Annotated in this window: 116 protein-coding genes (2 of these 116 cut by a window edge); 14 read left to right on the top strand and 102 right to left on the bottom strand. The window is 48.8% G+C overall.

The features are described 5' to 3' along the window. Window positions 1-58, bottom strand: partial view of a hypothetical protein gene (locus T458_RS54285; protein WP_023555281.1) — the beginning only. Its footprint begins 449 nt before the window's first position; the window shows 58 of its 507 coding nt (coding positions 1-58); the start codon lies at window positions 56-58; the stop codon falls past the left edge of the window. A gap of 170 nt (window positions 59-228) precedes the next feature. On the opposite strand from T458_RS54285, the gene tnpA (T458_RS54280) reads away from it, so the two are divergent. The 3 genes from tnpA (T458_RS54280) to tnpC (T458_RS54270) all read left to right on the top strand — a co-directional run bounded on the left by tnpA (T458_RS54280) (window position 229) and on the right by tnpC (T458_RS54270) (window position 2,543). Further along, a complete protein-coding gene (gene tnpA, locus T458_RS54280; RefSeq protein ID WP_023555260.1) occupies window positions 229-546 on the top strand; it encodes an IS66 family insertion sequence element accessory protein TnpA in 318 nt (105 codons plus the stop codon). Next, window positions 540-893, top strand: coding sequence for an IS66 family insertion sequence element accessory protein TnpB (gene tnpB, locus T458_RS54275; RefSeq protein ID WP_023555259.1), 354 nt, complete (start codon window positions 540-542; stop codon window positions 891-893). Before tnpA (T458_RS54280) ends, tnpB (T458_RS54275) begins: the two co-directional genes overlap by 7 nt. A 69-nt stretch (window positions 894-962) precedes the next feature. Further along, entirely contained in the window at window positions 963-2,543 is a 1,581-nt protein-coding gene (tnpC, locus tag T458_RS54270) for an IS66 family transposase (RefSeq protein WP_031306303.1), read from the top strand. Between the two features lie 42 nt (window positions 2,544-2,585). Here tnpC (T458_RS54270) and T458_RS54265 read toward each other — a convergent pair whose 3' ends face one another. The 14 genes from T458_RS54265 to T458_RS54210 all read right to left on the bottom strand — a co-directional run bounded on the left by T458_RS54265 (window position 2,586) and on the right by T458_RS54210 (window position 13,482). Further along, the gene (locus T458_RS54265) at window positions 2,586-4,490 is read right to left on the bottom strand and encodes a hypothetical protein (protein WP_023555280.1); all 1,905 of its coding nucleotides are present in this window, start codon (window positions 4,488-4,490) and stop codon (window positions 2,586-2,588) included. Window positions 4,491-4,796: 306 nt separating this feature from the next. Beyond that, on the bottom strand, window positions 4,797-5,534 hold the full coding sequence (locus tag T458_RS54260; RefSeq protein WP_023555279.1) for a hypothetical protein: 738 nt from the start codon (window positions 5,532-5,534) through the stop codon (window positions 4,797-4,799). Window positions 5,535-5,546: 12 nt separating this feature from the next. After that, window positions 5,547-6,443, bottom strand: coding sequence for a tyrosine-type recombinase/integrase (locus T458_RS54255; protein ID WP_023555278.1), 897 nt, complete (start codon window positions 6,441-6,443; stop codon window positions 5,547-5,549). A gap of 65 nt (window positions 6,444-6,508) precedes the next feature. Continuing rightward, entirely contained in the window at window positions 6,509-8,320 is a 1,812-nt protein-coding gene (locus T458_RS54250) for a DUF927 domain-containing protein (protein WP_023555277.1), read from the bottom strand. A gap of 183 nt (window positions 8,321-8,503) precedes the next feature. Then, window positions 8,504-9,166, bottom strand: a complete 663-nt coding sequence (locus tag T458_RS54245) for a hypothetical protein (protein ID WP_023555276.1) — start codon at window positions 9,164-9,166, stop codon at window positions 8,504-8,506. Window positions 9,167-9,249: 83 nt separating this feature from the next. Beyond that, a complete protein-coding gene (locus T458_RS54240) occupies window positions 9,250-9,819 on the bottom strand; it encodes a hypothetical protein (protein ID WP_023555275.1) in 570 nt (189 codons plus the stop codon). A 510-nt stretch (window positions 9,820-10,329) separates the two neighbouring features. Continuing rightward, complete coding sequence (locus T458_RS54235) at window positions 10,330-10,809, bottom strand: ribbon-helix-helix domain-containing protein (protein WP_023555274.1); 480 nt, start codon at window positions 10,807-10,809, stop codon at window positions 10,330-10,332. 149 nt (window positions 10,810-10,958) lie between these two features. Next, window positions 10,959-11,096: a hypothetical protein gene (locus T458_RS57400; protein ID WP_023555273.1), complete on the bottom strand. Its 138-nt coding sequence runs from the start codon at window positions 11,094-11,096 to the stop codon at window positions 10,959-10,961. Between the two features lie 44 nt (window positions 11,097-11,140). Continuing rightward, window positions 11,141-11,467 carry a DUF960 family protein gene (locus tag T458_RS54230; RefSeq protein WP_023555272.1) on the bottom strand — a complete coding sequence of 109 codons (327 nt, stop codon included), beginning with the start codon at window positions 11,465-11,467 and terminating at the stop codon, window positions 11,141-11,143. A gap of 2 nt (window positions 11,468-11,469) precedes the next feature. Next, complete coding sequence (locus T458_RS54225; RefSeq protein ID WP_023555271.1) at window positions 11,470-11,949, bottom strand: JAB domain-containing protein; 480 nt, start codon at window positions 11,947-11,949, stop codon at window positions 11,470-11,472. Between the two features lie 71 nt (window positions 11,950-12,020). Then, window positions 12,021-12,266 (bottom strand): hypothetical protein, encoded by a 246-nt coding sequence (locus T458_RS54220; protein WP_023555270.1) that lies wholly within the window; start codon window positions 12,264-12,266, stop codon window positions 12,021-12,023. After that, entirely contained in the window at window positions 12,263-12,703 is a 441-nt protein-coding gene (locus tag T458_RS54215; protein WP_252989886.1) for a hypothetical protein, read from the bottom strand. Before T458_RS54215 ends, T458_RS54220 begins: the two co-directional genes overlap by 4 nt. 86 nt (window positions 12,704-12,789) lie before the next feature. Further along, window positions 12,790-12,942, bottom strand: a complete 153-nt coding sequence (locus T458_RS57395; protein WP_023555268.1) for a hypothetical protein — start codon at window positions 12,940-12,942, stop codon at window positions 12,790-12,792. Between the two features lie 51 nt (window positions 12,943-12,993). Further along, a complete protein-coding gene (locus tag T458_RS54210) occupies window positions 12,994-13,482 on the bottom strand; it encodes a hypothetical protein (RefSeq protein ID WP_023555267.1) in 489 nt (162 codons plus the stop codon). A gap of 197 nt (window positions 13,483-13,679) precedes the next feature. Here T458_RS54210 and T458_RS54205 point away from each other — a divergent pair, with 197 nt between their 5' ends. Then, entirely contained in the window at window positions 13,680-14,033 is a 354-nt protein-coding gene (locus T458_RS54205; protein ID WP_023555266.1) for a helix-turn-helix domain-containing protein, read from the top strand. Between the two features lies 1 nt (window position 14,034). Here T458_RS54205 and T458_RS54200 read toward each other — a convergent pair whose 3' ends face one another. From T458_RS54200 to T458_RS54180, 5 genes are all read right to left on the bottom strand, one after another. After that, window positions 14,035-14,316 carry a hypothetical protein gene (locus T458_RS54200; protein WP_023555265.1) on the bottom strand — a complete coding sequence of 94 codons (282 nt, stop codon included), beginning with the start codon at window positions 14,314-14,316 and terminating at the stop codon, window positions 14,035-14,037. Window positions 14,317-14,335: 19 nt separating this feature from the next. Beyond that, window positions 14,336-15,211 carry a tyrosine-type recombinase/integrase gene (locus T458_RS54195; RefSeq protein WP_023555264.1) on the bottom strand — a complete coding sequence of 292 codons (876 nt, stop codon included), beginning with the start codon at window positions 15,209-15,211 and terminating at the stop codon, window positions 14,336-14,338. A 59-nt stretch (window positions 15,212-15,270) separates the two neighbouring features. Then, window positions 15,271-15,480 (bottom strand): hypothetical protein, encoded by a 210-nt coding sequence (locus tag T458_RS54190; RefSeq protein ID WP_023555263.1) that lies wholly within the window; start codon window positions 15,478-15,480, stop codon window positions 15,271-15,273. 84 nt (window positions 15,481-15,564) lie between these two features. After that, entirely contained in the window at window positions 15,565-16,404 is an 840-nt protein-coding gene (locus T458_RS54185) for an Rpn family recombination-promoting nuclease/putative transposase (RefSeq protein WP_023555262.1), read from the bottom strand. A 580-nt stretch (window positions 16,405-16,984) separates the two neighbouring features. After that, window positions 16,985-17,503 (bottom strand): hypothetical protein, encoded by a 519-nt coding sequence (locus T458_RS54180; RefSeq protein WP_023555261.1) that lies wholly within the window; start codon window positions 17,501-17,503, stop codon window positions 16,985-16,987. Window positions 17,504-17,518: 15 nt separating this feature from the next. Between T458_RS54180 and tnpA (T458_RS54175) the strand changes: the two genes are divergently transcribed. The 3 genes from tnpA (T458_RS54175) to tnpC (T458_RS54165) all read left to right on the top strand — a co-directional run bounded on the left by tnpA (T458_RS54175) (window position 17,519) and on the right by tnpC (T458_RS54165) (window position 19,833). Then, window positions 17,519-17,836 (top strand): IS66 family insertion sequence element accessory protein TnpA, encoded by a 318-nt coding sequence (gene tnpA, locus T458_RS54175; RefSeq protein WP_023555260.1) that lies wholly within the window; start codon window positions 17,519-17,521, stop codon window positions 17,834-17,836. Next, on the top strand, window positions 17,830-18,183 hold the full coding sequence (gene tnpB, locus T458_RS54170) for an IS66 family insertion sequence element accessory protein TnpB (protein WP_023555259.1): 354 nt from the start codon (window positions 17,830-17,832) through the stop codon (window positions 18,181-18,183). Before tnpA (T458_RS54175) ends, tnpB (T458_RS54170) begins: the two co-directional genes overlap by 7 nt. A 69-nt stretch (window positions 18,184-18,252) precedes the next feature. Then, window positions 18,253-19,833: an IS66 family transposase gene (gene tnpC, locus T458_RS54165; RefSeq protein ID WP_031306303.1), complete on the top strand. Its 1,581-nt coding sequence runs from the start codon at window positions 18,253-18,255 to the stop codon at window positions 19,831-19,833. 53 nt (window positions 19,834-19,886) lie between these two features. Here the strand turns inward: tnpC (T458_RS54165) and T458_RS54160 are convergent, their stop codons facing one another. The 13 genes from T458_RS54160 to T458_RS54110 form a co-directional block, all read right to left on the bottom strand. Then, the gene (locus T458_RS54160; RefSeq protein WP_171819427.1) at window positions 19,887-22,592 is read right to left on the bottom strand and encodes an Ig-like domain-containing domain; all 2,706 of its coding nucleotides are present in this window, start codon (window positions 22,590-22,592) and stop codon (window positions 19,887-19,889) included. 248 nt (window positions 22,593-22,840) lie between these two features. Then, window positions 22,841-23,653: a hypothetical protein gene (locus T458_RS54155; protein WP_005834985.1), complete on the bottom strand. Its 813-nt coding sequence runs from the start codon at window positions 23,651-23,653 to the stop codon at window positions 22,841-22,843. An 86-nt stretch (window positions 23,654-23,739) separates the two neighbouring features. Beyond that, on the bottom strand, window positions 23,740-24,606 hold the full coding sequence (locus T458_RS54150; RefSeq protein WP_007786466.1) for a tyrosine-type recombinase/integrase: 867 nt from the start codon (window positions 24,604-24,606) through the stop codon (window positions 23,740-23,742). A 459-nt stretch (window positions 24,607-25,065) separates the two neighbouring features. Next, on the bottom strand, window positions 25,066-27,078 hold the full coding sequence (locus tag T458_RS54145; RefSeq protein ID WP_023555256.1) for a DUF927 domain-containing protein: 2,013 nt from the start codon (window positions 27,076-27,078) through the stop codon (window positions 25,066-25,068). 80 nt (window positions 27,079-27,158) lie between these two features. Further along, window positions 27,159-27,704, bottom strand: coding sequence for a hypothetical protein (locus T458_RS54140; protein ID WP_007778580.1), 546 nt, complete (start codon window positions 27,702-27,704; stop codon window positions 27,159-27,161). Window positions 27,705-27,794: 90 nt separating this feature from the next. Then, window positions 27,795-28,337: a hypothetical protein gene (locus tag T458_RS54135; protein ID WP_023555255.1), complete on the bottom strand. Its 543-nt coding sequence runs from the start codon at window positions 28,335-28,337 to the stop codon at window positions 27,795-27,797. A gap of 692 nt (window positions 28,338-29,029) precedes the next feature. Then, window positions 29,030-29,500, bottom strand: a complete 471-nt coding sequence (locus T458_RS54130; RefSeq protein ID WP_005834975.1) for a ribbon-helix-helix domain-containing protein — start codon at window positions 29,498-29,500, stop codon at window positions 29,030-29,032. 140 nt (window positions 29,501-29,640) lie between these two features. Next, window positions 29,641-29,787 (bottom strand): hypothetical protein, encoded by a 147-nt coding sequence (locus tag T458_RS57390; protein WP_007778568.1) that lies wholly within the window; start codon window positions 29,785-29,787, stop codon window positions 29,641-29,643. An 81-nt stretch (window positions 29,788-29,868) separates the two neighbouring features. Continuing rightward, entirely contained in the window at window positions 29,869-30,195 is a 327-nt protein-coding gene (locus T458_RS54125) for a DUF960 family protein (protein ID WP_005834973.1), read from the bottom strand. Between the two features lie 2 nt (window positions 30,196-30,197). Then, window positions 30,198-30,677 carry a JAB domain-containing protein gene (locus T458_RS54120; RefSeq protein ID WP_023555254.1) on the bottom strand — a complete coding sequence of 160 codons (480 nt, stop codon included), beginning with the start codon at window positions 30,675-30,677 and terminating at the stop codon, window positions 30,198-30,200. A 14-nt stretch (window positions 30,678-30,691) separates the two neighbouring features. Beyond that, window positions 30,692-31,120 carry a hypothetical protein gene (locus tag T458_RS54115; RefSeq protein WP_005834969.1) on the bottom strand — a complete coding sequence of 143 codons (429 nt, stop codon included), beginning with the start codon at window positions 31,118-31,120 and terminating at the stop codon, window positions 30,692-30,694. Window positions 31,121-31,246: 126 nt separating this feature from the next. After that, window positions 31,247-31,405: a hypothetical protein gene (locus tag T458_RS57385; RefSeq protein ID WP_023555253.1), complete on the bottom strand. Its 159-nt coding sequence runs from the start codon at window positions 31,403-31,405 to the stop codon at window positions 31,247-31,249. 28 nt (window positions 31,406-31,433) lie between these two features. Next, the gene (locus tag T458_RS54110) at window positions 31,434-31,919 is read right to left on the bottom strand and encodes a hypothetical protein (protein WP_005834967.1); all 486 of its coding nucleotides are present in this window, start codon (window positions 31,917-31,919) and stop codon (window positions 31,434-31,436) included. Between the two features lie 196 nt (window positions 31,920-32,115). Here T458_RS54110 and T458_RS54105 point away from each other — a divergent pair, with 196 nt between their 5' ends. Beyond that, complete coding sequence (locus tag T458_RS54105; RefSeq protein WP_023555252.1) at window positions 32,116-32,469, top strand: helix-turn-helix domain-containing protein; 354 nt, start codon at window positions 32,116-32,118, stop codon at window positions 32,467-32,469. Between the two features lie 10 nt (window positions 32,470-32,479). On the opposite strand, the gene T458_RS54100 is transcribed toward T458_RS54105, so the two are convergent. The 8 genes from T458_RS54100 to T458_RS54060 form a co-directional block, all read right to left on the bottom strand. Continuing rightward, on the bottom strand, window positions 32,480-32,755 hold the full coding sequence (locus T458_RS54100; RefSeq protein ID WP_023555251.1) for a hypothetical protein: 276 nt from the start codon (window positions 32,753-32,755) through the stop codon (window positions 32,480-32,482). Between the two features lie 14 nt (window positions 32,756-32,769). Continuing rightward, window positions 32,770-33,645, bottom strand: a complete 876-nt coding sequence (locus T458_RS54095) for a tyrosine-type recombinase/integrase (RefSeq protein WP_023555250.1) — start codon at window positions 33,643-33,645, stop codon at window positions 32,770-32,772. A 76-nt stretch (window positions 33,646-33,721) separates the two neighbouring features. Continuing rightward, complete coding sequence (locus T458_RS54090) at window positions 33,722-34,615, bottom strand: Rpn family recombination-promoting nuclease/putative transposase (protein ID WP_023555249.1); 894 nt, start codon at window positions 34,613-34,615, stop codon at window positions 33,722-33,724. Window positions 34,616-34,920: 305 nt separating this feature from the next. Then, window positions 34,921-36,479 (bottom strand): IS3 family transposase gene (locus T458_RS54085; RefSeq protein WP_252989885.1). Its coding sequence is split into 2 segments (ribosomal slippage): window positions 34,921-36,008 and window positions 36,008-36,479, totalling 1,560 coding nucleotides; the frame shifts between segments, so codons are not numbered across the junction. A gap of 229 nt (window positions 36,480-36,708) precedes the next feature. Further along, complete coding sequence (locus tag T458_RS54075) at window positions 36,709-37,092, bottom strand: hypothetical protein (RefSeq protein WP_144083917.1); 384 nt, start codon at window positions 37,090-37,092, stop codon at window positions 36,709-36,711. A gap of 107 nt (window positions 37,093-37,199) precedes the next feature. Beyond that, complete coding sequence (gene istB / locus T458_RS54070; RefSeq protein ID WP_023555247.1) at window positions 37,200-37,967, bottom strand: IS21-like element helper ATPase IstB; 768 nt, start codon at window positions 37,965-37,967, stop codon at window positions 37,200-37,202. Then, window positions 37,964-39,187, bottom strand: coding sequence for an IS21 family transposase (istA, locus tag T458_RS54065; RefSeq protein WP_023555246.1), 1,224 nt, complete (start codon window positions 39,185-39,187; stop codon window positions 37,964-37,966). The genes istB (T458_RS54070) and istA (T458_RS54065) overlap by 4 nt, the downstream gene beginning before the upstream one ends. A gap of 93 nt (window positions 39,188-39,280) precedes the next feature. Then, on the bottom strand, window positions 39,281-40,462 hold the full coding sequence (locus T458_RS54060; protein ID WP_144083916.1) for a hypothetical protein: 1,182 nt from the start codon (window positions 40,460-40,462) through the stop codon (window positions 39,281-39,283). A gap of 127 nt (window positions 40,463-40,589) precedes the next feature. Here T458_RS54060 and T458_RS54050 point away from each other — a divergent pair. Further along, a protein-coding gene (locus T458_RS54050; protein WP_252989885.1) for an IS3 family transposase occupies window positions 40,590-42,148 on the top strand; the annotation gives its coding sequence in 2 pieces (ribosomal slippage) (window positions 40,590-41,061 and window positions 41,061-42,148; 1,560 coding nt in all). Between the two features lie 14 nt (window positions 42,149-42,162). On the opposite strand, the gene T458_RS0129520 is transcribed toward T458_RS54050, so the two are convergent. Together T458_RS0129520 and T458_RS54040 are read right to left on the bottom strand one after the other, a co-directional pair. Beyond that, a complete protein-coding gene (locus T458_RS0129520) occupies window positions 42,163-42,810 on the bottom strand; it encodes a tyrosine-type recombinase/integrase (protein ID WP_023555242.1) in 648 nt (215 codons plus the stop codon). 785 nt (window positions 42,811-43,595) lie between these two features. Continuing rightward, entirely contained in the window at window positions 43,596-43,979 is a 384-nt protein-coding gene (locus T458_RS54040) for a hypothetical protein (protein ID WP_023555240.1), read from the bottom strand. A gap of 53 nt (window positions 43,980-44,032) precedes the next feature. Between T458_RS54040 and istA (T458_RS54035) the strand changes: the two genes are divergently transcribed. Both istA (T458_RS54035) and istB (T458_RS54030) read left to right on the top strand, forming a co-directional pair. Then, window positions 44,033-45,538 carry an IS21 family transposase gene (istA, locus tag T458_RS54035; RefSeq protein WP_023555239.1) on the top strand — a complete coding sequence of 502 codons (1,506 nt, stop codon included), beginning with the start codon at window positions 44,033-44,035 and terminating at the stop codon, window positions 45,536-45,538. Then, a complete protein-coding gene (istB, locus tag T458_RS54030; RefSeq protein WP_023555238.1) occupies window positions 45,535-46,263 on the top strand; it encodes an IS21-like element helper ATPase IstB in 729 nt (242 codons plus the stop codon). The genes istA (T458_RS54035) and istB (T458_RS54030) overlap by 4 nt, the downstream gene beginning before the upstream one ends. Here the strand turns inward: istB (T458_RS54030) and T458_RS54025 are convergent. The 4 genes from T458_RS54025 to T458_RS54015 all read right to left on the bottom strand — a co-directional run bounded on the left by T458_RS54025 (window position 46,260) and on the right by T458_RS54015 (window position 56,181). Then, complete coding sequence (locus T458_RS54025; protein WP_023555237.1) at window positions 46,260-46,952, bottom strand: glycosyltransferase family 2 protein; 693 nt, start codon at window positions 46,950-46,952, stop codon at window positions 46,260-46,262. The genes istB (T458_RS54030) and T458_RS54025 overlap by 4 nt on opposite strands. A 233-nt stretch (window positions 46,953-47,185) precedes the next feature. After that, a complete protein-coding gene (locus tag T458_RS57485; RefSeq protein WP_023555236.1) occupies window positions 47,186-51,124 on the bottom strand; it encodes a hypothetical protein in 3,939 nt (1,312 codons plus the stop codon). 183 nt (window positions 51,125-51,307) lie between these two features. After that, a complete protein-coding gene (locus T458_RS54020) occupies window positions 51,308-54,544 on the bottom strand; it encodes an S-layer homology domain-containing protein (protein ID WP_023555235.1) in 3,237 nt (1,078 codons plus the stop codon). Between the two features lie 347 nt (window positions 54,545-54,891). Next, a complete protein-coding gene (locus tag T458_RS54015; protein WP_252989884.1) occupies window positions 54,892-56,181 on the bottom strand; it encodes a TolC family protein in 1,290 nt (429 codons plus the stop codon). 228 nt (window positions 56,182-56,409) lie between these two features. Here T458_RS54015 and T458_RS54010 point away from each other — a divergent pair, with 228 nt between their 5' ends. Together T458_RS54010 and T458_RS54005 are read left to right on the top strand one after the other, a co-directional pair. Further along, on the top strand, window positions 56,410-57,063 hold the full coding sequence (locus T458_RS54010; protein WP_023555233.1) for a YigZ family protein: 654 nt from the start codon (window positions 56,410-56,412) through the stop codon (window positions 57,061-57,063). Window positions 57,064-57,135: 72 nt separating this feature from the next. After that, on the top strand, window positions 57,136-57,567 hold the full coding sequence (locus T458_RS54005; protein WP_023555232.1) for a hypothetical protein: 432 nt from the start codon (window positions 57,136-57,138) through the stop codon (window positions 57,565-57,567). Between the two features lie 38 nt (window positions 57,568-57,605). Here T458_RS54005 and T458_RS56190 read toward each other — a convergent pair whose 3' ends face one another. From T458_RS56190 to T458_RS53765, 48 genes are all read right to left on the bottom strand, one after another. Further along, window positions 57,606-62,747: an Ig-like domain-containing protein gene (locus tag T458_RS56190; RefSeq protein WP_023555231.1), complete on the bottom strand. Its 5,142-nt coding sequence runs from the start codon at window positions 62,745-62,747 to the stop codon at window positions 57,606-57,608. Between the two features lie 185 nt (window positions 62,748-62,932). Then, window positions 62,933-64,030: a glycosyltransferase family 4 protein gene (locus tag T458_RS54000; RefSeq protein ID WP_023555230.1), complete on the bottom strand. Its 1,098-nt coding sequence runs from the start codon at window positions 64,028-64,030 to the stop codon at window positions 62,933-62,935. A 25-nt stretch (window positions 64,031-64,055) separates the two neighbouring features. Further along, on the bottom strand, window positions 64,056-64,793 hold the full coding sequence (locus T458_RS53995; protein ID WP_023555229.1) for a WecB/TagA/CpsF family glycosyltransferase: 738 nt from the start codon (window positions 64,791-64,793) through the stop codon (window positions 64,056-64,058). Window positions 64,794-64,884: 91 nt separating this feature from the next. Beyond that, window positions 64,885-65,346 (bottom strand): 3-hydroxyacyl-ACP dehydratase FabZ, encoded by a 462-nt coding sequence (fabZ, locus tag T458_RS53990; protein WP_023555228.1) that lies wholly within the window; start codon window positions 65,344-65,346, stop codon window positions 64,885-64,887. A gap of 165 nt (window positions 65,347-65,511) precedes the next feature. Further along, window positions 65,512-66,036 carry a CDP-alcohol phosphatidyltransferase family protein gene (locus tag T458_RS53985; RefSeq protein WP_035316410.1) on the bottom strand — a complete coding sequence of 175 codons (525 nt, stop codon included), beginning with the start codon at window positions 66,034-66,036 and terminating at the stop codon, window positions 65,512-65,514. A 136-nt stretch (window positions 66,037-66,172) separates the two neighbouring features. Continuing rightward, entirely contained in the window at window positions 66,173-66,424 is a 252-nt protein-coding gene (locus T458_RS53980; RefSeq protein WP_023555226.1) for a DNA-directed RNA polymerase subunit beta, read from the bottom strand. Between the two features lie 28 nt (window positions 66,425-66,452). Further along, entirely contained in the window at window positions 66,453-67,289 is an 837-nt protein-coding gene (locus tag T458_RS53975) for a flagellar hook-basal body protein (protein ID WP_023555225.1), read from the bottom strand. Between the two features lie 20 nt (window positions 67,290-67,309). After that, window positions 67,310-68,272 (bottom strand): flagellar hook-basal body protein, encoded by a 963-nt coding sequence (locus tag T458_RS53970; protein ID WP_023555224.1) that lies wholly within the window; start codon window positions 68,270-68,272, stop codon window positions 67,310-67,312. A 6-nt stretch (window positions 68,273-68,278) separates the two neighbouring features. Continuing rightward, on the bottom strand, window positions 68,279-69,295 hold the full coding sequence (locus tag T458_RS53965) for a rod shape-determining protein (protein WP_023555223.1): 1,017 nt from the start codon (window positions 69,293-69,295) through the stop codon (window positions 68,279-68,281). Window positions 69,296-69,376: 81 nt separating this feature from the next. Continuing rightward, entirely contained in the window at window positions 69,377-69,661 is a 285-nt protein-coding gene (gene spoIIID, locus T458_RS53960; RefSeq protein WP_023555222.1) for a sporulation transcriptional regulator SpoIIID, read from the bottom strand. Window positions 69,662-69,834: 173 nt separating this feature from the next. Beyond that, window positions 69,835-70,572 (bottom strand): M23 family metallopeptidase, encoded by a 738-nt coding sequence (locus tag T458_RS53955; protein WP_023555221.1) that lies wholly within the window; start codon window positions 70,570-70,572, stop codon window positions 69,835-69,837. Between the two features lie 90 nt (window positions 70,573-70,662). Further along, complete coding sequence (gene spoIID, locus T458_RS53950) at window positions 70,663-71,673, bottom strand: stage II sporulation protein D (RefSeq protein WP_023555220.1); 1,011 nt, start codon at window positions 71,671-71,673, stop codon at window positions 70,663-70,665. Window positions 71,674-71,850: 177 nt separating this feature from the next. Continuing rightward, window positions 71,851-73,176, bottom strand: coding sequence for a UDP-N-acetylglucosamine 1-carboxyvinyltransferase (gene murA, locus T458_RS53945; RefSeq protein ID WP_023555219.1), 1,326 nt, complete (start codon window positions 73,174-73,176; stop codon window positions 71,851-71,853). An 18-nt stretch (window positions 73,177-73,194) separates the two neighbouring features. Beyond that, on the bottom strand, window positions 73,195-73,947 hold the full coding sequence (locus T458_RS53940) for a YwmB family TATA-box binding protein (protein WP_023555218.1): 753 nt from the start codon (window positions 73,945-73,947) through the stop codon (window positions 73,195-73,197). A 97-nt stretch (window positions 73,948-74,044) separates the two neighbouring features. Beyond that, window positions 74,045-74,275 carry a DUF1146 family protein gene (locus T458_RS53935; RefSeq protein WP_023555217.1) on the bottom strand — a complete coding sequence of 77 codons (231 nt, stop codon included), beginning with the start codon at window positions 74,273-74,275 and terminating at the stop codon, window positions 74,045-74,047. Between the two features lie 88 nt (window positions 74,276-74,363). Next, the gene (gene nuoN, locus T458_RS53930; protein ID WP_023555216.1) at window positions 74,364-75,890 is read right to left on the bottom strand and encodes an NADH-quinone oxidoreductase subunit NuoN; all 1,527 of its coding nucleotides are present in this window, start codon (window positions 75,888-75,890) and stop codon (window positions 74,364-74,366) included. A gap of 3 nt (window positions 75,891-75,893) precedes the next feature. Then, window positions 75,894-77,435 carry a complex I subunit 4 family protein gene (locus T458_RS53925; protein ID WP_023555215.1) on the bottom strand — a complete coding sequence of 514 codons (1,542 nt, stop codon included), beginning with the start codon at window positions 77,433-77,435 and terminating at the stop codon, window positions 75,894-75,896. Beyond that, entirely contained in the window at window positions 77,419-79,341 is a 1,923-nt protein-coding gene (gene nuoL, locus T458_RS53920; RefSeq protein WP_023555214.1) for an NADH-quinone oxidoreductase subunit L, read from the bottom strand. Before nuoL ends, T458_RS53925 begins: the two co-directional genes overlap by 17 nt. A 27-nt stretch (window positions 79,342-79,368) precedes the next feature. Beyond that, on the bottom strand, window positions 79,369-79,680 hold the full coding sequence (gene nuoK, locus T458_RS53915) for an NADH-quinone oxidoreductase subunit NuoK (protein WP_023555213.1): 312 nt from the start codon (window positions 79,678-79,680) through the stop codon (window positions 79,369-79,371). Continuing rightward, window positions 79,677-80,189: an NADH-quinone oxidoreductase subunit J gene (locus tag T458_RS53910; protein ID WP_023555212.1), complete on the bottom strand. Its 513-nt coding sequence runs from the start codon at window positions 80,187-80,189 to the stop codon at window positions 79,677-79,679. Before T458_RS53910 ends, nuoK begins: the two co-directional genes overlap by 4 nt. Beyond that, on the bottom strand, window positions 80,190-80,603 hold the full coding sequence (gene nuoI / locus T458_RS53905) for an NADH-quinone oxidoreductase subunit NuoI (protein ID WP_023555211.1): 414 nt from the start codon (window positions 80,601-80,603) through the stop codon (window positions 80,190-80,192). A gap of 95 nt (window positions 80,604-80,698) precedes the next feature. Further along, entirely contained in the window at window positions 80,699-81,706 is a 1,008-nt protein-coding gene (nuoH, locus tag T458_RS53900) for an NADH-quinone oxidoreductase subunit NuoH (RefSeq protein ID WP_023555210.1), read from the bottom strand. After that, a complete protein-coding gene (locus T458_RS53895) occupies window positions 81,706-82,854 on the bottom strand; it encodes an NADH-quinone oxidoreductase subunit D (RefSeq protein ID WP_023555209.1) in 1,149 nt (382 codons plus the stop codon). The genes nuoH and T458_RS53895 overlap by 1 nt, the downstream gene beginning before the upstream one ends. Before the next feature lie 3 nt (window positions 82,855-82,857). After that, window positions 82,858-84,105: an NADH-quinone oxidoreductase subunit C gene (locus T458_RS53890; RefSeq protein ID WP_436967343.1), complete on the bottom strand. Its 1,248-nt coding sequence runs from the start codon at window positions 84,103-84,105 to the stop codon at window positions 82,858-82,860. 182 nt (window positions 84,106-84,287) lie between these two features. Beyond that, the gene (locus T458_RS53885) at window positions 84,288-84,806 is read right to left on the bottom strand and encodes a NuoB/complex I 20 kDa subunit family protein (RefSeq protein ID WP_023555207.1); all 519 of its coding nucleotides are present in this window, start codon (window positions 84,804-84,806) and stop codon (window positions 84,288-84,290) included. Then, complete coding sequence (locus T458_RS0129505; RefSeq protein ID WP_031306286.1) at window positions 84,797-85,165, bottom strand: NADH-quinone oxidoreductase subunit A; 369 nt, start codon at window positions 85,163-85,165, stop codon at window positions 84,797-84,799. Before T458_RS0129505 ends, T458_RS53885 begins: the two co-directional genes overlap by 10 nt. 201 nt (window positions 85,166-85,366) lie before the next feature. Then, entirely contained in the window at window positions 85,367-86,110 is a 744-nt protein-coding gene (locus T458_RS53880) for a DUF6042 family protein (protein WP_023555205.1), read from the bottom strand. A gap of 209 nt (window positions 86,111-86,319) precedes the next feature. Continuing rightward, complete coding sequence (locus T458_RS53875) at window positions 86,320-86,718, bottom strand: F0F1 ATP synthase subunit epsilon (RefSeq protein ID WP_023555204.1); 399 nt, start codon at window positions 86,716-86,718, stop codon at window positions 86,320-86,322. A gap of 27 nt (window positions 86,719-86,745) precedes the next feature. Then, window positions 86,746-88,155 carry a F0F1 ATP synthase subunit beta gene (gene atpD / locus T458_RS53870; RefSeq protein WP_023555203.1) on the bottom strand — a complete coding sequence of 470 codons (1,410 nt, stop codon included), beginning with the start codon at window positions 88,153-88,155 and terminating at the stop codon, window positions 86,746-86,748. A gap of 48 nt (window positions 88,156-88,203) precedes the next feature. Continuing rightward, a complete protein-coding gene (gene atpG / locus T458_RS53865) occupies window positions 88,204-89,067 on the bottom strand; it encodes an ATP synthase F1 subunit gamma (protein WP_023555202.1) in 864 nt (287 codons plus the stop codon). A gap of 74 nt (window positions 89,068-89,141) precedes the next feature. Continuing rightward, window positions 89,142-90,653 carry a F0F1 ATP synthase subunit alpha gene (gene atpA, locus T458_RS53860; protein WP_023555201.1) on the bottom strand — a complete coding sequence of 504 codons (1,512 nt, stop codon included), beginning with the start codon at window positions 90,651-90,653 and terminating at the stop codon, window positions 89,142-89,144. Between the two features lie 47 nt (window positions 90,654-90,700). Then, window positions 90,701-91,228: a F0F1 ATP synthase subunit delta gene (locus T458_RS53855; protein WP_023555200.1), complete on the bottom strand. Its 528-nt coding sequence runs from the start codon at window positions 91,226-91,228 to the stop codon at window positions 90,701-90,703. Next, window positions 91,225-91,728, bottom strand: a complete 504-nt coding sequence (gene atpF, locus T458_RS53850) for a F0F1 ATP synthase subunit B (protein WP_023555199.1) — start codon at window positions 91,726-91,728, stop codon at window positions 91,225-91,227. The genes T458_RS53855 and atpF overlap by 4 nt, the downstream gene beginning before the upstream one ends. Before the next feature lie 122 nt (window positions 91,729-91,850). After that, window positions 91,851-92,078 (bottom strand): F0F1 ATP synthase subunit C, encoded by a 228-nt coding sequence (atpE, locus tag T458_RS53845; RefSeq protein WP_023555198.1) that lies wholly within the window; start codon window positions 92,076-92,078, stop codon window positions 91,851-91,853. A gap of 44 nt (window positions 92,079-92,122) precedes the next feature. Beyond that, on the bottom strand, window positions 92,123-92,917 hold the full coding sequence (atpB, locus tag T458_RS53840; RefSeq protein ID WP_023555197.1) for a F0F1 ATP synthase subunit A: 795 nt from the start codon (window positions 92,915-92,917) through the stop codon (window positions 92,123-92,125). A gap of 111 nt (window positions 92,918-93,028) precedes the next feature. Beyond that, window positions 93,029-93,397 (bottom strand): ATP synthase subunit I, encoded by a 369-nt coding sequence (locus tag T458_RS53835; RefSeq protein ID WP_023555196.1) that lies wholly within the window; start codon window positions 93,395-93,397, stop codon window positions 93,029-93,031. Between the two features lie 2 nt (window positions 93,398-93,399). After that, complete coding sequence (locus tag T458_RS0129500; protein ID WP_031306284.1) at window positions 93,400-93,597, bottom strand: AtpZ/AtpI family protein; 198 nt, start codon at window positions 93,595-93,597, stop codon at window positions 93,400-93,402. A 146-nt stretch (window positions 93,598-93,743) separates the two neighbouring features. After that, complete coding sequence (locus T458_RS53830; protein ID WP_023555195.1) at window positions 93,744-94,937, bottom strand: acetyl-CoA C-acetyltransferase; 1,194 nt, start codon at window positions 94,935-94,937, stop codon at window positions 93,744-93,746. 289 nt (window positions 94,938-95,226) lie between these two features. Continuing rightward, window positions 95,227-98,373, bottom strand: coding sequence for a phosphodiester glycosidase family protein (locus T458_RS53825; protein WP_023555194.1), 3,147 nt, complete (start codon window positions 98,371-98,373; stop codon window positions 95,227-95,229). A 431-nt stretch (window positions 98,374-98,804) separates the two neighbouring features. Next, window positions 98,805-100,148, bottom strand: coding sequence for a group II intron reverse transcriptase/maturase (ltrA, locus tag T458_RS53815; protein ID WP_023555181.1), 1,344 nt, complete (start codon window positions 100,146-100,148; stop codon window positions 98,805-98,807). A gap of 737 nt (window positions 100,149-100,885) precedes the next feature. Next, complete coding sequence (wecB, locus tag T458_RS53805) at window positions 100,886-102,037, bottom strand: non-hydrolyzing UDP-N-acetylglucosamine 2-epimerase (RefSeq protein ID WP_023555191.1); 1,152 nt, start codon at window positions 102,035-102,037, stop codon at window positions 100,886-100,888. A gap of 21 nt (window positions 102,038-102,058) precedes the next feature. Then, complete coding sequence (gene upp / locus T458_RS53800; RefSeq protein WP_023555190.1) at window positions 102,059-102,688, bottom strand: uracil phosphoribosyltransferase; 630 nt, start codon at window positions 102,686-102,688, stop codon at window positions 102,059-102,061. Window positions 102,689-103,119: 431 nt separating this feature from the next. Beyond that, window positions 103,120-104,370 carry a serine hydroxymethyltransferase gene (gene glyA, locus T458_RS53790; protein ID WP_023555188.1) on the bottom strand — a complete coding sequence of 417 codons (1,251 nt, stop codon included), beginning with the start codon at window positions 104,368-104,370 and terminating at the stop codon, window positions 103,120-103,122. Window positions 104,371-104,423: 53 nt separating this feature from the next. Continuing rightward, window positions 104,424-104,993: a TIGR01440 family protein gene (locus T458_RS53785; RefSeq protein ID WP_023555187.1), complete on the bottom strand. Its 570-nt coding sequence runs from the start codon at window positions 104,991-104,993 to the stop codon at window positions 104,424-104,426. Between the two features lie 12 nt (window positions 104,994-105,005). Further along, window positions 105,006-105,449, bottom strand: coding sequence for a ribose 5-phosphate isomerase B (gene rpiB / locus T458_RS53780; RefSeq protein WP_023555186.1), 444 nt, complete (start codon window positions 105,447-105,449; stop codon window positions 105,006-105,008). A 148-nt stretch (window positions 105,450-105,597) separates the two neighbouring features. After that, window positions 105,598-106,053, bottom strand: a complete 456-nt coding sequence (locus tag T458_RS53775) for a low molecular weight protein arginine phosphatase (protein ID WP_023555185.1) — start codon at window positions 106,051-106,053, stop codon at window positions 105,598-105,600. A gap of 31 nt (window positions 106,054-106,084) precedes the next feature. Further along, window positions 106,085-106,645 (bottom strand): manganese efflux pump MntP, encoded by a 561-nt coding sequence (locus T458_RS53770; RefSeq protein WP_023555184.1) that lies wholly within the window; start codon window positions 106,643-106,645, stop codon window positions 106,085-106,087. A gap of 55 nt (window positions 106,646-106,700) precedes the next feature. Beyond that, window positions 106,701-107,792 (bottom strand): L-threonylcarbamoyladenylate synthase, encoded by a 1,092-nt coding sequence (locus tag T458_RS53765; protein WP_023555183.1) that lies wholly within the window; start codon window positions 107,790-107,792, stop codon window positions 106,701-106,703. Between the two features lie 188 nt (window positions 107,793-107,980). On the opposite strand from T458_RS53765, the gene T458_RS53760 reads away from it, so the two are divergent. Next, window positions 107,981-108,766, top strand: coding sequence for a DUF3298 and DUF4163 domain-containing protein (locus T458_RS53760; RefSeq protein ID WP_023555182.1), 786 nt, complete (start codon window positions 107,981-107,983; stop codon window positions 108,764-108,766). A gap of 209 nt (window positions 108,767-108,975) precedes the next feature. Here T458_RS53760 and ltrA (T458_RS53755) read toward each other — a convergent pair whose 3' ends face one another. The 7 genes from ltrA (T458_RS53755) to rpmE form a co-directional block, all read right to left on the bottom strand. Continuing rightward, on the bottom strand, window positions 108,976-110,319 hold the full coding sequence (ltrA, locus tag T458_RS53755; protein WP_023555181.1) for a group II intron reverse transcriptase/maturase: 1,344 nt from the start codon (window positions 110,317-110,319) through the stop codon (window positions 108,976-108,978). A gap of 712 nt (window positions 110,320-111,031) precedes the next feature. Further along, complete coding sequence (gene spoIIR, locus T458_RS53750; protein ID WP_023555179.1) at window positions 111,032-111,787, bottom strand: stage II sporulation protein R; 756 nt, start codon at window positions 111,785-111,787, stop codon at window positions 111,032-111,034. Window positions 111,788-111,914: 127 nt separating this feature from the next. Further along, window positions 111,915-112,805, bottom strand: coding sequence for a peptide chain release factor N(5)-glutamine methyltransferase (prmC, locus tag T458_RS53745; protein ID WP_023555178.1), 891 nt, complete (start codon window positions 112,803-112,805; stop codon window positions 111,915-111,917). Beyond that, on the bottom strand, window positions 112,789-113,865 hold the full coding sequence (prfA, locus tag T458_RS53740) for a peptide chain release factor 1 (protein WP_023555177.1): 1,077 nt from the start codon (window positions 113,863-113,865) through the stop codon (window positions 112,789-112,791). Before prfA ends, prmC begins: the two co-directional genes overlap by 17 nt. 171 nt (window positions 113,866-114,036) lie before the next feature. Then, window positions 114,037-114,510: a Sporulation lipoprotein YhcN/YlaJ (Spore-YhcN-YlaJ) gene (locus T458_RS53735; RefSeq protein ID WP_023555176.1), complete on the bottom strand. Its 474-nt coding sequence runs from the start codon at window positions 114,508-114,510 to the stop codon at window positions 114,037-114,039. Between the two features lie 81 nt (window positions 114,511-114,591). Further along, a complete protein-coding gene (locus T458_RS53730) occupies window positions 114,592-115,161 on the bottom strand; it encodes a thymidine kinase (RefSeq protein WP_023555175.1) in 570 nt (189 codons plus the stop codon). Between the two features lie 81 nt (window positions 115,162-115,242). Further along, window positions 115,243-115,343: the 3' portion of a 50S ribosomal protein L31 gene (gene rpmE, locus T458_RS53725; protein WP_023555174.1), read on the bottom strand. It continues 100 nt past the right edge of the window; only the last 101 of its 201 coding nucleotides appear in the window; its start codon lies off the right edge, out of view — the gene reads right to left on this strand; it ends in the stop codon at window positions 115,243-115,245.

Below are 115,343 nucleotides of genomic sequence, written 5' to 3'. Positions count from 1 at the left end.
TTTTGACACTAATTTGGTCATCTGTAGTAGATGTGTCACCATCTTTATCAAGCTTCACTGTGTCAAGAACCAGCGTAGCATTACCTTCTCTGAGAACTGGAATGGTGTCTGTTCCCTCTGCTGCGGTCGATGCTACAACTTTGGTGTGTAAGCGTCAAATAAATCCCACCTTAAATTACAGACCGCACTTTGAGATAATCTCCTCAGAATCAAGCGAGGAGGATGTAGATGAAGAAAACGGGTCTCTGTACGCAGTGGGAGGCACGAATCAAGGATTATCGGGCCAGCGGTCTTACCGCCGCGAAATGGTGTGCGGAAAATGAAGTTACCACCAGACAGCTATGGTATTGGCTGCGAAAATTTCGGGATTCAAAAGAATCCTCTGTCCGTCCACCGCAGTGGGTGGAAGTCAACGTGGACAAACCGCAGGAGAACACAGAGTCTCCGTTACTGGTCAAAGTAGGTGCGGCCGTGATTGAAATCCGTCCTGGCTACAATCCCACACTCCTGTCCGACGTAGTTCGGACGCTCCAGGCCTTATGCTGAACTCCTTCCAGATCGATCGGGTCTATCTGGCTTGTGGCTTCACCGATCTGCGAAAATCCATCGACGGTCTGGCAGCGCTCGTGCAAGAAGGCTTCAGGCTGGATCCCTTCTCCCCGTGCCTGTTTGTGTTCTGCAATCGTGACCGCAACAAGCTCAAGATCCTGTACTGGGAGCATAACGGCTTCTGGCTCTTCTACCGCCGTCTTGAACGCGGTACGTTCCAGTGGCCAACGGGCAATGGAGAACCGGTAACGGTCTCCAGCCGTGAGCTGCGCTGGCTGCTGGATGGACTTTCACTGAGCCAGAGGCAAGCGCATCCACCAGTCACAGCCCGCACGGTCATCTAACGCAACTGTTTGTGGTTTCGAAACACCTTTTGGCAGGGAATATGAAGCTCTTTGGCGAAAAGAAAAAGAATGAAAAATCGAGCGGATTTCCCCACCCTTACAACCGAAGAATATGCAGCGCAGCTTGCCAAACTTCAGCAGCAGAATGCGGAGCTAACAGCCAGGCTCAAGTGGTACGAAGAGCAGTTTCGACTTGCCCAGCAGAAGCGCTTCGGCACTTCAAGCGAGAAGACGCATCCGGATCAACTGGAACTACAGCTGTTTAACGAAGCGGAAGTGTTGGCGACCCCTGTCTCACAGGAACCAGCTATCGAGACAGTCACGTACAGCCGCAAGAAGACGGCTGGCAGCCGCGAGGCCAAGCTGGATTCGTTTCCTGTGGAAACGATCCTGTATGAGTTGCCGGAGGCTGAACAAGTTTGTGCGTGCTGCGGCGGTATGCTTCATGTGATGAGTACGGAGACGCGAAACGAAATCACGGTTGTTCCAGCGGAAGTGAAAGTGCTGCGCCATGTGCGTCAGGTGTATGCGTGCCGTCACTGCGAGCGTGAGGAGATCCACACGCCCATCGTGACGGCTCCTATGCCAAAGCCCGTTTATCCGGGAAGCTTGGCTTCCCCTTCGATCCTCGCGCATGTGATGAGCCAGAAGTATGTGGACAGCCAGCCGCTATACCGACAGGAGCAGCAGTTTGCTCGTCTGGGTCTCACCCTCTCGCGGCAGACGCTTGCGAACTGGATGATCTACGGGGCAGAGCAGTGGCTTTCGTTACTGACAAACCGTATGCACGAGCACTTGCTGAACCAGGACATCGCGCATGCCGACGAAACCACGTTGCAGGTGCTGTGTGAACCGGGCAAGTCAGCGCAAGCACAGTCCTATCTGTGGTTGTACCGAACTGGACGCATGGGACCGCCCATCGTTCTGTACGATTACCAGCCAACGCGCGGCGGCGAACATCCCCGAAAGTTTCTGGCGGGATTCAACGGCTACCTGCACGTGGACGGTTACCCTGGCTACCACAAAGTGTCCGGTGTGACGTTGGTCGGATGCTGGGCACATGCGCGCCGCAAATACGACGAGGCGCTGAAGGCGCTGCCTGCTTCGCAGGACAAAACCGAAACGGCAGCCTGGGAGGGACTCCAGTTCTGCAATCAGCTCTTTACCATTGAGCGAGAATGCAAGGATGCCACCCGGGAGGAACGCTATGCCATCCGGATGGAGCGCAGTCGCCCTGTTCTGGATGCTTATTTGGCATGGCTGCGCCAGCAGCGATCCCGTACCTTGCCGAAAAGTCTGCTTGGACAGGCGATTGCTTACAGCTTGAATCAATGGGACAAGCTGACGGCGTTCTTGAAGGACGGGCGACTGGAGATCGATAACAACCGCAGTGAGCGCTCCATCAAGCCTTTTGTGATCGGAAGAAAGAACTGGCTGTTCGCCAATACGCCACGCGGTGCAAAGGCCAGTGCGATCATCTACAGCGTGATAGAAACGGCGAAAGAGAATGGACTGAATCCCTTCAAATACTTGATGTACGTGTTCGAGCAACTCCCACAGCTTTCCGATCCGAAAAATCCGGAAGCGTTGGACAGCTTGCTCCCTTGGTCTCCATCGCTACCCTTGACCTGTCGTATGCTCAAATCCTGATTCCAGCATAGATCAGCCCACATCTTGGCGACAAGGTGTGGGCTATTTGACGCTTACTTTGGTGTTATCAGACTTGAAGGAGACAGATGCCACACTTGATGTTGAAGTATAGCCTGCTCCGCTAATTTTAAATTTCTTAGCGAGATCTTCAAACATATCCAGATCTGTAGCTGTTACACTGCCGCTAGTAAGTTCTACAGTTGGTTTTGGTTCAGAATCAACAACTGTGAATGTACTTGTAAATACTTCGATGGAACCTACTTTAACGGAAATTGTGTAAGTTTTTCCGACTTCAAAGTCAGAAGCATTAATTACAGTATCCAATCCAGTTTTGTTGTACCCAGAAACAGCAGTTCCATCCTCTTTTGTGATCGTGAACTCGCCTGCTCCATCAGCTAATACATTACCAGTTTTCACACCGTTTGCGTCTACTGGGAATACATCAAGCTCTGCCTTAGATTCATCAACTGTTGTAGTAGCTGGGTTATTGTATTTATCCAAGGTTGCTTTAAAACCTTCTACCACAAAGTTATCGACAGCGCCTGCAGCAGTAACGTTAACTGTTACAGTAGCTTTTACAGTTTCACTAATTTTAACTTCAATTACAGCGATACCAGACTTGTTAGCAACCGGTTTAATGCTCAGTGTTCCTTCACCATTAGTAACGGTCAGTGTGCTACCAACTGTTACGAGATCCTTACCGGACAGAACAGTAACTGTAGCAGGAGGGTTGTCATAGTCAAATACGTTATTGTATTGATCTTTGACGGACACCTTAACAGTTGTTGCAGTAGTTACAGAGTTGGAGATGGAAATTTCAGTTTCACTCATTTCCAAAGCAGTTGGTTTAGCATCCGCCACAACTGCCAGCTCTACGGTTTTCGTTACAGTGCCAAAAGTAATCTTAACAGGCACTTTGCCTTCTTTCAAAGGCGTGATGTCACCAGTAGTTCTGTCTACCAATGCAACTGTTTTGTCAAGGGATTCAAAAGTTGGTTTAACAGTACCAGCATATTCTTCATCAAATTGGTCAATAGCTCCAACCCAGAGTTTGTAGCCAGTTTTACCCTTTTGTACAACTAAAGATTGTGTATAATCTTCATCATCAAAATTTGGTGCAGAATCTGCAACTGTAAAGTTAACTATTTCAGCAGGCTTTGAATCTTCTGCTTTCACTGAGATACGGTTAGATTTCACTTCAGTACCATCAGCTTTTTTAGCAACAACATATACAAATGCAGTTTCACCATCTGCCAAATTGATTGAGCTACCAGTGAGAGATACAGAAGCTTCGAACGTTACATCTGTAGTAGAAGTGATGTCCAGCCCAGCTTCATCCAAAACTTTGTAATCAAGTTTAGTGAGATCATAAGAACCGGCTTCAACCAATTGGTTAGCATTTGCTTGAATAGTTGCAACTTCACCTGCTACAAAATCAAAGTCTTTGCTTGAAGTATTTTCTCCAATTTTTACAGTTGCAGTGTAAGTACCTTTTGCCAGTGGCTCATACAGGTCTACTGTAGCAGATTTTTTATCATTGCTCAGAGTAACAGTTTTGATGTACTGCTTGTCGGAAGACACTTTGTTAACTACTGTTACATTATCTTTTGTAAGAGCTTCAACAGCATTAGCGAAGGATACTTTCACACTTGTATTGCTAATAGCACAAAACCCACGAGAAAATTCCGTTTTTTCGGACGGGCTAAAAACCCATGGGACACAAGGAGTTTGGCAATCGGCTCCTCTCTCAGCATAGAAAAAGCCGAGTGAATGTCTAGTGAGTTGTTGGGGAGCAGAGGAAAAACTGAGTGAAAGCCGAACGAGGAAAAAACGAAAAACCCCCGGAAAAACCGTGAGAAACCCGGAAATCAAAACCACACCTTTTCTTTCCAGACAACAAAGCCCCGCAGTCCCGTAAATCCCGATAAAAAATATAATTTTAAACATGGAGTTTCACCATCAAAAAAGACTATAAAAAGCAGAGAAGAAACAAGACATATAATAAGGAAGGAAAAAAATAAGGAATCGATAGAGAAGGGTCGAGGGAACTGTCACAAGAGCACGAAAGTCACTTGAAAAGAATCTGTCGCTCGAACGATCTTCCACCCAAAACGGTTAACTGACTATCTCCATACTGTGGGAGACATCTGGTTTCTTTATTTAGGACAGCCTTTTTCTGTTCGGAAAAACGGGAAATGCGGGGAACCCTTGACCTGACAACAAAAAAAGCGGGGGAGGTTTTCCCGCTCCCCGCTACGCTTGCAACACACTGCTCAATTGTTCTTCGTACCCATACTTCTTGAAAAACTCGGCCAAAGCTACCTCAATGATTACACGTTGGGTGACATTAAACTCCTTGCTGTAATCGCTCAGGAGAGTCATCAGCGAGGTCGGGAAACCAAGCGTTTTGTTGGCCTTGGCTCCTCGAAACTTGTACCGAGGCAGGGTTCCATCGTTCTCCGTTTCCAAAAGGTCAAACAGTTTGTTCTGCTTGGACAAGAGGTAGGCCAACAGCTGCTGGTAGTCTTCCAAGCCGTCTGCTGACTTGGAAGGTAGCTGTACTGCCGCCGTTTGCTCGTTTTTTTTCTTGGTGGAGAGGCTTTCACTGTACTCGTAGTTTTCTTGCTCACTACTCCAAACGTACCCTTGCCCCTTCATGTAGTCGCCCATTTCGTCGACGGTGGCAAACCCTTGCTTGATGGCTACCTGACGGATGTTGGCATTGCTTTGGCTCAGTTGACGAATGATTTGTCCAGCTTTGCTGTTCAAAAAACGAGACTCTTCCGCTGCTGACGTAGTTTCATCTTCTTCGGGAACAAACGTGTTACCGTTCCAACGCATCCCCCTTCTGCGGAAGTACTGGTCGATTGAAAACCACCCTTTGTGTCCAAAATGCTCGGTGATTTCTTGCTTACTTTTGCCTTCTGCCAGCAAAGCAAGCGTGGTTTTGATTTTTGAATCGTCGTATACGCTGGGATCAAACATGGTCATGGTTATTCCTCCTTAGAAATCAATGCGGTTCACGGCTTCTGCCAGATCGGTCTGCTGCACATGCAGGTACCTTGAGGTAGTCCGTATGTTTTCATGTCCTAACAGGCGTTGAATGACCGCCACATGGGTATCCTTTGTGACCAAGTAGCTGGCAAACGAGTGGCGCAAGATGTGACTAGTGACGTGTTTGGGGATGCCCGCTTCTTGGTAAGCTTCCTTCAACAGCCGATTGACGTACTGCTCACTCACTGTTCCCGTTTTCTTGAGGGCAAAGAAGAAGAGAGAATCGGTAGCAGGGCGGTATTTGGCTAGGTACTCCTTCATGTGCTGAATCAGCTTCTGATTCATCGGCACACGACGGTTTTTCCCGCCCTTACCATCAATCACTTGGACAAACCCTTCCTCCAGGTTCACGTCGCGCAGCGTGAGGTTGATGCATTCATTGACCCGAATGCCTGTGTGAGCCATCATCATGGCAAAGTGGTGAATGACTGGGTGCTTGATGGCCTGAATAATGGCTTCGATCTCGTCTTTGTTGAGGTAGGTACGTTCAAATTCCGGTACTTTTACCCTTTCCACGTCATCGACCGGATTTTCCTTTACCAGCTTCTTTTTCTTCAAGCAAGTAAAGAAGGTAGACAAGGCGTTGATCTTACGGTTGACCGTTCTCGGCTTACAGTCTCGTTCGTTGGTCAAGTATTCGACAAACGCTTCCACTTGGGGAAACATGACTTCGTCGACAAACACAGGGCCATTCGAGCGATCCGACAACCATCTCTGGAATTGGCTCACATCCATCTTGTACCCCCGCAAGGTTTCTTCTCGCATTCCCCTTGCCTTGAGCCAATCCAAAAAGAGCGGAATGGCCTGTGTGAACAACATGCTATCTATGGGAATCATCGTTTTCATGTCCGTATCCTCCTTGTTTTGGGTTGAAAGTGGTTGAGAAAGGAGGACTAAGCTCCCCTCCCCGTTTACACGTCCTCTTCATCAAGCGCAGGTTCATCTGGCAGCCTGCCCCTTCTGACAAGACCCTCTAGCTGTTCGTTCGGGATTTTTAGGTTGTACGTCGTATCTTCCTGCTTTTTGGGAGGTGTTTCACCAAGCGCTTTTTTTCGCTCCTGTTGTTCCGACTCATCAAAAATCCGTGTACGCATCGTAGATCGATCACTTTCGGTGACGAGCCATTTCCTCTCTTTCCATTCTCGAATCAAGCCCTTTGTATCCTCAAATCCTAGTTGCTTCAACTGCTGCTCCAGGACATGCTTGAGGAAAGCCACCTCGGTGTTGGCCCCCTGCGGGAACATTTTGCCCCAACAATTGATTGGATTGGAGTAGACCCCTTCGATGCGAAAATTGCTCTGATGCTGGATGATGAGCTGAACCATCAGCTTCCATGCTTTCAAACCAATGTCGCGCTCCCCACTGATGGCTTCCTCCTGTTGGACAAGGAAATCAAGGATGGCGTCAAGACGCAGATTGAGATCCAACGCTCGGTTGGCCAAATCTGCCGCTGTCAGGAGAATGGCGTACTTCTTTGCGATCCGTGTACGAAATGGCGTATCCGGCAAAACTTCTGCACAGCGTTCCTGCCACTCCTGCCATGTCTCGTCTATGATGCCAAGCCCTTGGTCGAACAGGTATCGTACAAATGTTTCACCAGCATGACCGTAGTTGTGCTGGACAACCTCCCGAATCGCATCTGCATGGGGGGCTGACTTGGTCCACTCAATGCCTTTGAAATCGAAGGCTCTGACAGTCAAGCCGACATTATGATTGGTTCGTTCAAAAATGGACAGCTCCCCTGTGGAAAGGACGACCAACGCCCACTGCCCTTGTTTGCGTTGTTGGATGGTATCTGTGAGGCGACCCTTTTCCTGGCCCGATGCCAACACATACAACATACTGGTCAAGGATGCTTCATTACTCATGGACAACTCATCGAGGACGACGGGGATTCCGAAGTTACCCCCCAGCATATTGATCATCGAATTGCTCGTTGCATTCCACGATTTCACAAGCCCCTTCATTTTGAAGGAAGGCTTGCCAAAGATCGAAACTTCAAGAAAAGTTCCCGTTGTTTTGCCCTTTGTACTTTTTCCACCTAAGTGAATGATCAGACTATCCACGTCATCGTACAGGTACGAAAGGTAGCCAACAATTGGTGAAGCAAAACCAGCAGACAACAAAAATTCCAGTGGTGCGTATCCGATCACATGTTCCCGAACCATCTTCAACCATGTGGCGAGGTCGCCCTTGGGCTTTAAATTGTAGTTGCCGTTTTCATTGTCATTGATGGCCTTGACTGTGTCGTTGGCGGAAATGATGCGGTGATGGCGAAAAACGAGCTGCTTTTGGTTGTCACGATGCCAGCCCACTTGATGGAAAACAGCTTTGTGCGGGGCACGTTTTTGTTGCTCACGTAAGTAGGTGGCAATCACTTTGACAAACTCATGTGGAATGTCGACGCCCTTGCCCATGAGCTTGATGAGCTCACTGGGAACGAGCTGACCCATCCCGATCCGAAGCTCTTGGTATGTTCCCTTGAACTTGTAGCAAAGATCAAGATGCACATCCTTGGTGTCCAGGTTCTGTACCGTCTGTTTGATAAACAACGGCTCGCAGACTTTCGTAATGGTTTCTTCGCCCGTTTTCTGGTCTGTTTTTTTCAGGAACAGCGCCTTGTTAGTTACGGTGAAATCCCCAAAGGAAAAGGTCTGGCTATTTTTGAGTGCTTCTTCCGTAATGTGGATGCGGTGGGATGACTTTTTCGGTTGGCTTGTCATGTTTGACTCCTTTCCAGGGGGAGGAGGGGAGTACCCTCCCCTGGTTTACTGGTATACATGTCACCCCTACGGCATCAGGAACGATACCATTCCGAACGGTCACATATATATAATTTCTACTTGAAATCGGATTCGTTCCATTTTCTGGCTACTATTCGTGCCTGGATCCACCAGAAGCATCACTTATCTGACGCAAACTTCGATTCCACAAATCTGATCAAAATCTTGCAAGGGTTTTATCTTGTTCTGGTAATCATGGTATAGCTTGATCATCGGGATACTATGGTACCTCAGTTCGCTATCATAGTAATCTTCTGTGGGGACAGGCGTGCTAAAATCTATGCTGATGAGCATCTTGAGAAAGTTATCACGCATTTTGTAAAACTCTTGCTCAGAGAGGAACCTTCTTGCTTCCGGTATCTCCCAAACGGCTGTCAGGGATTCGGGATCATACATAAGGGTAAGCGGAACCAAGGGGAGCTCCTTCAGTGCCTGTTGGAGCTCGGCAATCATTACTAAACGTTGTTCGGAGGTCAGTTGATCAACAGGCTGTCCCTTGTAATCCATGAAATGGACTTCAATGAACGGGCGGTAATTTCTATGGAAGTACTGGACTGCCTCGTTAAATGCCTCGTTCAAATCCTCATCATGAAAATCATCGAACATTTCAACGAGGTAGTTGGCCTTCATCTTCTCTTCCACGAGGTACTGGTCAACGAATTTCATTAAAGATCCCATAGCCAAATCCTGATCCCTCATTGCTTCCTGCCCCACCTTTGGTACTACCACTGGATGTTGAACTCCGAATGCTTTTGCTTGAATGCGGTTGTTTACTTGATTCTTCATGAACATTACCTCCATTTTTCTGGTGCAGTGATTGGATTTGAAAAAATCGGTGACATGCAATTGAGTTCCTTTACACTAAGTGCTTAGTAGAACCCTTTGGGAAAAGGATCACCTGTAATGCCTTTATCTGATCTAAAGTCATATACCAAAATGGAACGCCACAATTTCGATCGATGGTTGCTTAATTGATCTGTAATATGGCTATATTCTAGTTTTTCAGCTTGAATACTTACCCCAAACAATCTTTGGTAGAGAGCTTCCTCGTTGGTCAGTTTGTTCGCCTGATCATCCCATGTAAGGTCCATAATAGTCCCTTTCGTGAAACCAAACGTATTCAGGTAACTTTGGAAGTTTTCAAGTAAATTGTAGAAATCAATTGGGTTTTCGAAGAAAAAAGGAAATGGCGGATACCAGTGTGCTGTAATGCCATCATCAGAGATAAACGCCTCATTTGGAGGTAGTTCGAGCGCACTTAGCCGATTTATAAACGCTTGATACACCTCTTTTATTTCTTCCTTTGCAAAGTCAGTTAGTAAAGTCCCGTTATACGTTTGAAAATTAGCAGCTATTTGGTAGAGAGGAATTTTCCCATTGCACATCTCATGAATCAACTCAATATCCGAAACCGTCAAAATCACTTTATTGTGAACCATATTATTGACCTCCATATCCCTGGATTGAACAAGTGAATCTACTGCATGCTTTTGTCAAGAAACCAAGATTGAACAAAGAAGGGGGAGAAACATAAGTGCCCCTGAAATGCTCCTCCTTTCCGTATTAGTGAACAGCTGAATCATTTTTAGTCAGTGTCTGACTATCAAAACCTCGATTGTCGAGCTCCTTTTTGGAGACGCAAAAAGGACGCTCGTTAACAACAAGAATCCTTTCGTACAGACTTAAATAAGCCTGTGAGCACAACGGCTCTGAAAAAATTCCTCGTGTTAATGGGCGTCTCGTTACGGACTGCGTACTTGGTTACTGTCCGTATTAACTGACTGTTAGCTTGCTTCCCGGAATACATGTATTCCCGCAGGGGCTGCCTTTTGTCGAGGTATTTATTTGTAAACAAACTATATCACGTCACTTACACAGAATTCAAGTACTTTTTTTCGATAACGAAAATTAACTATTCCATCCTAACAACTGGGAAGGAACGGCTACATCTATTCAACTTTGTTTCCGATTCTATTGAGATAGTGGTGGATAGCTTCCGCTACCAGCCAACTGTAGCTGGGGATGTACCGCTCCTTTTTCAGCTTTTCCATTGTATCCATCAACTCTCGATCCACGTAGACCGTTAGCTTTTTATGCTGCTCATGAAAATCGGGCCGTTTTTGCAACCCAGGGTAGGAAGGGGAGGCATGAGCAATTCCAGTGATTTTTGACGTTTCACGTTCTGAAAAGCCCTGCCTAGACTGGCCCTTTGGATTTCGTCTGCTGCGACTCTCTTCTGCTGGTACAAAAAGATCCGCATCCTCTTCTTCCCAGCCATCTTCCATTTCCGTGCCTTCACTTTTGTCTGGAACCCAGTCATTGTTTACGTGGTGTTCATTCCCCCAGTTGATTCCATGTGTAGCTCCTTCTTGTTGGTTACTATTTTGTGTCCCTGTAAGGTTCCAATTCCGTTTCCGTCGTTCAAACATGGTATTCCCTCCATGACTTTTTTTGTAGTCGACACCGACGTCGACGTCGACTTTATGAAAATGTTTCTATGTATGTGAAAGCAAAAAAAAGAGGGCAAACACTGTCTGCCCATGTATCCCGGCAACTGTACCAGCCGGGACTCATCCGTTTACTGCAACAATGTGTGTAGATCTTCCGCAAGAAGCCCGTGCTCGTTCGCTACCTGAGCAATGGCTTCGTCCCTACTCATTCCATCAAGGACTCGTTCCGCTATGTCCCAGATCACAGCTTGAAGAACTGGATGCATGCCTGATTCCTCCTTTCCAAATGTGGTGTTTCGCGTTTACCGCCTCAGTATTCCTCCGGTAGTAAAGCTGTACTGTACGTCCCTGAATCGATGATCCAAACCGTAACTCCGATCGCTAGATTCTCGGTATGATCCACGTAAATCACTTCCTCATGGAAAGGCTGTTCCTGTCGGTTCAGTACCTTCTGCAACGGCTCCCCGTCTACCCATTCAGCCGAAAGTTCAAAGATTTGGAGGTGATCCAACTGATCTCCCCGTACCTGCCGTTTCTCAAGGATGCTCCACAGCATCCGCTGTAATTCAATCGGCACGACTTCATTGACCCCACGTGTCACGTATCTGTCCGTTGAAAACATTTTCCGCGCTTCCATCTTTACATGTACCCCTTTTCCTTTAGGCTTACGTAGGCACCCTCTACTCCCACCACAATGTGATCCAAAACAGTGATGCCCAGCAGTTCACCAGCTTCTTGAAGTCTTTTTGTTACTTCAATGTCTTCTCTGCTGGGAGTAGGGTCGCCGCTCGGATGGGAATGCGCTACAATGATGGATGCCGAATTGGAGAGAATCGCGATCTTAAATGTCTCACGGGGATGTACGATGGAAGCATCCAGTGAACCAACTGAAACCGTGTGAATAGCTGTTGGCTCATTTTTGGTATTCAGGCAGAGCAACAAGAACTGTTCCCGATCCGTTGCATCCAGAAACTGCCGAAATAGTCCTGCAGCATCGCTAGCCATTCTGATTCGTCTTTGCGGGTACAGGAGACTAGACTCCCGTACCATTTTTACCGAGACAATGCTGACTCGCTTAGCTGGTGTATGTCCTGTTTCAGTTACCACCGTATCGTTCATATGTTCTCCTCCCATTTCTGAGAAAAAGGGACTCCCCAAAACAGCGAGCTCCTAGTTCATTGTCTTTTCAACTACTCCTCAAGAAATCGCTGTATTTCAATCGCTTCTTTCATTTCGCGAATGCGTTTATTCGCCAGTTCGTCCAGTATCACCCGCACTCTGTCGATGTTGACTTGAATTTCTCCGCCTTCACACTCGATTTTCCGAATGAACAGCAGTCCGTTCATGACATACAAGATGCGTCTATCTTCAAGGTACAGCGGGTATCCTCCTTTTAACTCCCGCTTGAACTCCCGAATCAACTCTTCTTTGTTCATCTTCCTTCCCCCGTCCCTTGAAAAATAGCATCTCTTTCAGCCTGTTCTTCCAGCCAGGTTTTCATTTCATCGTCCGTTACAACTTCAAGAGGAAGGTAAAAGACCATCCCGTACTCATTGGTGTAAATGACCACGACCTTGTACCAGCACTCTCCGTTCCGTTCCACTTTCTCGACAAACTCCGGCAGGCTTCCTAGTAAACCTTCACGTTTGCGCTCCAGTCCCACCACGGACAAATCCCGTAGATTGTCGCCTTTCTCCAAGACAACCATGAAGCCGTACATGTCCAACGTGAAATCTTCGTCCAAACCGTCGAAGTCAAAAGCTTCTTTTAGTCCGGAAAACTCTTCCTTCAAGTAGGAAGTAAACGCATATGAAAACACCCGCGCCTGTCGCAGCAGTCGTACATCCTGAATGGTTTTGATTGTCCGCATCATTAATCCCTCCAGAAATGAAAAAGGGACTCCCTGTCTGCCGTAGCAGAAGGAAATCCCCGTTATTCGTTGGAAAATCAATTGATTGATTATTGCCAGAAAGTACGGAACAGCCATTTCCGAATGGCGACTCCGGCAATGCCACCGAAAGCCACGGACACCAAGAAATCAATGTCACTAGAGTTGAACATCCAGTAGATGGCACCAACCACAGCTCCGCCAATTGCCCATTTTACAATCATTTTCTTTTTCCCCTTCACTTTGTATTTGCGTTCATTTGTTACCGGCGATGATTAACTATTATTAATTTGGCTAGTCGCTTGACGAATGGTATCGTAATCATTGAAGGTTTTCCTCAAAAACATGACAGCCTCCATGTTTCCAAGAAGAAATCCGTCTACTGCCACGTAGGAAACCTCAAAGGTGCCATTATCCAAAAGCTCGAACTTGAGTTGCAACTCGTAGTTTTCCATTTCCGAGTAGTACAAACCAGAAAACTCTACGAATTTCTTCCCGTTCGATTCGCTGAACGTCCACTTTGGCTCCGAGTGCAAGTACTCTAGCACCTCACCCAGTGGTTCGGTCGAGTATTGCTGGAGCGAACTAGCTTTAATGGCCTCCACATACTTTTTGCCTGGTTCAACAGCTTCTTCAATTTTCCCCTGTACATCTACTCCCATCCATGAAGCGATGAACCACACCGCTAGGACGATGATCCCCAGACTCGTCATGAAGCTGTAGAATTTGTTCATGCCGTTGAGGATCTTTTTACCTGCTCCCATTCCTTGTACATCCTCCCTTGATGACTTTTGGCCTATCTAAACGTTTTTTCATTAGTTGTCGGAACATAGATGATTTCATCGAATCTAGTAGAATCTTCCTATATTATCTTATAGATGTTAATTGGTAGTCAATTACTATTTATAGTGTGTGTAAATGGTTTTTACCCTCTAGTACGCTTGACTAGAGGTGGTACCAAATGGAAGAGAGCACGAAACAACTTGCAAAAATGCTAGGTGAACGTATCCGCAGTCTCCGTCTGGAACAGGGGCTCAGCCAGGAACAACTCGGTGAGCGCTCTGGACTGCACACCAACTACATCGGTCAAATTGAGCGGGGAGAGAAGAACCTTACCCTCGAAACCCTGCTGAAAATTGCCCGCAGCCTTGGGACTTCCTTGGAGCAGCTCCTGCATTCCGTTGATCCGCTCGATGTTCAAACCCCTCTTGGGCAAATTGTCGTCATGCTCTCTGAACGTCCTGTGGCCGACCAAGCCCTTGTTTTAGCGTTGATGAAAACGGTTTTTTCTTGGGAAGAAGAAAAGCGGAAGTAAGTCACAGTGGACTTTCTTCCGCTTGTTTGTTTGCCGAGGGAAATTGGCAGGCGAGAACGGTCATTTCCCAGCGTACCGCAAAAATCTCCCTGCGCAGCTTTTCTTCCCGCTGTTGAATCCATTCGCACACTTCCTTGAGTGTATCCTGGCATGTTTCTCCCCGTTGTTTGTACAGTAGCTCATCCTTTAAGAGATACAACGCTTTCTCGCATGTCCTTGTACCCCGTATCAGCGTATCCTCCTTGCCAACAAGCTCTTCATATTTATCCTGTACGCTATTCATGGAATCCCTCCTGATTCATTTACAGCAAGGCTACAGCCTGCTCCTTGTCCTGTCTGCTGGTGTTGATGTAGTAGTGCGCCGTCGTCTGGATGTGAGCGTGTCCGGCAAGTTTCGAGACGGTGGTGAGTGGCACGCCTCTCTTGAGCAAGCGGGAGCAGAAGGTGTGGCGGAACTTGTGCGGGTACAGCTTGAAGCCGAGCTGCTTCTCCAAGCCTTCCAGCAGCGTGTTGACCGCGTCCTTGTGCATCTTCTCGGCTCGTTGACTGAGCAGTAGGTAGGGACTGTCCCGATGCTTGTTTTCCTGCCGTACTGTTCGGATGTACTCTTTAATCAGATCCACAAGATCAGGCCGAAGCGGAATCTCCCTGTACTTGCCACCCTTTCCCGTTACCCGAAGTGTATTTGTGAGGTAGTCCAAGTCACTAAGCTGGATGCCGCAAAGCTCGCTCACACGTACCCCTGTGTACAGTAGCAGCCAAACGATCAGGTGGTTACGCAGGATGACTTTACTCCTGTCCTGGACGAAAAAGAGCAGGTGGTTGACCTCCTGCTCCGAAAACACCTCTACTACACCCTCGCTTCCTGCGGCCACCTTGATCCTGTCTTTGCGCAGCGTGACGACTTGCTCAGTGGTCAGCTTACGGTCGATCAGGAACAGGTTGAACGCCTGTAGCGAATTGATTTTCTTGTTGATGGTGGCCACTGCGTACTTGTTTTCCATGAGGTGGTTTTTGTAGCTGGAGACGTAGAATCGTTTCAAGTCAGCGAGCTGCTCCACTCCCATTCCTGTCAGGAACGCACAAAACGCCTTTACGTCGCCAACGTACGACTCGATGGTTTTTGGCGCAATCCCGTTTTCTAAAAGGAACAGTTCAAACTCCTCGATTAGCTGCATTCATTCTCCCTCCTGAAACGCAAAAATGCCCTGCTGCCTTTTGATGGGCGCAGGGCGTGTTAGTCTCGGCTTACGGACGTAAACTTGCGAAAGGTACGCCAGATGGATGACTCATCTGGACTCCATGCCTGACGGACATTCTCTGGATCAAGAATGCGGTAATGCTCGGTGATGAGGTTTTTCTGTAGCTTCCAGCCGTTTTTCCTGTCCAGGGTGTCCCAGAAGAAGCTCCCTCCTAGTGTTTTGGTCGGTAGGTTCGGGAAAAGCATGTACAACAACTCCTTTGATTTTTTTGAACGTAAAATGCCCTGCATCTATTGATTGGACACAGGGCTGATTGTGAGAGCTGCTGTTTAGTGAAGCTGCTGTTTCAGTTTTTCGATTTCTTCCGTTGGCAATCCCGTTGCTTTTGCAACCATTTCAACAGTCATGTCCATCGCTAGCAGATTTTTGGCAACTTCCTTTGCCTTTTGACGCTCGCCTTCTGCCTTTGCGCCTTCAATCATGTTGAGCTCATCCTTCAATGCCATTTCCCGCATCTCATACAATTTACGGGCTTCTTTATCCTGATTTAGAAACTCAAGCACATTGACCGCCTTACGAATCGTCGGTTCGCTCATCGCCAATTCCTCCAGTTTCGTTTTGCTTTCTGCCTTCAAAAACAACATCCACTTGACCAGCAAATCGCTGGTTTCCTGATGCACTCCTGCTACCTTTGGCAATTCAAGAAAATGGATTTCCAGATCATCAGTTAGCACGAATCCTTCCTCATCTTCCCGCAACCGAAACACACTGTGGTAGCTGTCTGTCGGGAGGTACTCAAAGTCGATGATGCTGATTGTGACCGTCTTTTTGAGGTTCCGGTACGGCTCGCCTTCTGCCAATTGTCCCTCGTACATCTTTGCCCAGTAGTACAGGGAGCGTTTCTCCATGTCGTACTTGTTGTGCAGTTGTACTTCGATGTTGATCTGTTCACCTGTCTTCGTTTTCGCCCTTACATCGAGGATGGATGCCTTGTCGCCAACCTGATCGGCGTTGATGTGCGGGTCAACCAATGTAATCTCCTTGAGTTGACTTCCTTCCTCTGGCTTTAGCGTCGCGTTGAGAAAAGACAGCAACAGGTCTTTGTTTTCCTCAGTACCAAAAATCCGCTTGAACACGAAATCGACGATGGGATTCATTCGTTTGGTCACGCCATCACTCTCCCTTGTTCCGTACGTCATATATTTTTATATTTATTATACCACCGGAATGCTTTTCAGACACTCCAGCCAAAGCCTCCTTTCAGACATATTCCTATTAATAATATAGTATTGAAATCTTGATAAAACCGGATTGCTGATCTCTCCTTGAACTGAAAAAAGCCAGCTACCAAAAATCGGCGGCTGACTGCATTCTTTATAGTTTACAGTGAAGGGAAGTTGTCACGTTTTCTTGTCGTGGCTGGGAAGTTGCTGGTGGGCATGTGACGGGAAAGAAAATGTAGTGAGCTAGCAGAAAGTTTTTCAGTGAGTTCCTTAACAAAGTGAAAAAGCCTGCCTCTTTCGAGACAGACCCTTTCGACATTCTTCGGGTGGTGACAGGCACCCAATCCCTTACCTGGAGGATAGGAGCCCTTATGGGCTCTTTTTCTGTGCATAGAGGTGATTTTTATTGCAATAAATCCAAGCAAAAGGAAAAAGCCTGCCTCTTTCGAGACAGACCCTTTCGACATTTTTCGGGTGGTGACAGGCACCGATCCCTAATTAGTTGGGCTCTTTTTGAGATCTAAAGTTAGTTACTCAATACGACTGTCAGTGCACGGTCAACAGTAGTACCAGCATCTGCTTTAATTGTTGCGGTAATGGTCTTAGTAACACCAGTAGCTTCATCAGTAATCGTCAACTCTACAGGAATGTCTGCAGCAACAGCAGCAGCTTTACCGGTAGCGGTCAACTTGATTACATTGTTCTCAAGTACTTCAGCAGTAAAGGTTTTAACACCAGCATCTGCTGTCAAGTCTGTGTCAGATGTCACGTTAACATCTCCCAGATCTACCAGAGCATCGTCAAGAATAGAAGCAGCAGCGTTTTCTGCATATTCTCCACCAAAGTTGTTGTTAACAGTGAAGGAATCACTATTAGGCGCGAACTGCAGGTTGATTTCCTTATCTACAACCAGACCAGCTGGATTGATGTTATCAACCGCAGCAAGGTTCAGGATAAGCGGAATACCGTCAACAGATTCGTAAGCGTCAAATAAATCCCACCTTAAATTACAGACCGCACTTTGAGATAATCTCCTCAGAATCAAGCGAGGAGGATGTAGATGAAGAAAACGGGTCTCTGTACGCAGTGGGAGGCACGAATCAAGGATTATCGGGCCAGCGGTCTTACCGCCGCGAAATGGTGTGCGGAAAATGAAGTTACCACCAGACAGCTATGGTATTGGCTGCGAAAATTTCGGGATTCAAAAGAATCCTCTGTCCGTCCACCGCAGTGGGTGGAAGTCAACGTGGACAAACCGCAGGAGAACACAGAGTCTCCGTTACTGGTCAAAGTAGGTGCGGCCGTGATTGAAATCCGTCCTGGCTACAATCCCACACTCCTGTCCGACGTAGTTCGGACGCTCCAGGCCTTATGCTGAACTCCTTCCAGATCGATCGGGTCTATCTGGCTTGTGGCTTCACCGATCTGCGAAAATCCATCGACGGTCTGGCAGCGCTCGTGCAAGAAGGCTTCAGGCTGGATCCCTTCTCCCCGTGCCTGTTTGTGTTCTGCAATCGTGACCGCAACAAGCTCAAGATCCTGTACTGGGAGCATAACGGCTTCTGGCTCTTCTACCGCCGTCTTGAACGCGGTACGTTCCAGTGGCCAACGGGCAATGGAGAACCGGTAACGGTCTCCAGCCGTGAGCTGCGCTGGCTGCTGGATGGACTTTCACTGAGCCAGAGGCAAGCGCATCCACCAGTCACAGCCCGCACGGTCATCTAACGCAACTGTTTGTGGTTTCGAAACACCTTTTGGCAGGGAATATGAAGCTCTTTGGCGAAAAGAAAAAGAATGAAAAATCGAGCGGATTTCCCCACCCTTACAACCGAAGAATATGCAGCGCAGCTTGCCAAACTTCAGCAGCAGAATGCGGAGCTAACAGCCAGGCTCAAGTGGTACGAAGAGCAGTTTCGACTTGCCCAGCAGAAGCGCTTCGGCACTTCAAGCGAGAAGACGCATCCGGATCAACTGGAACTACAGCTGTTTAACGAAGCGGAAGTGTTGGCGACCCCTGTCTCACAGGAACCAGCTATCGAGACAGTCACGTACAGCCGCAAGAAGACGGCTGGCAGCCGCGAGGCCAAGCTGGATTCGTTTCCTGTGGAAACGATCCTGTATGAGTTGCCGGAGGCTGAACAAGTTTGTGCGTGCTGCGGCGGTATGCTTCATGTGATGAGTACGGAGACGCGAAACGAAATCACGGTTGTTCCAGCGGAAGTGAAAGTGCTGCGCCATGTGCGTCAGGTGTATGCGTGCCGTCACTGCGAGCGTGAGGAGATCCACACGCCCATCGTGACGGCTCCTATGCCAAAGCCCGTTTATCCGGGAAGCTTGGCTTCCCCTTCGATCCTCGCGCATGTGATGAGCCAGAAGTATGTGGACAGCCAGCCGCTATACCGACAGGAGCAGCAGTTTGCTCGTCTGGGTCTCACCCTCTCGCGGCAGACGCTTGCGAACTGGATGATCTACGGGGCAGAGCAGTGGCTTTCGTTACTGACAAACCGTATGCACGAGCACTTGCTGAACCAGGACATCGCGCATGCCGACGAAACCACGTTGCAGGTGCTGTGTGAACCGGGCAAGTCAGCGCAAGCACAGTCCTATCTGTGGTTGTACCGAACTGGACGCATGGGACCGCCCATCGTTCTGTACGATTACCAGCCAACGCGCGGCGGCGAACATCCCCGAAAGTTTCTGGCGGGATTCAACGGCTACCTGCACGTGGACGGTTACCCTGGCTACCACAAAGTGTCCGGTGTGACGTTGGTCGGATGCTGGGCACATGCGCGCCGCAAATACGACGAGGCGCTGAAGGCGCTGCCTGCTTCGCAGGACAAAACCGAAACGGCAGCCTGGGAGGGACTCCAGTTCTGCAATCAGCTCTTTACCATTGAGCGAGAATGCAAGGATGCCACCCGGGAGGAACGCTATGCCATCCGGATGGAGCGCAGTCGCCCTGTTCTGGATGCTTATTTGGCATGGCTGCGCCAGCAGCGATCCCGTACCTTGCCGAAAAGTCTGCTTGGACAGGCGATTGCTTACAGCTTGAATCAATGGGACAAGCTGACGGCGTTCTTGAAGGACGGGCGACTGGAGATCGATAACAACCGCAGTGAGCGCTCCATCAAGCCTTTTGTGATCGGAAGAAAGAACTGGCTGTTCGCCAATACGCCACGCGGTGCAAAGGCCAGTGCGATCATCTACAGCGTGATAGAAACGGCGAAAGAGAATGGACTGAATCCCTTCAAATACTTGATGTACGTGTTCGAGCAACTCCCACAGCTTTCCGATCCGAAAAATCCGGAAGCGTTGGACAGCTTGCTCCCTTGGTCTCCATCGCTACCCTTGACCTGTCGTATGCTCAAATCCTGATTCCAGCATAGATCAGCCCACATCTTGGCGACAAGGTGTGGGCTATTTGACGCTTACACAGATTCAATTGCAGTTGTACCATCAGCCAATTCTGCGTCAGCATCTGGAGTGAAGCTCAGTGGAGCATCTGGTGCAGCAGTAGCAGTATCAGCAGCTACTAAGCCAGAGAAGGTGATGGTTACTGTGTTACCATCCACATCATACTCCAAAGTATTAGCTGGGTCAGTACCAAAGAGAGTATCACCCGTCAAGGCACCAAACGCAGTTGTGATAGCAGTAGCGGTTACTCCGGAGTCACCTGCTGCAATCTTAGCAACCACATCAGGGTTGATTGCTTTGTTGAAGGTGATAGTCATGGACTCGTCGCCTTCGATGATTGCAGGATTTTCACCTTTGTCAAGACTTACACCAGTGATTCTGAAGGAGCTGGTAGTTACAGAACCATCAGTTACCAGAGCAGTGGAGAGGTTTTTCTTGAATTCTACAGTTACCTCTTCACCAGCAGGGATGTCAGTGCCAGCATCCAGAGTGATGGTAGCATATTCATCGCCAGTGTTAGCTACAGAATCAACTGTCAGCTCGGTACCTTTGGAAGTCTTAACTTTAAAGTCTGCTTTGTTAAGAGAGGACGCAGTCACATCCTTATCAAACGCAACCTTAATTACGTTTCCAGCTGTATCTGCATCAGCTACAAATGCGTTAGAGATTGCAGCACTTGTTGTATCTTGCAGAATCAGACCAGAGTTAGCAACAAGTTTGTTTCCAAAAATGTCCTTGGTACCGATGTTGCTAGCAGCGACCTTCAGACCATATGCATTTGTCAGGGTCAAGTCTTCTTTCAGCGTGATAGTGATAGTAGATGTATTGGCAGTTTTAACAGTGCTGTTCGCAAATGTTACGGACTGAACATACTTAGCCGTTTGATCTACGTTGTTCTCAAAGAGTCTGAAATCTGCTGGATTAACATTTCCGAGCAGTCCGTTTACTTTGATAGTTACTTGTTTCTTAGTCAAAGTAGTAGACGCTACGAAATCGTTGCTTCCGAGATCAAGTGCTGTTGCAGCAACTGGAGTAGCAGTGAACGGAGCAACAGTTTTTCCATCAGCAGTTTTAAGACCTACTGCTTGAATTTGGCTAGTTACTCGTACAGCACCTTTGTCTGCTTCAAGGATATACAACTCAGAGCTAACCTTTGTAACTTTAGCTCCAGCTACTTCAGCGAAGCTCTTCGTGCCTACTGGAGTAGTTACGATCCAGTTAGCTGTGTTGAGAAGAGACTCTTCAGATACAGAAGCGGAAGTAGTTTCGTTGATGTTCAGAAGAATTTGATCCTTAGTTTGTGTACCCGTTGCAGCGGATGCAGTTGCACCAGCTACCAATCCTGGCATGTTAGCTACGTTGATTACTTCGGATTTGTCAGCCAGTACACGACCCAACGAATCTTTCAGACCGGTTACTTTAACAGTGTAGTTACCTTGAGCAAGCGGGTTGTAAACATTGATCAAACGTACAGCATGATCGTCAGTGCCATCAGCCTTCTTACCATATTCTACACTCTTAACAAGAACAGCATTGCCGTCTTTGTCAGTGATTGGGTAGAAAGCACGACCTTTTGTCTTATCAGCTGTCGATGCATCGTCAGCAAACACTGTTGTTGCATCAGCGATTTCAACGTTCAGTTCAACCTTGAAAGTATCGGAATCTACCAATTTGATTGCACTTACAGCAGGTGTAATGGCATCAACGATAGTCTTCGTGAACTTAGCAGTTGGAGCTACGTTACCAGCAAAATCTTCTGCGCCTTTAACGAAGAAGTGTTTTTCTCCTCCAGGAATCAGGTTGAATTTCACTTTGAAAGTAGTAGCATCAATTTTCTCGAAAGATTGACCTACGTTGGAGTTGTTGCTTTCGGAACCATCTACATTCCAATAAACATTAGATGCATTGAAGGTTTTGATAGGCTTGTTGAATTTAACGATTACATACTCTTGACCCAGTACATCAAGCGAAGAAGCTTGTGGAACTGTAACGTCAGCAGAGTAGCTCAGTTCAACTTTTGCAGCAGCTGCAACATAACCAACATAGTCAACAACTTGGCGATCTTTGTTGAGATAAACGTTGTATTTAGTGCCTGGTTTCAGTTCACTACCTGCATTCAAAGTAATGATCCATACCTTGCCGTTTTCGCTGGAAGTAGCCGCAGCAACGTGTGGCAGAGCAGTATCCTCGGTACCATCAGCTTTTACTGGGAAAATTTCTACAGAAGAGTTAACACTTGCACCCAGTGTTTTAACAGGCTCACTGAATGTTACTTGTACTTGACTAGTGCTCAGAGACTTAACTTCAGTAACAGTTGGGATAGTTACATCGTTAAGAGTCGTCTTGGTTTCAACATCTACACCTAGCTTAGTGCCTGCAGCATCTTTAATTTCTTTGGATGCTTTAACAGTGTACTCGCTACCGTTGTTCAATGCAGCACCTAGAGTAAGGAGAACTTCCTTCTCGTTAAGCAACTGAACACCAGATACTGCTTTAGCTCCTTCGAGACCAGTAACAGTGTAGTTAGCAGTTTTCTCAGCAGAGATACGATCTACAGCTTTAGAGAAAGTTACTTTAACTTGAATACCGTTAATAGCACAACCCCAACCTGGAAATTTGGCGGAATTTTCAGAAACAAACCTCAAGCGGCTCAAGGATTTTGCAAAACGTGTTGCACAACCATTTGTAGAACGATAGAAAATGGAGTCACCAAGTTGCAAAAGAAAGGAAACCACGAGAAAGTGGAATCAACCATTTCCCAAAGACAGTTTTCCACCCCATTTTCACAAAAAGAGAGGCGCTCCCCAAGCAACCCAAGGGGTTTGCTCGTTGTCTTGGCCAACAAGTCCCATGTTGCTCGTTTTTTGTAGAGCATCTCCCACTCGTTGTTTTTCGCCTCACGCTCGAAGAAAAAAAGAAAACGGCAACCTCGAACCTCTTCGAACAGCGCTGCCGCTTCCCACAGTCCTCACCTTTCCCCTAGTAGCGTGTCAATCTCCCGCTCGTACCCGTACCGTCGAAAGAAGTCAATCAAAGCCACTTCAAAAACGTCGCGTTGATTGATGTTTTTCTCCTTCGCATACTCCTTGACCAGATTGTCCAACGTATTTGGTACGTGAATCGTTTTTGACGTAAGTATCCCAGGAACCATGTATCTTGGTAGCTTTGCTCCATTAGGGCCGGGCAGGATTAATCGAAACAGCTTTTCCTTGTTTCTCTCCATCAACTCAAGAAGTGGAAGAAAACGAGTGAAATCCACTTCCCCGGCATCCTGATCGTAACTAGATACACCCATCGGTGGTTCAACTCCAGTCCCAGCTTCCCCTGATACGACCATTGTTTGTCCGCGATTAATGACACCAGTTTCTTCAATGAGCCCAATCTTTTGAACATAATTTTTCTTATCCGTCGACCACTCGTACCCTTTACCCTTCATGTAGTCCGCCATTTCCCGATGGTCAGAAAAACCCAGTTGCTTTGCGATTACCACTGGATCAGCACCTTCCTTCTCAAAGAAGGAAAGTACACTAGCTACCTTCGGTGACGAAGCAATCGCTGAATGGATTGACTTTACATCCACACGACTAAACTCTGGGACGTACGTCTGTTTGACCCTATCCCAAATAAAGTTTTTGCGCCTCATGTAAATGTCCAGTGACTTGTAGTTTTTGTACCCGAACTCTGCGGCCAATTCATCCCTGGACTTTCCTTCCGCCAATCCACGCAAGATTGCGTTCACTCGTTCGTCGTAAACTGGTTTTTTATCCTCTGGTAATGACATGCAACACGCATCCTTTCCTTATTATATAGTGAAAATTACATGCTGGAAAAAAGGACGGGGCTGAGGGCCCCGTCTAGCAGGCTTACCTACAATACATTAACTGCTTCGCACAGTTCCTCAATGTTGCTGTGCGTATAAATACTGGTCACTTTCAATGATGAATGCCCCAACAGCTTCTGGATTTTGACCAGGTTCACTTCCTTCTTCACCAGTTGGCTGGCAAAGCTATGTCGCAGGATGTGTGCCGTCACTTTCTTTTTCCACTTCAGTTTGGTAACAGTTTCGCCAAGCACCCTGTTCACATATACCGGAGAAAGCATTCCCGTCTTGCCTGTGGCAAAGAAGTAATTGGACGATACCTTTGGCCGCTGCTTTTTAACATATTCGACCAATAAGGGAAGTAGCTTGTCCGAGATCGGAACGGTACGATCCTTGTTCCCTTTTCCCGCAATGACACGAATCCTCTTCTCGTCTAAATCTACTGTGTCTAACGTCAAATTCAGACATTCAGAAATACGCAGCCCTGTGTAGTACAAGGTCAAGACTACAAGTTTGATAAGCGGGTGTTCAATCGCATCGACCAGTTGCATGACTTCGGATTCAGACAGATGCGTCCGCTCCTTTTGCTGTAACTTTGGCGGTTCCACAGAAAGCGCTATATTCCGCTTCACAAACTCCTTCTTGTAGGCATAGTCAAAGAATGAACGAAGCGTGTACAATCTTCTTGAACGGCTAGCTGGTGCTTGCCCTTGCCTTTGCAATTGCTCCAGGAACGACTCCAAGTCACTAACCTTCACCTCCTCGATGTAAAAAGCCCCGTTGTACCTTTTTTCCATAAAACGAGTAAACATCTCTAAATCTTTGGAGTAGCCACTGATTGTTTCAGGACTCCGCTCAATCGCTTGCATGTGCTGGAGAAATTTCTGGACGACTTCAGTAAACAGGTACATCATGTCACTCTCCCTTTATATTCTTCATAGGAATAATATCTAACTGTAAAAGATTTCAAGACGTTTTTTTGTGGGACGCGACCCACCGCATCGACCCACGCTGGGTCGCGGCGAAGCCTTGCGTGTCAAGGAAAGACACCCCGCGACCCAGGAGACCCAATCATTTTTTTCTGATAAACATACATTTTTTTGTGAATTTGCCTGAAGTGAAATGCTCTTTTCCAATCTGTTTTTTTCCGCTGGAAACCAACCGCCCAAGGCTGTCTCGCTCATCTCGAGGGATCTGTACAGGTACGGGATCTTTCCAAACCGAACGAGAACGTGCTTTGGGATCTTTTTTTCAATGACACTCGCAAACAAGGTGGGTCGAGTGGGTCAGGGAAACAAAACCCTTGGGAGACATCTAATTTGCACGTCACCGGACGGGTCAGGGTAGTGGGACGCGTCCCTACACGGCTGCAGTTAATCCAGATCCGTCACATTTACCTCTGTGTAATCCTCTGCATCATCCGTACTTCGTATACCGACTGGCTTTGTTTTGCTGGTAACGAATGGAGAAGGGAGTGGTGCCCTTTTCAGCATCTCCAGCAAAGAATCGTCAAACAAGAAAATATGAACATCAAGGCGTGGTTTGTCGGGATCAACCTTCCGTTTTCTTGTCAGCTTTTTTTCTTCGTGATCCAAATAACCTTTGGCCTTCATTTTTTGAAGCACTACAGAGCTGTCATCGAATCCACCTTCATGCACGAGCCTGCGAAATGGCTCTTTCATGATCACGACTTCGACCCCTTTGCCAGGCTTGCGAGTAATGCTCCCCATGCAATCTCGAATGGCTGGAGCCCCCTCCATGTTAAAATGCGCCTGAAATTCAACTACCTTTTGCTTCAGGTACTGGTACGCCCGCTCGCCGAGATCTCGACTTTCGATATTCTCTTGATCGATTTTCAGCAAAAACTGAAGAATGCCGTCGATGTTTACCTGAAAATCAAACAATTGATTCATCAATTCAGCCGTAGCCAGGATGAGCCCAAATCGGTCTGCCATACGCGCGGACAAGCCATCTTTGCTCTCCATTTTTTCGTAGCAAATCTTCGACCATTTTTTCCAACGTTCAATGATGTGGTCCTTGCCTTCACGTAGAAGATATTCGACAAACTTGGGCCCGGCATGACCGTAGTTTTGTTGCAATCCGTTTTTAATTTCGACTGCATTTTCCGGAGAAGTCGTCCATTCCACGTTACCGATTTCCTGTAGCCGAACGATTAACCCACTGTTTTGGTTTGACTTTGATTTCAGCGAGTGTTCCGCAGTTGAAAACACGATACCACTCCAAGATGCGCGTTTACGCTCCTCAATCTCTTTCGTCATCCGTGCTTTCTCGCGTCCCTCGGCCAATAGATACAAAATGTCCGTGAAGTCCTTCATTCGGTTCATGGACGCTTCATCAAATGCGATAGGAATACCATGCTTGTCCGCTATCTGGGCCATCATCCCGTTTTTGGTGCCAAGCCATTGAAAAATGATCCCTCCTTCCTGTTTCGAAGGGAGAGCAAATGGTGAGACAAAGACGCGCATTGCAGATGTCTTCCCTCTTGACGTATCGCCAAAGAGATGAAACAAAAGCACCTCGATGTCGACGAACCGGGCAATGAGAGAAATCAGCGGAGAAGCAAAGCCGCATACCAACGCAAATTCAAGGGGGATATGCCCCAGTACTTCTTGCTCAATGACTTGCTTCCATCCCTCATACGTTCCGTTTTGAATCGATAATTTTCCAGCATATTCAGAGGAATACGGGAGATTGGAGCCGATAATCTGCTGATGTTTATAAACCAAAGCCCCATCATGATCCGCCCACCCAAGCTTCTCATGAACTTTTTTTAATGGTGCCCCATCCTCTTGTAAAGACAAGAATTTTGCAATGTGACGGACTTTATGGTTAGGTACATCAACACCATAATCGAGTAGTTTCGTTAATTCGTTTACTTGAAGCTGGGATCTCTTTATCGTCAACTCATGCCACTGATCTATAAACCAATATCGTAATACGATCTGGTACATCCCGTCGTCAATGTTCTGTTGGGTTTCTTTGATAAACACCAAATTTGCAAACCGCTTTTCCTTCAATTTTCCACTCTTGTCCGTTTGCAATATATACAAGTCAGTGCCACGCCCCACAAATTCGCCGTAACGAAGCTCGCCGGAGGAATGGGGCCAGTTGGACTTCGTTTTCCTTTTAGACAGCGGTACAGATGCAGAAAGCGGCAGGGATTGTCCATCCGAGTCATCCACTTCATCGGCAGGTAAAGATACCTCTGCTGGCTCCTGATCAACATCAAGAGTATCTTCATCGAGGTCTGAATCCTCGGTGACCTCTATATCCACTTCCATATCCACTTCCAGGTCAAACTCGGTGACTTCATTGGCACGGTTAATTTTTTGGCGGTTTGTTTTGGGAAATTGATCAAAGCTCATCTGGTAATCCTCCTCGTCTAATCGTCGGAAATTTTGTATAGAAGGGAGAGGGGAGCCCCCTCCCTTGGTATCCACTACTACTACTCCTTCACATGAATGAACGCGACCGTATTTTTCCCCTGCCCTTTGTATGTCACATCGGAGAAGGTAATGGACGTACGATTGCTAAAGTCCAGATCATAACGATCGGTAATTTGCTTAACCAGTTCGCTGCGGTAGATAATGCTTTTCGTACCGCTTTCTCTCATCGAGTAAGAGGTAAATTGATCCCCGAGATACGCTGAAACGGCAATCCGATCCTCACCATATCCGATCTGAACGGTTTTGGGATGATGAAGCCGCTCCATCAACTCCTGACTCAGCGCGACCCTCATGCCGTTTTTGGAATGTACAATCGACATAACCCCTGCTTTTCCGACCGATCTACCCTGCTGATGGCATACGGACGGTGTAATATCAGACAAATCTACGTCTTCATGATCGTCATCCGATTCATCCTGATCAAAATCATCGTCGGAATCAGCAACTTCTTCTACTTCTGCTACTTCTTCAACGTCTTCAACGTCTTCAATAGTTTCAATATCTTCGATGTCCATATCCAATTCAGTATTGATCATGTTTTCCATGTGTACATACTCCTTCACTTTGTATTTGTGCAGCTTGATTGAACGTGTTGACCCGCCATGATCTGATCGTAAATCACCAAATTCGCGCCCTTACGAGAGCGATAAAGTAGTGAGTATAGGTGGTTCATCCGCAGAAACCAACCAACAATCATATCCTTTGTCTGCAACAGACTGACTGAGCAGTTTCTCCTCTTTCAGTACATCATCAATGTAGAGCTGAAGTAATTGCCCAATGGTGTCTTTCAGGGAAAAGTCACTTTCCATCACATCGAAGTACCCGAGATGACGGACTTTTGTCTCCAATTTCTTGAGGAAGTTTGCCCGATGTCTTATTGTCTGAAAGCCTACGTTTTCCCGCAGACTCCACCTGGCGGTGATAGAGGTACCAAGCTCGCCAACTGACTCAAGAACTTGAACCGACGGTATCGTCCCATCGAACAGGGGAAGGTCGTCATTGCGCAGTTTCTCGTAATAAACATTGTGTCTGACGTGAAAAGCCGTGGACATCCCGTCTAACCCCTCGGGATAGCTTCGCTCCACTTCCTTGTTGTTCGGATAAACCATCCAAACCGACTCAATGGAGAGATTGCTTACAAATGCCATTTCTGGTTTTGAGTTCATTTGGTTTGCCATGTGTAGAATCCCCTTTCTCTGTCATGCATGGTCATCATCCGCATCTCCGCGACACGCTCAAGGCTTCGCCGTCCCAGATCAAGCCAGCAATACGGATAACAACCCTTACCCAGAAACAAAGCTCCGAACCTGCGATACTAGCGGCGATACCGTGTACGGAAAAGAACCTATGTCTTTTCTCTTCAAACCCGAACTACTTCTCTCGGTTTTGGAAGGGTCTCAAGGGTCGCTCGCCGCGAACCCTTGAGACAACTGCGTTTGATGCGTCCCCGACAAGGTACCTACCCAGGGGCACTACACCACAGAAAGTAACATGCCAACTGATCCTCCTTTCGTGCAACGGATTCAGTTGAATGCTTATTGGACAGCTTGTAACTGTCCCCCCGATGCGCGGGCGCTTTTTGGCAAAGAAAAAAGACGCCCTTCAACAACAAGAATCTTTTTGAGCAGGTCAAACAGACCTAGAGCAGTTATGCTCTTCCAAAGATTCCCCTTGTTGCTTGGCGTCTAGATACGGACTTCGCACGCGGTTATTGTCCGGCTTACTGACTTGAGTTAGCTTGCACACGGAATTGGCTCAGTGGCCGTTCCAGCAGAGGCTTCCAATGTGGGATATTCAACTTTAGTAGTTATTCTAGCAGATGTTTCCTGTCCTATCAACCCTCTTTTTCTAAGATTTCACATTTTCTTTTCTACTTGTTGATTTCGTTATCTTCCCGCTTCTCTCGCAGGTAAAACTGGATGGCCTCGGTGATCAGCCAGCTGTAGCTGCGAATGTACCTTTGTTTTTTCAGCTTGTGAAGCGTTCCCATCAGTTCCCGATCCACATAAATGGTCAGCTTCTTGTGCTGTTTATCGAATTCCGGTCTTTTGCGCAAGCCAGGGTATGGATGGTCGGGCAAACGGAAATCGCCGATTTTTGAGAACGGTCGATCCGAACTAGCCTGTCCGTGCTCCCCTTTAGTCGGGTGCGGGGAGGAGATTTCGTGTACTGTTTCCACTTCGACGTCTTCTTCCCAGTCGAACTCGATTCCCGCATCATCGCCGTTCTCATCTACATGTCCAGGTACTGAACTCCAGCTAATGCCGTGCGTAATCGAATCCCGTTCATTTCGCTTTTGTGCTTCTGTCAGGGGCAGATTCCCAGTAGGTCGTTCAAACATCTTTCATCCCTCCGTTATTCAGGTCGACGGAAAAATCGTCGTGAATGTCGACTTTTATCAGACTGTTCCCCTGCGTGTGGAAGCAAAAAAAATGGGCAAACCGTCGCCTGCCCAAATGATCAAGTCGCCCTGCTAAATTTCTACAGCAATTGTCTGCGAAGCTCCTCCGCATCGAGTCCTCTTTCTTTTGCCACTGTGGTAATGGCCTTCTCGCGACTCATTCCTTCCAGCACCAGTTTCACGATGAGCCAGATGATCTCTTTCAGAATTGGATTCAGTCCAGGCACCTCCTTTCCGATTCTATCTTGTGGCTCAAGAGTTATCGCAAGGCTGCAAAGATGATCCCCATGTTCAACTTGTCACCACTTTCAATATTCTTCGGGCAGCAAGGCCGTACTGTAAGTACCGGAATCAATGATCCAAACCGTTACGCCGATCGCCAGATTTTCGGTATGGTCGACGAAAAACACTTCTTCATGGAAAGGCTGCTCCTGTCGGTTCAAGACCTTCTGCAACGGCTCTCCGTCCACCCACTCGGCGGAGAGTTCGAAAATTTGGAGATGATCGAGCTGATCACCGCGTTCCTGCCGTTTCTCCAGAATGCTCCACAACATCTGTTGCAGTTCAAACGGAACAGCTTCATTGACCCCGCGTGTCACGAATCTATCTGAAGAAAACAATTTCCGCTCTACCATCTTTACATGTACCCCTTTTCTTTCAGGCTGCAAAATGAGCCTTCCATTCCTACAACGATGTGATCCAGGACGGGAATGCCCAGCAGCTCGCCCGCCTCTTGTAGCCTCCGTGTCACTTCGATGTCTTCCCTGCTCGGCGTAGGGTCGCCGGAAGGATGGTTGTGTGCCACGATGACGGAAGCGGCGTTCGCCAAAACAGCGGCCTTGAAGACCTCTCTGGGATGTACGATGCTCGCGTCCAGGGAGCCCACCGAAACCGTGTGAATGGCAACCGGCTCGTTTTTGGTCGACAGGCACAGCAGGAAAAACTGTTCCCGATCCGTTTCCTCCAAAAACTTCCGGAACAGCCCAACGGCATCTTTCGCCATGCGAATTCTTCTCTGCGGGTACAGCAGGCTTGACTCCCGCACCATCTTTACCGAGACGATGTTGACTCGTTTGGCAGGTTGATGCCCTGCTTTTGTTGCGGTTTTATCGTTCATGTGATTTCCTCCCATTAGTAGTTTAGTAAAATGGCATCACGCTCGACCTGATCCTCTAGCCAAGCTATGGCCTGCTCATCGTCCGCTACGGATTCAAGCGGTAGGAGAAACGACATTCCGTACTCGTTGGTGTAGATGACCACGACCTTGTACCAGTGCTCGCCGTTTCGTTCCACCTTTTCCACAAACTCCGGCAGGCATCCCAGCAAACCGTTTTGACCGCGATCCAGTCCCACCACGGACAGATCGCGCAGATTGTCGCCTTTCTCCAACACGACCATGTAGCCGTGCATGTCGAGCGTGAATTCTTCCTCCAAACCGTCGAAGTCAAAAGCTTCTTTCAGGGCCAAAAACTCTTCTTCCAAGTACGCTGCGAAGGCGTCGGAAAACACTCTCGCTTCCCGCAGTAGCCTTACGTCCTGAATGGTTTTGATCGTCCGCATGGTTCCGTTCCTCCTCAAACAGAAAAGGCACCTTCCCGTTTTCGTTAGGGAAGATGCCTCTCGCTTTTACGATTGGTTTTGAACAACTGCTATCAATTGGTATTTGAAAGTGGATTAGTTAGCTTATCATAAAAACAGGAATTCCACGAGCATGTACGCCGCTACGAGACAGCCGAGAATCATGGTGAAAAGGGCCTTTCCGCCAAAGTAAGTAATGTCAAAAATTCGGTGGATGATTCTGAAAAAGATAAAAGCAATGACAAGCACGACAATGAGTGTAAACATAATTGTGATTTCCTCTCCTCATATTGGTTTATTCTTCTAAAAAGTCAAGGAACGTAGCGTAAGCCTGATCCGGGTCTACCGTGACAAGGAGGTAGTGCATTTCCATTTCCAGGTACGTGATCTGTTGATGCAAAAAGTTTAGATTCTTGGCTGCCAGCATCATATATCCTACCGCTTGTATCTCCGTTACCATGACTTCACTCAAGCGACCTTCGCCCATGAGGGAGAATTTTTCCCGACGATCAATGGGTTGATTGAGCTTCGCCTTAGCGATCGACCATTTCGACAAGCTCATCAGTCCGTCTTTTTTGAAGGCTGGATCGATGTACGTTTCTTCGGCAATCAGGGCAGAGGCCGCTTCCGCCACCAGCGCCATCTCTTTCACAAGGTGATCCGCATGGTTTTTTTCTATGCCAAGATTGGTAGAAGCCATAATGACAAACCCTAGCACTTCTTCAAAATCAAGCACATTGTCCGTCAGCGGATTTTCTTCTAGGAATTTCGCGCTTCGCATCTCTGTGTTTCCCCCCCTTCATGTCGAACTTCCGCCATTTTTAGTGCGTTTTGCCTGTCAAAAAGTAAAAGAATGAGTCGGATTTAGTAGAATCTTCCTGTATTATCCTATAGGTGTTATCTGATAGTCAACTAACATCTATAGTGTGTGTTACTACCAAACTACCTCCTGTACGCTTGTGGTGAGGTGGGGTTGAATGGAAGCGAACACCAAACAACTGGCGAAGAGATTGGGCGAACGGATTCGCACTCTTCGTATGGACAAGGGCCTGAGCCAGGAACAGCTCGGCGAGCTTTCCGGCCTGCACACGAACTACGTCGGCCAGATCGAGCGGGGAGAGAAGAACCTGACGATTGAAAGTCTCTCCAAGATCGCCCGCAGTCTCGGCATTCCTTTGGAGCAGCTGTTCCACTCCGTCGATCCGCTCGGCCCCGAAACGGAGCTTGGTCGAATCGTCATGCTGCTGTCAGAACGTCCCGTTGCCGACCATTCGCTGGTGCTGGCACTCATGAAAACCGTCTTTAGCTGGGAAGAAGAAAAGCGGAAGTGAGCGATGAATGTCATCTCACCTCCGCTTTCGCTTGTTTGTCCGGGAACTGGCTGGCCAGACGCGCCTTTTCCCATCTGATCCGGTGCCATTGCTTGCGCAATTCTTCTTCTTTCTGCCGGATCGCCTCGCAGATCGCCTCCGCTGTCTCCAGGCAGGAGCTTTCGCTCTCCCTGTAGACCAATTCGTCCACCAGTAGGGACAGGGCTCGTTCGCATGTTTGGATGCCCTGAACCACGCTATCTTCCCGCAAAATCAAAGCCTCGTATTCTTCCCGTACTGAATTCACGAATTTTCTCCTTTCTACAGTAGATTCACCGCACGTTCCTTTTCTTCTTTGCTCGTGTTGATGTAGAAATGAGCGGTTGTTTGAATGTGCGCGTGTCCGGCCAGTTTGCTCACAGTCGTCAGCGGCACGTTTTTCTGGAGCAGCCTCGTGCAGAAGGTGTGCCGGAACTTATGCGGGTACATGCGGAAGCCAAGACGCTTTTCCAAGCCCTCCAGCATCGTGTTCACCGCGTCTTTGTGCATTTTCTCCGCTCGCTGGCTGACGAGCAGAAACGGGCTCTCCCGGTGCTTGCTCTGCTGCCGTTCCGTCCTAACGTACTCTTTGATGAGATCAACCAGATCGGGGCGAAGCGGAATCTCTCGGTACTTCCCTCCTTTGCCCGTCACTCTGAGCGTATTGGTTAGGTAGTCGATGTCACCGAGACGGATGCCGCACAGTTCGCTCACCCGAACGCCCGTGTACAAAAGCAGCCAAACGATGAGATGGTTCCGCAAGGTGACCTTCGTCCTGTCCTGAACGAAAAACAGAAGCTGATTGACTTCCTGCTCGGTGAACACCTCGACTTCTGCCTCGCTTCCGACTGCCACCTTAATCCTGTCTTTGCGCAGCGTGACGACCTGCTCCGTGGCCAGCTTGCGCTCGATCAAGAAGAGGTTGAACGCCTGCAGGGAGTTGATCTTCTTGTTGATGGTCGCCACCGCGTACTTGCTGTCCGTAAGCCTGCTTTTGTAACTGGAGACGTAGAAGCGCTTGAGATCGGTCGGCTGATCCACTCCCATCTCCCGCAGGAACGCACAAAACGCCCTGACGTCGCCCACGTAGGATTCGATGGTTTTCGGGGCGATCCCGTTCTCAACAAGGTACTCTTCGAACTGCTGGATCACGTTCATTGGAAACACCTCCTGAAACGAAAAAATGCCCTGCATCCATTCATTGGACACAGGGCCAGGGCCGTTTGTGATTCTCCTAGTGAAACTGCTTTTTTAGTTTTTCGATTTCTTCGAGAGACAACCCGGTCAATTCGGCAACTTCGGAAGCAGCTAAACCCTTTGCAATCATGTTTTGAACAATGGAGGCCTTTCCTTCAGCTAATCCTTCCTCGCGAGCTTTCATTTGCCGAATCTCCGCTTCTCGCGCAGCAGACAACTCATCGTGAATCGCCTTTTTCCTCGTCTCGTACTCTATCCACTTCTGGTCGTCGCGGCTCAGGTCTTCCCACTGATCGAATGCTTTCTTCATCACCGGATCTTTCATCGCAATCGCCTCCAATTCTCTGCGAATGTCTTCACGATCGTCTGCCTCCAGAATCAGCAGCCATCTCTCTTTTTCGTTCTCTTCGAGGTTGACGGCTTGCTGCTCCCACAGTCTCAGCAGCTTCGGCATCTCCACGAAATGAACTTCCAGCACGTCTGTCAACAAAAACTTCTCCTCGTCCTCGTACAGACGGAACGTGGAGTGGTAACGATCCGTTTCCTGCAGCAGGTCAAAGTCCAGGATATTGATGGTAATGGTCTTTTTCATCTCGCCGTAGGATATACTGCCCTTTTTCAGTTGCGAGGAGTAGATGCGCGACCAGTAGTAGAGCGTCCGTTTCTTCATGTCGTACTTGTCGGCCAGCTGAATCTCGATGTTGATGTACTCATCCTTTTCCGTCCGGGCGTAGATGTCCAAAACGGATTGTTTGTCCGTCTCATACTCCCGCAACAATTCCGAGTTGAGAATGGTCAGGGATGCAATCCGGTCGTCCTTGGGCAGCTTCAGAAGCGCGTTGAGCATCGCTCGCAGGATCGGTTCGTTTTCCTGCGTGCCGAACAGCAGCTTGAACGCGTAATCCACCTTCAAATCCATGCGTCTCGTCACGCCATCACCCTCCCTTGCCCGTTCATTGTCTGTACTACCATTATACCACCGGAACGCTTTTCAGACACTCCAGTCAATGCCTCCTTTCTGTCTCATCTAAGATAATATTAAATGTCTGAAAATGGATTTGATCCGATTTTTGGAGTGGAGAGGGGAGTGAGGTACAGAAAGAAATGGTTAATGGAGGAGAGCTCGCTGGACTCGCTACAGTTTTTATAGTTTACAGTTAGATTACAACGGACAGGGTGCTTGGAGAGAGCGGTGTTTGTCAAGATAGTTGTCGCGAATTGATGAAAATAAGATAGCTATGTTTGAGCTTTTTGCTCAGCTTGAATAAGGGTCGCTTTTTCCGGATTGAGCCAAACTTCTTCATCCAGGCTCCAATCGCGTGTAGCCCCTGACCAGCGACCAGGATTCGAGGCTTTCGCGGTTTCGTAGACTCGTTTTCTTTTCTCAAATACTTGCTTAGACAGACCGTTGTGTCTCTGGTTCGGCGTTATAAAGTTAAGTCCGCTGTGGCGATGCTCGTGATTGTACCAGCGCACAAAACGCAGCACCCATTCACGCGCTTCTGTGCGATCCTTAAACCCTTGCTCAGGGTACTCTGGACGGTATTTGCATGTCCGGAAGATGGATTCAGCATAGGGGTTATCATTGCTAACTCGCGGACGGCTTCTAGAAGGGGTAATACCTAAACTGTACAGCGTTTCTAATAAGGTTGCCCCTTTCATTGGACTACCGTTGTCCGAGTGCAGCACAAGTGGTTGCTGGCGAACGACACACTGCTCACTTAGCACGGTTCTGCGAATCAATTGACTGGCATGCTCGGCCGACTCTTCCTCCCAAATCTCCCAACCGACAATTTTGCGACTATACAAATCCAGCACGAGATAGAGGTAGAAGAACAAGCCTTTAACCGGCCCAGGCAACCACGTAATATCCCACATCCAGACCTGGTTAGCCCCGGTTGCACGGTGACTTGTCAGCGGCTTGGCGGTTCGCTTCTTGCTCCGTCCACGATGCTGCTGCTGTTTGTGTTTATGCATCACGCGATAAAAGCTCGATTCGGAAGCGATATACGTCCCCTGATCGGCCAGCGCGGGAACGATTTGACTCGGAGGCAAACTCTGAAATTCCGGTTGATGAATGACGTCCAGAATCTGTTGCTCTTCATCCTCGCTGAGCTTGTGGGCGGGCTCAGGCCGTTTCGCATTTGGACGCCCATCTTCACGCACACCATACTGTCGCCAACGTTGCAGGGTGCGCTGAGTCAGTCCAAGCTCTTTACAGGCGAGCCGCTCTCTTGCTCCGGCTTCGACCGCTTCTTGAATCAGTGATATGGCTAATTGACGATCTGAGGCACTGATCATTCGTCCCCTTGGTCCCCCCAGATCGCTTGGGCCTTTTTTCGTAACACCAGTAGCGCGGCCGTTTCCGCGAGCGCCGCTTCTTTGCGCTGCAGCTCACGGCTTAGGGTTTTTACCTCTTGCTCCTTTGTACGGAGATCCTTTTGGAGCTTGCTCGCTTGCTCGGCTATCCCGCCATTGGCTTGCATGCAGGCATCACGCCAAGCCTCTACTTGTTCGACGAATAGCCCTTTAGCGCGACAGTATTCCGACAGTTCGATTTCACTTAGCGCAGCGGTTTCCACCACGATGGCAAATTTATCTCTTGTGCTCCATCTCTCGGCAGGCTGCGTACCATCAGGCATGATCTTTCCTTGTGCTTTGGCCGCCTTTTTCCATTTGTATAGCGTTGTTTCCGATAATCCGCTCTCTCTGGCGATCTGGCTGACAGGCTCATTGCTGGGCGGCATCATCCGTTGCAAAATGCTCTGCTTTAATTCCTTGCTCACTTGGTTCATTGTCTCCCACCTCGTCCTCGTTTTCCTCACTATACGTTCTTTAGAGGGGTACGACAACTATTCTGACACAGGGGGAGAGTGAAACGCGGAGTTGTGAGGAAGAGTCTGAACTTTTTCAGTGAGTTTCTTACGCGTTCTTCAGTGAGTCATAGTAAAAGTAAAGAGTCTACCCAATGGGTAGACTCTTTCATTACTCGCCTGACTAGCATAACCACTAGCCTCGATAAAATTAGAATTGTTGCTCGATGGAAGCAGGGGCAACCTTGTTTCCATTAGCATCGGCAATTGTAGTTCCATTGAGGAACTCAACTTTGATCTTATCGCCAATGGAGAAAGTGTTAGCATCTGTAGCAACAATGGAAAGTGTTGCTGCATCAGTACCAGTAGCTCCAACCCAATCTACAACCATAGCGTTAGAAGTGTGTTTAACTTCTGTACCATTTACATAAACTTTAATCTTAGCAGTATCTGGGTTAGTTGCGTTAGGGTCAGTCAATTTCTCGCTCATAGAAACGTAAATTGTTTTGTCATCGACAAGAATCAATTCTTCAGCTACTGGCAACACGTTTTCTGTAAGATCTACGAGAGATCCTTGAAGTGCGCTTTGTGCCAAAGTATTTCCATCTTCGTCAACGATGTCCTTAACAGCTGTCAACGCCGACTTTATTTTGACCCACCATCGCCGGTTTAGAACTGACCCACCCGGCGATTTTTTGTTGGTTAGGTGGTAGAGGGGGAGCCGTAGGCTCCAGTCCTCATTTTTTCACGAAGTCGGTAACTATTCCCCCTAATGTTGACGATGTGGGAATGGTGTAAGAGTCGATCCAGAATAGCTGTAGCAAGTATCGGATCGCCCATCAGTTCCCCCCATTCACCGAAACTCTTGTTGCTGGTCAACAGAATACCCCCTCTCTCGTATCTTGCACTTACTACCTGGAAAAAGAGGTTAGCTGCCAAACTGTCAAACGGTAAGTAACCAATTTCGTCAATTATCAGGAGCTTTGGTCGAATATAGATGCGTAGGCGTTTATCCAGCCTGTTTTCCGTGTAAGCTTTTCGCAGATCTTCGATGAGTTGCGAGAGACTGACAAAGTAAACGGATATCCCTTGCGAGATGGCTTCTACCCCCAACGCCACCGCCAGATGACTTTTCCCTACGCCTGGAGGCCCTAAGAACAAGACATTCTCGTGTCGGGTTACAAACGTCATCGTGGCCAGCTCTCGAATCAACCGTTCGTCAATGCTGGGTTGGAAAGCAAAATCGAACTCCTCCAGCGTTTTTCGGTAAGGCAAGTGTGCGAGTTTGGTGCGTACCTCCATATTCCGCTTTTGACGTTCCGCTATCTCGGCATCAAGGAGCGTGTTGAGAAAGGACAGATAAGTGGGCTGTCCATGACTTGCCGCTTCCAAGTGAGCATCCAAGAGGAGAGACGCTTGCTGAAGCCCAAGTTCCTCGAGGCGTAGCCGTGCCTGTTCCAGTTCAATCATGCTCCCACCTCCGTCAACTGTTCATAGACATCCAGTGAACGTACTTCCACTTGCTGCGGTGAAATCTGTCGGGCTTGCGGACGTGGATAGGCATATCCTTGAGCGGTCGAAAGACCTGCATACTGGTTTTCACAAAAAACAGTTGCACGGGATCGATAGACCTTTTGGTGTCGAGCAATACATGTGCCGTCGACCCAGATTTCCACCCACCCATTCACTTCTCGTACGGTACCCTCACGTCCACTGTACCTCCATGGAACCCCATATCGTACACCATCGTAGCTAACAAATCCGTCTCGACTGATCTGTCTTGGTTCATGCAAGTATTTTTCCCACCGTTCAGCTGAAGGGATGGGCGACAGTTTTTCCTCACGAAGTCGGTCAAAAGGACGGTCCCCGGTTGTTCCATGAATGCGGCGGTTAATCCGCTCGCACCAGTGTAGGGCTTGTTGATTGAGATCCTGTAAATCAACGAAGCGTTTGCCAGGAAGAAAGTTGTTTTTTACGTATTGAACGCCTCGTTCCACTTTTCCCTTTGTTTCGGGGCGACGAACTTTGCATACTTTTGGAACAAGCCCAATCGCTGCAGCAAAGTCGGCAAAAAGCGGATGCCAGCGAGGTTTTCGATCATCTCCCATGCCCAGTACGACGGTTTTCATCTGGTCGGTCAGCATTACCTTTGGGATGCCCCCAAAATATTCAAAGGCATGAATCATGCAACGAAGAAAGCTGTGAATGTCACAACGCTTCGTGAACTCGATATAGGTGGAACGAGAGTACCCCAGGACCATGACAAATACCGGCACTTTTCGGACTGTACCGTCCAAATCTACGTAATCACACAGTCCCCAGTCGACCTGGGCGTATTCACCAGGTTTCGTCTCGTAACGAAGAACAGCGGGAACTTGTTTGGGAGGACGGAAATCCTTCACATAGTCTTTCAAGATGGTGCGTCCCCCGGTATACCCCTTTTCTCGTAGAAGATCGAATAAAACTTCGCAGTTATAGATGCCTTCTTGAAGCCGTTCCTGCAGGAACGGTTTGAATGGATCAAGCTTGGAACCACGAGATTTACGGGTTCCTATTTCGGGAAAGAATTCACCCCGGAGATATCGCCGGACTGTATTTCGAGAATGCCCCGTTAGACGGGCAATCTCACGAATACTCTTGCCTTCTGCCCTCATGGTATGTAACGATATCACTATCCCACTCCTTAGCATGTGTCTCCCTCCGAAAATTAACGTGGCGGTTAATACCGAAGGGGATATATTCGCTAAGGGTGGGTCATTTTCTTTCCGGCGAACCTGGGTCAATTATATCCCGGCGGTGACAACAGCAACTGTTCTGTTACCATTAGATGCAATTGTTCCGACCGGCAGAACTGCGACAACTTTATCCTTCGTACCATCAAAGTAGAACGTAGTTCCTTCTGGGAGTTCAACACCATTAATAGTGTACTTAGTTCTATCCAATGCAGCATTTGTTACATTTGCATTAAAGTCGAACTCAATTTCACTATTATTAGCCAATTGAGCAATTGCAACTGTCAGGGTGTCGTCGGTTTGATCTTGCTCAGAAACTGTAAATGTAAGTACAGTCTCTTCCAACTCGTTAGCTGCATTGGATTTATCTTTTACAGCTTGATCTGGCAACGTTATTTCATAAGAACCTGCATTCAGTTTACCTGCAGTTACAAATCTTGCATCATCAAGAGTGATAACAACATATTTATCTTCATCTGCATCAGTTGTATCACCATCGTGGTTGAGATCGTAACCATAGTTTACAGCATCATAAGAACCATCTGTGTCAGCTACAACTACGCTGTCTTTATTGGTGTACTTAAAGCCAAGATCTGTAGCCCCAGCTGCAGTAAGAGCAGATGTACCAGCTACTACCGGTTCGCTAAACTTAACAACCAGATCAGCACCTTCAACATTTACAGAGCTAACTGTAGGAGCAGTTGCGTCAGAAGTAAGTGTAAGGCGTTTTGCAGTTGTATCGGTTGCCATTGCATTCCCGCTAGCATCTTTGAATCCAGCTTTTACAACTACATTTACGGAAGCCCAGCTGCTTGCGATCCAAGAAGAAGCATCAACCAGGTACTCAGTACCATCTTCATCTACTGCATCAGTATCATTGATGTCAATGTAAGTGGTTCCGTTGTACAATGCAGCTCTAGTTGCGGTATCTGCTCCACCTGTTGTTGCTGTCAAATCGACATCAACCAATGGTTCAGAGAATTTAACACGAATTTTTTCACCCTCAGCTGTAAGAGAAGTTACTGTTGGAGGTGTTGTATCATCCGCAACAGTTACAGTTGTGGTGTAATCAAAGTAATTACCCGCCAGGTCTTTAGCTCCAACAATAGAAATTGTGTGTTGACCAGCAGTCAGACCTGGAATGGTGATTTTGGTAGCAGCTTTCAAAGTGTCACTACCATTGTCAAGAGTAACACCATATTGACCTGCAGTTGGTGTAGCACTTGCAGTCAACTCATCATTATCAACAGATACTGTTGCATCTGTAAGTGCGAACGGTGTTGTTCCCCCTGTGTCAGAATAGTTGTCGTACCCCTCTAAAGAACGTATAGTGAGGAAAACGAGGACGAGGTGGGAGACAATGAACCAAGTGAGCAAGGAATTAAAGCAGAGCATTTTGCAACGGATGATGCCGCCCAGCAATGAGCCTGTCAGCCAGATCGCCAGAGAGAGCGGATTATCGGAAACAACGCTATACAAATGGAAAAAGGCGGCCAAAGCACAAGGAAAGATCATGCCTGATGGTACGCAGCCTGCCGAGAGATGGAGCACAAGAGATAAATTTGCCATCGTGGTGGAAACCGCTGCGCTAAGTGAAATCGAACTGTCGGAATACTGTCGCGCTAAAGGGCTATTCGTCGAACAAGTAGAGGCTTGGCGTGATGCCTGCATGCAAGCCAATGGCGGGATAGCCGAGCAAGCGAGCAAGCTCCAAAAGGATCTCCGTACAAAGGAGCAAGAGGTAAAAACCCTAAGCCGTGAGCTGCAGCGCAAAGAAGCGGCGCTCGCGGAAACGGCCGCGCTACTGGTGTTACGAAAAAAGGCCCAAGCGATCTGGGGGGACCAAGGGGACGAATGATCAGTGCCTCAGATCGTCAATTAGCCATATCACTGATTCAAGAAGCGGTCGAAGCCGGAGCAAGAGAGCGGCTCGCCTGTAAAGAGCTTGGACTGACTCAGCGCACCCTGCAACGTTGGCGACAGTATGGTGTGCGTGAAGATGGGCGTCCAAATGCGAAACGGCCTGAGCCCGCCCACAAGCTCAGCGAGGATGAAGAGCAACAGATTCTGGACGTCATTCATCAACCGGAATTTCAGAGTTTGCCTCCGAGTCAAATCGTTCCCGCGCTGGCCGATCAGGGGACGTATATCGCTTCCGAATCGAGCTTTTATCGCGTGATGCATAAACACAAACAGCAGCAGCATCGTGGACGGAGCAAGAAGCGAACCGCCAAGCCGCTGACAAGTCACCGTGCAACCGGGGCTAACCAGGTCTGGATGTGGGATATTACGTGGTTGCCTGGGCCGGTTAAAGGCTTGTTCTTCTACCTCTATCTCGTGCTGGATTTGTATAGTCGCAAAATTGTCGGTTGGGAGATTTGGGAGGAAGAGTCGGCCGAGCATGCCAGTCAATTGATTCGCAGAACCGTGCTAAGTGAGCAGTGTGTCGTTCGCCAGCAACCACTTGTGCTGCACTCGGACAACGGTAGTCCAATGAAAGGGGCAACCTTATTAGAAACGCTGTACAGTTTAGGTATTACCCCTTCTAGAAGCCGTCCGCGAGTTAGCAATGATAACCCCTATGCTGAATCCATCTTCCGGACATGCAAATACCGTCCAGAGTACCCTGAGCAAGGGTTTAAGGATCGCACAGAAGCGCGTGAATGGGTGCTGCGTTTTGTGCGCTGGTACAATCACGAGCATCGCCACAGCGGACTTAACTTTATAACGCCGAACCAGAGACACAACGGTCTGTCTAAGCAAGTATTTGAGAAAAGAAAACGAGTCTACGAAACCGCGAAAGCCTCGAATCCTGGTCGCTGGTCAGGGGCTACACGCGATTGGAGCCTGGATGAAGAAGTTTGGCTCAATCCGGAAAAAGCGACCCTTATTCAAGCTGAGCAAAAAGCTCAAACATAGCTATCTTATTTTCATCAATTCGCGACAACTATCTTGACAAACACCGTTATCCTTAACGTGTTGGTGAGATAGTCCAAGTCACTGAGCTGAATTCCACACAGCTCACTCACACGAACACCGGTGTAGAGAAGCAGCCAAACGATCAAGTGATTGCGTAGGATGACTTTGCTCCTGTCCTGGACAAAGAACATCAGCTGGTTGACCTCTTGTTCTGAAAAGACTTCCACCTCTCCCTCACTGCCAGCAGCCACCTTGATCCTGTCTTTACGCAATGAGACGACTCGCTCTGTTGCCAATTTGCGCTCGATCAAGAACAAATTGAATGCTTGAAGCGAATTGATTTTCTTGTTGATCGTTGCCACAGCGTACTTGTTTTCCATTAGGTGACTCTTGTAGCTGGCAATGTAGAATCGTTTCAAATCGGCAGAATTGTCCACTCCCATTCCGGTCAAGTATTCCGCAAACCCTTTCACGTCTCCCACATAGGATTCAATTGTTTTCGGCGCAATTCCGTTTTCAATCAAGTGATGCTCAAATTTCTCGATGATTTCCAAACGTCTCACCTCCACGAATTGGTTTAGAAACACAAAAAAGCCCTGCAGCCTTTTGATCGGCGCAGGGCGGTTACTCTCTACTTCCAGACGTGAACTTTCGAAAGGCATGCCACATCTCTACCTCATCTTTGCTCCATGCCTGACGGACATCCTCTGGATCGAGGATGCGGTAGTGATCCGTGATGATGTTCTTTTGAAGCTTCCAGCCGTTTCTCCTGTCCAGAGTGTCCCAGAAAAAGCTCCCTCCTTGTGTCTTGGTTGGTAGATTCGGAAAAAGCAAGTGCAACAACTACTCTAATTCTTGATTCAAAGAAATAATATATGCTTGAGTTTTGAGTTGTTACGGTTTGCTGATCTGCCCTGAAACAGAAAAAAGCCAGCTGCCGATTACCGACTGCTGACTGCATTCTTTATATTCTTCAGCGAGTATCACAGATGATTCAATGCAGACTCTTGTTGCGCAGCAAAGGATGTAATTTTAGAATCCTGGTCTTTAGCGTTTTGCAGTGAGAATGTGAAGTGTTTTACAGTGAGTATTTACAACACAAAGATCAGCTGCAGCTGCTGATGACGGTAACAACTCAACCAAAAGATATGAAACGGTATAGTGGACTAGCGGTAACGAAAACGGTACAAATCCAGGCACAGCTCTCGGAAAAGTTAACTAGTTTTGGGATTGATACAGGTTACACAGTGAAAGATGTCATGATTAAAGCCGTGGAGGAGTTTTTGCAGAGATATGGAGGATGAGAGCTTAGATTGGGCTCTCTTTTCTGTACAAGTGAGAAGAACTTAAGAATAATTGGAGAAAATCAGTTAAAAAGAAAAGAGCCCACCTCTTACGAGATTGACTCTTTTAACAACTTTTGGATGGTGATATGCACCAAATCTATTTAAAAGTTGATATTAAAATATTTAAAAAACCAATCGTCATCTCGCTTTCTTTTCGAGAGGTATTTTTCTCTTTGTTCTAATGCGCCACTTTCTAGTACGGATTTTACAAGCTCATCAGTTTTTTCTGGTGAACGAATATATTTCTTGCATTTCTCAATTCTTTCTTCGCTAAAATGGCTGTATGCCATTCTTATTAAATTGAAGTCTTCATTGGAAGCTGTAACCTTATAGGGGAAAGCCTTCCTGAAAATGTGTAAAACCTTCACTTTTGGCTGAACAACGCATCTGTTGTTTATGGCAGGATAAAAGTGCAGAGAATTGCGGCGGAAAACTGCAGAGTTCCACCGCAATTCTGAGGCCATGAAAAAGGCACTTGCCAACATCCCCCTACAAAATCTACCCTTGGATTTGGCTAGAATCTGAGGGAGTGAGAGGAATGTTGAAAGTGCCACAACAACAGTATATCCGATTTTTGCGGGAAGTCGAAGGGTGTTCGATTCAGGAAATTGCGGAACGTGTCCAGGTGAATTGGCGAACCGCCAAGAAATATGCGGATCGCGACGATTGGAATGAACCGGTATGCAAGCGAAAAGGCCGCCATCCGGTGTTGGGACCGTACTTAGAGATTATTGACACATGGCTGGAGGATGATGAGCGTCTTCCACGCAAGCAACGCCATACAGCCGTCCGCATGTTTCAGCGGTTACGGGATGAGTACGGCTTCCCTGGCGGGCAGCGAACGGTATCCGAATATGTCTCCAAACGGAAGAAAGCCATGGCAGCCGAACGAGCCGAACATTTTGAGCGTTTGGAGCATCCAGGCGGGGAAGCCCAGGCTGACTTTGGGACGGTGTACGTGGTCAAGTCGGGAGAACTGGTGGAGCGGAAAGTATTGACCCTGTCGTTTCCGTACAGCAATGCCGCCTTTGTGTTCCCGGTTCCGAAAGAAAACACGGAATGCTTTCTGGAGGCCTTAGGGCGGCTATTTCAGCAAATGGGAGGGGTTCCTCGCAAGATTTGGTTTGACAACTTGTCCGCTGCTGTTGTGTCCATCCAGCAAGGCGGAAAACGAGAGTGTACGGAAGCGTTTCGGCGTTTCTGCGCCCATTACCGCTTTGAGCCCCTGTTTTGCAATCCATACAGCGGCCATGAGAAAGGCCATGTGGAAAACAAAGTGGGGTATGGACGCCGGAACTGGTGTGTTCCGCCACCGGTTATCGATACGCCGGAACAACTGGAGACGTATTTGGCGGAAGCTGCCCGTGCGGATATGCAGCGCCCTCACTATGTGAAAAAGCAAACCATTGCCGAGTTGTGGAAGCAAGAAAAATGCAAGCTGCTGACGCTGCCGACGACACCGCTGGAGATTTTCCGGCTGGAGACGTGCCACCTGAACAAATACGCTGAGCTGTCGTTTGACGCGGCTCTCTTCCCGTTGCCGCAGTGTCGGGCCATGCAGCCGGTTTTGGTGAAAGTCAAGTGGGATGTGCTGGAGGTGTTAACGGCAGACGGGACATACACCCCGATTGTGACATTGCCTCGTCCCTATACGGAGAAAGTCATTCCAGTAGATTGGAAGGCGGTATTGAAGAGATATGAAAAACGCCCGCGGGCGGTGATGTATTCTTCCTTTACCAATATGATGCCTCAGGCGCTCCAAACGTTTTTGACGGTGGAAGACATGAATGCACGAAAAGCACGAATTCGCCTGCTCCATCGATTGCTCGACACCTATACGTTGAAGGAAATCGGGCAAGTACTGGGAGAATTGTCGCATCAGCAAGAGCATCTGGCTGTTGCCTTGGAGCATGCCCTTTACGCGATAAAACACCCTGTTTTCCGCCCGGAACCGTTTTCAGAGTCGCATACACCCCCTGCCCTTCACGGGCAGATACCCATACTGGATGAGTACGACCGGATCCTGGGGGTGAGGGTGGAATGAGAGAAGAGCTGGCAAAGGTGTGCAAAACTTTGCATTTGGCGCATGTGATGGAAACCTATGAACAGGTGCCGTTTGAAGATCGGGAGAGCTTCTTGCTGGGAGTCTTGCGGATGGAGATTCAACGGCGGGAGGAGACAAAGCTGAAGCGACTGATAAAGAAAGCCGCGTTTCCCCAACTGAAGACACTGGAAGATTACGCTTTTGAGGCAGTCACCTTACCGGAAACATGTACAAAGGAGGGATTGATCGACCTACGTTTTTTGGAGCGCAAGGAAAATGTGCTGATGCTGGGAAAAGTGGGCACGGGGAAGACCCATCTGGCAACAGCGCTTGGCGTAGAGGCGTGCCGAAGGGGATATGCCGTTCGATTCTTCCGTGTTCCCGATCTGGTTGCGCTCTTGCAGGAAAAACACGCGAATGGGGCACTGATGCGGTTTCAAAAAGAACTGGCAGACTGTGAGTTGTTGATTTTGGACGAGGTTGGGTTTGTTCCCTTTCACCAAACGGGGGCTGAGCTGTTGTTTCATGTTATCTCGGCCTGCTATGAGAGAAACAGTGTGATTGTGACGTCGAATTTGGAGTTTGGGCAGTGGAATACGGTGTTTGGAGATACGCGATTGACGGCAGCCCTTGTGGATCGCCTCGTCCACCACGCCCATATTCTGGCGTTTACCGGAGAAAGCTACCGACTGCGCCATGCTCTATCCAGCATGAAGTCTTCCTAAATTCTTTTGTATTGATGTTGGCAGTGTTCTGCATAAATTGGCCGCCAAACTCTGCATTTTTGAGTTGCAAAATACAATCTGTAACCAAAAAGCCACAGCTTTATCGAAATTTCTATATCCTCGTGCCCCCAAACAATAAATCCTCTATCAAAACCTCCAATATCCTCAAATACTTCTTTGGAAATTGCAAGACATCCCCCTGGTAAACACGGAGTTTCAGTTGGTTCCATATCATCTTTCAATATGCTTCTACCATTAAAATCTGCTTTAAATTTATTCAAGTTAATAGTATAACCATACCCCACAACATTAGGTTTATCATGTGGTGCGATTCCAGGAACAACTCCATCCGCAATACCATTTACTAAGGGCTGTATTAAATTATCTAGCCAATTATCTTCGAAGAAGAGATGTGCATCGCAAAAAACAAAATAATTACCACTTGCAAAATTCACAGCATAGTTTCTTGCATTTGCGGATCCAAGTCCTTGAGTCCTCACTAGTTTAACAGGAAATGGATAGTCAATTTGTTTCAAAAAGTCACAACAACCATCCTCGGAAGCGTCATCCACAATTATAACCTCATAATGAGCTTCATTTTTTACATTCGTTAAAGAATCTAGAGTATTTTTTACATTCTCTCCTTCATTCTTAACAGGAAAAATAATTGATACCATTAGATCACTCATCTTTACCTCCCTAAAGATTTTACAAGTAGGATTTCACATGACTGATGATTACTTTTTGATCATATCCTCATTGTATAACTAGAAAAATACTCAGACTCTCCACGTAATAATTTCCTCACAACTCCCCGATAGTTAGTCAGAAAACAACCCCTCGATAAAGCAAAATGCTTTATCAGAGGGGTTATTTCATTTCTCATATCATTCGGTTAGAACTTAACATATCCTAGCACTTATTAAGGATTTGTTGGCTCAGTGCTTGGCTCAGTGCTTGGCTCAGTGCTTGGCTCAGTGCTTGGCTCAGTGCTTGGCTCAGTGCTTGGCTCAGTGCTTGGCTCAGTGCTTGGCTCAGTGCTTGGCTCAGTGCTTGGCTCAGTGCTTGGCTCAGTGCTTGGCTCAGTGCTTGGCTCAGTGCTTGGCTCAGTGCTTGGCTCTGTGCTTGGCTCAGTGCTTGGCTCAGTCAACTCAGCAATTTTAGCTTCAGCAGCAGTCAAAGTATCCAGGTTTTTAACTAGAGCTTTTTGACCAGCGGTCAGTGCTGTATAAGCATCACGTGCAGCTTTTACTTTTGCTTCATCTTCAAGAGTCAATTCAGCTACTGCTGGAAGCGCAGCAATTTTGTCATCAACTGCTTTTGCTGCTGCTGCGTCACCGGTTGGATTTTGAACATTTTCAGTAATGTCTTTACCATCTTTATCTTTGAAGGAACCACCCTCAACGATCAGATTAGACGCAGTACCTTCAACAAGAACTACTCCAGTAGCCTTTGCAGTCAGGTTAGTAACATCTCCTTCGATTGTGAGTTTTGCAGCTTTAGTCACCACAACATTACCAATTGCTCCATCCAATGTTACATTGCCAGATGTAGCAACAGTTACAGTACCGACAGTTTCATTGTTAACAAACTGAGTACCGTTTGCATCTTCGATGGATACAGCACCAAGTTCACCATTGTTAACAAATGTGCTGCTTGCAACGTCTTTAATAGTTGTGGTACCAGTTACAGTTGTTCCTGCACCAACTGTGAAGTCAGCGTTAGGTGTATTAACTGTCAAGTTTCCGTCGATTGTACCACCGAGAACTTCCATTTTACCACCCTCAGTCGAGCTGACAGAAACATTACCATCGATGGTATTTCCATTCAGGTCGATATCAACCAGGCGATTAACATTCAGTGTAGTGGCAGTTGTAAGGCTAGCACCCAATCTAATGTCGCGGATAGAATCATCAGCCAAAGCGTCTTTCAGTTCATCAAGGGTATCTACTACAGTAGCTGCTTCACCAAAGTTATACGGCAGTTTTTTCTCACCTGGGTTACCAAGTGTTTCACCATCTGCACTTTCCAGATAGCTAGAGATGTTAATAACAGTAGTTGCAGGATCTGTTACAGAGCCCTCTGGCAACTTAATAGTGATGGAATCAACATATTTATCCATGTCATCGTATCCAGCAATATCACCAAAGATTTGTGTACCTTGTGGCAATGCAGCACCATTCAAGGTGTAGTTGGATGTCTTCAACACGTTTTTGAAGTCACCAGTGATTGCAGCTGCTTTGCTGAACTTAACGAAAACATAATCATTATTTGCATCATCCACAGTAGCTACATTGTCAATGATACCATCGAAGTCAGCAACTGCCCATGTTACACGGAAGTCAGTATCAGCTACTTCTTTTACAACGGTAAAGTCTTTGGTAGCAGAAGCAGCAGTGTTACCTACATCATCGGAGATGGAACGTACAACCAGCGTCCATTCACCAGCTTCCAATTCCTCTTGAGGAGTTACGCGAATGACTTTTTCCTCATCATCCACAAACGATGTTGCAACAACACCTGGAACGGTTTGGCTCTTGTCCTTTTTAATAAATTCCGCTGTAGGAACCGGAACGCCCGCATCATTTCCTTGAGCTTCGGAAGGAGTCAACCCCTCAGTGTTAGCGCCAGCGTTAATTTTCACTGGTTCAGACATTGTTACATCGTAGGATGTACCTTCTTCTGTATCAGGGGTTTTAACAATTGCGCTAATCGTTGGGCTTGTCACGTCAGGTGATGTCATTGCTCCACCAAGTGCCAAGTTAATTTCAGCATTCTTCGTACCATTAGAAGCTGCAGTTACCTTGTCTTTATCCAGGTGGAGACGGTAGCTGTCGTTATAGTAGTTTTTCTTGGTATTTTCGGTATCGTAAACTTGAGTCCAGTCTGTTTGTACTTCAACCAAGAATTTGTACTGACCATCTTCACTGATATCAGTCACATCAATTACTGGGTTTGTAACATCTTCCCAAGCAGATGTTTCTGTATTGTACTTTTGAAGTTTCAAATTAGTCTCGAGGAAAGCAGCAGCTTGATTGATATCCTTATCGAAGGTAACAACGTACTGCTCAGGAGACTGAACTTCAACCGTAGCACCAGGTGCACCATTATCAACTGGTACTACAAAGTCCAATGTTTGTGTGTTCATGAGGTTAGCTTGTTGATCGGTATTCTGAGCCCAGTCACCAATGTTTGCACCTTGGATAGAATGCGTACCAGATTGGAAGTAGATTTGGTTACCATCTTTGTCTTTACCAAGTGTGATGGTTACAACGTGTCTTGTGTCTTCACCAGTTTCTGGTTTGAACTCGCCAACTGTCGCTGTTGCACCATAGAGAGGATTAACTGCAGCGTCACCATATGCCTTATCGCTCAGCACCTTACCGTCAATGATCCAGTTGGCTTCGGTTTCAGAAGTGAGGTTTACAGGTTCAGAGAATGCAACCTTAATTGTTTTCAGACCTTCACGAGTTACACTCAGCATTGCCGGTTTACGCGCATCAGTCAGTTTGAAGCCTTTGGTACTTGGTACAGCGATAGTACCACGAAGATCAGTGAATTCAACCTTCACGTTAGCATTGTCTACCAGAGGGAAATCCCCATCAGCTTCATCCAAAATCAATTGGAGAGCTTTATCATTCCCTGCAACCGGAGCCAAGCCAAGTACAGTAACTTGTTGTCCGCCTGTCAAATCATTTTTCACCGCAGTAGTTACCGTAACCGTTGCTTTTTTAGGGTCAATTTTACCTTTGTTAATACCAGTTGTATAAGTGAAATCTTCTACTTTTACAGCTTTGTTAAAGTAAGCAACCACACGATCAGCTTGGAATGCTTCTGCCTCTGTCATCAGGGCACCTGTTGTTGGATCAACAGACTCAGGGTTTGGAGTCAACAGAATGCTAGTGGTTTCTTTCAGACCAATCAGATTCTTATCCTGTGCTTCTACCACTTGTGCAGTAATTTCTGCTACTTTGTCAGAGGTCAAAGCTTCAGATGTAAACATTGCTGTCGCAACGCCATTTTGTACGGTTACACGTTTTTCAGCAAAGTTACCGAATGTTGCAGAGAAAGCAACCTCAACATCTTGTGCATCAGTCATCAGATTGCCTGCAGCGTCAAGCAGTTTGAATGTAACCAATGTGCTAGAAGCACCATCAGATTTCAATACAGTTGCTTTCGCTTCCAATGATGGGTTATACAGGTCATCTTGAGAAGGTGCAGTGTAGCTTGCAGTGACGTTAGGTTGAACTTCTGCGTTTACTTTCACGCCAGAGATAGTCACTGTGTAGTTTTTGCCAAGTTCAGTACCAGTTACAGAAAGAGTCGCTACCTTCTTGTCATCAGACAGGGTAGCAGATGTTACTGTCAGACCTGGGATAGAGAAATTAGCTGCTGCAACTTCATCAACTGCTTGGTTGAAGTTAACAGTTACAGTTGTGAGGTTATTAGCACTTACGCTTTCAACAACCAAATCACCTACAGGAGTTCCATCGACGAGATCTGGGTCTTGAGCCGGATCGTAAGGCTTAGTTGGATCTCCAACGTTAGCGTAAACATTGTCACCGAAAGTAGCTTTAGTAGCTGGCTTCAAGATAGCGTTGAGATCTTCAGTAGTTTCTGCATTCAATGCTTCTACGAATGGAGCTGCATTTGCATTGGTGTCTACAAATACTGTATCTCCGATTTCGTCAATGATTTCGTTCAACGCGTCGTCAAAGTTGTCGAAGAACGCATCGATGCTGTAGTACTTGTCAACATCTCCACCTACATAGAAACCAGGTTGTGGTTTTGCCATAGCAGCGGAAGCCATGCTAGCTACTACTGCGGTCGAAAGAACAGAAAGGACCAGCTTTTTATTCACGTACTACCCCTCCAGATTGAAAAATAGGAATTTTTTTTATGAGAAACACTCATGATGTATGTACTTTAGGTGAGTGTGTTCCTCCGTACTGTTTAAAACCTTCTTGATTGAATGAGAGCAGAGGGGTAAACCCTCTGCCCCTTATCAATCGTATCAAGTCTCTACTATCTTGTTGATTGGAGATTAGTCTTCGAGTTCAATCGTTACTTCGTACTCTTTAGACTCTTTACCAACAGTTACTGTGATAACAGCGTCAGTTACATCAGCTTTACCCAAGATGCCTTCTACAGTGAATTTACCTTTGTCATCTGCAGTAACAGTTTTGGATTGTTTACCAATTGTAACTTCTACTTCTGCACCTTTAACAGCAGTACCTGTTACGGAGAACTCTTTCATCAGACCGCCCAGTTTGTCAACTCCGGACCATGCCAAGGAGTCAACTTTCAGGTCTGGTGTGATGTCGTCGTCGCCGCCACCGTTACCATCTTCATCATATTTAGCTTGAGCCAAGAAGCCTTCAGTTTCGAGATCTTCTCTCTCAACATCTTTCTTGCTGTTGATGAAGAGTACATAGTCGTAACGGCTAGCAACGTCTTCTGTGCTGAACAGAACGATGTAGTCGCCCTCTTCAACTTTGTCACCTGGTTCGATGTCATAAGCATTGAAGTAAGCAGTGTTGCTGCGAACGATGTAGTCTCTCTCGCCGAGCTTCTTACCATCTTCGTCTTTTGCTACATAAGTGATTTTGTTGCCATCGATTTTGGTTGCGATAGCAGCGCTGATGTCGTAGATCTCAGCATCACTGTAATCATCTTCATCCAGCAATTTCAGAGACTCGATGTCGTCAGCAGCGTCAACTACTTCAACAACTTCGTCAACAACTACTTCATCGCTGCCGTTCAGGCTGAATGCGATAAAGTCACCTGTTTTGATGCCTCTGTCAGTCAATTCGCTAGACTTGTCATCGAGCGTGTATTCAACTTCTTTAACTTCTTTGTCAACAACAGTTACCACTTTCATGGTGTGTTTGCCACCACTGCGGTCGTACTGTACGATTTGACCATATTGCATATCGCTGCTAGCAGATTTACCTTCAATCACGAAGATAGCATCTACTTCCAGATCGTCTTCGTTCAATGTGTAGAGAACGGAAGTGTTTCTTTGGTCAGCGATTTTGCTGAACTTCGCAATACCTGGTTTTTTCAGGGTTTTGCGTTTGCTTCCTTCGATTTCGCTGGTCAGGTCGAAGATTGCAGTATCGCTAGTAACTTCGTATCCTTTACCATTGTGCTTCAGGATATCTTCGTCTTCGTCTGCATTATCCAACCAAGCGTTTCCAGAGGACTTATACAGTTTGGTAGGCAGAACTTTTACTTTTTCAGCTTCGCCTTTCGCATCCAAAGTTACTTCCAACAGAAGTGGGTTTTCTTTGTCTGGTGCGAAGTCTTCCTCTACGTTATCCTCAGGGTATTGTTTACCATCAGTACCTTTGATGTCTTTTGGATCGATAGTGATGTCAACTTTTTTACCACTTTCGGAAACTACTTGGAAGTTGAAGTCTCCACCGCTGTACAGAGCTTGTTTGCTAACAGTTGCTTTAAAGCGACGATCTGTGATGGCATCAGCAGTTTCAATGTGACGAATACGGCCGGATGCATCCAGGTACAGTTTTACTTCTTCGCCATCCAGGTCTTTGATGGTGTCTTGGTTATTCTTAGTGATATCCTCGATATCTTTGTTGCCGTTGTCAGAGTAAGTGGAGTGGTCCAGACGGAAGCGGTACGTTTTGCCGTCGATTACCAGACGGTTGTCAGTAGCGCTCTTCATGGTGATTTTCTCTACTTTACCTTCTACAACGTTACGAGTAGCGAACACGAGCAATTTGTCATCGTCGCCACCAGCATAGTAGACGTTGTATACGTCCATTGGTTGCAGTTCAGACAGTTTGGAAGGTTTGTTGTCCAGGAATACGAGGAAATCTTCACCTTCTTCCAGATCTTCCAGCTCACCGAAAGATTTGTCATCCAGGTTGTAGATTTTTTTCTTGTCTGCATCGATTTTCTCGATCATTTTGGATCCGTATTTTACTTCTTTTACGGATTTGTTCATGGTTTGGTCATCAATTACGTGAATGTAACTGATTTCGTTGTCGTTGTTCAGAACAAGTTTCGCAGAGAAAGCGAAGCCATCGGTATCAGTGATGATGTCTTGCAAAGCCTCAAGCGAATCGTAAGTGTGGAAGTTGTAAGTAACTTTTACATCTTCACTGAATTTGTATGTTTTGCCGGAGCCATCCAGTTCCAATTTCAGCTTCTTGATGTCGCTGTCTTTGGACAGTTTGCTTCCGTCGTTTTTGATGTTGGTGCCGTCCAAATAGAAGTCGCCAAGGCGGTCCATGATTACATCTTCATCTGCGGAACCTTCCATCCATACGATTGTGCTTGGAGCATCATCTTTGATCCAAACTTGTACGTGTTGGCCAGCGAACTCGTTAGGGTTGATGCCGTCAGCAACTTTGTAAGTCATGCTGCTGCCCAGACCAGCTGCTTTACCGGAAAGAGTGATTTCGTTAGCTTTCAGAGTACCCAGACCGATAACTGGTACGTTAGTTACGAATGGCAGATCTTCGCCATCCAGTTTCTCGTCGTTCACCCAGTCCATATCGCGAACGGTTACTTTCAGGTATTTAGTCAGAAGAGTTTCTTTGGAGTATTCGAAACGGATGTCAGTACCGAATTCGATTTGATCCAACAGTTTTACGCGAAGTGCGTTGTCCAGCATTTTGAAAACTTCGCCACGAGTTGCGGCATTGTTTGGAGCTGCGATGTTTTTCGCAATGTTCAGCTCGGAAGCTTTTGCGATGAAGTTGTTTGGCCAGAAGTCGCCTCTAACCGCTGGCTCATAACCCAGAGCGCGAACGATCATAGTAACTGCTTCTGCATAAGTAACTTGGTTTTGCGGTTTGAAGGATTTGTCTGGGAAACCTTTAACGATGTCTTGACCAGACGCTACGTTTACGAAACCGGAGAACCAGTCAGTAGTGCGTACGTCAGTGAAAGTGGATTGGAATTGAGCCAGTTTCGCACCTTGCTCCAGTCCGCGAGCACGAACGATCAGAGTAGCGAACTCAGCACGAGTGATGGTTTTGTCTACGCCGTAATCGCCGTTTCCATAACCAGCAACCAGTCCAAGTGCTTCCAAACGTTTTACCGTTTTTTCCATGTTAGCATCCATTGCTGGAGCTTGAGTTGCTTCTTCAGCGAAAGCCATAGGAGCAACTGTAAGTGCTAGAGCACTAGCCAGTACACTGTTAACAACCTTTTTCATAACCTTGTGTTCTCCTCCTCTAGTATAAACAAATTGTTCTTGGGGAATATTCGTTGTTAATCTATCTTTCTTTTTAAAGCCCGAATCCTGCAAGCGCGTGTCACCTCCTTCCGCAGGACAGCATCGCTTTTTCCGTGTTAAAATTCTCTAGTATATACAGTATTGTGTAAAATGCAACAATCACTAGTGTAACACAGTAGCTAGAATTCGTGAATCTTTTTTACACAATTCCCCGTGTTTCGTGTGACATCCTATTAAACGCCTCAGCTCAGCAAAAGTTGCGCAGCCTTTGAAAAAAAGTTTAAAACTTTTTTGGTGGTCGTATTCACTTGGATTATGTACGAGTGACATCCGCCACAAATCGTATTATAGGGTACGTGCGGCAGTCTGTCACTCCTCAACCTTTTTCCAATTGTGATCAAATTTTTGTAGGGATTCCCTTAGTTGCCCAAAGCTGTCTGGAAGTTGACTACCGCCAGATTGTAAGTACGGATTGCACGTTGGTACTGGTTCTCGCGATCGGACAGCTCTTCTTCTGCCTGAATCACTTCCAGGGTTGTCGCAAGCCCATTTTCAAAGCGCAGATTGGTCAAGCGATAGCTCTCCGCAGCTGCTTCCTGGGCCTTCTTCTGGAACTCGATCGCCTGGTACGCAGCTTTCAGGTTGTAGTAGGCCTGAGCCACTTCCTTGGAGATCTCGCGCTCCTTCTGTTCGATCGCCAGCTTTGCCGTTTCTACATTATTTCGTGCGATACGGCCTTGATAAGTAGCCATGACGGAGTATTTCTCCACAAGCTCCACGTTTAGCTCTGCCAGCTTCAGCTCTTCTTTTACCTGTGTCATCTCCACGCGTTTTTGCAATGCCTCGGCTTCTGCCTGTTGCAGTGTTTGCGTAACCGGAGAAGTTTGTTTGTGGGAGACGATAATGTTCCACTTTTTGTCCAGATCCACGCCAAGGAAATCATTCAAATCCATGCGTTCGATCTCAAGATTGTTTTGCGCTGTCGTCAAGGCAGCCTGTGCACCGGCCAAGCCCATCTCTGCCTGGAGTACATCTGTTTTCGCCTTGGTTCCAACTTCAAAGGCTGCTTTCGCTACCTTCAGTTGGGCCTCGGCACGAGCCAAGCTTTGTTTTTTCAGATTGTAGTCATCTTGAGCATAGAGCAAATCATAGTAGGCTTGTTGTGCGCCCAGTTTGATCTTGCTCTCTGTGGCCTTCAAGTTCAATGCATTGAGCTTGCGGTTCATCTCAATAGTTGCGTTGTTTACGTATTTCGCTTTGGCCGCATCCAGAGTACCGATCATATCATCCGGCATTTGGGCTGGTGTTTTGTATGCCAGCATGGAGTTGAGATCTGCATTTTTTACGTTCAAGCGAGCAGTCTCCAGTTGAGCGTTGCTTTCAAGCGCCTGTTCAATCGCTTTTTCCAGCGTCAGATTCTCCAATCCAACAGTCGCTGCTGGTTTGGTTGTCGTGTTGGTTTGTTCTGCAGTAGTTGTTGCCTTGCTCTCGGCTGTAGCTTCCTTCGCTGCAGCTTTTGGCTCTTCTGCATTGGCAGGTTTAGCCGTATCGGCTGATTGCTCAGCTTGTGTCGATGTCTCAGTCGCTTTGGCTTCGTCTGTGCCCGTATTCGCGTAGGCGGTCAAGGAACCGACGCCGAGTACAGTAGTCAAGACTGCTGCCATACTGATCTTTTGCCATTTTTTCGACGAGTATGGAAAGTTCATCATGTACACTCCTTCTGATCAAAATATTACAGTTTGTCCCACAAACAATATAACACAAGAGAATGTTTCGTACACGAAAAATGAATCCATTGCCACTATTTGCACATGGGTCCTTTTTCTTTCATTTTCGCATACTCCTCTTCGTAATACTAATACGATTTTGTGTCAAAAACATTTCAGGAATCGCGAACTTTGTTTTTGCATGCTATCCTTTTCTAGAGGTGAAAGAAGATGCTGCATCAGTATAAGACAGTAGCAGGCTACGGAGAAGATGACATTATAATAGAACGTTCTCGATTTATCGGGTATGCCCAGAGGGTGACGACGGAAGAAGAAGCATCGGCTTTCATCGCGATGATCAAGAAAAAACACTGGGATGCGACCCACAACTGTTCGGCGTTCGTGATTGGGGAGAACGACCAGATCCAGCGCTCCAGCGATGATGGCGAACCGAGCGGAACCGCAGGAAAGCCGATTCTGGAATGCATCAAGAAAAATGGAGTGAAGGATACAGTCGTGGTCGTGACCCGTTATTTTGGCGGCATCAAGCTGGGGGCCGGGGGATTGGTCCGCGCCTATACAGCAGGGACCGTCACAGCGCTCAAAGCGGCACGCATCGTCGTCCATACCTTGCATCAAAAGATCTCCGTACAAGTGGATTACACCTGGTGGGGAAAAGTCGAAAATGAACTGCGTCTCGGGGAGCATCGGGTAATCGGGACGGATTTTACAGATAAAGTAACCGCCCATGTGCTGATTCCCGAGGGTGAACAGGATGCTTTCGTCGCAGGGATGGTCGATTTGACGAACGGTCAGGCGAAGGTTGTGTTTGGCGAGAAGGAGTATGTCGAAGTGCCTGTCGAAGCGGTGGGGGATGAGGAGTAGATATACTTGCCGCGGCTTCTATCTTCGCTTACGATATTCATATAAAAGTCGTGCATAAAGGGAGGCTTCTATATGGGTCATTCAACGGGTGATGACAATAGCTTAGCAGGTCAAGTCCTGTCCCGCCTGGACGATTTGTTCGGACACATGGAAAGGCGGTTCGAACAGATTGACCAACGGTTTGAACGGATCGAACAGCGATTAGATCGAATTGAGAAAAGACTGGATGAACATGACAAGCGCTTTGAACAACTAGAACAGCGCATGGAACGCCAAGAAACCCTTACACGCCACGTGGAGGACATGTGTGCGGAACTATTTCAGGCTATTACCAATACAAACGAGCGGCTGGATAAGCTCTATGAGGAAGTCCGTGAGATGCGGGAGGAACAGAGCGGGAAGAGAAAACATCTTGCATTCATAGAGACAAAAGTCTGGGAGCATGAAAGGGAAATCTATCTGCTGCGTGAACAAGTGGACAAGTACGGAAAAGAAAAGAGCTGAAGCGGTTATCGTTGCTTCAGCTCTTTTGCTTTGTTATTTTACTTCGGCAATTTTTTCAGTTGAGTCATGATCCGAATCGTAATGATCGCCATCTCTGCACGGGTCAAATCCCCTTTTGGATTGAAGCGATAGGTTGGCTTTTTAGCCGATGGATCATTGACTTCCCCATTCATGATTTTGGCTTTGGTTACTGCCAGTACGGATGGAGCAGCATAGTAGCCGGTTTGTTGTCCGTCTGTAAAGGACTTGCCCAGAGCCAGCATGGCTGCATCTGCATTGCCCAGCTTCAGATTGAGCGCACGCGCAATCATGATTGTCGCTTCTTCACGTGTCAGTGGATCATCCGGGAAGAAGCCGCGTGTGCTCTTTCCGCGCACAATCCCTGCACGAGCTGCCGTTTCAATATACTTGTACTCGTAATTCCAATCGTCAAAATCCGGATGGACGTCATTGAAAGAAGGTTCGGTCGGGTTTCTTTCGCTGTTGCCGCTATATGGCCCGGCATTGATTGGCAGATCCAGCGCTTTTACGAGCATCGTTGCGAACTCGCCGCGAGTGATTTTCAACTCGGTACCGAAACCGCTTCCTGGTGCATCATTCATGATTCCTTTGGCGTACAAGGTCTCAATCGCGTCACGCGCAAATGGATGGTTGATTACATCAGAGAAGGTTTCGCGCGTTTTCATGACCATGTAATAGCCGAAGCCTTTAAATGGCACAGTGACCGTCTTTTTGGAAGTGTTCACGACACCGCCCAGATTGATCCATTCATCCCCGTTATTGTAGAACACGGTGAGGATATTGTTCGCCGCATTGACAATGGAAGGATCGTACTTGATCGAAACCGTTCCGACTTTGCTCGGCACGAGATTGTATCTCCAGCGCTCAATGAACGGTTCCATCTTCACGTTGTTTACCGTTCCGTCAAAGTATGGGTCACGGCCCCCTGGTGCCCGATCTTCATCTTCATCCATGCTGCCATGCTTGGCATTCCCTGCGTCTACATAGTAGAGCGGGCTGGCATAGTTGAAATCAGAGGTGATGCGAAGCAAATCTTCCATATCTCTTTTCAGGCCATGGTCATCGATGCTGACTTGACCATTCGTACGATCCGCAATACCGAAATAGATCGGAACGTTGGTGAAAATGTCAGTTTGAGGAGCATTCACTTCCGAACCTGCCTTATTGCTTTGTGGTGCCAGCAGGACGGTACCTGATGGGAATTTCAGTTCAAATGCTTTTTCAAATACACTGAAAGAAAGCTTTTTGCCAAATACATCCCGGCTCTCAGCACCACCTACCGCCGAGTTCAGGTTGAAGATTTTGATCTCGTCGTTGTAGCTGTTGCTGCCGAACTGAACCGTGAATTTGATCGTGTTCAGACCGGGCTTCAAGGTCACGTTGGATTCGAATACGTAGTATGTCTCGGGGATGAGTTTGCCTGTGTCCGAGTCATACTTATAATCAGGGAAGTCAGTATTATAGGCAACTGCTTCCGTTTTTCCAAACAACACTTTGGTTGCTTTTTCTGCAAAAATCTTGATTGGAACAGAGTTGCTATTCACCGTAATATACTGTGCATTTTCAAGTTTGGTTGGCGAAATGACAGTCCATGCTTGAGCATCCTGGGTGATGCTGATATTGTGCCGAGTCGCGACCGAACCTTGGATAATCTCGATTTGGTAATTCGTCGTTCCGCCTTTAGCGAGAGTCATAGGGAACAGTTTCAGCCTGTTCTCCAGTTCCTCCCCAGTCAGGCCCATGCCATCACTAAGTTCCTCGACCAATTCTCGACCATATTCATCTGTATCCATTTCTGCGGTGAAGGTGAATTTGTTGCGAATATTATTTCCTTTTGAGAAGGTCGTCGAATCGAAAATGGCTCCTAGATTACGGGTGTTACCTTTAATAGCTGCGTCACGGGATTTCTTAAAGTCCGAGTCGTTTAGGAACTCCCAGTTTCCGGACTTGTCGTTTAACTTATATTTCGCAATGACATTTCCGTCTTTTGTAATTGTAGCGATAGCCCCTTCATCTACGTTGGTCGCTTTAAAAGAGAACTCGGTCAAGAAAAGGGCCGAGGTCCGATAAGCAGCATCGGAAGACTTCTTCGCCAGTTCTGTTTCCCCTTTATTCTCTACTACCTTAAGCGTGACATCTTCAATCTTTGGAGTTTTTTCAGTGTTGTAGATAATGTTGTAAGTAAAATTCACTCTAGGGTCATCTGTTAACGAAAAGACGAGGGAGTTATTCCCTTGTTTTAAATTCCATTCCTTTTTATCTGTCAAAAATTTATCCTTGTGAATTTCGAACCATACTACGTTATCAGATGCATTTCTCGTCGGACCTGAATAGAACGGATTATCAATTTTTTGGCCGTTTAATCTCACTTCAATTCTTGTACTACTTACATTGTACAACTTTCCGTGGAAGACTCCGCCATCCATCACAAAGTTATTCGGATCAGAGTCTGTAATTTCCAATGAGCTGTCAATCACTTTTTCATCACGGGATGCTGTGTAGTAAAAGAGAAGCGAAGGAGCTACTTCTGGTTTTACCTTGAAAGAAATCTCCTTATCATCTAGATACTTTACTTTTACTGTAGTTTCGCTTGCCGGGAGATTACGGAATTCCAGAGTTATAGATCCGCTCTTGCTGGAAAATACGTAGTCTTGCTTTGATTTTGAATCTGAGCCATCATTCAACTTTGTTTCACTATTGTTAAAATAGACTGCAAAGTCGGAACTTTTTGGTAGGGTCCCCATTTTAAATGTCTCAATTTCAAACTTGGCAGGCAATATATTCACTACGTTTACACTACCGTCTGTCTTTACCGGAATTCGTGTTTCTGTGTTTGTTCCTGCTTCTGGGTGAGATACATTTGTCACTTTTCCAAATCTAGGAACATCTGTACTCTTATATACAAACTGATATCGATGATTTTGTACGATGACATCATTTACAATATTGGACAGATTGTCTGCATTCTGTCTTAGCGTTTGATACCCAATTTGCATTTCATATACGCCATCTGACTGAAGCGAAGATGATGTTGCCCCTTCTATGTTGTATATTTTGTACCCGGAAGGCAAAATACTCTTTTCATCCTCTTCGTATGTCAGATCTAATGAAATTTCTTCATTTTGATCTAACCGATTCAAAGTAAAGACTAGAGTGCTATTAGATACAACAGATACCACTTCTGCCTTATCACTGTCACCTTTTGCGTTTGTTGCAATGACCGACAGCTTGTCTCCATTTGCGACTGGAGCAATATTTACAACGTACGTACCAGCCCCAGTAACTGGTTTGGTACCAAGAACCTTGGCTCCTTTTTTTACAGAGATACTCGAAGTAGATCCATCTGTAATTTTAACAGAAATATCGGTGTCTTTATTGGAGACAGAGGCGGTTACTGACGGTTTTGCCGGTACGGCAGTTACTGGTGGTGTAGTCGGCGCTACCCTAACAATTACAACAGCCTCATTACTACTATTTCCCCCTGCACCATCATTTGCCTTAACGGTCAGACGAGTATTGGCTGGTTGTGGAGAGGAAATTTCTACCTCAAATTTCCCGTCATCACCCGTTTGTACCTCATTTTTATTTAGCAGGGTGTTTCCATTATAAACCTCTATAAATGTGTGCGCCTCAGCAATTCCTGTTACTTTAGTATCTTTATTCGTTACGGCGTCCACTTCAGGAGTAACGATTGTTCTGGTTACCGGACCACCAGAAATAGTAAATGCAGTCGGATCACTAATATTTCCAGCAGCATCCGTAGCGGTCACAGTTAAAGTGGTACCTGGCAGTGGACCGGGGGATAGTGTCACGGAAAATATCCCTGAAGGTAGGGTAACATCTGTTCCCAACAATCGATTCCCCACCATTACTTTTACGGTCGAACCAGCCTCTGCATTACCAGTTAGTGTTGCTGTAGTAACATCAAATGCAGCAACATCAGGATTTTCAGGCTTTTCATCATCCGGTTTTTCTGTAACGATCACAGTTGAAGGAGAGCTACTATTTTTATCTTCATCTACTGCGGTCACGCTCAGTGATGTCCCAATCGGTTGAACTGCGTTTAGATCAAATTTAAACTCACCTTTACTCCCAGCCTGTATTCTACCAAGCTCATTGTTTCCCTTTTTCACAATAACTGTTGCATCTGCTTCCACAATACCCTCGACTGTAGTTGCAACTGAATCAGTAACAGCTTTTAATCCTACAGGGGCATCAGGAGGGGTGATGTCTTTTTGGTATTTGTCAAGGATCGTAGCCCCGTCTTGTACCTTGACCAAAAGTTTCCCACTAATCACAAACTGCCCTGAGCCAGAAGCTTGTATTACCTCTGTTCTGGCTGGTGGAATTTGTTCAATTTTTGTTGGATTAGGGTCAACAGGCCCAGTTATTTTCACATCATAAAACTGGTCCGAAGCCCCTTCAGCATTACTTTTTGGTATCACCAATACACTTCTGTTCATCAATGCCACTTCTTTATTGCTGCTATAGGCATGGATATCCATTTCGTTCAAGCCAATTTGGGTTTCCACTTCAACCGAAAAGGTATTGGAAGTCCTTTTAATGTAGTCCGTAAATGTTTTTCCTGTTGTCTTATTTGTCACTACTATTGAATCTGCGTTAGGAGCTTTTCCCGAAAGACGCAATGTGGTATTGCGAGGAGTGTTTACTTCGACAATTGTCGGATCCGATTCCATAAATACTGTATCGAGCCTCAAGTCGGAGAACATTGGCGTATTGCTGTACTGAACATATACCTTGGACAAATCGGTGTTCGAATCGCCATTTTTAAATGAAAAAGCAATGACGTTTACTCCAGGAATGAGTGAAATGTTTCGAAACGTAAACGTACGTGTAGCCGGATCGAGAGAAGGCTTTATACTGCTCGTATCAGACGGTTGCGAACCAGTTAACGAAGTAACCTGATAACGAAGGTCATTCCCGTCAACATTCGTTGGATACGTACCTTGAATATCAATGGTCGATGAATAATGAATATGGGGATTGGTCGGTGTCGTATTGTTGCTGATGCCGATAAACTGGAGTCCCCCTGCAGCTTGAGCAACACCCGCACCAAACGGCAGCAGTGTTGTGAACACCATCAAGAAAGCAAGTACTGCCGAAATCCAGGTTTTACTACCAAGCAAGTTTCTAGCCACTCGTTTCACCTCTTCTTTGCAATCTTTTAAACATAGTCTCGTCTTTCCTTTATCGGTATATTTTGACGAAAACTTAAGAGTAAACTATCTGAAAGAATGGTCGAAAAACAGAAAAAACCCTCGAACAGGACGTGATCTTGTCACATTCTGTTCAAGGGTTTTTAGAAAATTACACCTGGACGATCTTACGGATGACTCCGCCGCTCCGACATTTTCACTTTCAATCGACGATAAATATTGATCAACGGGCGATGTCTGCGGCTGACCAGACCGACGATTTCCGTCCCAAGATGGATCGCGATCAACAGCGCGACCATCACGATGAGAGTTGTCCATTTCGTCGTCTTCGTCAAAAGGATCGCCATCGTTCCGAAGAAGAGGCTGATCGTATAGATGACCAGTACGGTAGAGCGATGGGACAGGCCCATGTTCAACAGGCAGTGATGCAGATGGCCTTTGTCCGGGCTGGATATCGGCTTTTTGTTGACGATTCGCCGTACGATGGCGAAGAAGGTGTCCCAGAGCGGAACTCCCAACACTACGATTGGGATGATGAAGGAAACGAACAGTGCTTCCTTAAAGCCCATGATGGATAATGCCGCCAGGTTGAAGCCCAGAAACAAGGAACCCGTGTCGCCCATGAACAGGCGTGCCGGATGAAAATTAAAGTACAGAAATCCTAGGATTGCACCAAGCAGAACACAGCAGTATATGGCGACGTTGTACTCGTCCATCAGCAAGGCCACGATCGCCATGGTAGCTGTGGCAATCGCCGAGACTCCTGCCGACAAGCCATCCAGCCCATCGATCAGGTTGACCGCATTGGTCACACCGACGATCCAGAACATCGTGATCGGGACAGCCAGCCACAAAAGCCAGCCGCTGCCAAAATCCAAGCTGCCGGAATACGGCAGATTGACCACGCCGATCTTTAATCCAAAGGGGACGACGACGATGACGGTCGCCAAAAGCTGACCGAGCAGCTTCCATTTTGGGGAAAGCTGATATTTGTCATCGAGCATCCCGACCAGCATGACGATCGTGCTGCCGATAAAAATTCCCAGCATCTCCGTTTTCTCCGCGAACGGAACGAACAGGAAGAAGGCAACCATATAACCGAGGTATATGGCCAATCCACCCATGCGCGGCATGATCCGTGTGTGGACCTTGCGCTGGTTGGGCGCATCCACAGCTCCTACTTTTACAGCCAGTTTTTTCACATAAGGTGTAGCTATAAATGCAATGATCAGCGAAGTCAAAAATCCGAAGATTGATGTAGACATCGGCTGTCTCCTCTCTACGGGTGCTCTATGAGCGGTTTCTCCACTTTTCCCTGAAGACGGTCCAAACAAATCTCGGTATCGCCAGCTGCCGTTTCCAACGAGATGGCGTTGCCATTAGTCTGTACAACCATTCCAGATTCAACTTTTGCCAAAAAAGGGGGGCACGTTTTACTTTTCCTGAAATCACATCGAAGGTGCCGCCCACACCCATCATCAGCGAAGCGTTCAACTGATCGCGATACCGGGCGAGCCATTCATCTTGTCTGGGTGAACCCATCGCGACAAAAAGCAGCTCCGGCTTCTTGCTTGCGATCTCCCGGACGATTTGTTCTTCTTCGTCTTGCCGAAAATAACCGTCTCTATACCCGACAATGCGCGCCTGCGGATAGCGGTTGGACAGTTTTTCCGCTGCCAGCCTGATTACTTCCGGAGTCGCACCCAACAAATACACATTCCACTGTTTTTTATGAGCCTCGGCCATCAGGGCTTCCACAAGCTCAACCCCGGTGACACGTTCATAGATCGGCTGATTCGTCCATTTTGCGGCGTAGACAATCCCAATCCCATCTGGCACCACATAGGCTTGGTCTACTATCGATCGAAAGGCTGAGTGGCCTTTCGCAAGCATCACAATTTCCGGATTGGCGGTCATTACATGTGTCTGTTCTCCGCTGTCAATCCGTTGTGTCAGGTGAGCTACGGTTTCGTCAAAGCCGCGAGTCGTAAACGATACGCCGAGAATATTTGCAACCGGACTGGTCAATGATTTCACCTTCAGTACATTAGACGGTCAACGAATCAAGAATGTTCCCAGATGCCATTCTAACTGAAAAGAAAAGCACATTCAAGATAGATCAAGAATGTGCCTGGTCAGCACCAGCAGTCAGTGCAAACATCAGATCGCCTTCTGCAACCACTTTGTCGTTTACCAGCGCACGACCGTGTCCTTTGCCAATCGTGCCGCGTACGCGTGTCAATTCCACTTCGAGGATCAACGTATCGCCCGGCTTTACCTGATCCTTGAAACGGAATCCGTCAATGCCGGCGAATAGGCCGATTTTTCCTTGATGTTCCTCCATGCTCAGCATCGCTACAGCCCCTACCTGTGCCAATGCTTCGACGATCAGCACGCCTGGCATCACCGGGTAACCCGGAAAATGGCCCTGGAAAAATGGCTCATTGATCGTAACGTTTTTCAATCCGACAGCTCGTTTGCCCAAATCAAGCTCGACAATCTTGTCCACCAGCAAAAACGGGTACCGATGTGGAATAATGGCCTGAATCTGTACGCTATCCAAAGGTGCTTTGATTTCCATGAACACCGCTCCATTTCCATACTTATCTAGGCTTGTCCATGCATGAAGAACATGCAGCAGACTGAAACTATTTTCAACCACCCGCCTCCGTACTTGGGGAGTCCGGGGTTGAGATAAAAGGAGCACTTCCTTCCCTTCCTGAGGAAGTGCTCTTTTTCCAACTGATCAATCAGGTTTGTTCAATAATCGAAACTTCCCCAGGTAGATCGCGCTTGCTAAAAAAGAGAACGCAATGACCGACCATAAAATGGCTTCACTGTAAGGGTAGCGGTACATCACCAAGGGGATGACCAGATACAGCAATACAGTGGTCAGCTTTCCGTAGGCATTGGCTGGCACCGTCTTTTTCCCTCTGAAATGGTAGACAGCAGCCACGCCGATCATCGCCACATCCCGGGCAAAGAAAAACAGCGTCGCCCATACGCTGATCCGCTCCGTGAGAAAAAACGAGGCAATGACAGCCAGCATCATCAATTTATCCGCCAGAGGGTCCATCATGACCCCAAACGTGGTCACGAGCTTGTGCTTCCTCGCGATATACCCATCCGCGATATCTGTCAGGCCTGCTACCAACAGTATTCCCAGTGCAATCTCCAGGTGGTAGGGCAGTCCCGAAAAAAACACGTAGAGGTACAAAGGGATGAGAACGATGCGAAAGATCGTAAGCGCATTAGGAAGATTCACGGATATCCCTCCGTATCAGAAAAACTGCACTTCCTTTTTCAACCAACGGGTCCATTATACTCTGCGGACAATCTAAACAACAAGTCCACAAGAAAAATCGCAGGGCCCAAACCAATGGTCCGGGCCGCTTAAAATACATCCTCTACTGCGTATCTGAAAAAAGCAGATCGTACATATGCTTGTAGGTCCCTAAGTCGAAAACCTCTGCGGCTGGCTTGTCCCCAAGCGAACCGTATCCAATCATTAAACCGATGACCAGAGAGAAAAAGAGCAGGATCGGGACCAACAAGACTTTGGCCAACGTCAAAGGCAAGCTCTTGCCGCTCCTGACACGTTCTTTTTGAGTAACCTCTTGGGTATCTCGCGGGAACCGCTGTCCCTTTCCTTGGTTCATTGTCGTATCCTCCATCTGCTGAGCGGAATTATCTGGTCCGTATCGATGTCGCAATGCTCATCATCTGATCACTGATGCCGATAGCCCGTGAGTTGAGCTGGTAGGCACGCTGAATGTTCACCAGTTGAGACATTTCTTCCTGCATGTTTACGTTGGAGGCTTCCAATGCGCCTTGACGTATCGTAGCAATCATGTTGTCCCAAGAGGATGTGAATACATCAGCAGGATCTTGACCTTCTTGCAGCTCGGGATCGTAGAGGTTCTCGCCGATCTGCTTCAATTGGTCTGGGTTATCCGACTTCCAGAGGCCGATCCGCTCAAACGTGGGATTGCCATTCGCTGCAATGTAACCATCTTCAGATACCTCAAAATCTCTGATCTCATCCTCACCGATTACAATGGGAGACCCGTTTTCACCCAATAAGATATGGCCAGTAGGTGCAACAAGCACAAATCCGTTAAAGTAGTTATTATGCTCCAGGTGAAAGTTTCCGTTTCGCGTCATCAGGAATTCTTCCTTCATAACACCGTTCGCATCTCTCATCTGCGAGCCAACCATAAAAAAGCCTTCACCTTGAATCATCAGATCCGTCGGCACATCTGTCGGCTTCATGCTGCCTTGAGCCATATCCAGCTTGGTCATGCCCAGTCTGGCTCCGCTGCCCATGCGAAGTCCAACAGGCGAATTCCGATTTTCCCGGTCCAGTGCGGGCTGCTCGTTCATTGAATCAGCAAGCAACTCGGAAAATGAGGCCGCTCGGCGCTTATATCCGGCTGTTTCCAGATTCGCCATGTTGTTCGCAGTGTTGTCAAGCGCGTATTGGATGCCTCGCAGCGCAGAAGATGAAATATTAAGCGACTGCATCTTGATCCTTACCCCCTAGTTTACCCGTTTACCTTGCCGATATCATTCGCTGCCTTTTCCAACGTACCGTCTATCGTGGTCATAACCCGTTGATTTGCTTCATAGGCGCGCAGGACCGTCATCATATCGGTCATGGTTTGCGCCGGATCTACATTGGCCCGCTCGAGCCAGCCTTGCTTGGTACCGTAGCGTCCTTCTATCCGGGATTGTGTATACTCGCCAGCAGCCAGGGCAGTCTGATCTTCCGCTTCTGCCTCTTCCAGTGTGAGTGGAGCTATGTCGCCTTCATAGCGAAATACACCCACTCCCTCGCGAACCAGCATCTGTGGAGTAGAGATGACGGCAAGCCCCAACCGTTCGTTAGGCATTGCGGTCATTACGCCCGTATCCGGATCTTCGTACATCAATTCTCCAGCGGTGCCGATCAGCAGGTTCTGTCCCACACTTACGCCCATCGGATCATTGATGCGAATCGCCGTATTTTGGTTGTCCAGCACATAATAGCCATCCGGAGTGACCAGGTATCCATCAGCATTGACGTTCCAATTGCCACTTCGCGTATAGCGGATCTGCTCCGGATCAGCCGGCTGTTCCAGATCCTCCATCCGGGCTACACTGAAAAAGAGGCGACGCTCATTTCCGTCCTCATCCGGCTGCAGGTTGTCCATCAAGGCAACATCATAGGGATTATGCGTCTCGGCGATGTCACCTTGTCCAAACATGGGCAATGCCTCCGACATGTACACGCCAGTATGCAGACGGCCAATAACTGCTGCTTGTCCCGTCATTTGAGGCATTCCTTGGATATCCGGCCCCTGCTGATCGCGAATTCGGGCGATGAGCTGCTCCGGAAAAGCGCGCATCACCCCCACATCCTGCTTGTAGCCAGGTGTGTTGATATTTGCTAGGTTCGCCGCCAGTGTTTCCTGTCGATTCTGCAAGGCCAACATGCCTGATGCAGACGTATACAAGCCTCTGATCACGAGATCTTACCCCCTGAACAATTTCTTATTCCGTTGGGTAGGTACTTTGTCCAAGTAATCCAACATCATACCCGTTCCCTTGGCTACGCACATCATCGGCTCATCAGCTACCAGCACAGGAACCTTCAGTTCTTCTGCCAACATCTGGTCAATGCCGTGCAAAAGTGCGCCACCGCCAGTCAGGAATACACCCTTATCAATTATATCGGCAGAAAGTTCTGGAGGTGTTCGTTCTAAAACAGATTTTGATGCTTGTACAATTGCACTCACCGACTCAGCCAGGGCTTCTTGGACTTCCTCGGAGCGAATCGTAATGGTTTGCGGCAAGCCGCTTACCATGTCGCGTCCACGGATGTCCATTTCGTCCTGGCGTCCGCCGAATACGGTGCCAATCTGAACTTTTATATCTTCAGCCGTACGTTCCCCGATCAGTAATTTGTACTTATTCTTTATGTATCGCATGATTGCCACATCAAATGTATCGCCGGCGATTTTGATGGAGGAAGACGTGACGATGTCGCCCATGGAGAGTACCGCTACATCTGTCGTACCGCCACCGATATCTACGACCATATTTCCGGACGGCTGAAAGATTTCCATGCCAGCCCCTACGGCTGCCACTTTTGGCTCCTCTTCAATAAACACTTCTCTGGCCCCGCCGCTTCGTTCAGCCGCTTCACGAATCGCTTTTTGCTCCACGGAAGTAATGTTTGTCGGACAGCAAATCAAAATGCGCGGGCGAGCAAACATGCTTTTTCCACCGATTTTGGTCAGAAAATGCTTCAACATTGCTTCCGTGATCTCAAAATCTGCAATGACACCTTCACGCAATGGCCGGATCGCTACGATGTTCCCAGGAGTACGGCCTACCATGCGATGAGCTTCATTTCCTACAGCCAACACTTTTTTGGTATGATTGTCGATTGCTACGACAGATGGTTCATCCAGGACTATCCCCTTGCCTTTTACGAACACCAAGACATTGGCCGTCCCCAAGTCGATCCCGATATCTTTGCCAAACATTGAAAGGTCCTCCCTGTTACCAGTTACATTCCTACATCATATCATAGGCTCTTACACGTGAGAGGACAAGGAAATTATTTCTTACACACTCTCCTCCTGTTCTACCATGACTTTTTTGCTGCGGCGCTTGTACTTGATTTTGGTCGCTTCTCCTCCGCGCAGATGGCGAATTGCTTTGTGGTATTCCAAAATTTCCTTTACCTGGTTGGCCAATTCTGGATTTATCTCAGGCAACCGCTCTGTCAGGTCCTTGTGCACTGTACTTTTGGACACTCCGAATTCTTTGGCGATCATCCGAACCGTATTGCGCGTCTCTACAATATATCGGCCGATTTTGATGGTCCGCTCTTTGATGTAGTCGTGCACGTCACTCGCCTCCTTGTATCTACATTGTCTGATACAATATATGGGTGGGTGCGGACACATATTCTACGTTTCCAAGCCTGACAAGCCAGCACGGCCGCAACTTTTTTTCACAGGTTGTACAAATGCAAAAAAAACACCTGTAAAAGACGGGCTTTTACAGGTGTTTCACGTCATTATTGATTTTTCGCTTCGGGTTGAATCAGGTATTTTTCCGGATTGACCGCTTTTCCATCGACGCGTACTTCAAAGTGGAGATGAACTCCCGCTTCTTTTTCGTACTCGCTGCGTCCTGCAGTACCGAGCACCTGTCCTTGGGTCACTTCATCGCCTGGTTTGACCGAGACGTTCTCCAGACTCTGGTACACGCTGACCATGTTGCCTTCATGCTCAATTTCTACAAGGCGACCAACCAGCGGATCGTTCTCCACTTTGGTTACCTTCCCTGCCAGTGCTGCGACGACATCAAAGCTTTTTCCGTCTACAGCCTTGAGATCAATCCCTGTGTGCGGGAAGTAGGAACTCTCGTACTTGATCAACGCTTTTTCCTGCACATCAGCAGTTGCTTCTTCATCATAGAAGCTCATGCCCTGATCGTACATCACTCCAGCGCCTACCGGCCATGCAAGCGGTTCGACACTTCCAGCTACGGGTACTGCATCGTCGCCTTCTTTTCCAGCTTCAGGATTTGTGGTACCTTCCGCCGGATTGGTCACCACTACTCCGTCCGCCGGATTGGTCAGTTCGGAGACAGTCTGGATGACATTACCCTGATACCACATCACAAAAGCGAGAATGATAGCTGCGGCGCCGATGTAGATCGCTGGAAACGCCCATTTCTTACCCAACATTTTCTTCCAAAAACTTGACTTTCGGAATGGAATCGGTTGATTTTGATTTTTTTGATCTTCCATTTTATTCATCACCTCATCCCTCAGTATCGCCAGAATTTTGACGTATAAACCTGAGAGAGGAGGGAAAATTAAAAAATTATCTGTTTTCTGCTAGACCGGAATGATTTGCTTAAAATTCTGCAAGTCTACTCCTTGATAGTAGTACTTCACGATTTGCTCCGCATTTTTGCCCGTCTTGGCCATTCCGTTTGCTCCCCATTGACTCATGCCTACCCCGTGACCATACCCTTTGGTGGTGATATACACTTGATTCCCGCGCAACTCCATCGTAAAAGAAGAAGAGTTGAGGTTCAGCTTCTCCCGGATCTCTCGCCCAGTAAAATCCTTGCCGCCGATGTGAATCCGTCCGATTCGATTCCCTGTCGTGGTAGAGATGACCTTGTACCAGGAGCCTTTGGTCGAAGCCTCCTGAGCCAGCTTTACGCCTAGACTTTTTTCCAGCTCTGCGGTCGAATAGACGACGGTCTCCTGATAGCGGGGAGAATCGATATCCCAGGGGCTTGCTACGCTTTTCAAATACGGGATGGGCTGCTCCCAATACTCTCCTGAATTCTCCGTAAAGCCATTACTGGTCGAAAAGAAGGTCGCATCAATCGGCTTGCCCTGATACGTCAGGACGATGCCCGCAGTCGCTTGCACCGCTTGTTCGATTCTCTTGTTTTTCCACTCAAATTGCTCGCCCCATCTTTGCTTGCGCTGATCCGTGTCCATATACACCTGATGAGCGACCGTGTCCATCACATGCGCCCCCTCGGGGACATCCTGCCACTTGCCTTCGCTTAGCCTGCGGACGATATACGTCCTTGCTGCCATCGCCTGTGCCTTGAGCGCCTCCAGTTCAAACTCCGCGGGCATCTCGGCTGCTACGACGCCTGTGATGTAGGTTTCGAGCGGCAAGGTTTCCACCGTTTTTTTCTCAGAACGGTATACCTTCACTTCCAAACCGGGCTCCACTACAGCCTGGTTTTGCGGTTGCGAGACGACTGCCACCCCTTCCGTTCCCTCCTGAAAACCAGAAGAAAAAAGATAGACCAGAGCGGCTGGCATGAATACGAGCAAGACTGGCAAAGCGACTAACCACATGACGAGATAACGTTTCATGCTCCTTATCCTCCCCGTTTCGTGCTGACACTTCCAGTCTATGTGCCTTCCGCGGGCGATAGAACGAGAGAGTGAGAGAGAAGGGAGAATGTTAGAGCGAGTTGTCTGAAAGCGCAAAAAAGCTCTCTGCTAAGAGAGAGCTTTCGCTTTGCCCTACTAGTCGCCTAAACGAAACGCTTAGGCAAAATTAGGGGAAAAATTGATTTTCAGTGGTTCAGGAGCGGTTGCTTCCTGCTTTTGTTCTTGATGGACATAGCGTTCCACATCTGCGCCCAAGGCTTGCAGCTTTTCCACAAAGTGGACGTAGCCGCGGTCGATGTGGTGCAAAGCTGTCACTTCCGTCTCGCCTTCGGAGACCAAGCCTGCGAGAACCAGTGCCGCACCAGCGCGCAAATCCGTAGCCGCAACCTTGCTGCCCGTCAGTTTGCTGCCGCCCTCGACGATCGCGCTGCGTCCCTCAATCTTGATGTTCGCATTCATCCGGCGGAATTCTTCGACGTGCATGAAGCGATTCTCGAAGACCGTCTCGGTCACGATGCTGGTCCCCTCCGAGACGAGCAAGAGCGCCATCATTTGCGACTGCATGTCCGTTGGGAAGCCAGGGTATGGCAACGTCTTCAGATCGACAGCCTTGAGCTTGCCTTTGCGAGTCACGCGAATGCCATTTTCCTGTTCATCCACCTCGACACCCATCTCGCGCAGCTTGGCGGTAACGGATTTCAAGTGATCGCATATCGCGCCTTCCACAAAGACATCTCCGCCCGTAATGGCCGCAGCAACCATGAAGGTACCTGCTTCAATTCGGTCCGGGATGACGCAATGGGTGCAGCCCTTCAACGACTCGACTCCTTCGATGCGAATCGAGCCAGTACCAGCTCCGCGGATCTTGGCTCCCATCCGGTTAAGGTAGTTTGCCAGATCCACAATTTCCGGCTCCTCGGCCGCATTCTCAATGACAGTTGTCCCTTCAGCCAAAGCGGCTGCCATCATGATATTTTCAGTTGCCCCGACACTGGCGATATCCAAGTAGATTTTTGCGCCCTTTAATCGCCCCTCGACACTGGCATCGATGAAGCCTTGGCCGATATCGATCTTGGCTCCCATCGCCTCGAATCCCTTGAGATGCTGATCAATCGGTCTCGTTCCAATGGCACAACCACCTGGCAAGGCGACACGAGCTCGTCCTTTTCTCGCCAACAAGGGGCCCATGACCAAAAATGAAGCGCGCATTTTGCGAACCAGCTCATAGGAAGCTTCTACACTTGACAGCGACGAAGCGTCAATCGTCAGCACTTCATGATCATATGTAAGGGAAATTCCCATCGATTTCAAGAGGTCGCATATCGTTCTGACATCGTCAAGAGCCGGGACATCTGAGATGACGCTCGTCCCCTTTTCAGCCAGGATCGATGCTGCAATGATAGGGAGTACGGCATTTTTGGCGCCGGAAACCTTGACGTTTCCTACCAATGCCTTACCACCGCGGACAATCATTTTATCCAATGTGTACCCCTCCGCGTGCTAATATTCCACTGTAATGATTGGTGTACCTACGGTAATTCGCGTACCTGCCTGACGATCGAGATGAGTCGCCACTTGCAGATTCATCTTTTCACCGTCTAGCATGATGGACGAGTCCCACCAATCGGTATAACCGGAGATGCTAACAACCGTCTCATCTTTTAAACGTTCTCTTTCTTTTGCCTGGAGGGCGTTAAAAATCGACAAAATCCTACCCTCCTGTTGATCAACACTCATCTTATCATTGTACATTCCGCGAATACAAGTACTAAATTGCGGAATAAAGTCGGCTTTTGACAAGGCTTTAGTCCAATGTTCTTGTATAGATTCCATATATGGTAGTGATTTACGATTTCCAATCAATTGCCACACTAGATATGTATCGAATGTACCATTTTTGGAAACCCCTGTAAGTTCGACGCTCATATGAACGCCGTTTTGAAAAAGATTTGCTTGATACGTAACCACATGATCTTGTCTGGCAAGAGCGTCATCAGCCATAGGGACTGAGAGCTCTGCCGCCCACTTGTTTGCCAACTCTTTCAACGCATCCGGACTCTCTACCTCTCCAAGCGATACGCGGCTGCGCATCTGAACCTCCAGATCAGTCGCTCCCGACTCTTCGATGATGGCAAGCAATCGACCTGCGACTTGATGATCCGCGACCTGTTCTTTTGCCAGTGCCGGTATCCAGTAGACCATTCCCACGACGATGAGTGCAACTATTGACAACCAAGGCGACCACGTTTTCATCTGTTCTCGCTCCCCTTTTTCATGCTCTCTTTGTACTTCTCAGTTTGCACATGAAATTGGGTGGATATACCAGATAAATCGAAAGACGGCTCGTGGATCAGGTAAAAAGATTGCCGAATACCATGGACCAACCCAGGTAATCGAGGAAAAAACGGGACAGTTCATAGCCGATGACGATAGACAAAAAAATCTGCAGCAGCTTCGCCTGGGCACCGTTTGGCCTTTTCAAAATTTTTTCAAAGCGGATCGACTGCAAGGCCCACCAGCTCAATCCAATAAAGATAATGGACAGGATAATGCTCAAGAACCCGTATAGATCGGTCGGCACAATCGGTTCCTCCTTATCAAAAAGAAAGGGACAGCCTGTTTGCGGCCATCCCCCCTATTGTACCTGAAACTATTTCACATGACGAGTGTTATGGTGTTCGGGTCGGCAACATATTGCCAAAATCAAACGAAGGATTGAACGTCGCCTGGATATAGTCTGTTACCAAGCCTGGGAAAGCACCGAAGAATACAGTCGCAATCGCCAAGATGAAGATAAAGACCCATATCCCTTTGGGAACGGACAACGGAGCTTCGTTCTCCCCCGCACGCATGTACATCTGCCGGATGATCCCAAAGTAGTAGTAGTAGGAAATCACGCTGGTCACGATCATGATCGCGGACAGCCAGTAGTTTTCCTGCGCGAGTGCACCCATAAACAGATAGAACTTCCCGAAGAATCCGGCTGTAATCGGAATACCCGCCAAAGACAGCATGAAAATCGTCATCGAGATCGCCATCACGGGGGAGCGATGATACAAGCCGGCGAATCCTTTCAGATCCTCTGTCTGCTGCTCTCGGGACACGACCATGATGACAGCGAAGACACCAAAGCTGACCAAGAGATAGCCGAAGAGATAGAAAAGAACTTCACTGAAAAAGAGTGTCGTCGGCGGTACGAACGGCACGAGCAGATAGCCGGCTTGAGCGATCCCCGAGTAAGCCATCATCCGTTTGACATTGGTCTGTCTGAGGGCCATGACGTTGCCAAGTATCATGGACGCCGCTGCCATCCAGCCGATGAAAAGGCTGCCTTGTGTGAAAAAGAAGGGGCCTTCTGCGCTCGGCACCTGCAGGAAAGAGATCAGCAGCAGACGGAAGACCAGTGCAAAGCCCGCTGCCTTGGAGACGACAGCCAAAAATGCCGTGATCGGAGTCGGTGCTCCCTGGTATACGTCCGGCGCCCACATGTGGTAAGGGGCTGCCGATATTTTAAACGCCAATCCCACTGCGAGAAAAGCAAACGCCATGTAGATGATAAACTGAAAGCCCATCATCCCGGCTTCCGCCAACCGTTGCGAGATTTCAAAGATGTTGGTCGTGCCCGTCAAGCCGTATACGTACGACATCCCAAACAGGGTGACGGCTGTAGCAATTCCGCCCGAGACGACGTACTTAAACGCCGATTCATTGGATTGCAAAGATTTTTTCCGCAAGCCGACCATCACATAGGAGGATAGGGACAAAAGCTCCAAACCGACGAACATCGTGATCAGATCGGCGGAAGAAGCCATCACCATCGCGCCCAAGAGTCCGCTGAGCAGAAGGTAGTAAAATTCGCTTCTATGCGTCACCTCTCCCTGCTGCATATAGGACAGCGAGATCAGGATCGTGAATGCCGTACCGCCCAGGAACAAGAGCTTGAAGGCATTGCCGTAGTCGTCGACGCGAATCATATCCGCCATGTAGCTGTATGGTTGGTCAAGCGTTTGGATATTGACGAAGACAAAGACTCCAGCCAGCACGATTCCCAGCAAGGAAAGCAGCCCGATCGCGTGCTTGCCCAAGCGTTTGCCGGCGAACAGATCCAAGAGGGACAGCACTGTTGCAAAGCCTAATATAATGAATTCGGGCAGAAGGTAGGTCCAGTCATATGAGAAGATGTCTTTTACTTCCATGGCTTACCCTCCTATTCCCGTCACGATGGGTACGATTGTTTTCAAGGTCTGCTGGAGCGGATTTCCCAAAATAGCCGGATACACCCCGATCAGAATGATAAACCCGAGCAGGACAATCATCGGGATGACTTCCATCGGCTGTGCGTCTGCGAGTCGAGCAAAACGGTCCGGTGTCGGTCCGAAAGTCGTACGCAGAATCGCCCGCAGCAGGTAGACTGCCGTCAAGACGATACCCAACGCCCCCACTGCCGCCAGGACAGGAAGACTGCCGAACAAGCCCAAAAAGGCAAAGAATTCGCTGATAAAGCCAGACATCCCCGGCAAGCCCAACGACGCCATCCCGCCGGCCAGCAAAATGCCGCTGACAAATGGCATCGATTTCGCCAAACCGCCCAATTCATCGATCATGGAGGTTTGTGTGCGATCCCAGATGACGCCGATCAGGAAGAAGAGCAGCGCGGAGATAAAGCCATGCGAGACGATCTGGAACATCGCTCCTTGGAAGCCGATCGTGTTCATCGCCGCCAATCCGAGCAGGACAATCCCCATATGGCTGATACTGGAGTAAGCCAGGACCATTTTCAAATCCTTTTGGACAAACGCGAGCACAGCTCCGTACAGGATGTTGATAATCCCCAGCACCGCCAGCCAAGTGGAGAACTGGTACGCCTGTTCAGGGAAGAATCCGATTCCCATCCGCAATACGCCGTATGCCCCCATCTTCAGCAAAATACCGGAGTGGATCATGACGATGGACGGCGGCGCTTGCACGTGGACCTTCAGCATCCAGGTATGGAACGGAAAGACTGGCAGCTTGATCGCAAATGCAATGAACAAGGCCAAAAACAGTCCATAGCGCAGAGCTGGCGAGAGAGCCGACGCGATCGGATGCTGTGGTGTCGAGAAGATGGTTGCGATCTGCTCCATATTCATCGTCTGTGTCACGAGATAGATGACGATAAAGGCCAGCAGCATGATGCCGGAGCCGATTCCGTTGTAGAGCAAGAATTTGTTCGCCGCTTTTTCCCTTTCCCCATATCCCCAAATTCCGACCAAGAAGAACATCGGCACGAGAGTCATCTCGAAGAATATGAAGAACAGAAAGAGGTTGTCTGCAGCAAAAACTCCCAACATCCCAATGAAGAGCACATGGAACAGGATGAAAAATTCTTTTAACCGTTTCTTGACCTGCCAAGAAGCCACAGCAGCTAGCACACCGATAATCGCCGTCAGTACGAGCAACGGCATCGAGATACCGTCTACCCCGAGCTCATAATTGATCTCCAGTGAGTAGACACTTCCAGCTGGATCCTGGGAGATCGGAATAGAAATCCAGTCATGCTTTTCTACAAATTGCAGATTGGCCGACCCGTAATTGAAAGAGGCGAACAAAAACAGCGACAAGATCAGCGGGAGCAAGGTGCCCAGGACCCCCACTTTTTTGATCGCTCCTCCCTGGTGATTCGGAATGAACGCCAGAATCAGGATCGCCAGTACAGGTGAAAAGACAAGCGATGACAAGAGGAGATTATTGACCTGATCCAAAGAACCCACCCCCTTGTACCGTCAAGCTGATGGCGATGATCAGCACCAGAAGGCCAAACAACACCATTGTTCCATATGATTGAATCTGTCCGTTTTGCGCTTTCGTGTGGAGAGCGCCGATTCCGTTCGTGATTTTGGCTGTCAGTCCCACCAGTCCATCGACGACGTACTTGTCAAAAGCGTTCAGGATGAAGCCAATCCATCCGAGCGGACGAACAATCACTGCATGATAAAGCTCATCTACGTAATACTTGCGATAGGATAGCTGATACAGCCACGGCAAGGTCTCCGGGATCGTATCTGCCGGGATTTTTTTCTTGACGTACATCAGATAAGCCAGCACGATGCCCAGTACGGAAATCAGCAGAGCAACCACTTGCAGCCAGGAAGCGGCGTGCGCTACCTCATCTCCAAAGATGTGGCTGATCGCATTCCCGGTATCGGAGGCGAGCAGCCAATCCGATAAGAGCGGTGCGTACGGGGTGTTGATAAAGCCTGCGACAATCGCCAGCAGCGCGAGAATGAGCAAAGGCCCGGTCATTACAGCTGGCGATTCATGCGGCTGATGTTTTCCCCGCGCTTCCCCCGCGAAGGTCAGGAAGAACAGACGGAACATATAGAAAGCCGTGAAAAATGCCGCCAGCAGCGCGATGAACAAAAGATCGAAGCGATGCGCGCCATAGACCGCGCCAAGGATCGCCTCTTTGGACCAGAAGCCCGCAAACGGAAAGATACCGGCGATCGCCAGGCAGCCAATCAAGAAGGTTAAAGCTGTGATTGGCATCTTCTTCCATAAGCCGCCCATCTCAAACACATTCTGCGTATGTACCGCATGGATGACGCTTCCTGCTCCCAGGAAGAGCAACGCTTTAAAGAAAGCGTGGGTCATCAGATGGAAAGAGCCTGCTACATAGCCTGCTGCTCCAGCAACCCCCAGAGCCAGCATCATATACCCGAGCTGACTTACCGTCGAATAAGCCAAAACCCGTTTGATATCCGTCTGGGTCAGACCGATCGATGCAGCAAAAATCGCGGTAAACCCGCCGACGTACGCGACTACCGTCAACGCGGTATCCGAGGCGATGAACAGCGGATACGTAGCCGCGACAAGATACACCCCGGCAGCGACCATCGTCGCCGCGTGGATCAGAGCAGATACCGGTGTCGGACCTTCCATCGCGTCTGGCAACCAGGTGTGGAGCGGAAATTGACCTGATTTTCCGACAGCTCCGACGAAGATCAAAATCGCTGCCAGCGTAATCATCCAGGGTTCGAGCTTGCCGAGTGCGACACTGTCAAAGATTTGCGTGTATTCAAAGCTTCCTGTCCACCAGAATAACAGACAGATTGCGATGAAAAGGCCCAGGTCTCCAATGCGGGTGACGATGAAAGCCTTTTTTGCCGCTGCCTTCGCTTCCTTTTTGAAATAGTAGTAACCCACCAGCAAAAAGGAGCAGACTCCGACCAGTTCCCAGAAAATGTATACCTGCAGCAGATTGGGCGAAAGCACCAGCCCGAGCATGGAAAAGGTAAACAGGGCCAGATACTGGTAGAACACAGGGAAGCGTTCGTCCCCTTGCATGTAGCCTTTGGAGTAGATTTGCACCAACAGGCTCACCAGCGTCACGATCACGAGCATCATGGCATTCAGTTGATTGACTTCGAATCCCATGCTGATCACGATGTCTCCGACCTGCAGCCAGCTTACGTTGAATTTGAAGTTAGATGCCCCGTCCTGGAATCTCTCCCAAAACGTCAACAGCGCTATCCCGAATGAGATCCCCGTCAGCAAAATGCCGACCAGGGCTGCCCCTTCTTTCAGTTGGCGACCAAATGAAACGATCACGATGAAAGCAAGAAGCGGAAACAGAGGGATGAGCCAGGCGTAATGCAATAGAGTATCCATCTTTGTCCTCCTTATCAGGTCTCCATCTTATCGTTTCATCTGGTCCATCTCATCTACGTTGACCGTTTCCTTGTTCCGGTACAAGGCGATCAGGATCGCCAGACCGACCGCCACTTCCGCTGCGGCAACGGTCATGGTAAACAAGGTAAAGATCTGGCCTGTCACCCCGGGATGCAATCCGAACTTGGAGAAAGCCACCAGATTGATATTCACGGCATTCAGCATCAATTCAATCGAAATCAGTACGATCACGGCATTGCGTTTTGTCAGAGCTCCGTACAGGCCCACGCAGAACAGGATCAACGCCACCATCAAATAGGAGGAAATGCTCACCATCATTGCTGATCCCCCTCCTTTTTCGCCATGATGATCGCTCCGACCAGACAAACCAACAGCAGCACAGACAATAATTCGAACGGAATCACGTACTTGGTGAATACTTCAATCCCGATCTCCTTGGCATTGTTCATCGACTGCTCGGCTGCCTGTTGTGCCGGCGCTTGCCACGGCGCATTTTGGATGCCCCAGAAAAGCAGACCGAACAAAGCGGCCACAAACACGAGGACAAAACGATTTTTCCACGTGTTCCCTGTCCCTTCGTCATTGGCATCGTGCTTGGTCAACATGATTCCAAAGAGCATCAGAATCGAGATCGCACCCGAATATACGAGGATTTGCGATACACCGACGAACTCAGCGCCAAGCAGAACAAAATGGCCAGCGATGCTGATAAAGGTGATTCCGAGTGAAATGACCATGTGAACTACACGGGTAAAGCTGATCATAAACACAGCGCCGCCAATCGTCAGCAGAGAAAGGATAAAAAAGGCTATAAATTCGCCGCTCATTTAGTTCTCCTCCCTGACGTTGGTATTGTTGTCGTCCAGCCATTTCAGGTCCTTGTACAACTCATCCCTGCTATAGGCTGCCAGCTCGAAATTATTCGTCATGACAATCGCTTCTGTCGGACAAACCTCTGTGCACAAATCGCACAAAATGCAAATCTCGAAATTGATATCGTAGGTGTCGATAATCTTCCCTTTCTTCTCCGGGTCCGGATGAGGCTTCCCTGTCAGCTGGATGCACTCTGTCGGACATACACGTGCGCATTGATTGCAGACGATGCATTTTTCCGGGGAAAAGTGCTGGATGCCACGGAAGCGCGGCGGCATCGGGAAGGGTACATCGGGATAGAAATGGGTTACTTTTTTCTCCGTCAGCTTCTTAAAGGTATACCCCAGGCCTTTGGCCAATCCTAGCATGTATGTCACCCCTCAGGATTTGAGAACTTGGCTGTGCCCCATCAAGCAGAGCGTTGCCTGCATATGGTACGACGATGTCGCTTGTCTCTCACCTCTTAGAACATCCCTTGCTGGTACGAGACAATCACGGCTGTAAGCAAGATATTCACCAGCGCCACTGGCAACAGCACTTTCCAGGCAAATGACATCAGTGTATCGGCACGCATCCGCGGCATCGTGGCGCGCAACCAAAACTGGAGAAAGACATAAGCCGAAAATTTCAAGACGAACCAGACGATCCCCGGAATGAAGTCCAATGCAGGAATAATCGGCAGCCAGCCGCCCAAAAAGAGGACCGTAATCAACGTTGCCATCCCGAACATGTAGACGTATTCCGCCAGCATGAACATCGCGAAACGGAAGCCGGAGTATTCCACGTGATAGCCGGAGACGAGTTCAGACTCTGCTTCCGGCAAGTCGAATGGCGTTCGGTTCAGCTCAGCCTGCGCTGCGATAATAAAGACGGCAAACCCGAGAAACTGCGGAATGATATTCCACAAATCCCTCTGCGCCTCTACGATCTCTCGCAGATTCATACTGCCCGTCAGCAATACGACCCCGACAACAGACATGACCAGCGGGACTTCATAGCTGATCATCTGGGCTGCAGAACGCAAGCCGCCGATCAGCGAGTATTTGTTATTCGAGGCCCAGCCTGCGGTAATCACACCGAGAACAGTAATACCCGACAACGCGATGTAATAGAGAAGCCCGATGCCCAGATCCGCGAATTGGATGCTCTCCGTAAAAGGCATGACCGCCAGCACACCGAACGCAGGTGCATAGGCCAGAATCGGAGCCAGGGTAAACAGGGCTCTGTCCGCGTTTTTGGGGCGTGTATCTTCTTTTATAAGGAGCTTGGTTACGTCCGCTACAGTCTGCAAAAGGCCAAGTGGGCCGACTCGGTTGGGACCGATCCGCAGCTGCATCCAGCCGATTACTTTGCGCTCAAAATAGATGGCGTAGGTGACGAAGCCGAGCAAAATGACCAGCAAGACGACTGCCGCCAGAATGAACCAAAGCGTATTCCCCAATGAGGGAGCCTGCTGCAAAAGTTCGCTCATTAACAGTCAACCTCCCCGAGTACGATGTCGATGCTGCCCAGGATGGCAATCATGTTGGAGATGCTTTCTCCCTCCAACAGTTTGGGCAGAATCTGCAGGTTAGTAAAGGATGGACGGCGGAACTTCAATCGCCACGGCTTATCCTTGCCCTGGCTGGCGATGTAGCAGCCGATTTCTCCGCGTGGGGATTCGATTCGCACGTAGGTCTCACCAGCAGGCGGACGAATGACGCGCGGCACTTTTCCGATGACTTCCCCGTCGCTCGGGAATTGCTCCAATGCCTGCTCCAGGATGCGCAAGGACTGCACGATCTCTTCCATCCGCAAATGGTATCGTGTTGTGCAATCTCCATCCGTCCCAGTCGGTACGTCAAAGTCAAAACGGTCATAAATGCAGTATGGCTCGTCTTTGCGCAGATCCCATTTTACACCGGTAGAGCGCAGCATAACACCGGACAGTGAGTAGTCGAGTGCTGTTTTTTGATCAAATTTGCCAATGCCCTTAATGCGGCTGAGAAAAATTTCATTCCCGGTGACTAGCTGATGGTAGCTGGGAAGCTCTTTCTTCATGTAGGCGACGAAATCCTTGACCTTTTCGATCCAACCATCAGGGGCGTCCCATTTCACTCCGCCGATACGCATGTAGTTGAACGTCATGCGTGCTCCACACAGTTCATTGAACAAATCGAGAATTTTCTCCCGATCGCGGAAGGCATACAGGAAAGGTCCCATCGCCCCCAAGTCGAGCAAAAACGTGCCCCACCAGACCAGGTGACTGGCGACGCGGTTCAATTCCATGGCAATGAGGCGAAGATACTGGGCACGCTCGGGAATCTCCAATCCCATCATGGTTTCCACAGCATGGCACAATACATAGTTGTTCGTCATCGCTGAGACGTAGTCCATCCGGTCTGTATACGGGATGATTTGCGTGTAAGTGAGATTCTCTGCCAGTTTTTCTGTACCCCTGTGGAGGTAGCCCATGACAGGGATGGCTTCCTTGATCGTCTCCCCGTCGATTTTGACAACCAAACGAAAAACGCCGTGCGTACTGGGATGCTGAGGGCCGACGTTCAAGAGCATCTCTTCGGTTCGAATGCCGGTTTCGGAAGAGGTCTCTGCATGTGTGGTGAGGATGTTCTGGTTCATCTGCTACACCTCCTCGTCGTATTGCACGTAATCCTTGCGCAGCGGATGTCCTACCCAGTCATCAGGCAGCAATATCCGACGCAAATCGCCATGTCCCGGGAAATAAATCCCCAAGAGATCGTATGTTTCCCGTTCGTTCCAGTTGGCACCGCTCCAAATATCCATGACGGATGCGACGCTTGACTGTTCTCGTCCTGTTTTGACTTTTACTGCCAAACTTTGACGGTTTTTATAAGAGTAAAAGTGATAATAGACCTCAAGTCGATCTTCGTAATCGACGCCGTGCAAATCGGAAAGATAATCGAAGGCCAACTGTTCATCTTCCTTCAAGAACAGGGCTACGTCGTGCCAGCGTTCATTTTGGATCACCAAGGTAGGTACTTCCTTGGCCAATTCATTAATATAAGAAGCTTCAATCACTTCTGCGCCAAATGCCTCTTTGATGCGTGCTACGTATTTATCCAGATAAGGCTGGTTCTTAGACGGCTCTTTTGGCTGACTCTCATCAGCTTCTGCCGCGCCTGCACCGCCAGCTTGGGCAGCCTTTGCTTTCGCTGCTGCCGCCGCTGCGGCTTTGGCCTTGGCTGCAGCTGCTGCTTTCGCCTTCGCGTCAGCGTCGTCTCCGCTATCACCGCCCTGCGCTGCGGCATCGCGTGCTGCCTTTGCTTTTGCCGCGGCTGCGGCTGCTGCCTTCGCTTTGGCTGCTGCCGCCGCTTTTGCTTGTGTCTCGGCATCTCCACCTGCAGCATCAGCACCTTGCTCTGCGGCTTCTTTTGCTTCCTTCGCTGCTTTCGCTTTGGCGAGTGCTTCGGCTGCCGCCGCTTTTTTCGCTGCTGCCTTTTCTTCCGGTGTCATTTCCGAAATGGGCTTGCTTGCGGCTGAAGTCGGGGCTTCCGCCTGCGACTCGGCTTCCTTCGCCGCTTTCGCCTTGGCAATCGCTTCGGCTGCTGCTGCTTTTTTCGCCGCCGCCTTTTCCTCCGGCGTCATTTCAGAGACGGGCTTGCTTGCGGCTGGGGTCGGGGCTTCTGCCTGCGACTCAGCCTCCTTCGCCGCTTTCGCCTTGGCAATCGCTTCGGCGGCTGCTGCTTTTTTCGCCGCTGCCTTTTCCTCCGGCGTCATTTCAGAGACGGGCTTGCTTGCGGCTGGGGTCGGGGCTTCCGCCTGCGACTCGGCCTCCTTCGCCGCTTTCGCCTTGGCAATCGCTTCCGCTGCTGCTGCTTTTTTCGCCGCTGCCTTTTCTTCCGGCGTCATTTCGGAGAAGGACTTGCTTTCGCTTGAAGACGGAGTATCGGCAGAAGTTTGGGCAGGGGCTTCGACTTCAGCTTCTGCTTTTGCCGCAGCCTCTTTTGCTTCTTTTGCGGCCTTTGCCTTTGCCATCGCTTCTGCGGCCGCCTTCGCTTTTTCCTCCGGCGTCGGTTTGCGATTCTCGTCCGTCATAGACTGGTCACCTGCTTTCCAGTCTTCGCTTCATAGCGAATTTTTTCTTGCAGTTTGTTTATTCCATAAATTAAAGCGGCCGGATTCGGTGGGCACCCTGGGATGTAGACATCTACGGGAACAACCTGATCTACGCCTTTCACCACACTGTAGGAGCGCACATAAGGCCCTCCGGCAGTCGCACAGGAGCCCATCGCAATAACCCACTTGGGCTCGGGCATTTGATCATACAATCTACGCAGCAATGGAGCCATCTTCTTCGTAACCGTACCGGCCACGATCATCACATCGGACTGGCGCGGAGATGCACGGAAAATGACGCCAAAACGGTCCAGGTCATAACGCGCACCGCCAGCTCCCATCATCTCAATCGCGCAACAAGCCAAACCAAAAGTTAAAGGCCAGAGCGAATTGCTTCGCACCCAACCCTTTACCGTTTCCAGTGTTGTAAACATTACATTTCGATTCAACTCTTCTTGCAGTTCAGGCGCAATGCTCGTCAGATCTAGTTCCATTCCAGCACCTTCTTTCTCCATGCGTAAATCAATCCAACTACCAGGAGGGTGATAAAGATCGCCATCTCCACCAGCGCGAACAGGCCTAACTCCTTGTACGCGACTGCCCACGGATAGAGAAAGAGCGTCTCTACATCAAAAATAACGAACATCAGGGCGAAGATGTAATACTTTACGTTGAAACGTACCCAACTGTCACCAACTGGAATGTTACCGCTTTCATAAGTTGTTTGCTTTTCTGCAGTTGGTTTTTTCGGGCGTAACAGCGGACCAACGATACTTACAGTAGCCACGGGCAACAACACACCAAGAATCAAAAAAATGGCGACAATGACATAATTGTTGGTATAGATGTCCATTACCCACGTTCCCTTCTGCACTTCATGATAATAAACTGTTTTTTCTGGCTTTTGAAAGGAGATTGCTTCCTTTCTGTTACAAAAAATACCTTTATCATTATAGCAAATCAACCAGAGGGTGTCTAACGAAAGCCTTCCATTTCCTCCATATAACGGAAAAAACCCAGGGAAAATATCCCCAGGCATTCCACGTGCAAAAGTTTATTGCAAATTTTTTCCGGTATATTGCTGACCCAGAAAGTCTTCGTACACACGCTCCCAAACAACGGTGAAGGACATTTTTTCATCCTCAGGAATGTCCAGCATGTTGTCGATCGGCTCTTCCAGGTACGGTGTCAATTTGATCAGAACTTCAGCCAGCATTTCGTCATTCGTATTCAGCATCGCCTTCAGATCGGCTTTGGAGTAGCTGAATGAGTTCTCTTCCTGCTCATGCAACTGCATGACGAGTTTGCTGAACATGGGGTGAACCAGGGCTTCCAGCTTCACGTAAGACAGAGCCAGTTGTTCGGCTTCCGTCAATTTGAACAGCCCCGTCACATCCGGGAAAGGATATACTGGAATGTCCCATACATCGCCTTTGTCGAGCAACAATCCCCATTTGGAGAAGAGCTGAATCGCTTCTTCCCGAGAATTGGGGTACTCATAGTTTGAACGCTGGAAGAAAGCCTTGTGCTTGTTCAACAATTTCACATAGCCTTCAAAATCCTGCTCGGATTTAAACATATCAACTGTCGGTGTGGCAAAAGTGCCTTCCAGTGCTTTGAGTTCACCCAATGCCTGTTCCATCTCAGCCTTGGTTTCGTACTTGGTCACGACATAACAAAAGGCTTGAAACAAGACGTTCATTTCATGCGGCAACACGTCGGCCCAGCCATTTGCCTTAAAGCCGCTTGGAATGACAATCCCCTCATTGTTATGACGAATATCGCGAACAGTTTGCATCCATTACACTCTCCTTTATTCCCAACCGTCCATCCCGCAGCGCGTAGCTTATGAAAAAAAGTCAACCGGCAGGGCATTAGGTTTATTATACACGGAAACAAGATCGAATTACCAACTGCAAATATCATACCCGTAAAGCTGGTCTGCTCATGCATGTTTCCACTTTACAGGAAAAATCCCCGCAACCACAATGGCGCGGGGATACCGGCTTACTTCGTCACGTCCAGGCGTGCAAGAGCACGCTGCAGTGCACGTTCAGCACGTTCAAAATCAATTTCCGGATATTTTTCTGCCAAGCGTTTTTCGGCACGCTCTTTGGCAGCCTTGGCACGCTCGACGTCAATATCACCTGGCAATTCAGCCGTTTCAGCGAGGATGGTTACTTTGTCGCCGCGCACTTCCATGAAGCCGCCGCTAACTGCCATCCGCAAAGTCTGATCGCCTTCAACCTTAATTTGAACAGGCGCTGTTTTCAACGGGGTCACCATTGGCATATGGTTCGGCAAAATACCGAGATCCCCTTGAACGCCGCGGGCAATAACCATTTGGGCTTGACCGCTGTAGACAACCCGTTCCGGAGTTACGACTTCAACTGTCATCTTGCTCACTTAGTGATCTCCCCTTTCCAGGGTGTCTTACGCCATAGACTTTGCTTTTTCTACCGCTTCTTCGATCGTACCTACATACAGGAATGCACCCTCTGGAAGATGGTCGTGTTTGCCTTCGAGGATTTCCTTGAAGCTGCGAACCGTATCTTTCAAAGGTACATACTGACCTGGGTTACCCGTAAACTGCTCGGCAACGTGGAAGGATTGGGAGAGGAAACGTTGAATGCGGCGAGCGCGTCCAACAACTTGTTTGTCCTCGTCGCTCAACTCGTCCATACCCAAAATTGCGATGATATCTTGCAGCTCTTTGTAGCGTTGCAGGATTTTTTGTACGCCACGTGCTACGTCGTAGTGTTCTTGACCTACAACGTCTGGAGACAGCGCACGGGAAGTCGACGCCAGCGGGTCAACCGCAGGGAAGATCCCCAGCTCAGCGATGGAACGCTCCAGGTTTGTTGTCGCGTCCAAGTGAGCAAACGTCGTAGCAGGAGCCGGGTCAGTATAGTCATCCGCTGGTACGTAGATCGCTTGAATGGACGTTACGGAACCTTTTTTGGTGGAAGTAATACGCTCTTGCAATTGGCCCATTTCGGTAGCCAGGGTTGGTTGGTAACCTACCGCAGATGGCATACGGCCCAAGAGAGCGGATACTTCAGAACCCGCTTGAGTAAAGCGGAAGATGTTGTCGATAAACAGCAACACGTCACGGCCTTCTTCATCACGGAAATACTCCGCCATAGTCAGACCGGTCAATGCTACACGAAGACGAGCGCCAGGCGGTTCGTTCATTTGACCGAATACCATCGCGGTCTTCGGCAAAACGCCTGCGTCTTTCATCTCATGGTACAAGTCGTTCCCTTCACGGGTACGCTCACCTACACCGGCAAATACGGAGATACCGCCGTGCTCTTGCGCGATGTTGTTGATCAGCTCTTGAATGGTTACGGTTTTACCTACACCCGCACCACCGAACAGACCAATTTTACCACCCTTGATGTACGGAGCCAGCAAGTCAATAACCTTGATCCCTGTTTCCAGGATTTCAACATTTGTCGCTTGGTCTACGAACTCAGGGGCTTTGCGGTGAATGGGGTCACGACGTTCTACGTTGTCCAATTCTTGCAGGTCGATTGGTTCACCCAATACGTTAAATACGCGTCCGAGGGTAACAGCACCCACTGGAACGGAGATAGCTGCACCAGTATCAACAGCTTCCATACCGCGAACCAAACCATCGGTGGAAGACATTGCTACGGTACGAACCATGTTGTCACCCAGGTGAGTCGCAACCTCAACGGTCAAATCGATGTCGCGCTCTCCAGCACTTTGTGCTTTATGTTGGATTTTGATCGCATTGTAAATGGCAGGCAGGTGTCCGCGGTCGAACTCGATGTCAACAACCGGACCCATTACCTGAACCACGCGTCCATTCGCCATGTTACTTTTTCCCTCCTGTAAAGCTAAATTGGGAGCTATTCGCTGCCATTACGCCTGTGCGTTGGCACCTGCGACGATCTCGGAAATCTCTTGTGTAATGGCTGCCTGACGAGCACGGTTGTACTGCAACGTGTAACGGTTGATCATATCCGTCGCATTGTCTGTCGCGTTGCCCATCGCAGTCATACGAGAACCTTCTTCGGAAGCCTTCGCTTCCAGCAGCGCACTATACACCAGTGTTTCTGCATATTTCGGCAGCAGGTTCGCCAGTACTTCTTCCGAGGACGGCTCATACTCGTAATTCATTGCGCGGTTGTTGTTGCTCTCGGGAGCTTCCAACGGCAGCAATTGCTTTACGGTAGGTGTCTGCGAAATTGCACTATGGAACTTGTTGTAGCACAGGTACAGTTCATCGATTTGTTCGTTCGCGAACATCGCAACCGCCGCACTGGCAATCGTTTTGATGTCGGAAAAGGATGGGCTTGCCGGAAAGCCTGTAGCCTCTTCCAATACTGGATAGTTGCGTTTGCGGAAAAAGTCGCTGCCTTTTCGACCGATCACAAAAATGCCGTACTCGTCCTTGGACTTGTGCTTTTCTGCGATCTTGTTGATCACGGCGCGAAGCATGTTGGCGTTGTAGCCACCAGCCAGACCACGGTCGGAAGTGATGACGATGTAACCAGTCTTTTTCACAGGGCGGGACTGAAGCATTGGATGCTTGGAGCCAGAGGTTCCGCTCGCAATGCTTGCAATCACTTCCTGGATTTTGTCAGCATAAGGACGTGCTGCCTCAGCCTTCTCCTGGTTGCGACGGAGCTTCGCTGCCGCCACCATTTTCATCGCTTTCGTGATTTGGCGCATGTTTTTCGTACTTTTGATTTTGCTGCGAACCTCACGTATTCCTTTAGCCACTCGTTCTCACCACCTTGAGGACGCACGCCCGGGCGAGGTGCCCGGCATGCATCTGATGTCTATCAGGTAAACGATTAGCGCGTTACCGAAAAGCCTTTTTTGAACTGTTCGATCGCCGCATTAAATTCTTTTTCATCTGGAAGATCTTTTGTCGTACGGATATGCTCCAACAATTGCGGTGCGTTGGATTCCAGGTAAGACAGAAGCTCTTTCTCAAAGCGGCCTACGTCTGCAACTGGAATATCGTCGAGGAAACCTCTTGTTGCTGTATAAATAGAAGCCACTTGCTTCTCAACAGGCATAGGATCGAACTGACCTTGCTTCATGATTTCCATCAAGCGCTCACCACGAGTCAAACGGGCTTGAGTCGCCTTATCCAGGTCGGAACCGAACTGCGCAAATGCGGCCAACTCACGGTATTGAGCCAGCTCGAGCTTGAGCGGACCTGCAACCTTTTTCATCGCCTTGATTTGCGCCGAACCACCTACACGGGATACGGAAAGACCAGTGTTTACCGCTGGACGTTGACCTGCGTTGAACAGGTCTGTCTCCAGGAAGATCTGACCGTCTGTGATGGAGATCACGTTGGTTGGAATGTATGCGGAGATATCGCCCGCTTGTGTCTCAATAAATGGAAGAGCCGTAATGGATCCGCCACCCAAATCATCGGAGAGCTTCGCTGCGCGCTCCAACAGACGGGAGTGCAGGTAGAATACGTCACCAGGATACGCTTCACGGCCTGGAGGACGACGGAGCAACAGGGACATCTCACGGTATGCGGCAGCCTGTTTGGACAGGTCATCGTATACGCAGAGGACGTGTTGTCCTTTGTACATGAAGTATTCACCCATGGTTACACCGGTATATGGCGCCAGGTACAGCATCGGAGCTGGGTCAGAAGCTGTAGCGGATACGACGATGGTGTATTCCAGAGCGCCTGCTTTACGCAGGGTTTCTACGATGTTGGCAACAGTGGATTGCTTTTGACCGATTGCCACGTAGATACAAATCATGTTTTGGCCTTTTTGGTTGATGATGGTGTCCAGCGCTACCGCTGTTTTACCCGTTTGACGGTCACCAATGATCAACTCACGCTGTCCGCGGCCAACTGGGATCATCGCGTCAATCGCTTTGATACCTGTTTGCAGTGGCTCATGTACGGATTTACGTGCCATTACGCCAGGAGCAGGACTTTCGATAGGACGGTATCCGTCGTTGGCGATCGGTCCTTGACCGTCGATTGGTTGTCCCAATGGGTTCACGACGCGGCCAAGCATTGCTTCACCAACAGGAACCTCCATTACGCGTCCTGTACGTTTTACCGTGTCGCCCTCCTTAATATCGCGGAAAGGCCCCATGATAACCGCACCTACGTTGTCTTCCTCCAAGTTGAGTACCATACCCATTACGCCATTTTGGAACTCGAGAAGCTCCCCTTGCATGGCTTTTTCCAAACCGTGAATGCGGGCGATACCGTCACCTACCTGGATGACTGTGCCTACATCCACAACTTCGATTTCAGATTTAAAATTAGCGATCCGCTCTTTGATGAGGGAGCTAATCTCTTCTGGTCTGATTGCACTCACTACATTCACCCCATTCATCCAACTTCTTAGTAGAGGTACTGACTTCCCTACGCTTTTTGTGCAAAGGTTTCGAGCTTGGTCTTCAGGCTGCCGTCATAGAGTCTGTCACCAATCTTGATGATGATGCCTCCCAGGATCGACGGATCTACCACTGCAGTCAGACGAAGCTTTTTATGCAATGTATGTCCGAATTTCTCTGCCAACTCTGACTGTTCTTCGGCAGTAAGCGGCTTGGCACTGGTTACGACTGCCTCCGCAATACCGCGCGCGTCGTTTGCCAATTTGACAAAAGAACGATAGATCTCAACCAGTTGCATTTCCCGTCCGCTTTCAATCAGGACGTTCAGGAAGTTGAAGGTCTCTTCTTCCACGTGGCTTTTGAACAGGTCATCGATCAGTGATTTCTTGGCAGGCACCGCAATATGCGGGTGCATAAAAATCTTGGAGAGATCTTCGCTTTGTTCTACCGCTTGCACAATTGCTACAAGATCTGCTTCCACCTGATCGATTTTCCCACGTTCGCTCGCCACATCAAACAAGGCACGAGCGTAACGCTTCCCTACCGCGCTGCTCATAAGCGATCTCCCACTTGTGCGAGAAACTTGTCAACGGTAGTTTTTTGTGCTGCTTCATCCAGTTCTTTCTCGATGATCTTGGAAGCCAAGAGTACAGAAATGCTAGCTACTTCATCACGCAGCTCAGCTTTGGCTTTCGCAACTTCGCGAGCCAGCTCAGCGCTTGCGTTTGCTTTCATGCTTTCCGTAGCAGCTTGTGCTTCAGCAATGATTTTCGCTGCTTCGTCAGACGCTTGCTTGGTAGCACGGTCAATGATTGCTTTCGACTCGGAACGGGCCTCATCCAGCATGCGGCGTTGTTCCGCCAGCAGATTTTCCGATTCCTTACGGTTGCGCTCTGCAGTCGCCAGTTCGTTTTCAACATGGAGACGGCGCTTTTCCAATACCTTCGCGATTGGTCCTGTTGCATATTTGGATACAACAATCAAAAGCAAGAGGAAAATGATCACTTGGAATAGCAATGTGCCCCATTCCAGAGTTACTGTCCCAAACTCTAACACTTTCGTTCACTCCTTCCTGAGAAACAGGAGATATAGGCATCGGGTAGAAGCACCCGGAAAATACCTTACAAAAGAGAGGCGAAGGTCAAGCCTCCGCCTATTTCATGCTGTTCAACTGTACCTTACAGGCGGCCCATCAGGATGAAACCAACCGCTACAGCGATAATTGGAATCGCCTCGACAAGACCCATACCCAGGAACATGATACCCATCAGGTTACCACGTGCTTCAGGTTGACGAGCTACACCTTCGATTGTGCGGGAAATAACGTTACTTGCACCAAACGCGCCACCAAGAGCTGCCAATCCAAAAATAAGACCCATAGCAATAGCTACACCTAAAGTTTCCATGTTAAAAAAGACCTCCCTAAATTTGTATTGAAATAGAGTAGTGCTTAGTGTTCGTCATTGATGTGTTGCGAAATATAAACCATTGAAAGAGTCAAGAAAATAAACGCCTGAATCGCACCTACGAAGACAGAGTAACCGAGCCAGACAAACAATGGCGCAGCGGCTAGAAGTCCTCCGCTCAGCAGGAAGGCAATCATGATCTCTTTGGCAAAGAGGTTACCAAACAGACGCAGAGGCAATGTCAATGGTTTGATAATGAACTCTTCAAGAATGTGGATCGGGTTGAGAAAAGTGTGTTTAAACCACCCGCCCGGACTCTTCCGAATTCCGAGGTAGTGAGAGTAAAGCAAAACAACCAAAGCCAATCCAAATGTAACACTTGGTGTAGCAGTTGGAGATTTCCACCACGCAACGTGAATTCCGTGATCAGCGAGTTCGTGCTCGATTTTCTCACGCTTCTCAGCTGCAGCTTCTGGAGTTTCAGACACTGTCAGCATCTCCATAACTTTTTCGCTTACCTGACCTTTGTGCAATGTGGTTACATTGGCCATAACACCTAGTTGGTTTCCGATGAAAATGTAGAGAAACAGCGATAAACCAAGCGTCATCAGCATCATGGCTTTTTTGTAATCCATGTAGCCTGCGTTTACGTTTCTGACGAAGTCAAAAACCCACTCGACCGCGTTTTGCTTCCCACCTGGAACACCGGATTCTAGTTTGCGCGTCATGACAAACAAAAACACAAACACCAGTATAGCAGTAAGCACCGTCATGATCATCGTAGGGATGTCGAAAACCCAACCGCCTACATCAAATCGCAACGAATAATGTTCACTCATCTTTTCACCCCTTTCCATCAATAGATAGAGGTTGTCCGAAACATCCTGTCTTAGCACTGCTGTCGAACACTCTCTTGCGAACTCGTACTTCCAGAAATTTGTTTGTCAAATCTATTTGAAATTGCGGAATACGATTAAGTAAATGAGCCCTTGGATGAAAAAGAGTCCAAGCAAAACTCCGGAAAGCGTAAATAGGTGAGGAAATAAGAAAGTGAGATAAGCAGCCAGACCGGCAACCATAAACCGAAAAAACGTTCCTGTCCCCTTCGGTCGTACGGCTGGATCGTCTGCCATCAGACCGACTGTCCAGACTTTACCGGCAAGAACCATAACGTTCAGTATTCCGGCTCCTACTCCAAGCAGCAAGCTCTGCAGGAAGACCTTATGCTCTGGCAACACAACCATGAGGATCGCCAAGCCGGCCAATAAATAAAAAGAGTAACGAAAAGCTTTTTTAATCGCTAAAGCAAACGCTTCCATCGTCACCCCCTAAGATACGGGAGAATGAGTCGATAGACGGTATACGAACCAACAACAATCCCCGAAATCAGACCAACCAGTAAAAACCAAGGATCAGTCGCCAACAATCGATCCACATATCTGCCGAGCAAAAAACCGCCTACAACACATACGGCAAAGTCAACGCCAATCATACTGACAAGACCAATTGCTCGCCACATGCTTTCCGCTTTTCACGCTCCTCCCGTCATACGGAGAGGGCTATTTTCTCCGGAAGCCCTCATCCATATTAACGAAGATTTATTCCTTTTGTCAATCAGCGTCTTTTCCTGTACACAAAGCGTTCACATTTCTGCCGAAAATGGGTTTATTTGAGCTTTTCAACCACCGTCGCTACGCCTTGTCCGCCACCGATGCAAAGAGTCGCTAATCCATATTTTACCCCTTCACGCTTTTGCAATTCGTGGACCAGAGAAACCAGTATCCGCGCACCGCTCGCACCGATCGGATGACCCAAAGCAATCGCTCCGCCGTTCACATTCAGCTTGTCGCGATTTATCCCCAGCGCTTTGCCAACTGCGAGGGATTGTACCGCAAAAGCCTCGTTCGCCTCGATCAGATCCATTTGCTCAAGGGTCAGACCCGCTTTCGCAAGGACGCGCTCGGTCGCTGGCACAGGTCCGTAGCCCATGATGCTCGGATCGACCCCGGCGCTGGCATTGGCAATGATGCGGGCCAATGGCTTGACGCCCAGCTCATCCGCTTTTTCTCTGGACATGATCAAAAGAGCAGCTGCCCCGTCATTGATCCCCGAAGCGTTGCCTGCCGTTACGGTTCCATCCTTCTTGAATGCGGGCTTTAATTTGCCCAGCGCTTCCGCCGTTACGCCCGCACGCGGGAATTCATCGACGGCGAAGAGAATCGGATCGCCTTTTCGTTGCGGAATCGGAACCGGTACGATCTCATCCCGGAAGCGTCCGCTCTCCAATGCCTTCTGCGCCTTCTCCTGGCTCCATGCCGCGAATTCATCCTGCTCCTCGCGGCTGATTTCGTATTTGGTGCAGAGGTTTTCTGCCGTAATCCCCATATGATAGTCGTTGAACGCGCACCACAACCCATCGCGAATCATGGAATCTACTACCTTTTGGTCGCCCATCCGGTAGCCCGAGCGCGCGCCTTCCATCAGATAGGGCGCCTGACTCATGTTTTCCATGCCGCCCGCAAGTACGACATCCGAGTCTCCGCTGACAATCGCCTGCACCGCCAAATGGACGGCTTTCAGGCCGGAACCGCAAACCTTGTTGATCGTCATGGACGGAACCTCATGTGCCAAACCAGCACGTATAGAAGCTTGGCGCGCCGGATTTTGGCCCAGGCCAGCTTGCAGAACATTACCCATGATGACTTCATCTACAACGTCCTTGGATACCCCTGCACGTTCCAATGCTGCTTCCAGTACAATACCGCCCAACTGAGTAGCACTGACCCCTGCAAGCGATCCCTGAAAACTTCCAATGGCTGTGCGAACCGCACTTGCAATAACGATTTCCTTTTGACCCATCACGATTTCACTCCTCGCAACCTGTTAAGTTGTTTGCGCTTTCATAAGATTCCATCTTTCTTGGGCTATTCCTGCTTTTTCTTGTATGCCCAGCTAACGGCAATACGTCTATTCATAGTCATGGAATCTCGCTGACTTCAGCATACCATATGCCAGTTACAAAGCCAGATCGGTTTTATTCCGATCGAGCCCGAGTCAGGCTAAACGGGCTAGGAGTATTGTCCGTGATGAGCAAGGTGCCCCGACAAGCAGTAGATCTACCTGCGGGACACCCTCTATTTGTTTGTGTTTATTTGTTCAAATGCAAAATCCGATAGAGCGCAACGACGCATACGGCACGGGTGGTCGCCTTGTTCGGCTCGTATTTTCCGCTGAGCGGATCGATCAGCCCAAGCCCTACCATATTGTTGATGGACGATGTAGCCCATGCAGGCAGTTTTTTGGCGTCCGCAAGCGTCTTGCCCGAGCCCTTCTTGTTCAACAGTCTGTCGAGGATGACAGCAGCCTCTGCGCGCGTGACAGGCTGATCGGGGCGGAAGGTATTGTCCGTGTATCCTTTGACCAGACCTTTGCTTACAGCGACTTGTACAGCCCCCTGAGCATATGCCGGAACCTGATCCTTGAAGCCAAGCTTCGGCGTCGCAGGCAGATCCCATTCAAACGTACGCGCCAGCAACGTCACGAACTGCGCCCGTGTCAATGCCACCTCAGGACCAAAGGTGGTTTCGGTCAAGCCTTTGACGTAACCCTGGTTCGCCATATAGGTGATTTCCGCCTTGGCGTAGTGGTTGGCAATATCCGTAAATGCTGAGCCCGCCTGGTCGAGGTAGTACGGCACGTATTTGCCGAAGCTGTTGACCTCATATACCCATTCTCCCTGTGCGTTGATAGTGCCCAGAAGCGGGTCTAGGGTCTTGTTGACTTCGTTCACATACAAAAGACCGATTCCTTTGCCCGGGATCCAATTCTTCGGTGCCAGTGTCAACTGGATCGGCACTGTCGAACTGCTCAGCTCTTCGCCTGACTTCGTATCCCCAGGCTTGATGGTAAACGAATAGTCTGCCGGCACGTAGCCGGGGATCTGCTGATCGACGATGGAATCGACCTCGATCACGGCGCTATCCAGGAAAGCGGCAGTCTGGACGAGAGAGTATTTCAAATCCAGCTCGTGGCCCAATGACAGGCTGCCAGGCAATTCCGGCACGACAATCGAACCCTTCGGCTGCGCTGTCTGATTCGGCAGCAGCAGCGACGCCTCGTCGAAGTAGAGCGTTCCTTGGTCATGCGTAATGCCGTCGTTGGCCTGATCCACGACGTAAATGCTTTTCAGCTGCAGCGGATAGGCGACGCCTCCAGGGAAATACCCTTTCACTTGCTTCCAGCCTGTCCAGTCGATCTCTTTGGCCAAATCGACGTAGACCGGTTTTCCGTTCGCATCGATAACTTCCGCCCGCAGCCAGTGCCTGCTTTGGTCGCCGTAGACCCATAGACCCAGCCCGATTGGCTGGCCCGGAATGGTGACTGGCTTGGCCCCAAGTACCCCATAAGCAATGCGCATTTCGGAGCTGGGCGCTCCCGAGAAATTGTACACGAGCTTGGCTGCCTTTTTCGTACGGAAGACAGGCTCGTTGACCGCCGAGAAGGAACCTGCGGAGCTGATGCTGGCAGGAAGCGCGGCATGGTACATGCCCACCTGATTGTCGAAAGTAAGCCATGGCTGCTCAAATTGTCCGACTGCAAACGGCACACGCGTAACAGCCCCGTCGTAGGAAACCGTCAAAGTTCCATTGCCTGGCTGATCGCCTGCGACCAATTGGAGCTGGTCATTCACTGTGGCTATATCAGAATCAACACTGACCTTGACGCTTTGCGGCGAGGCCGAGAGTGTCGCACCCTTTTTGGTTTTTAATTTGATGTCAAGCGTAAGCGCTTGTCCAGGAGCCACGGTGACCGGATTGGGCGAGACAACGATCTGTTGGATGTCCTGTCCTGACACGACCTGAATCGCTTTGCTCTGCGCGACGTTGCCCGATCTGCCCGTAATCGTGATCGAACCGGAACGTGTTGGTGTAAAACGCTGACCATCCACCGTTCCTGCGTCGCTCTCCCACATAACCTGCGAAGGGTTGAGTGCGTATGGCTGGTAGTGAATGTCGTACCCTTTGGACGCTGTCAGGTTCACTGTCTGACCGATCAGCAGATCAGTAGGAACATCGATCTGGAATCCTCTCAGCTCGCCTGTAGGCGCAGTGTTGTACACCGCCAGACCTGTCGGGACACGCCGCTCTGTTCCGCCGCTGGGTCTGTTGGCCAGATTGGCATGCGTCTCACCCAGCATTCGCACAGCCATGGTGGTCGAACCGCCACCGTCGAAATTGACTGCTCGGAAGGAGCCCAGCTCCGCCATAATACGGGCCAGCTCATCCAGATATACGCCTTTGTTCCCATCAATCGTAACCATGTACAGGGTCTTGCCGTCCTGCGACACACCTACGGCTGTACGGGCGTTAAGCGAGGTAATGGATTTGTCCGCCTGAAAGGATGTAAGCGCCTTTCCCTGATCCACCAGAAGGATGTTGCCGCCTACTGCCTGCATCCACTCCTGGTTGAGCGGGGTGGTCTGATAATCGACTTTTGCCGTAGCACCGACCGGGAATTGTTGCTTCAGAAATTCTGCCGCCGCTCCGTGTCCCCACAGAACGTAGCCATTGTAAGGTATGTAAAAGCCCGGTTGATTCACGCGCACTTCTGTCGCGACATTGTCGATGAAAAGCACTTCGACGACGTCTTTATAGCCGGAAATAGCTCCCAGACTAGACTGACCGAATGCAGGTGTATACATATTCAATTGATTTTGGTGGCTCTTTCGTCCGTCACTTGGATTGTACTCTTCCTTATTGATGCCCTGGAGCGGAAAAGCCGTTCCATTCGGCGCGGTCACCTTTCCGTTGAAGCCGAATTTTTCGACCAACGCCGTCTTGTCCGAGGTGATCCCCAGGCTGTACCAGTACGAGATCAAACCCATCGACGAGATAACCTGCTGGTCTTTCATCACGATGCCAAACGGAGCTCCCCGCTTGCTCATGTTGAAAAAGTCCGCATTGATCACAGCCACGGCTCCCGTCTCTCTCGCCATCTGCGTGATCGACTGCCGATCCGTCAGCTTCCCTTTTGTCCCGTAGACGGGTTTTACCTCTACGTAGGGATTGTTCAGGTCTACCTTCGTGACCATAATCGTAGCTGGTTGACCATCAAAAGACTTCGTATATTTGAATAATGTAGTTCCTTCTCCGATCGGCGTTTGCCATACCATTTGCAAAGCATTCGTTTCCGCCCTAGCCTGCGCGACCTGAACCGCCAATGGCGCAAACGGAACAAAAGCTCCCCAGGCCATCGTGCTGGCCGTGAGCAGCATTACGACTTTCCGCGCTCTCATGTTGGTGACTCCTCTCCGTTTCCCGAACTGTTGTTATCTTTCAGCGATTTACTTCACGCTGACGCTCTCATAAGATGGCAGACAGCTATAAGTTAGACGCATGAGCTAGATTGATAGTTTCGGTAGATCTCTATTTTCTGTCCTTACAAATGATGACAAATCTTTTGAATCATGCAGATGCGTCTTTTGGTATGGTGGTCCACCAGCCACAGTGGCGGGAGAGGAAAAAGGGAAAACGCTTCAGGCGGGTTGGGATCTTTGCTGGGGGTCGGCCTGGCCGCTTCCACTCCAAAGGCGGAACCGCGGCCAAAAGCAGCCATTTCGATGAAGTTGTTCAAGGTGTAGAGTAGAGAACTGACGCTTTCTGGCGACCGTTTGGTCGCCTTACTCCTATCAGTTCCCCCTCATCAAACCGTACGTGAGGTTCTCCCTCATACGGCTTTCCGATGTTCTTCTTTCCTTGGCATTCGGTTATCGCGTACGGCAAGCTTCACAAGAATTCCTCTTGTAGCTTTTGCTATCTCTCTCATCCGCGCATGTCTCGCTTGTTTATTCCTTTTCTTGTTGTTAAAGAGCACAAGTCTTGTCAGAACATACCAGTCGATGCGACATAACCACTTAGCTCCTATGGGTGAAAGTGAATAATAATTCTTGAAACCTTGAAGTTTTCGATTCAGCCCTTGTATCAGCTCGTCTAGTGACCAGTACAACTTGTTGCGCGGTTTGGTATACTCTTTGATTTTCCTTCTCATTTCCTTCATAGCCTTCTTGCTCGGAATGTGTGACATGACGTACATTTTCTTTCCACCCTTGAGAAGAATGGGAAATTTTCGATGGTGTAAACCAAGGAAGTCAAAGCCCGTCGTATTGTCCCAGATATTAACCAGTCGAGACTTTTCTTTACTAAGTGTAAGGTCCAGTTTGTTTAGTACCGCTTTTATGACTTGTATACTTTCCAAAGCGTCTTGTTTCGATCTACACATGATTACAAAATCATCCGCATATCGGATCAGCTTCCCAAGATGAGTGAATTGCTTCTCCCAAATCGTGTCCATGTAGTCCAAATAAATATTTGCCAACAGTGGAGAGATTACCCCTCCTTGCGGAGTGCCCCATTCGGTTTCATGAAACTGTACATCTTCCATGACGCCCGCACGGAGCCAGTTCCGAATCAGCTTTAGTATCCTGCGATCAGAAATCCTTTTCTCTACTAGCTTCATGAGCTTTTCCTGATTAATGTTGTCAAAGTATCCTTTGATGTCTACATCGACTACCCAGGAGGCCGTCCTGCTGGTTTTCTTGATTTGTGTAATCGCCTGGTGGGCATTTCGTTTGGGACGGAATCCGTATGAGCAATCTTTGAAATCGGCTTCAAAGATAGGCTCAATAACCATCTTGGTTGCCATCTGAACAACACGATCTCGGATGGTCGGGATACCAAGCGGTCTTTGTTTCCCATCCGCTTTCGGGATGTACGTGCGCCGCACAGGAGATGGATGATATTGCTTACCCTTCAGGTCGAGATAAATTTCGTTGAGAAATTTACTTTCCCCATACTCCTGAACGATTCTTTCAATTGTCTGTCCATCTATCCCGCCGCTACCTTTATTGGCTCGAACTCTACGCCACGCTTCCGCAAGAATATCTGGCCGGTACACTTTGTCATACAGAGCATGAAATCGCCGTTTTGGATTTTCCTTGGCACAAAGATATAGGGTTGTCCAAAGTTGTCGAGCTTTTACATTGGTGTAGTTAGCAAGTTTACTTGCATTCACTCACTCTTACCTCCTTTCAACCCAAGAACAAAGCAGGGTTCCTTCCCTCCACAAGGTTGTGTTGTCCTTATGTTCAACGGTACTATAAACCCCTCCGACTCCCTCTCTGCCGTCCACCCTTTCGCATGTGCTTATAGGCTTTCGCTTTACACCCCAACGGGGTGTGCAGAGTAGGGTCTCCCCAGTTCCGTTAACTACTTTCTCAGCGTACCGCTCCCCATACTCCGGGAGGTTCCTTGATGCTGTCTCCAAGTTCTACACATCGTCCATGGACTTCGCCTGCGGCCACCGGGCTCGTCTCCTCCTTGTCCATCCACTGATGGTCCCTTTAACGAAGCGGCAGGATTCACTTTATGTTACGGTCCGCTGATTTGCTCGCTCCCTTACGGGATACTTTGTCACAGGGCTTCAACCTTAGGATCTCTCCACCAGTTGCCTGTCAGCTACGAGGCGACTTGGCTCTTACCTCGGTTGGACTTTCACCAACTAGCAATTAACGGCTTGCTGGGCGCGCTGGCCGCTGAATACGTGTTCCGCCTTTTCCGTTCCAGCTCGGTCAAGATCCCAAATGCCTTCAGCCTTTTTCCCTTTTTCCTCGACCAGCTTTTCCTGGTCCCCCTTCTACCTTTGTGGGCCGTCTCACGTAGGCTCTTTCCTCATCTAATCTCGTTTTTTTGGAACGAAAAAACCGTCTGGCGATGTATCAACCAGACGATTTCCGAATAGATTGTTTAATTTTATGATTGACCTGGCACAAAGGGCGCTGGCCGCTCCGCGCGCAGACCGTAGTGATGAAGGATCGCTTCTACGATTCGGCGAGACGCTTCCCCATCCCCGTACGGATTCGCCGCATGCGCCATTTCGTCATAGGCCTGCTGGTCAGTCAGCAGCTCTTTGGTCATTCGGTACACCTGTTGTTCATCCGTTCCAACCAGTTTCAAGGTACCAGCCGCAATCCCCTCAGGCCGCTCTGTCGTATCACGCAGTACGAGGACAGGGACACCCAGAGACGGCGCTTCTTCCTGTACCCCGCCTGAATCGGTAAGGATCAGGTGCGCGCGGCGAGCGAAGTTGTGGAAATCAAAAGCATCCAACGGATCAATCAGAGAGATTCGTTCATGATCGCCTAACAATTCCTGTGCGACCTCCTGCACAGCCGGATTCAGATGCACCGGATACACAACTGCGATCTCCGGATGCTCGTCCACGATGCGTCGAACCGCACGGAAGATCCGGCGCATGGGTTCACCGAGATTTTCCCTGCGGTGAGCGGTCATCAGCACCAATTTATAATCGGCGAAACGATCGAGGACAGGGTGCGTGTAATCCTCGCGCACAGTGGTTTTCAGCGCATCAATCGCTGTGTTGCCCGTGATGTAGATGGCATCCTCCGGCTTGTTTTCGCGTCTCAGATTGTCTGCTGACCCATCTGTTGGCGAGAAGTGAAGGTCAGCCATCACACCCGTCAGTTGGCGGTTCATCTCTTCCGGAAACGGCGAGTACTTGTCCCATGTGCGCAAACCGGCCTCTACGTGACCGATCGCTACCTGGTTGTAAAAAGCAGCCAGACTGGCGACAAACGTCGTCGATGTATCGCCGTGAACGAGAACGATGTCCGGCTTCACTTCCTTGATCACCGCATCGAGGCTTTGCAGCGCGCGCGTCGTCACATCGACCAGCGTCTGCCGGTCTTTCATGATGTTCAAATCATAATCAGGGGTAATGTCAAAAATCTCCAGGACCTGGTCCAGCATTTGACGATGTTGGGCGGTCACACAAACAACCGACTCGATCTGTTCACTATGTTTTTTTAATTCATGAACCAGCGGAGCCATTTTAATCGCTTCCGGACGCGTGCCAAATACCGTCATTACTTTACATGTCTTCATCGGATTTTTCCTCTCCTACTGCTACTTTGTACCGTACAGGCGGTCTCCCGCATCCCCCAAACCTGGAACAATATAACCGTGATCATTCAATTGCTCGTCAATTGCCGCAACGTAGATGTCTACGTCCGGGTGCTCATCCTGCACCATTTTGATTCCTTCCGGAGCCGCAATCAGACACATCAGCTTCAAGTTTTTCGCACCGCGTTTTTTCAGAGCCTCAATGGCCGCTACGGCAGACCCGCCTGTCGCCAGCATCGGATCGATGACGATCAGCTCGCGTTCTGCTACGTCCGTTGGCAGCTTGACGTAATACTCAACTGGCTGCAGGGTTTCTGGATCTCGGTAAAGCCCCACATGACCCACTTTCGCTGCCGGGATCAGCTTCAACAGACCGTCCACCATGCCGAGACCCGCGCGCAGAATCGGAACCAGCCCTACCTTTTTCCCAGCAATGACGTTGGACTTGCAAGTCGCTACAGGTGTCTCGATCGTTGTTTCCTCCAGCGGCATTTCACGGGTAATTTCATATCCCATCAAAGTCGCTACCTCATCCACCAATTCACGAAACTCTTTGGTTCCGGTGTTTTTGTCGCGAATATACGTCACTTTATGCTGAATCAGCGGGTGGTCAAACACATATACACGGCTCATGTACGTTCCTCCGTTTTCCTATCAATATCTTTATCATAATAGCGAACGAGTTTGCTGACGTCAATTTGCGTAATCTTCTTACAGATATATGGCATAGGGGGAGGAAAAAGGGGAAAATGCTTCATGCGGGTTGGGATCTTTGCTGGGGGCGTCTCAGGTTCGGCTGCACTCCAAAGGCGGAACCGCGACCAAAAGCAGCCACTTCGAAGAAGTGGTTCAAGGTTGGTCGCTAAAAGAGTGTTCCGCCTTTTCCGCTCCGCCTGGGTGCAGATCCCAAATGCCTTCGATTTTCCCCTTTTTCCTCGGCCAGCTTCCCTTTATCCTCCAGCCTCTGGGTGTGGGTTTCTCATAGAGGTCTTTACAAATACAAAAAAGATGACCCCCGGCAGTTGAACTACCGAGGGTCAGCCATCGTTAATTTCGTTTTATCCTTAAATAGTCAGTCCAGCGTACATCGGGAAGCGTTGACACAACGCTGCTACGCGCTGGCGAGCTTCGTCGTGTTTCGCCGCATCTTCCGGGTTTTTCAGAGTGAGCGCGATGATAGCAGCTACTTCTTTCATTGCTTCCTCGTCAAATCCGCGGCTGGTTACAGCAGGGGTCCCCATGCGCACGCCGCTGGTCACGAACGGGCTTTCGGAATCGTAAGGAATAGTGTTTTTATTGGTGGTGATGTTGACTTCATCCAGCAGATGCTCTGCCACTTTTCCGGTCAGACCGATCTTGCTTACATCTATCAGTACGAGATGGTTGTCGGTACCGCCGGAGACGAGTGTCAGTCCTTCCGCTTGCAAGGCTTCCGCAAAAGCTGCCGCGTTTTTCACGATGCGTGCAGCATAATCCTTGAAGTCAGGCTGCAGCGCTTCTCCGAAGGCCACAGCCTTCGCCGCGATCACATGCATCAACGGACCGCCTTGTACACCAGGGAATACCGACTTGTCGATCGCTTTGGCGAACTCTTCTTTGCACAGGATCAGACCGCCGCGAGGACCGCGCAGGGTTTTGTGAGTCGTAGAAGTGACGAAATGCGCATAAGGTACTGGATTCGGATGCAGGCCTGCTGCAACCAGACCGGCGATATGGGCCATATCTACCATGAAATAGGCGCCAACTTCATCGGCGATCTCACGGAATTTGGCAAAATCAATGGTGCGCGGATAGGCGCTCGCACCAGCTACGATCAATTTTGGCTTGTGCTCCAATGCTTTTGCACGGACATCCTCGTAGTTGATACGATGATCGTTTTGATCTACACCGTACTCCACGAAATTATACAACGAACCGGAGAAGTTAACCGGGCTTCCGTGTGTCAGGTGACCACCGTGGGACAGATTCATCCCCAGAACCGTATCTCCCGGCTTCAAGATGGTGAAGTATACGGCCATGTTGGCTTGGGCGCCGGAGTGCGGCTGTACGTTGGCATGCTCAGCACCAAACAGTTCTTTTACACGGTCACGGGCAATGTTCTCCGCGATGTCCACGTATTCGCATCCGCCGTAATAGCGGCGGCCTGGGTAACCTTCTGCATACTTGTTGGTCAGTACGGTGCCCATGGCTTCCATGACAGCCTCGCTGACAAAGTTTTCAGACGCGATCAGCTCGATTTTGTCACGTTGTCTCCCGAGCTCCAATTGAATGGCTTCCAAAATTTGCGGGTCCTGTTTGCGTAGATGATCTAACATCGGTTAATCTCCTCCTCAATACTTGCTTGTTATATGGCTTGTCCCTTTTTGGGTCAGGTACAACTTTGGTTGGGGATGGTGCGTTCGTAGACAGCCCTCGCCCCTCCAATCAGCTTGGGACGAGTCCGCGCCGCCGTCAGATGGGCTTCTCCGATCTGGCGCAACGCAGGACGTACCGGAACAGCTACGTGCTTAAGATGCATGCCGATCAAGGTATCGCCTATATCGATCCCGGCATGCGCCTGTATGTGCTCGACAACGACCGCATCCTCGAGCTGTGTGAAGGCATGGGCAGCCATCGAGCCGCCTGCACTCGGGACTGGAATGACAGAGACCTCGGTCCAGCCGTGCCGCTCCATCACGCTTCGCTTGGTCACCAAAGCCCTGTTCAAATGTTCACAACATTGAAAGGCGACCTCGAAGCCGATCCGTTCCTGGACGGAGTGAATCCCTCGATACAGGGCGGCAGCCACCTCCTGGCTGCCTGCCTTCCCGATATGCTTGCCAACCACCTCACTGGTGCTGCAGCCGATCACCAGAATCTGCCCGGCAGTCAATGCCGCCAGCGCAGCCACTTCCTCCACAACCTCGCGAACCTGTCTTTCAATGGCTGCCAGATCCACTGCCTTCACTCCTCACCGATTTGCTTCGATCTGTTTAATTTTTTCAACGCGTCGCTCATGACGTCCGCCCTGAAAATCCGTCTCCAGCCAAATCTTCACGATATCCAACGCCAGACCCGGGCCAATCACCCGCTCCCCCATCGCCAGCATATTGGTATCGTTATGCTCTCTGGTCGCTTTGGCAGAAAACGTATCATGGACCAACGCACAACGAATTCCTGGGACTTTGTTGGCAGCAATCGACATGCCGATTCCCGTCCCGCAAATCAGAATCCCGCGGTCAAACTCCCCAGCGGCTACCTTTTTTGCTACCGGAAGGGCGTAGTCCGGATAATCCACCGACTCTTCACAGGTGCAGCCAAAGTCTTCTACCTCGATGTCTGTTGTAGCCAACCATTTTCTGATTTCTTCCTTCAGTCTATATCCACCATGATCAGCAGCAATCGCTACCTTCATCCGTCATCCCTCGCTTGTATCATGATTGCAAACTATTATACATCATTTTTCTCCAAGTAAAAAGCTAACATTCTTACGTTTTTTTCTTTTAATGTTCGTACTATCATAGCAAACAAGGCTCTGGAACCAAGCCAGAACCTCGGCATTCTTATGATTCACGAATACGTTTCATGGTATCAGAAAGCATGTCCACCAGCTCCTCGATCTCGACCGCGCATCGGCGATAATCCTCCAGGCTTCCGCCATAGGGATCAGCAATGTCCGCGTAGCCTTCCACACCGATGAACTCTCGCAGCGTGTACACTTTCTCCCTCGCTTCGGGGAAATAGGTTTGTATCGCCTGCTTATGACTCGCTGTCATGGTCAGGATCAAATCGGACCACGCCAGGAGCTCCCCATTCAGCCGGGTGGATGTGTGCTCGCTATCGATTCCCCGTTCCTGCAAGACCTGAATAGCGTGAGTAGATGCAGGCTGTCCATCGTAGGCTGCTACACCTGCCGAGCGCACCTCAAATCCTTCTCCTTGTGTCTTGGCACGGAACAAGGCCTCTGCCATCGGACTGCGGCAAGTATTTCCCGTACAGACAAACAGAATTTTTTTCACGATTCGCTCCTCCTTTGCCCACGACATACCATTACATCACAAATTTTAACCCAAAACCTATCAAAATAAGACCACCTATTATTTCACTGTAATCGCCAAGCCAACCTCCCACACTCCGCCCGAGGAGCAGACCGCAGTACGACATGGCTGTACCCATCAGTCCAAATAACGAGATGGCAAGAATTTTGTTCACTTCCATCAGACCAAAGGAAACTCCTACTGTCAAGGCATCCAGACTGACGCTGAATGCGAAAAGCAGCAAGCCGAAACCTGTCGTCCGCAAGACGCTTTTCTGGTCTCCATTGCCAAACCCGTTCCATAGCATATGTACGCCCAGGAGGATTAGCACCCCTCCCCCAAAGAAGACAGCAATATCTCCGACCAGCTCGGACAAGTACGCTCCAATGGCAATGCCGAATATGGGCATGGCAATGTGAAAAAGTCCAATTGTAATACTCACTCGCACAATTTCCCGCAAGCGAATTCCCACCATGCCAACGCCAATCCCCAGCGAAAAGGCATCCATACCGAGCGCAAAGGCGATCATGAGCAAGGTCAGGAATTGTCCCCATTGATACAAGGCCAGGTCCAATGCGCCTCCCCCTCCTGTCCTTTCACCTTATGCGGACAAGGAAGAGTTTAGACGCTTATACAGACAAGATCCGGCCCCCTGCTGCCTTTTCAAGGCGGTTCATCACAGCCATCCCCAAGCCGACGCGAGGAAAGGTCTCGGAGACGATGTACTGAACCTTTTCTTCGTCAAATTTTCGCAGGACAGCGTACAATTGCTGGGCAACCTGGTCAAGATGATCAGCAGAGCCCACAGACAGAACCACGTCGGCATCCGCGTTTTGCTCCCAATAGGCGGCAGAGGCGTCCGTCACAAGCACACCTGTGCGCAGTCCATTCTCTTTGGCGGCACGCAGCATGTCTGCCTGCCGTACTCGGACATGGCCGGGGGTACCCTCGATCAGCCACATTTCTCCTTCGGGAGCATAATGCGTATATTTCATACCGGGCGCACGGGGCGTCTCTACCGCTCCCACCTGGAAGGAAGGATCCAGCTCCACCGGACCAATCACTTCTTCCAACTGCTCTTTTGTCACGCCACCCGGCCGCAGGATGACAGGGGGATCTACCGTAACATCGATCACCGTAGACTCGACGCCGATCCCAGTCGGACCTCCGTCCAGCACTCCTGCCACCCGTCCGTTCAGATCTGTCATCACATGATCCGCCGTAGTCGGACTGGGCCTGCCGGAACGATTGGCACTGGGAGCGGCAATCGGTACGCCGGCTTCTCTAATCAACGCCAACGCCAACGGGTGGTCCGGCATTCGCACACCGACAGAATCAAGACCAGCCGTCACCAACGATGCCACACGATCCGTCTTTGGCAGGATGATCGTCAAGGGTCCCGGCCAAAATGCTTCCATCAGACGATCTCCTTTTTCCGGGACATCGCGGGCTACCGTAGACAGCTGACCTTTATCCCCAATATGCACAATCAGCGGATTATCACTCGGACGCCCTTTTGCTAAAAATATCTTCTCCACGGATTCGTTCGACAATGCATTGGCTCCCAATCCGTACACGGTCTCGGTCGGAAAGGCGACCACTTCTCCATCTCGCAGCAAACAGGCTGCGTCCACAATCTGTGAACAACTCTGTATTTTTTCCACATCATTTTCCACATCGTTATCCACAATCCATACCTGTGTCGCTTCATGCAAATCCATCGATAAATTCCTTTCTATCGCTCGTTTCATAACCAGTAGTGACTTTAGTATAGTGTTGCCTTTTAAAGTTTTCAACAGGCTGTGGGTAACTTGTGTATAACTTTTTCCCTTTCGGTGGAAAAGAAGGTTTGTAGTATGATAGCCATAGAAGCTGATTCTTCATCCCAAAGAAAGGATTGAACTTCCCTATGAACCCTCGCAAATCCCTGTTGTCCAGTCTGCTGACCTCCATCCTGATTCTCGGTGCTATCTCCAATCCCGCTCTGGCTGCTGCGAACGCTCCGGCACTCTCCGCTCCCGCCGCTTCAGGTTCACAGCAGGGAGCAAGCATTGTTTTCACTCCCAAATCAACCAACTTCACGACCAAGGAATACGAAGCGAGAATCACGATCCCTCTGATTAGCGGGCTTGCGGACAAAACGTATCAGGCGCAGTTGAATGCGGAGCTTGAAAAGCACGCAGCAGAATCGTTGAAAACCGTTCAGCAGCAAAGCAAACGGGATGCCGAACTCGCGAAAAAAGAGGGCTGGGAGATGCGTCCCCATGTTCTCGATATTTCCTACGAGGTGTATACCACAGGTAATCTGCTCTCTTTTGGGGTCACGACGTACACCTATACAGGCGGGGCGCATGGCATGGCGGTTGTGCAATATTTCAACGTCCCCAATTTGGAAAAGACCCATAATCTGCAACTGTCTGAACTGTTTCAGCCTGGCTACGACTATAAAAACGTACTGAACAATCTGATCACGCAACAAATCAAGACCGAGGAACGGAAAACGGGCAACAAGCTGCCGTATTGGTTTGAGGGAATATCGAATCACCAAGGCTTCTCTTTTAAAAACGGGACTCTCTTCATTCATTTCGGGCAGTATGAAATAGCTCCCTATGCAGCTGGAATGCCGGCCTTCACCATTCCACGCCATCAGTTTATGAATTTGCTGAAGCCGGGGATTCGTGATTTGCTGCAGTAGAAAGATGGGGGGTTCGGAGCCGTGAGGCTTGGGATCTTTGCTAGGGGCATCCTGGCCGGCTACACTCCAAAGGCGGAACCGCGTCCAAAAGCAGCCGGTTCGAAGAAGCGAATCAGGGTGTAGAGTAGAGAACTGACGTTTTCTGGCGACCGTTTGGTCGCCTTACTCCTTTCAGTTCCCCCTCATCAAACCGTACGTGAGGTTCTCCCTCATACGGCTTTCCGATGTTCTTCTTTCCTTGGCATTCGGTTATCGCGTACGGCAAGCTTCACAAGAATTCCTCTTGTAGCTTTTGCTATCTCTCTCATCCGCGCATGTCTCGCTTGTTTATTCCTTTTCTTGTTGTTAAAGAGCACAAGTCTTGTCAGAACATACCAGTCGATGCGACATAACCACTTAGCTCCTATGGGTGAAAGTGAATAATAATTCTTGAAACCTTGAAGTTTTCGATTCAGCCCTTGTATCAGCTCGTCTAGTGACCAGTACAACTTGTTGCGCGGTTTGGTATACTCTTTGATTTTCCTTCTCATTTCCTTCATAGCCTTCTTGCTCGGAATGTGTGACATGACGTACATTTTCTTTCCACCCTTGAGAAGAATGGGAAATTTTCGATGGTGTAAACCAAGGAAGTCAAAGCCCGTCGTATTGTCCCAGATATTAACCAGTCGAGACTTTTCTTTACTAAGTGTAAGGTCCAGTTTGTTTAGTACCGCTTTTATGACTTGTATACTTTCCAAAGCGTCTTGTTTCGATCTACACATGATTACAAAATCATCCGCATATCGGATCAGCTTCCCAAGATGAGTGAATTGCTTCTCCCAAATCGTGTCCATGTAGTCCAAATAAATATTTGCCAACAGTGGAGAGATTACCCCTCCTTGCGGAGTGCCCCATTCGGTTTCATGAAACTGTACATCTTCCATGACGCCCGCACGGAGCCAGTTCCGAATCAGCTTTAGTATCCTGCGATCAGAAATCCTTTTCTCTACTAGCTTCATGAGCTTTTCCTGATTAATGTTGTCAAAGTATCCTTTGATGTCTACATCGACTACCCAGGAGGCCGTCCTGCTGGTTTTCTTGATTTGTGTAATCGCCTGGTGGGCATTTCGTTTGGGACGGAATCCGTATGAGCAATCTTTGAAATCGGCTTCAAAGATAGGCTCAATAACCATCTTGGTTGCCATCTGAACAACACGATCTCGGATGGTCGGGATACCAAGCGGTCTTTGTTTCCCATCCGCTTTCGGGATGTACGTGCGCCGCACAGGAGATGGATGATATTGCTTACCCTTCAGGTCGAGATAAATTTCGTTGAGAAATTTACTTTCCCCATACTCCTGAACGATTCTTTCAATTGTCTGTCCATCTATCCCGCCGCTACCTTTATTGGCTCGAACTCTACGCCACGCTTCCGCAAGAATATCTGGCCGGTACACTTTGTCATACAGAGCATGAAATCGCCGTTTTGGATTTTCCTTGGCACAAAGATATAGGGTTGTCCAAAGTTGTCGAGCTTTTACATTGGTGTAGTTAGCAAGTTTACTTGCATTCACTCACTCTTACCTCCTTTCAACCCAAGAACAAAGCAGGGTTCCTTCCCTCCACAAGGTTGTGTTGTCCTTATGTTCAACGGTACTATAAACCCCTCCGACTCCCTCTCTGCCGTCCACCCTTTCGCATGTGCTTATAGGCTTTCGCTTTACACCCCAACGGGGTGTGCAGAGTAGGGTCTCCCCAGTTCCGTTAACTACTTTCTCAGCGTACCGCTCCCCATACTCCGGGAGGTTCCTTGATGCTGTCTCCAAGTTCTACACATCGTCCATGGACTTCGCCTGCGGCCACCGGGCTCGTCTCCTCCTTGTCCATCCACTGATGGTCCCTTTAACGAAGCGGCAGGATTCACTTTATGTTACGGTCCGCTGATTTGCTCGCTCCCTTACGGGATACTTTGTCACAGGGCTTCAACCTTAGGATCTCTCCACCAGTTGCCTGTCAGCTACGAGGCGACTTGGCTCTTACCTCGGTTGGACTTTCACCAACTAGCAATTAACGGCTTGCTGGGCGCGCTGGACGCTAAAAGCGGGTTCCGCCTTTTCCGTTACGCCTGGGTCAAGATCCCAAATGCCTTCGCTTTTTTCCCCTTTTCCTCGACCAGCTTTCCGTTGGCCCCCCTGGCTTTTTGGAAGCTGCTCCCTGATGTTTTTCAAATAGAAAAAAGGAAGTCCAGTTCTTGGGACTTCCTTTTATTGCATTCACTTGTATAGATTACATGAATAACTTCTCCAGCTTCTCCCACAGGAAGAACTTCACTTGCACTTCTGGCTGGGCTTCAGGAAGTACTTCTGCAGATTCGACGGCGACTTCCTTTTGTTCCTCTTTTTCCTCAGATAACGGTTCTGTATTCTCGTCATCCGCCTTTTCTCTATCAGGAGCATACAGGCGCTCGTTCATCCAATTGTCTCGGTAGGAAGTGAGGGTGGTGCTACGCTTCTCCGATGTCGGCTTCTCTGTCGGCAATTCGGCAGCAGCTGCATCAGCATTCGTTATGTCGATAAAACAGAGGGGCGGGAACAACACACACCACCAGTTTTGCCCTTGGGCTTCCCCGATCCGGACGCGCAAAGCCTGATAGTCGCCAGCCGGATATACATAGGTGCCGTACATTTTCGTCGGGAAGGGAACCTCTCCGAAATCGACCACAGCGTGATACGAGAATCCACGTTCCCGAATCGTCTGATCCACGACTTGCTGCAGCTGCGGCAAGTGTTCCGGGATGAACTGCTGTGCTTCTTCATACGTTTGGATCTGATCAGTCCAGCTATTCATCTGTTCGATCAAGGCATCCCGCACTTCCCGCTTCAGCCATTGGTCCTGAACAGAGTCACTATTGGCAATAATTCGCAAACGAATCGATTCTTGGGGAATCGGCCCATTATCCAGTACATTGGCCGAGGTAAGCTGTCCCTCCCAGCTCATCATCAACAGAAACAGGCTAAAGCCTAGCAAAAATACTTTTTTCATCGCTAACCGTCTCCCTTTACCGTTCTCTCTCTTTAGCAAACAGTATCGGCAAGGAAGGATCAGTTTATACATGAATGCCCGAATGTTTCTACAATTCCAAGCGCCACAAAAACGAGTCGTACCAGGCTTACTTTCTCGTTCCCAGCACGACCCGTTCAATACCTGCTAAATCGCAGACAATATCTACCTCATCTATCACGCCCGATTGGTGCAGCATTTCAGCCACATCTCCTGCCTGGTGAATCCCTACTTCAAAAGCGACGAGCGCTTTGGGCTTAAGCAGCTCAGGCAGTGCCTCGCACAAGCGTCGGTAACAAATCAAACCATCTTGTCCTCCATCCAGTGCGAGACGCGGCTCGTAAAGACGAACCTCCTCATCCAGCTCCTCTACATCTGAGCTTGGGATGTACGGAGGATTGGATACCAATATATCGACCTTCTCTCCTGTCTCCAGAAGAGGCTGCACCAGATCGCCTTGCATAAAGCGAACCTGGGCTCCCAGCCGATCTGCGTTTTCCTTCGCGATCCTTGTAGCGTCAGAAGACAGATCCACTGTCGCTACCTGCCACTGCGGACGCTCACAGGCCAGGGTGATGCAGATCGCTCCGCTGCCCGTACCAATATCGGCGGCAAAAAGCGCTTCATCCTCCCCCCAGAGCGCAGAGGCACGAAGCAAGACTTGCTCCACGAGAATCTCGGTCTCTGGACGAGGAATTAACACGCCGGGACGAACAACAAAGGGCCTTCCGTAAAATTCCTGCGTTCCCATCATGTACTGCAGCGGCTCGTGAGTGGCGCGCCTTTGGCATAAGGCAGCCAATTGCTGAACCACCTGCGGATTGATCGAATCGTTCATCGAGGTGAGAAAGCGCGTCCGATCCCAGCCCAGGCTGTGGCGAATCAGCAGCTCCGCTTCAAACAGGGAATCCTTCGCCCCTTGTTCTCGCAAAAAGGAAGAAGCCCGTGTCAGGGCTTCCCGTATCGTCGTGACATCGGACCAATCAAGCGGTGTGTGCATGGCTTTTCAGCAGCTCCGTCTGTTCATGCATGATCAGGTTGTCGATCACTTCGTCCAGTTCGCCTTCCAATACCGACTCCAGTCGATGCAGTGTCAAACCAATCCGGTGATCGGTCACACGGCTTTGCGGATAGTTGTAGGTACGAATCCGCTCGCTGCGGTCGCCAGTCCCCACCAGGCTTTTGCGTGTTGCATCTGCCTCGGCATTTTGCTGCTGCATGTAAAAGTCGTACAGACGGGCACGCAAGACGCGCAAAGCCTTGTCTTTATTGGAGTGCTGGGATTTCTCATCCTGGCATGACACCATGATGCCAGTTGGGATATGCGTCACACGCACAGCCGATTTCGTGGTGTTGACGCTTTGTCCGCCTGCCCCGCTGGAACAGAAGGTATCGATGCGAATATCTTTTTCGTGGATTTCCACTTCCACATCTTCTGCCTCAGGCAATACCAAGACGGTAGCCGTAGACGTGTGGATGCGTCCGCCAGATTCTGTAGCAGGAATTCGCTGCACACGGTGGGCGCCGCTTTCGAATTTCAGCTTGCTGTATGCGCCGCGCCCGCTGATGGAGAAAACTATTTCCTTGTATCCTCCAATGTCAGTCGGGCTTGCCTCAAGCACTTCCAGCTTGAAGCCGTTGCGCTCCGCAAAACGCGTGTACATCCGGAACAGCACAGCCGCAAACAGAGCAGCCTCGTCGCCGCCTGCCGCGCCGCGGATTTCCATGATGACGTTTTTCTCGTCATTCGGGTCTTTGGGCAGCAAGAGGATTTTCAGACGGTTTTCCAACTGCTCTTTGCGTGCGGACAGCTCGGAGATTTCCAGCTTCACCATCTCACGCATTTCATCGTCGAGTTTGTCTTCCAGCATGACCTTGGCGTCTTCCATCTCGGTCACTACTGATTTATATTCACGGTATACCGTCACGGTCTCTTCCAAAGAAGCCTGCTCCTTGGACAGTTCTCGCAAGCGCTTTGTATCACTGATGACGTCGGGGTCACACAGGAGATTGGTTACTTCTTCAAAACGCTCTTCAACTGCAGATAAGCGCGTAAACACTGTACTTCACCCCATCGCAAAGAATACTGAAATACAATTGTAACAGATAAATTATAGGAGGAAAACATGCATAAGTCAAAGGACATTATTTAGCTGGGATTCCTCGCCAGTCTGCTGCAATGGAAGGGAAAAAGGCCCGGCATAAGCCGAGCCTGCGCGCTTCACTCCAGGTCACTTATGGTATCCCTCATTGGACGTTACGTGAAAATCATAGCGAGGCACTTTCTTTTTCAAGGCAGCGACTACCTTTTTCTCAATGTTTCGCGCCTCTTTGGCAGTGACATTATGCTTTAAGTCAAGAGTAACATATGCATTTCCGCCATTCAGTGTGATGCGGGCATTTTCCACACCTCGTACGGACTTCGCCATCATTTCCATATTGCTCATATCGACATAATTATTCTGGACGTTGGAATGTCCGATGACCAGATTGGGATTCTGATTACGTCCCATCAAATCATCCCGGTCCACTCTGGGAGGTGCAGGACGGTGTAGGACATCACCCGTCTGGTTTACCCCATGCGTCTGCATGCGATTTTGTTCGTAGCTTTTCGTTCCGTAGTTTCCACATCCAGTCAGCGCCGCGACAAGGACGAAGCAGCCAGCCATCATCAAAGATTGTTTCCAAAAGGCATAACGGGTCATGAATAAAGCCACCTCCTTTTTGCCTTAGTCTGTGCAGCGTCCCGGGCGGACATGCACCTGCAAAAAGAGGTGGCCTATCATCTAAACTGGCGGGTTGTAGTAATGCGGGCGACAAACACTGCTGTAAGTGTCATTGCCAGCAATTTCGATGGTCTCCCCGCTGTACACTGGTTTTCCATTTTTAAATTTCAAAATATGCGTTGCTTTTTTATTGCAATAAACGCAGACTGTTTTGATTTCCTCGACCTTATCCGCCTCGCAGAGCAAAGCCGCACTGCCAGGGAACAGCTCGTTTTTGAAATTTTTCAGCAAGCCGTATACGATCACAGGAATCCCCAAATCATCTACGATCTGCACCAGCTGCATCACGTGGTGTTTGCCGATAAACTGCGCTTCGTCCACCAGAACACAGTCCGGTCTGATCTCCTCAGCCGCCACGATTTGGAACAGGTCCGTCTCCTCATTGATGGGAATCGCATCACGACTGATGCCCACGCGAGAAGCGACTTTGCCGACCCCGAAGCGATCATCGACGGCCGGGGTGAAGACCATCACTTTTTTGCCGGATTGCTCGTAATTATGGGCAACTGTCAACAATTGAATCGATTTGGAAGCATTCATCGCCCCATAGCGAAAGTATAATTGTGCCACGTCTCCTGTCTCCCTTTGCCAAGACTATGTAAAAACAAAACCAGGCAGATCGCTCTACCTGGTTGCTCCAATCCTCTCCGATTAGGAAAGATTGTATTTGCGTTTGAAACGGTCCACACGGCCGCCAGCGTCTACGAATTTTTGTTTACCTGTGAAGAATGGGTGGCAGTTGGAGCAGATCT

This window comes from Brevibacillus panacihumi W25 (assembly GCF_000503775.1).
Classification (GTDB): domain Bacteria; phylum Bacillota; class Bacilli; order Brevibacillales; family Brevibacillaceae; genus Brevibacillus; species Brevibacillus panacihumi_A.
Note: the sequence above shows the minus strand (reverse complement) of the source record. Positions and strands in the feature narration are given on the sequence as shown.

What these genes read in the sequence shown, in the direction of transcription:
- tnpA (WP_023555260.1), top strand. Translation starts at nt 229, where the DNA reads ATGAAGAAAACGGGTCTCTGTACGCAGTGGGAGGCACGAATCAAGGAT.
- tnpB (WP_023555259.1), top strand. Translation starts at nt 540, where the DNA reads ATGCTGAACTCCTTCCAGATCGATCGGGTCTATCTGGCTTGTGGCTTC.
- tnpC (WP_031306303.1), top strand. Translation starts at nt 963, where the DNA reads ATGAAAAATCGAGCGGATTTCCCCACCCTTACAACCGAAGAATATGCA.
- T458_RS54265 (WP_023555280.1), bottom strand. Translation starts at nt 4,490, where the DNA reads ATGTTTAAAATTATATTTTTTATCGGGATTTACGGGACTGCGGGGCTT.
- T458_RS54260 (WP_023555279.1), bottom strand. Translation starts at nt 5,534, where the DNA reads ATGACCATGTTTGATCCCAGCGTATACGACGATTCAAAAATCAAAACC.
- T458_RS54255 (WP_023555278.1), bottom strand. Translation starts at nt 6,443, where the DNA reads ATGAAAACGATGATTCCCATAGATAGCATGTTGTTCACACAGGCCATT.
- T458_RS54250 (WP_023555277.1), bottom strand. Translation starts at nt 8,320, where the DNA reads ATGACAAGCCAACCGAAAAAGTCATCCCACCGCATCCACATTACGGAA.
- T458_RS54245 (WP_023555276.1), bottom strand. Translation starts at nt 9,166, where the DNA reads ATGAAGAATCAAGTAAACAACCGCATTCAAGCAAAAGCATTCGGAGTT.
- T458_RS54240 (WP_023555275.1), bottom strand. Translation starts at nt 9,819, where the DNA reads ATGGTTCACAATAAAGTGATTTTGACGGTTTCGGATATTGAGTTGATT.
- T458_RS54235 (WP_023555274.1), bottom strand. Translation starts at nt 10,809, where the DNA reads ATGTTTGAACGACGGAAACGGAATTGGAACCTTACAGGGACACAAAAT.
- T458_RS57400 (WP_023555273.1), bottom strand. Translation starts at nt 11,096, where the DNA reads ATGCATCCAGTTCTTCAAGCTGTGATCTGGGACATAGCGGAACGAGTC.
- T458_RS54230 (WP_023555272.1), bottom strand. Translation starts at nt 11,467, where the DNA reads ATGGAAGCGCGGAAAATGTTTTCAACGGACAGATACGTGACACGTGGG.
- T458_RS54225 (WP_023555271.1), bottom strand. Translation starts at nt 11,949, where the DNA reads ATGAACGATACGGTGGTAACTGAAACAGGACATACACCAGCTAAGCGA.
- T458_RS54220 (WP_023555270.1), bottom strand. Translation starts at nt 12,266, where the DNA reads ATGAACAAAGAAGAGTTGATTCGGGAGTTCAAGCGGGAGTTAAAAGGA.
- T458_RS54215 (WP_252989886.1), bottom strand. Translation starts at nt 12,703, where the DNA reads ATGATGCGGACAATCAAAACCATTCAGGATGTACGACTGCTGCGACAG.
- T458_RS57395 (WP_023555268.1), bottom strand. Translation starts at nt 12,942, where the DNA reads ATGATTGTAAAATGGGCAATTGGCGGAGCTGTGGTTGGTGCCATCTAC.
- T458_RS54210 (WP_023555267.1), bottom strand. Translation starts at nt 13,482, where the DNA reads ATGGGAGCAGGTAAAAAGATCCTCAACGGCATGAACAAATTCTACAGC.
- T458_RS54205 (WP_023555266.1), top strand. Translation starts at nt 13,680, where the DNA reads ATGGAAGAGAGCACGAAACAACTTGCAAAAATGCTAGGTGAACGTATC.
- T458_RS54200 (WP_023555265.1), bottom strand. Translation starts at nt 14,316, where the DNA reads ATGAATAGCGTACAGGATAAATATGAAGAGCTTGTTGGCAAGGAGGAT.
- T458_RS54195 (WP_023555264.1), bottom strand. Translation starts at nt 15,211, where the DNA reads ATGCAGCTAATCGAGGAGTTTGAACTGTTCCTTTTAGAAAACGGGATT.
- T458_RS54190 (WP_023555263.1), bottom strand. Translation starts at nt 15,480, where the DNA reads ATGCTTTTCCCGAACCTACCGACCAAAACACTAGGAGGGAGCTTCTTC.
- tnpA (WP_023555260.1), top strand. Translation starts at nt 17,519, where the DNA reads ATGAAGAAAACGGGTCTCTGTACGCAGTGGGAGGCACGAATCAAGGAT.
- tnpB (WP_023555259.1), top strand. Translation starts at nt 17,830, where the DNA reads ATGCTGAACTCCTTCCAGATCGATCGGGTCTATCTGGCTTGTGGCTTC.
- tnpC (WP_031306303.1), top strand. Translation starts at nt 18,253, where the DNA reads ATGAAAAATCGAGCGGATTTCCCCACCCTTACAACCGAAGAATATGCA.
- T458_RS54155 (WP_005834985.1), bottom strand. Translation starts at nt 23,653, where the DNA reads ATGTCATTACCAGAGGATAAAAAACCAGTTTACGACGAACGAGTGAAC.
- T458_RS54150 (WP_007786466.1), bottom strand. Translation starts at nt 24,606, where the DNA reads ATGATGTACCTGTTTACTGAAGTCGTCCAGAAATTTCTCCAGCACATG.
- T458_RS54145 (WP_023555256.1), bottom strand. Translation starts at nt 27,078, where the DNA reads ATGAGCTTTGATCAATTTCCCAAAACAAACCGCCAAAAAATTAACCGT.
- T458_RS54140 (WP_007778580.1), bottom strand. Translation starts at nt 27,704, where the DNA reads ATGGAAAACATGATCAATACTGAATTGGATATGGACATCGAAGATATT.
- T458_RS54135 (WP_023555255.1), bottom strand. Translation starts at nt 28,337, where the DNA reads ATGGCAAACCAAATGAACTCAAAACCAGAAATGGCATTTGTAAGCAAT.
- T458_RS54130 (WP_005834975.1), bottom strand. Translation starts at nt 29,500, where the DNA reads ATGTTTGAACGACCTACTGGGAATCTGCCCCTGACAGAAGCACAAAAG.
- T458_RS54125 (WP_005834973.1), bottom strand. Translation starts at nt 30,195, where the DNA reads ATGGTAGAGCGGAAATTGTTTTCTTCAGATAGATTCGTGACACGCGGG.
- T458_RS54120 (WP_023555254.1), bottom strand. Translation starts at nt 30,677, where the DNA reads ATGAACGATAAAACCGCAACAAAAGCAGGGCATCAACCTGCCAAACGA.
- T458_RS54115 (WP_005834969.1), bottom strand. Translation starts at nt 31,120, where the DNA reads ATGCGGACGATCAAAACCATTCAGGACGTAAGGCTACTGCGGGAAGCG.
- T458_RS57385 (WP_023555253.1), bottom strand. Translation starts at nt 31,405, where the DNA reads ATGTTTACACTCATTGTCGTGCTTGTCATTGCTTTTATCTTTTTCAGA.
- T458_RS54110 (WP_005834967.1), bottom strand. Translation starts at nt 31,919, where the DNA reads ATGCGAAGCGCGAAATTCCTAGAAGAAAATCCGCTGACGGACAATGTG.
- T458_RS54105 (WP_023555252.1), top strand. Translation starts at nt 32,116, where the DNA reads ATGGAAGCGAACACCAAACAACTGGCGAAGAGATTGGGCGAACGGATT.
- T458_RS54095 (WP_023555250.1), bottom strand. Translation starts at nt 33,645, where the DNA reads ATGAACGTGATCCAGCAGTTCGAAGAGTACCTTGTTGAGAACGGGATC.
- istB (WP_023555247.1), bottom strand. Translation starts at nt 37,967, where the DNA reads ATGATTGAACTGGAACAGGCACGGCTACGCCTCGAGGAACTTGGGCTT.
- istA (WP_023555246.1), bottom strand. Translation starts at nt 39,187, where the DNA reads ATGCTAAGGAGTGGGATAGTGATATCGTTACATACCATGAGGGCAGAA.
- T458_RS0129520 (WP_023555242.1), bottom strand. Translation starts at nt 42,810, where the DNA reads ATGCCTTTCGAAAGTTCACGTCTGGAAGTAGAGAGTAACCGCCCTGCG.
- T458_RS54040 (WP_023555240.1), bottom strand. Translation starts at nt 43,979, where the DNA reads ATGTTGGCAAGTGCCTTTTTCATGGCCTCAGAATTGCGGTGGAACTCT.
- istA (WP_023555239.1), top strand. Translation starts at nt 44,033, where the DNA reads ATGTTGAAAGTGCCACAACAACAGTATATCCGATTTTTGCGGGAAGTC.
- istB (WP_023555238.1), top strand. Translation starts at nt 45,535, where the DNA reads ATGAGAGAAGAGCTGGCAAAGGTGTGCAAAACTTTGCATTTGGCGCAT.
- T458_RS54025 (WP_023555237.1), bottom strand. Translation starts at nt 46,952, where the DNA reads ATGAGTGATCTAATGGTATCAATTATTTTTCCTGTTAAGAATGAAGGA.
- T458_RS54015 (WP_252989884.1), bottom strand. Translation starts at nt 56,181, where the DNA reads ATGATGAACTTTCCATACTCGTCGAAAAAATGGCAAAAGATCAGTATG.
- T458_RS54010 (WP_023555233.1), top strand. Translation starts at nt 56,410, where the DNA reads ATGCTGCATCAGTATAAGACAGTAGCAGGCTACGGAGAAGATGACATT.
- T458_RS54005 (WP_023555232.1), top strand. Translation starts at nt 57,136, where the DNA reads ATGGGTCATTCAACGGGTGATGACAATAGCTTAGCAGGTCAAGTCCTG.
- T458_RS54000 (WP_023555230.1), bottom strand. Translation starts at nt 64,030, where the DNA reads ATGTCTACATCAATCTTCGGATTTTTGACTTCGCTGATCATTGCATTT.
- fabZ (WP_023555228.1), bottom strand. Translation starts at nt 65,346, where the DNA reads ATGGAAATCAAAGCACCTTTGGATAGCGTACAGATTCAGGCCATTATT.
- T458_RS53980 (WP_023555226.1), bottom strand. Translation starts at nt 66,424, where the DNA reads ATGAACCAAGGAAAGGGACAGCGGTTCCCGCGAGATACCCAAGAGGTT.
- T458_RS53975 (WP_023555225.1), bottom strand. Translation starts at nt 67,289, where the DNA reads ATGCAGTCGCTTAATATTTCATCTTCTGCGCTGCGAGGCATCCAATAC.
- T458_RS53965 (WP_023555223.1), bottom strand. Translation starts at nt 69,295, where the DNA reads ATGTTTGGCAAAGATATCGGGATCGACTTGGGGACGGCCAATGTCTTG.
- T458_RS53955 (WP_023555221.1), bottom strand. Translation starts at nt 70,572, where the DNA reads ATGGAAGATCAAAAAAATCAAAATCAACCGATTCCATTCCGAAAGTCA.
- spoIID (WP_023555220.1), bottom strand. Translation starts at nt 71,673, where the DNA reads ATGAAACGTTATCTCGTCATGTGGTTAGTCGCTTTGCCAGTCTTGCTC.
- T458_RS53940 (WP_023555218.1), bottom strand. Translation starts at nt 73,947, where the DNA reads ATGAAAACGTGGTCGCCTTGGTTGTCAATAGTTGCACTCATCGTCGTG.
- nuoN (WP_023555216.1), bottom strand. Translation starts at nt 75,890, where the DNA reads ATGGAAGTAAAAGACATCTTCTCATATGACTGGACCTACCTTCTGCCC.
- nuoL (WP_023555214.1), bottom strand. Translation starts at nt 79,341, where the DNA reads ATGGATACTCTATTGCATTACGCCTGGCTCATCCCTCTGTTTCCGCTT.
- nuoK (WP_023555213.1), bottom strand. Translation starts at nt 79,680, where the DNA reads ATGATGGTGAGCATTTCCTCCTATTTGATGGTGGCGTTGATCCTGTTC.
- T458_RS53910 (WP_023555212.1), bottom strand. Translation starts at nt 80,189, where the DNA reads ATGAGCGGCGAATTTATAGCCTTTTTTATCCTTTCTCTGCTGACGATT.
- nuoI (WP_023555211.1), bottom strand. Translation starts at nt 80,603, where the DNA reads ATGCTAGGATTGGCCAAAGGCCTGGGGTATACCTTTAAGAAGCTGACG.
- nuoH (WP_023555210.1), bottom strand. Translation starts at nt 81,706, where the DNA reads ATGAGCGAACTTTTGCAGCAGGCTCCCTCATTGGGGAATACGCTTTGG.
- T458_RS53895 (WP_023555209.1), bottom strand. Translation starts at nt 82,854, where the DNA reads ATGAACCAGAACATCCTCACCACACATGCAGAGACCTCTTCCGAAACC.
- T458_RS53890 (WP_436967343.1), bottom strand. Translation starts at nt 84,105, where the DNA reads ATGACGCCGGAAGAAAAGGCAGCGGCGAAAAAAGCAGCAGCAGCGGAA.
- T458_RS53885 (WP_023555207.1), bottom strand. Translation starts at nt 84,806, where the DNA reads ATGGAACTAGATCTGACGAGCATTGCGCCTGAACTGCAAGAAGAGTTG.
- T458_RS0129505 (WP_031306286.1), bottom strand. Translation starts at nt 85,165, where the DNA reads ATGGACATCTATACCAACAATTATGTCATTGTCGCCATTTTTTTGATT.
- T458_RS53880 (WP_023555205.1), bottom strand. Translation starts at nt 86,110, where the DNA reads ATGCAAACTGTTCGCGATATTCGTCATAACAATGAGGGGATTGTCATT.
- atpD (WP_023555203.1), bottom strand. Translation starts at nt 88,155, where the DNA reads ATGGCGAATGGACGCGTGGTTCAGGTAATGGGTCCGGTTGTTGACATC.
- T458_RS53855 (WP_023555200.1), bottom strand. Translation starts at nt 91,228, where the DNA reads ATGAGCAGCGCGGTAGGGAAGCGTTACGCTCGTGCCTTGTTTGATGTG.
- atpE (WP_023555198.1), bottom strand. Translation starts at nt 92,078, where the DNA reads ATGGAAACTTTAGGTGTAGCTATTGCTATGGGTCTTATTTTTGGATTG.
- atpB (WP_023555197.1), bottom strand. Translation starts at nt 92,917, where the DNA reads ATGAGTGAACATTATTCGTTGCGATTTGATGTAGGCGGTTGGGTTTTC.
- T458_RS53835 (WP_023555196.1), bottom strand. Translation starts at nt 93,397, where the DNA reads ATGGAAGCGTTTGCTTTAGCGATTAAAAAAGCTTTTCGTTACTCTTTT.
- T458_RS0129500 (WP_031306284.1), bottom strand. Translation starts at nt 93,597, where the DNA reads ATGTGGCGAGCAATTGGTCTTGTCAGTATGATTGGCGTTGACTTTGCC.
- T458_RS53830 (WP_023555195.1), bottom strand. Translation starts at nt 94,937, where the DNA reads ATGGGTCAAAAGGAAATCGTTATTGCAAGTGCGGTTCGCACAGCCATT.
- T458_RS53825 (WP_023555194.1), bottom strand. Translation starts at nt 98,373, where the DNA reads ATGAGAGCGCGGAAAGTCGTAATGCTGCTCACGGCCAGCACGATGGCC.
- wecB (WP_023555191.1), bottom strand. Translation starts at nt 102,037, where the DNA reads ATGAAGACATGTAAAGTAATGACGGTATTTGGCACGCGTCCGGAAGCG.
- upp (WP_023555190.1), bottom strand. Translation starts at nt 102,688, where the DNA reads ATGAGCCGTGTATATGTGTTTGACCACCCGCTGATTCAGCATAAAGTG.
- glyA (WP_023555188.1), bottom strand. Translation starts at nt 104,370, where the DNA reads ATGTTAGATCATCTACGCAAACAGGACCCGCAAATTTTGGAAGCCATT.
- rpiB (WP_023555186.1), bottom strand. Translation starts at nt 105,449, where the DNA reads ATGAAGGTAGCGATTGCTGCTGATCATGGTGGATATAGACTGAAGGAA.
- T458_RS53765 (WP_023555183.1), bottom strand. Translation starts at nt 107,792, where the DNA reads ATGGATTTGCATGAAGCGACACAGGTATGGATTGTGGATAACGATGTG.
- T458_RS53760 (WP_023555182.1), top strand. Translation starts at nt 107,981, where the DNA reads ATGAACCCTCGCAAATCCCTGTTGTCCAGTCTGCTGACCTCCATCCTG.
- spoIIR (WP_023555179.1), bottom strand. Translation starts at nt 111,787, where the DNA reads ATGAAAAAAGTATTTTTGCTAGGCTTTAGCCTGTTTCTGTTGATGATG.
- prmC (WP_023555178.1), bottom strand. Translation starts at nt 112,805, where the DNA reads ATGCACACACCGCTTGATTGGTCCGATGTCACGACGATACGGGAAGCC.
- T458_RS53735 (WP_023555176.1), bottom strand. Translation starts at nt 114,510, where the DNA reads ATGACCCGTTATGCCTTTTGGAAACAATCTTTGATGATGGCTGGCTGC.